Origin of the sequence: Anabaena catenula FACHB-362, assembly GCF_014698735.1 — a bacterium.
Taxonomy (GTDB): domain Bacteria; phylum Cyanobacteriota; class Cyanobacteriia; order Cyanobacteriales; family Nostocaceae; genus Anabaena; species Anabaena variabilis_A.
Map to the genome: position 1 here is coordinate 1 of NZ_JACJTQ010000027.1, position 84,000 is coordinate 84,000.

The 84,000-nt window shown below is 38.0% G+C and carries 68 protein-coding genes and 2 riboswitches; of the genes, 32 read left to right on the plus strand and 36 right to left on the minus strand.

Going from position 1 to position 84,000, the window contains the following annotated elements:
- Nucleotides 1–1,053, plus strand: a 1,053-nt coding sequence (locus H6G68_RS16975) for a hypothetical protein (protein WP_190907697.1), incomplete at its 5' end; no start/stop codon positions are given.
- A 350-nt stretch (nt 1,054–1,403) separates the two neighbouring features.
- Here the strand turns inward: H6G68_RS16975 and H6G68_RS16980 are convergent.
- On the minus strand, nt 1,404–1,901 hold the full coding sequence (locus H6G68_RS16980; protein WP_190714091.1) for a DUF937 domain-containing protein: 498 nt from the start codon (nt 1,899–1,901) through the stop codon (nt 1,404–1,406).
- A gap of 165 nt (nt 1,902–2,066) precedes the next feature.
- Here H6G68_RS16980 and H6G68_RS16985 point away from each other — a divergent pair, with 165 nt between their 5' ends.
- Nucleotides 2,067–3,620 carry a YcjF family protein gene (locus H6G68_RS16985; RefSeq protein WP_190907698.1) on the plus strand — a complete coding sequence of 518 codons (1,554 nt, stop codon included), beginning with the start codon at nt 2,067–2,069 and terminating at the stop codon, nt 3,618–3,620.
- Between the two features lie 589 nt (nt 3,621–4,209).
- A complete protein-coding gene (locus H6G68_RS16990) occupies nt 4,210–6,003 on the plus strand; it encodes a serine/threonine-protein kinase (RefSeq protein WP_190907699.1) in 1,794 nt (597 codons plus the stop codon).
- 42 nt (nt 6,004–6,045) lie between these two features.
- Here the strand turns inward: H6G68_RS16990 and H6G68_RS16995 are convergent, their stop codons facing one another.
- Nucleotides 6,046–8,157: a serine/threonine-protein kinase gene (locus H6G68_RS16995; RefSeq protein ID WP_190907700.1), complete on the minus strand. Its 2,112-nt coding sequence runs from the start codon at nt 8,155–8,157 to the stop codon at nt 6,046–6,048.
- 193 nt (nt 8,158–8,350) lie between these two features.
- On the opposite strand from H6G68_RS16995, the gene H6G68_RS17000 reads away from it, so the two are divergent.
- The gene (locus H6G68_RS17000; protein ID WP_190907701.1) at nt 8,351–9,046 is read left to right on the plus strand and encodes a rhomboid family intramembrane serine protease; all 696 of its coding nucleotides are present in this window, start codon (nt 8,351–8,353) and stop codon (nt 9,044–9,046) included.
- Nucleotides 9,047–9,104: 58 nt separating this feature from the next.
- Here the strand turns inward: H6G68_RS17000 and H6G68_RS17005 are convergent, their stop codons facing one another.
- The 8 genes from H6G68_RS17005 to H6G68_RS17040 all read right to left on the minus strand — a co-directional run bounded on the left by H6G68_RS17005 (nt 9,105) and on the right by H6G68_RS17040 (nt 19,777).
- A complete protein-coding gene (locus tag H6G68_RS17005) occupies nt 9,105–10,295 on the minus strand; it encodes a glycosyltransferase (protein WP_190907702.1) in 1,191 nt (396 codons plus the stop codon).
- Between the two features lie 39 nt (nt 10,296–10,334).
- Nucleotides 10,335–11,390, minus strand: coding sequence for an aldo/keto reductase (locus tag H6G68_RS17010; RefSeq protein ID WP_190907703.1), 1,056 nt, complete (start codon nt 11,388–11,390; stop codon nt 10,335–10,337).
- 88 nt (nt 11,391–11,478) lie between these two features.
- A complete protein-coding gene (locus tag H6G68_RS17015) occupies nt 11,479–12,570 on the minus strand; it encodes a Kelch repeat-containing protein (RefSeq protein ID WP_190907704.1) in 1,092 nt (363 codons plus the stop codon).
- Nucleotides 12,571–12,628: 58 nt separating this feature from the next.
- Nucleotides 12,629–13,150 carry a hypothetical protein gene (locus H6G68_RS17020; protein ID WP_190907705.1) on the minus strand — a complete coding sequence of 174 codons (522 nt, stop codon included), beginning with the start codon at nt 13,148–13,150 and terminating at the stop codon, nt 12,629–12,631.
- A 17-nt stretch (nt 13,151–13,167) separates the two neighbouring features.
- Nucleotides 13,168–14,133 (minus strand): phytanoyl-CoA dioxygenase family protein, encoded by a 966-nt coding sequence (locus H6G68_RS17025; RefSeq protein ID WP_190907706.1) that lies wholly within the window; start codon nt 14,131–14,133, stop codon nt 13,168–13,170.
- 30 nt (nt 14,134–14,163) lie between these two features.
- On the minus strand, nt 14,164–15,117 hold the full coding sequence (locus tag H6G68_RS17030) for a glycosyltransferase family 2 protein (RefSeq protein WP_190907707.1): 954 nt from the start codon (nt 15,115–15,117) through the stop codon (nt 14,164–14,166).
- Between the two features lie 9 nt (nt 15,118–15,126).
- Entirely contained in the window at nt 15,127–16,158 is a 1,032-nt protein-coding gene (hpsE, locus tag H6G68_RS17035; protein ID WP_190907708.1) for a hormogonium polysaccharide biosynthesis glycosyltransferase HpsE, read from the minus strand.
- A gap of 571 nt (nt 16,159–16,729) precedes the next feature.
- Nucleotides 16,730–19,777, minus strand: a complete 3,048-nt coding sequence (locus H6G68_RS17040; RefSeq protein ID WP_190907709.1) for an MFS transporter — start codon at nt 19,775–19,777, stop codon at nt 16,730–16,732.
- 517 nt (nt 19,778–20,294) lie between these two features.
- On the opposite strand from H6G68_RS17040, the gene H6G68_RS17045 reads away from it, so the two are divergent.
- Entirely contained in the window at nt 20,295–20,498 is a 204-nt protein-coding gene (locus H6G68_RS17045; RefSeq protein WP_190907710.1) for a chlorophyll a-b binding domain-containing protein, read from the plus strand.
- 497 nt (nt 20,499–20,995) lie between these two features.
- Here H6G68_RS17045 and H6G68_RS17050 read toward each other — a convergent pair whose 3' ends face one another.
- The 5 genes from H6G68_RS17050 to ntrB form a co-directional block, all read right to left on the minus strand.
- Nucleotides 20,996–22,333, minus strand: coding sequence for an SLC13 family permease (locus H6G68_RS17050; protein ID WP_190907711.1), 1,338 nt, complete (start codon nt 22,331–22,333; stop codon nt 20,996–20,998).
- Nucleotides 22,334–22,447: 114 nt separating this feature from the next.
- Nucleotides 22,448–23,092: a universal stress protein gene (locus H6G68_RS17055; protein WP_190907755.1), complete on the minus strand. Its 645-nt coding sequence runs from the start codon at nt 23,090–23,092 to the stop codon at nt 22,448–22,450.
- A gap of 162 nt (nt 23,093–23,254) precedes the next feature.
- Nucleotides 23,255–23,369, minus strand: a riboswitch (cyclic di-AMP (ydaO/yuaA leader).
- A gap of 38 nt (nt 23,370–23,407) precedes the next feature.
- Nucleotides 23,408–24,244 carry an ABC transporter ATP-binding protein gene (locus tag H6G68_RS17060; protein ID WP_190907712.1) on the minus strand — a complete coding sequence of 279 codons (837 nt, stop codon included), beginning with the start codon at nt 24,242–24,244 and terminating at the stop codon, nt 23,408–23,410.
- Nucleotides 24,245–24,433: 189 nt separating this feature from the next.
- Entirely contained in the window at nt 24,434–25,876 is a 1,443-nt protein-coding gene (locus tag H6G68_RS17065) for an ABC transporter substrate-binding protein (RefSeq protein WP_190907713.1), read from the minus strand.
- 186 nt (nt 25,877–26,062) lie between these two features.
- Nucleotides 26,063–26,908 carry a nitrate ABC transporter permease gene (gene ntrB, locus H6G68_RS17070; protein ID WP_190907714.1) on the minus strand — a complete coding sequence of 282 codons (846 nt, stop codon included), beginning with the start codon at nt 26,906–26,908 and terminating at the stop codon, nt 26,063–26,065.
- Nucleotides 26,909–27,006: 98 nt separating this feature from the next.
- A riboswitch (cyclic di-AMP (ydaO/yuaA leader) is annotated at nt 27,007–27,218 on the minus strand.
- Nucleotides 27,219–27,602: 384 nt separating this feature from the next.
- Between ntrB and H6G68_RS17075 the strand changes: the two genes are divergently transcribed.
- Both H6G68_RS17075 and H6G68_RS17080 read left to right on the plus strand, forming a co-directional pair.
- Nucleotides 27,603–28,796 carry a sensor histidine kinase gene (locus H6G68_RS17075; protein WP_190907715.1) on the plus strand — a complete coding sequence of 398 codons (1,194 nt, stop codon included), beginning with the start codon at nt 27,603–27,605 and terminating at the stop codon, nt 28,794–28,796.
- A 207-nt stretch (nt 28,797–29,003) separates the two neighbouring features.
- Nucleotides 29,004–30,200 carry a sensor histidine kinase gene (locus H6G68_RS17080; protein WP_190907716.1) on the plus strand — a complete coding sequence of 399 codons (1,197 nt, stop codon included), beginning with the start codon at nt 29,004–29,006 and terminating at the stop codon, nt 30,198–30,200.
- A 61-nt stretch (nt 30,201–30,261) separates the two neighbouring features.
- Here the strand turns inward: H6G68_RS17080 and rnc are convergent, their stop codons facing one another.
- Together rnc and H6G68_RS17090 are read right to left on the minus strand one after the other, a co-directional pair.
- The gene (gene rnc / locus H6G68_RS17085; RefSeq protein WP_190907717.1) at nt 30,262–30,954 is read right to left on the minus strand and encodes a ribonuclease III; all 693 of its coding nucleotides are present in this window, start codon (nt 30,952–30,954) and stop codon (nt 30,262–30,264) included.
- 142 nt (nt 30,955–31,096) lie between these two features.
- Nucleotides 31,097–31,867, minus strand: a complete 771-nt coding sequence (locus tag H6G68_RS17090; protein ID WP_190907718.1) for an NYN domain-containing protein — start codon at nt 31,865–31,867, stop codon at nt 31,097–31,099.
- A gap of 797 nt (nt 31,868–32,664) precedes the next feature.
- On the opposite strand from H6G68_RS17090, the gene bchD reads away from it, so the two are divergent.
- Entirely contained in the window at nt 32,665–34,689 is a 2,025-nt protein-coding gene (bchD, locus tag H6G68_RS17095; RefSeq protein ID WP_190907719.1) for a magnesium chelatase ATPase subunit D, read from the plus strand.
- A 138-nt stretch (nt 34,690–34,827) separates the two neighbouring features.
- Here the strand turns inward: bchD and H6G68_RS17100 are convergent, their stop codons facing one another.
- Complete coding sequence (locus H6G68_RS17100) at nt 34,828–35,625, minus strand: RNA polymerase sigma factor SigF (RefSeq protein ID WP_190907720.1); 798 nt, start codon at nt 35,623–35,625, stop codon at nt 34,828–34,830.
- 479 nt (nt 35,626–36,104) lie between these two features.
- On the opposite strand from H6G68_RS17100, the gene H6G68_RS17105 reads away from it, so the two are divergent.
- The 9 genes from H6G68_RS17105 (at nt 36,105) to H6G68_RS17145 (ending at nt 42,780) form a co-directional block, all read left to right on the plus strand.
- Entirely contained in the window at nt 36,105–36,833 is a 729-nt protein-coding gene (locus H6G68_RS17105) for a Bax inhibitor-1/YccA family protein (protein ID WP_190907721.1), read from the plus strand.
- 226 nt (nt 36,834–37,059) lie between these two features.
- Nucleotides 37,060–38,182 (plus strand): peptide chain release factor 2 gene (prfB, locus tag H6G68_RS17110; protein WP_127051668.1). Its coding sequence is split into 2 segments (ribosomal slippage): nt 37,060–37,131 and nt 37,133–38,182, totalling 1,122 coding nucleotides; the frame shifts between segments, so codons are not numbered across the junction.
- 128 nt (nt 38,183–38,310) lie between these two features.
- The gene (locus H6G68_RS17115) at nt 38,311–38,466 is read left to right on the plus strand and encodes a DUF3285 domain-containing protein (protein ID WP_016950466.1); all 156 of its coding nucleotides are present in this window, start codon (nt 38,311–38,313) and stop codon (nt 38,464–38,466) included.
- A gap of 13 nt (nt 38,467–38,479) precedes the next feature.
- A complete protein-coding gene (gene ybeY, locus H6G68_RS17120) occupies nt 38,480–38,986 on the plus strand; it encodes an rRNA maturation RNase YbeY (RefSeq protein WP_190907722.1) in 507 nt (168 codons plus the stop codon).
- 250 nt (nt 38,987–39,236) lie between these two features.
- Nucleotides 39,237–39,692 (plus strand): diacylglycerol kinase family protein, encoded by a 456-nt coding sequence (locus H6G68_RS17125; protein WP_190907723.1) that lies wholly within the window; start codon nt 39,237–39,239, stop codon nt 39,690–39,692.
- 334 nt (nt 39,693–40,026) lie between these two features.
- The gene (locus H6G68_RS17130; RefSeq protein ID WP_190907724.1) at nt 40,027–40,626 is read left to right on the plus strand and encodes a glutamine amidotransferase-related protein; all 600 of its coding nucleotides are present in this window, start codon (nt 40,027–40,029) and stop codon (nt 40,624–40,626) included.
- A gap of 3 nt (nt 40,627–40,629) precedes the next feature.
- On the plus strand, nt 40,630–41,397 hold the full coding sequence (locus tag H6G68_RS17135; RefSeq protein WP_190907725.1) for an MBL fold metallo-hydrolase: 768 nt from the start codon (nt 40,630–40,632) through the stop codon (nt 41,395–41,397).
- A gap of 12 nt (nt 41,398–41,409) precedes the next feature.
- A complete protein-coding gene (locus H6G68_RS17140; protein ID WP_190907726.1) occupies nt 41,410–42,213 on the plus strand; it encodes a PhzF family phenazine biosynthesis protein in 804 nt (267 codons plus the stop codon).
- A gap of 39 nt (nt 42,214–42,252) precedes the next feature.
- On the plus strand, nt 42,253–42,780 hold the full coding sequence (locus H6G68_RS17145; protein ID WP_190907727.1) for a DUF4332 domain-containing protein: 528 nt from the start codon (nt 42,253–42,255) through the stop codon (nt 42,778–42,780).
- Between the two features lie 136 nt (nt 42,781–42,916).
- Here H6G68_RS17145 and H6G68_RS17150 read toward each other — a convergent pair whose 3' ends face one another.
- On the minus strand, nt 42,917–43,531 hold the full coding sequence (locus H6G68_RS17150) for a TetR/AcrR family transcriptional regulator (RefSeq protein ID WP_190907728.1): 615 nt from the start codon (nt 43,529–43,531) through the stop codon (nt 42,917–42,919).
- Between the two features lie 152 nt (nt 43,532–43,683).
- Here H6G68_RS17150 and H6G68_RS17155 point away from each other — a divergent pair, with 152 nt between their 5' ends.
- The 10 genes from H6G68_RS17155 to H6G68_RS17200 all read left to right on the plus strand — a co-directional run bounded on the left by H6G68_RS17155 (nt 43,684) and on the right by H6G68_RS17200 (nt 52,145).
- Nucleotides 43,684–45,354, plus strand: a complete 1,671-nt coding sequence (locus H6G68_RS17155) for a M16 family metallopeptidase (protein WP_190907729.1) — start codon at nt 43,684–43,686, stop codon at nt 45,352–45,354.
- 113 nt (nt 45,355–45,467) lie between these two features.
- The gene (locus tag H6G68_RS17160) at nt 45,468–46,967 is read left to right on the plus strand and encodes a M16 family metallopeptidase (protein WP_190907730.1); all 1,500 of its coding nucleotides are present in this window, start codon (nt 45,468–45,470) and stop codon (nt 46,965–46,967) included.
- A gap of 218 nt (nt 46,968–47,185) precedes the next feature.
- A complete protein-coding gene (locus tag H6G68_RS17165; protein ID WP_127051679.1) occupies nt 47,186–47,434 on the plus strand; it encodes a hypothetical protein in 249 nt (82 codons plus the stop codon).
- A 516-nt stretch (nt 47,435–47,950) separates the two neighbouring features.
- Complete coding sequence (locus H6G68_RS17170) at nt 47,951–48,190, plus strand: hypothetical protein (protein ID WP_190648239.1); 240 nt, start codon at nt 47,951–47,953, stop codon at nt 48,188–48,190.
- Nucleotides 48,191–48,243: 53 nt separating this feature from the next.
- A complete protein-coding gene (locus tag H6G68_RS17175; protein ID WP_190907731.1) occupies nt 48,244–48,474 on the plus strand; it encodes a hypothetical protein in 231 nt (76 codons plus the stop codon).
- Nucleotides 48,475–48,527: 53 nt separating this feature from the next.
- On the plus strand, nt 48,528–48,758 hold the full coding sequence (locus H6G68_RS17180; protein WP_190907732.1) for a hypothetical protein: 231 nt from the start codon (nt 48,528–48,530) through the stop codon (nt 48,756–48,758).
- A 143-nt stretch (nt 48,759–48,901) separates the two neighbouring features.
- The gene (locus H6G68_RS17185; RefSeq protein WP_190907733.1) at nt 48,902–49,117 is read left to right on the plus strand and encodes a hypothetical protein; all 216 of its coding nucleotides are present in this window, start codon (nt 48,902–48,904) and stop codon (nt 49,115–49,117) included.
- 182 nt (nt 49,118–49,299) lie between these two features.
- Nucleotides 49,300–50,478: a phosphotransferase gene (locus H6G68_RS17190; protein WP_190907734.1), complete on the plus strand. Its 1,179-nt coding sequence runs from the start codon at nt 49,300–49,302 to the stop codon at nt 50,476–50,478.
- A gap of 25 nt (nt 50,479–50,503) precedes the next feature.
- The gene (locus H6G68_RS17195; RefSeq protein ID WP_190907735.1) at nt 50,504–51,601 is read left to right on the plus strand and encodes a T3SS effector HopA1 family protein; all 1,098 of its coding nucleotides are present in this window, start codon (nt 50,504–50,506) and stop codon (nt 51,599–51,601) included.
- 241 nt (nt 51,602–51,842) lie between these two features.
- On the plus strand, nt 51,843–52,145 hold the full coding sequence (locus tag H6G68_RS17200) for a HetP family heterocyst commitment protein (RefSeq protein ID WP_190907736.1): 303 nt from the start codon (nt 51,843–51,845) through the stop codon (nt 52,143–52,145).
- 230 nt (nt 52,146–52,375) lie between these two features.
- Here H6G68_RS17200 and H6G68_RS17205 read toward each other — a convergent pair whose 3' ends face one another.
- The 8 genes from H6G68_RS17205 to H6G68_RS17240 form a co-directional block, all read right to left on the minus strand.
- Nucleotides 52,376–53,161 (minus strand): peptidylprolyl isomerase, encoded by a 786-nt coding sequence (locus H6G68_RS17205; protein WP_190907737.1) that lies wholly within the window; start codon nt 53,159–53,161, stop codon nt 52,376–52,378.
- 421 nt (nt 53,162–53,582) lie between these two features.
- Nucleotides 53,583–55,109: a beta-barrel domain-containing protein gene (locus H6G68_RS17210; protein WP_190907738.1), complete on the minus strand. Its 1,527-nt coding sequence runs from the start codon at nt 55,107–55,109 to the stop codon at nt 53,583–53,585.
- A 328-nt stretch (nt 55,110–55,437) separates the two neighbouring features.
- Nucleotides 55,438–58,488 (minus strand): ABC transporter transmembrane domain-containing protein, encoded by a 3,051-nt coding sequence (locus H6G68_RS17215; protein WP_190907739.1) that lies wholly within the window; start codon nt 58,486–58,488, stop codon nt 55,438–55,440.
- An 18-nt stretch (nt 58,489–58,506) separates the two neighbouring features.
- A complete protein-coding gene (locus H6G68_RS17220) occupies nt 58,507–59,109 on the minus strand; it encodes a helix-turn-helix domain-containing protein (protein ID WP_190907740.1) in 603 nt (200 codons plus the stop codon).
- Between the two features lie 1,893 nt (nt 59,110–61,002).
- Nucleotides 61,003–61,386, minus strand: a complete 384-nt coding sequence (locus H6G68_RS17225) for a HetP family heterocyst commitment protein (RefSeq protein WP_190907741.1) — start codon at nt 61,384–61,386, stop codon at nt 61,003–61,005.
- A gap of 269 nt (nt 61,387–61,655) precedes the next feature.
- Nucleotides 61,656–62,252, minus strand: a complete 597-nt coding sequence (locus tag H6G68_RS17230) for a hypothetical protein (protein WP_190907742.1) — start codon at nt 62,250–62,252, stop codon at nt 61,656–61,658.
- Nucleotides 62,253–64,177: 1,925 nt separating this feature from the next.
- Nucleotides 64,178–66,559 (minus strand): GH116 family glycosyl hydrolase, encoded by a 2,382-nt coding sequence (locus H6G68_RS17235; protein ID WP_190907743.1) that lies wholly within the window; start codon nt 66,557–66,559, stop codon nt 64,178–64,180.
- Nucleotides 66,560–66,657: 98 nt separating this feature from the next.
- Nucleotides 66,658–67,041, minus strand: coding sequence for a CU044_2847 family protein (locus tag H6G68_RS17240; RefSeq protein ID WP_190907744.1), 384 nt, complete (start codon nt 67,039–67,041; stop codon nt 66,658–66,660).
- Between the two features lie 66 nt (nt 67,042–67,107).
- On the opposite strand from H6G68_RS17240, the gene H6G68_RS17245 reads away from it, so the two are divergent.
- On the plus strand, nt 67,108–69,327 hold the full coding sequence (locus tag H6G68_RS17245; RefSeq protein WP_190907745.1) for an nSTAND1 domain-containing NTPase: 2,220 nt from the start codon (nt 67,108–67,110) through the stop codon (nt 69,325–69,327).
- Nucleotides 69,328–69,554: 227 nt separating this feature from the next.
- On the opposite strand, the gene H6G68_RS17250 is transcribed toward H6G68_RS17245, so the two are convergent.
- From H6G68_RS17250 to H6G68_RS17275, 6 genes are all read right to left on the minus strand, one after another.
- Complete coding sequence (locus H6G68_RS17250; RefSeq protein ID WP_190907757.1) at nt 69,555–70,067, minus strand: DUF6887 family protein; 513 nt, start codon at nt 70,065–70,067, stop codon at nt 69,555–69,557.
- Nucleotides 70,064–70,255, minus strand: coding sequence for a DUF6888 family protein (locus tag H6G68_RS17255; protein ID WP_190907746.1), 192 nt, complete (start codon nt 70,253–70,255; stop codon nt 70,064–70,066). Before H6G68_RS17255 ends, H6G68_RS17250 begins: the two co-directional genes overlap by 4 nt.
- Before the next feature lie 106 nt (nt 70,256–70,361).
- Nucleotides 70,362–71,912, minus strand: coding sequence for a hydantoinase B/oxoprolinase family protein (locus tag H6G68_RS17260; protein WP_190907747.1), 1,551 nt, complete (start codon nt 71,910–71,912; stop codon nt 70,362–70,364).
- Between the two features lie 89 nt (nt 71,913–72,001).
- Nucleotides 72,002–74,101 (minus strand): hydantoinase/oxoprolinase family protein, encoded by a 2,100-nt coding sequence (locus H6G68_RS17265; protein WP_190907748.1) that lies wholly within the window; start codon nt 74,099–74,101, stop codon nt 72,002–72,004.
- Between the two features lie 124 nt (nt 74,102–74,225).
- Nucleotides 74,226–76,073, minus strand: a complete 1,848-nt coding sequence (locus H6G68_RS17270) for an ABC transporter substrate-binding protein (protein ID WP_190907749.1) — start codon at nt 76,071–76,073, stop codon at nt 74,226–74,228.
- Nucleotides 76,074–76,315: 242 nt separating this feature from the next.
- Nucleotides 76,316–77,506, minus strand: coding sequence for an HhoA/HhoB/HtrA family serine endopeptidase (locus H6G68_RS17275; protein ID WP_190907750.1), 1,191 nt, complete (start codon nt 77,504–77,506; stop codon nt 76,316–76,318).
- Nucleotides 77,507–77,810: 304 nt separating this feature from the next.
- Here H6G68_RS17275 and H6G68_RS17280 point away from each other — a divergent pair, with 304 nt between their 5' ends.
- From H6G68_RS17280 to menH, 3 genes are all read left to right on the plus strand, one after another.
- The gene (locus H6G68_RS17280; RefSeq protein ID WP_127051696.1) at nt 77,811–78,212 is read left to right on the plus strand and encodes a metal-sensing transcriptional repressor; all 402 of its coding nucleotides are present in this window, start codon (nt 77,811–77,813) and stop codon (nt 78,210–78,212) included.
- Between the two features lie 237 nt (nt 78,213–78,449).
- Nucleotides 78,450–80,000, plus strand: coding sequence for an ATP-binding protein (locus H6G68_RS17285; protein ID WP_190907751.1), 1,551 nt, complete (start codon nt 78,450–78,452; stop codon nt 79,998–80,000).
- Between the two features lie 24 nt (nt 80,001–80,024).
- Entirely contained in the window at nt 80,025–80,837 is an 813-nt protein-coding gene (menH, locus tag H6G68_RS17290) for a 2-succinyl-6-hydroxy-2,4-cyclohexadiene-1-carboxylate synthase (protein ID WP_190907752.1), read from the plus strand.
- A gap of 39 nt (nt 80,838–80,876) precedes the next feature.
- Here the strand turns inward: menH and H6G68_RS17295 are convergent, their stop codons facing one another.
- Both H6G68_RS17295 and H6G68_RS17300 read right to left on the minus strand, forming a co-directional pair.
- Nucleotides 80,877–81,548 (minus strand): glycoside hydrolase family protein, encoded by a 672-nt coding sequence (locus tag H6G68_RS17295; protein WP_190907756.1) that lies wholly within the window; start codon nt 81,546–81,548, stop codon nt 80,877–80,879.
- Nucleotides 81,549–81,671: 123 nt separating this feature from the next.
- On the minus strand, nt 81,672–82,337 hold the full coding sequence (locus H6G68_RS17300) for an SDR family oxidoreductase (RefSeq protein WP_190907753.1): 666 nt from the start codon (nt 82,335–82,337) through the stop codon (nt 81,672–81,674).
- Between the two features lie 179 nt (nt 82,338–82,516).
- Between H6G68_RS17300 and H6G68_RS17305 the strand changes: the two genes are divergently transcribed.
- Entirely contained in the window at nt 82,517–83,170 is a 654-nt protein-coding gene (locus H6G68_RS17305) for a DUF1997 domain-containing protein (RefSeq protein WP_190907754.1), read from the plus strand.
- A gap of 102 nt (nt 83,171–83,272) precedes the next feature.
- Here H6G68_RS17305 and H6G68_RS17310 read toward each other — a convergent pair whose 3' ends face one another.
- Nucleotides 83,273–83,743 carry a DUF4079 domain-containing protein gene (locus tag H6G68_RS17310; protein ID WP_127051699.1) on the minus strand — a complete coding sequence of 157 codons (471 nt, stop codon included), beginning with the start codon at nt 83,741–83,743 and terminating at the stop codon, nt 83,273–83,275.
- Nucleotides 83,744–84,000 lie beyond the last annotated feature (257 nt).

The following is an 84,000-nucleotide window of genomic DNA, read 5'->3' on the forward strand; positions in this document are numbered from 1 at the left end:
AATACTTCAGCCACTGTGAGTAACATTGCTAATTCCTTAAAATCGCAACTGAATTTTGCAACTAGCAGTATTGCTGATGCACTCAGTTATGGTGCAAATCTCTCCATAGATCAAATTACTAACGCTCTTTGGAATACTACCTTTGTCGCCAATGGTCGTGAATTAGCTAATGTTTTATGGAATAATACTTCATCCACTGTGAGTAACATTGCTAATTCCCTCAAATCACAACTGAATTTTGCAACTAGCAGTATTGCTGATGCACTCAGTTATGGTGCAAATCTCTCCATAGATCAAATTACTAACGCTCTTTGGAATACTACCTTTGTCGCCAATGGTCGTGAACTAGCTAATGTACTATGGAATAATACTTCAGCCACTGTGAGTAACATTGCTAATTCCTTAAAATCGCAACTGAATTTTGCAACTAGCAGTATTGCTGATGCACTCAGTTATGGTGCAAATCTCTCCATCAATCAAATTACTAGTGCGCTGTGGAATACTACTTTTGTCGCCAATGGTCGTGAATTAGCTAATGTTTTATGGAATAATACTTCAGCCACTGTGAGTAACATTGCTAATTCCTTAAAATCGCAACTGAATTTTGCAACTAGCAGTATTGCTGATGCACTCAGTTATGGTGCAAATCTTTCCACAAATCAAATTACTAATGCTCTTTGGAATAGTGCTTTTGTAGCAGACAGTCGTCAATTAGCTAATGTGCTATGGAATAATACTTCAGCTACTGCTAGTAACGTTGCTCATTCCCTGAAATCGCAACTGAATTTTTCGACAAATACTATTGCTGATGCCTTAGATTTTGGTGCAAATCTTTCCATCAATCAAATTACTAACGCTCTTTGGAATACTGCTTTTGTCGCCAATGCTGATGAATTGACTCAAACCTTATGGCGTAGCACACGAGCAACTGTTGAGCAAATTTCTAGTGCTTTTCAAGCAATTAACATCAATATAAGTGTTAGTCAAGTCAACAACATTGTCAGTGGAGTAACTCAAGCTGTAGGTAGCTTTTTTGAGAATTTATTCGGCTAGAATGATGTTCTGTTAGAAGACGTTGCACATAATAGACATCTCCAGAAAAGAAGGTAGAGACGTTCCATGGAAGGTCTCTACAAGGGTTCTAGGAAACGCACATTTAATTTTCACCAGATGTCTAAGGAAGATATGCAATGATCGTTTTTAGTCATGCAAGCGATCACTTTTGATGTTGGGCTTTAGGGGTGATCGCTGTTTGGGGATGTGGCAATGCGATCGCGCAAGCGCTGACTTGTTTATAGCAAGAGATTATTGAACTGCAAAATCTACAAAAACTAAACGTGGATCAAACAAGGTAAAAAACTTGATTAATCCACGTTTGTTACTATCTACTACTCAGTTAATAATTACCTACCCAAATACCGACTCGCTAACTTAATAGCATCAGCAATGTCAACATCACCATCGCCGTCAGTATCAAGGAATTTATTCAGCATTGGATTTCCGCCAGATTGCAAGAAATTCAAAACTAAAGGCACTAATGTAGGTAATAATTGTTGAATCATTCCCGCATCTAAGCCTGTGCGCTGGGCTGCAACATTTGCCACTTGTTGTTGAATGGCTGGAGAAAATAGTGTATCGACGGCTTGGGAATCTGGAGAAGTACCTGCAAATTGATTCACCAAATCTTGTACAGCTTCTGTTCCCTCTGTAGCTTGCTTCTCTTGCAAAGATGAATGTACCTGTTTACCAACTACGGATAAAACTGATTGAATGGTGGAGGTATCAGCACCAGTGTTATTGCTTATCTGTTGAACAGTACTAACAATACTTAGGAGTGAACCTAAACCGCCTTGTTGATTAGAACTACTGACTGCACCGAGAATTTGATCAAAAAGTCCCATTCAGTTTTTTCTCCCTTTTTTCTGATTTTAGTAGTTCACCCAGGCAAATTTTCCTCAATCTACCAAATTGGGCTTTTTTATCTTCTGGGGAAAAACACTTAACTGATTAAACCGATTAAGATCAGAAGCATCTAGCTTCTTAATATCTACTTATCCTTGCTATTCATGCCTCTGTCGCGCATAGTCACACTCATTGCTGGTTTGATTATCATTTTGGGGTTAGCCGTATGGCTGATTGATTCACTGTCACGGCTTTACTGGCAAATATCCTATTCTCCCCTGTTAGGTAATTTGCTGCTGTTGCTGCTGATTCTACTCCTGGGAGGATTGGTTGCGGCTTTTGTCTATTATGTGCTGATGCTGCAATCTGGTGAGAAAAAATCCCGCTATAACCGCAGACGAGTTACTCCGGCTCAAATTCCGGCGGCTAAATCGGATGCGGCTTCTACCACTCTCCAAGCAGTGCGCCAACAGGTAGCGCAAATTCAAGATGAAGTTACCCGCCAAGCTTTACTAAGTCGCACTAAGGAAATTGAAGCGAATTTAGCCAGAGGAGAAATTCAAGTAGTTGTGTTTGGGACGGGAAGTGCTGGCAAAACTTCGCTAGTTAATGCGATTATGGGGCGGATAGTGGGTCAAGTAGATGCACCGATGGGGACAACCCAAGTCGGGGAAACCTATTGTTTGCGCCTGAAGGGATTAGAACGCAAGATATTAATTACGGATACGCCGGGGATTTTAGAAGCGGGAGTAGCCGGAACAGAACGGGAACAATTAGCTAGGGCGTTGGCGACAGAAGCAGATTTACTGTTATTTGTGGTAGATAATGATTTAAGGCGTTCTGAATATGAGCCATTAAAGGGTTTGGCGGAAATTGGTAAGCGATCGCTCTTAGTTCTCAACAAAACTGATTTATATACAGATGACGACAAAGAAACTATCCTCGCTAGATTGCGTCAACGGGTACTAGGATTTATCGCTCCTAATGATGTTGTGGCGATCGCAGCTAATCCCCAAACTGCACAATTAGAAACCGGCGAAACCTTCCAGCCAGAACCTGATATTATCCCCCTTTTGCGACGCATGGCCTCTGTCCTACGGGCTGAAGGTGAAGATTTAGTTGCAGATAATATTCTTTTGCAATCTCTGCGGTTGGGAGAAGAAGCCCGAAAACTGATTGATTCTCAACGTCGTCGTCAAGCTGATAAAATTGTTGAGCGTTTTCAGTGGATTGGGGCTGGTGTGGTATCTGTCACCCCTTTACCAATGGTAGATTTACTCGCCACCGCCGCAGTTAATGCCCAAATGGTGGTAGAAATTGGCAGAGTTTACGGTTGTGAATTGAACATGGAACGGGGACGAGAATTAGCCCTGTCTTTAGGTAAAACCATTGCAGGTTTAGGAATTGTCAAAGGCGCAATAGAATTACTCTCAACTGCACTACAATTTCATGTAGCCACCTTTTTGATTGGTAGAGCTATCCAAGGCGTGACAGCAGCTTATTTAACGCGTATTGCTGGAAAAAGTTTTATTGAGTATTTTCGCCATGATCAAGACTGGGGTGATGGAGGAATGACAGAAGTAGTACAGCAACAGTTTCAGATTAATCGCCGAGATGAGTTTATCAAAGTATTTATCCAAGAAGCGATCGCAAAAGTAGTCAAACCTCTCACAGACAACTTTGAGGATAAACAAGAAAACAGCAAAGATTCTCGTTGAATAGAAGACTTTTTAGTCGCATATACTCAAAACGGCTAAAACCTGAACTTTTTGATAATACAAAGAACAAATTCAAAGCCTCTCCCCGCAACGGGGAGAGGTTTGGAGAGGGGTTCCATATTCGGTTAGACTATGAACCATTTGCAGCATCCATCAATCGGTTTTGCTTAATTACTTATTCAAAAAACTCGACCCGTTCCCGCGTTAGCCCGAATAAGTTTTTAACCGAACACGATATTACTCTACCCAACTCCCAAAACTCTATCTTTATTTATGTGTATTATCAAATTTAAAGCTTCAAGTATAAACCCTTAAGTAATTAATTTATGTTTTATAAATTGATCAACTTGTGATCTAGTTGATTTTACCCATAGTTAAACATCTCCCTATTTTGGAGAGAGGCTGAAAAAGCCTGGAATCACTATGCTGATGACTATATCCAAAAGAAGACGGCAGTTGGGAGAAAGAGGTTTCTTGAACCTATCTTAATTTAAAGATACAAACAATTCTTTCTCAGTATTCCGGAAAGTCAAAGGAAATTCAGAAAAGGTATGTAACAAGAATGTAAAAATTTCTCAGTAACAAATATATGAATCAGCAAATAATTGGTAAATTACTACAAGGGCGTTACCAAATTGTGCAAAGCCTTGGTGCAGGGGTGTTTGGACAAACCTATATCGCTGAAGATGTCCATTACCCAGAAAAACCCAAATATGTCGTCAAGCAGCTGAAAGTCAACAGCTATCAATCTACTTCCTATTTTGACTACCTGAGATTACGGTTTCTGACTGAAACTGAAACTCTCAAGCATTTAGGAGGCCATAACCAAATTCCCCAACTCATCACCTGCTTTGAAGAAAATGAACGATTTTACTTAGTACAAGAATATATTGCTGGACAGCCTTTGTCAGTTGAATTACATAGAAATAAACAAATGGAACGCCAGTGGAGTGTTCCTGAAGTTATGGAGTTTCTCGAAGATGCTTTAGGGATTCTCGCATTTGTTCACTCTCAAGGCTTTATTCACTGCGATATCAAACCAGAAAACTTAATCAGACGTAATTCTGATGGTAAATTAGTGTTAATTGATTTTGGATCAATTCAGCCAATTGACTTTAGTATAGATGCAGAATTACCCATTTCCCAGATTCCCGTAACTTCATTAGGTTACATTCCTCCAGAGCAATTTCTTGGACAAACACAACCCAATAGCGATCTTTATGCTTTGGGGATGATTGCTATCCAAGGTTTAACAGGATTAACACCTTTGCAATTAACAATTGATCCTGCTACTAATGAAATACCCTGGTGTCATGAGAATAACCCAAGTGATGATTATCTAGCTGTTTTCCTCAGCCAAATGATTCGCTATAATTACCAAGAGCGTTTTCAGTCTGCAAATGAAGCGCTATGGGTATTCAAACACATAAGATGGGAAAATCAGCTAGAAGAAATTGTCGCAGCACAGTCTCCAGTTTCTGTAGAGACATCTGTAAAAAATCAAAACAATCAAAACAATAAACAAAGAAAATCTGATCCATTATTAGCAGGAATGCGATTAGGATTAACTATTAATTCTGTAATAGTTGGATTAGGAGTATATGCTTTAGTTAATAATTCTCTCAGCTACTCAGAAACAGGAACTTTATCTAAAGCAATTGCAGAATATCAAGCCGGAGATTTAGAAAAAGCAATTAGTTTAGCTAAATCAATTCCTTCCTATAGCAACGTATATCCAGAGGCTCAAGATACAATTGCAGAATGGCAAAAGCAATGGCACAATGATACAAAAAAGTATTTAGTAGCGGAACAGGCTTTAAATGACGGTAAACTGTCACAGGTTATGGATGTTATTCCTCAAATTCCATACACTTCATACTGGCGTACTAAAAGAGAAAAATTAATTGAGAAAACCCTAACTAACCTGGAAGAAAAAACACACACTTTATTAAACAAAGCTTACGCCAGTGCAGAAAACAGAGATTTTTCCGCTGCTTTAGAATATCTGCGTCAAGTTCCTCCAGAAAGTTCTGCTGGTGCTATAGTCCAAAAGAAGTTAGCTGAATACAATCAAAAAAGGCAAATGAGAGCCGGATATTTTTTACATACAGCCTATCAAAAAGCTTTAATAAGTGATTTTTCAAGTGCGATAAAATTCCTAGAAAAAATTCCTCAAAATACTGATGTTTATCCTCAAGCTCAAACCAAATTGCAAGAGTATAAAACAAAACTAAAAATTCGGGAAAAAGTTCAAAATACTCTCAGACTGAAAAAAGTTTTTCCTGTCAATCAATCGACTACATTTGGACAGATAGACTCAGATACTAAAACTGCATATTTTTCCTCACCTGATTCTCCGCGAGAAATAAATATTAGCAGTTAGAAAACCTGATTTAAATAATTAACATCACTTAAGATTATTTTTTTAAGAGTTTGAATTAGGCATTCGCAAAATCGGTACAATTATAGAGCGAGATTTTTCAGTTGTTAATTTAATTTGTGCTTGTTTGATAGCATCTATTGCTTGTTGGTAATCAGGTTTGTATTTAATGGCTTGTTCATAAGATAAAATTGCTTCTTGATATTGTTTTAAATTTAAAAAAGCATTACCTCGGCTATACCAACTTTCGTGATGACTTGGTTGATAACGAACTGCTTTATTATAAGATTCGATCGCCTCTGCGTATCTTTGTAAACTATATTGTGAATTACCTAAATTATACCACACTTGATAATTATTTTTCTTCAAATAAATTGCTTTATTATAAGCTTCGATTGCTTCTGCATACCGTTGAGTTTGATGTAATGACCAACCAATATTATACCAAGATAGATAGCTGTCAGGATTATATTTAATGACTTGTCTAAAAGAATCAATTGCTTCTGGATATCTTCGCAAAGTAATTAAGACATTACCTCTAGAAAACCAAGCTTGATAATAATTGGGTTTGTACTGCACCACTTTATCATATGCCTTAAAAGCATCTTCATAGCGATTTAAATTCACCAGTGAATTTCCCCAATTATACAAAGCAGCTTCATAGTCTGGCTTTAATTCTACCGCTTTTGTATATGCTGTAATTGCATCATCATATTGTTTTAAAGTTTGTAATGCAAAACCTTTCTTATACCAAATCTCATGATTATCTGGTTGTAATTCTATTGCTTGATCATAAGATTTAACGGCATTATCGTATTGTTTTAAATTCCTGAATGCATCACCTTTAGCATTCCACATTTCTGGATAATTATTTTTTATTTTTAACGCTTTATCAAAAGCAGAAATTGCTTCTGAATAACGCTGTAAACTTGCCAAAGCAAAACCTCTCCCAGCCCAAGCTTCTAAATAATCAGGCTGAATTTGAATAGCTTTATCATAGGACAATAGTGATTCTTGATATTTTTTTAATTCAAATAATGCTTTACCTTTACCATACCAGCCTTGAAAGTAATTAACTTTAATATTAACTGCTTTTTCATAAACTGCAAGTGCATCCTCATAGCGATGTAACTGCAAAAGTGTATTTCCTTGATTATATAATTCTGTCGCATTCTTAGTATTAATTTTATTGAAAATCAATATTGATGCTGTTCCCCCCAAACCTAGTAAAAATATGCCTAATATTAATTTGATAAATAAACCTTTTTTAGATGGTTGAGGTTTGAGATTATTAATTGGAGTAGCAGGACTTAAAGCTATTGTCCCAGATGGAGGTTTAATTAATTCTTGAAGTGCCTGTAATGCCACGGTGGCTGAACCAAAACGTTGACGAAAATCATAACAAATCATTTTGTCTAAAAAGTCAGCAAATTCTGATGTAACTGTGGCATGATTTCGCCAAATAATTTCATTATTTTCGGAATCTTGTTCTATTTGTTCAGGTGATAATCCTGTGATTGCTTGAATGGCAATTATTCCTAATGCATAGATATCACTACTTAATTTTGGTGTTCCTTGCGCTTGTTCTCCCGGCATATAACCAGGTGTACCAATAACGATGGTAGATTTAGTTTTACCTGTGGGAGCAATTACTTGGGTTGTGATTTCTTTAACTGCACCAAAATCAATTAGAATTAATTTGCTATCTTGATCACGTCTGAGAATATTACGCGGGTTAACATCACGGTGAATTACTTTTTGTTGATGTACAAAGTCTAAAATTTCTAAAATCTCTTGTAACAACAAAACTACTTGATCTTGACTGAGGATTTTTCCCGGTGATAACTCTTGACTGAGATCATGACCGATAATGAATTCCTGCACAAGATAGAATTCAGCATTTTCCTCAAAGTAGGCTAAAAGTTGGGGAATACAATCATGAGTTCCTAACTTGTATAAAACCTGTGCTTCTGTATCAAATAGCCGCCTAGCTATTTCCAAAGTGGCTGCATTAGTTGACAGAGGCTTGAGTTTCTTGACAACGCACTGGGGTGAGCCAGGTAAATGAGTATCATAAGCTACGTAAGTTTCACCAAATCCCCCTCCTCCCAGGTGGCTGATAATCTGGTATCTTCCAACAAGTGTGTTTCCTAGCATCTCGGTTGCTGAGTTGAGTGCAATATTACCTGATTACATCTTGCCACAGAGAAACGGGAAGAAGGAGCAGGACAAGGGGGACACGGAGACGCGGGGACGCGAGGAAAATTAAGAATTCTCTGTTCCCTGTTTACGAATTACGAATTACGAATTACGTTGGCGTAGCCTGCGGTCGGCATTATTACGAATTATTATGATTCCTATTAGTGATAACATTCAGAGTTGGAAAAAGCCAATTATTACCTATTGGTTGATTGGGATTAATCTTGGTATATTTTGTTGGGAACTGAAATTAGATGCAAGTAATCAATTAAGTGCTTTTGTCAATAGTTGGGGGATAATTCCAGAGCAAACTAATGCGGCGATAACAAATGCCATTTTTTATAATTCAGCAGCTTGGATAGTTGTATTTTGGCGGTTAATTTCTCTACCTCTAGCACTATTTTTGCATAGCAGTTTTAGTCAAATACTCGGCAATCTAATTTTTTTATGGGTGTTTGGTAAGACTATAGAAAGGGTTTTAGGACAACAAAGATATTTATTGATTTACTTAGTTGCTGGTATTTTTACTGGAATAGTGCAAATTTTAATGGAACCAAAGTTAGCAATTCCAGTGATTGGGTCTAATGGAGCGATTGCAGCTATTTTAGGAGCTTATATTATGAAGTTTCCTCAAGCTAAAATATATTCAATATTGCCTTTGATTATTTTATTTATCCCAGTTGAAATACCAGCATTTTTATATTTATTTTGGTGGTTTGTTCAGCAGCTATTTTATGGAATTGGCAGTTTAAATATTTCTGGTGGTGTAGCTAATCTTGGTTATTGGGGACAATTTGCAGGATTAGTTACAGGTGTGGCTTTTATGCGAATGGTGCAACGACGTTGAAATAATTCGTAATTAAGTTTTATGTTATAACGAAGTTTAGATAGTTTCAGCTTCTCATTCATCCGGCATTTATAGAATGCGGGATATTGTATATTTCTTCTAACTTAGCAGTATTTGATTTTAAGTTAAATTTTTGTTCTACACAAGAACGCCCAGCTATTGCTAAACTATCCCGCAATTGTTGATTCTCAAGCAAGGTTAAGATGGATTTTGCTATAGTTTCCCAGTCTCTTTCTTGGGTTAATAAACCTGTTTGTTCATGAATTATCGCTTCAGGAATACCCGCATGAATAGAACTTACTACAGGTAATCCCATAGCCATCGCTTCTAGGATAACTATCGGGAGTCCTTCTGATTCTCCTTGAAGGGTTGTGATACTGGGCGCACATAGCAAAAGTGATCGTGTCATCCATTCTTTCACAATTTCAGGAGGTTGTACTCCTAGAAAACGGTAGCGATTGAGTGAATTTGCAGCTATATTTTCTAAGGTAGAACGCAAGAGTCCATCTCCAATCATAACTAATTCCACATTAGGCATTATTTTTTGGACTTGAGCCATTGCGCGAATTAAGTATTCGCATCCTTTCTTTTCAACGAAGCGTCCGACAAATAATACTACAGGTTCGCGTTGAATATTAGGAACAGGAGTAAATTTATCTATATCTATACCAATGTAATGAACTTTGATTTTTTCTGGGGGACATCCTTTTTCAATTAGTTTCGAGCGAATAAATTCAGAAACAGCAATAAAACAATCAGCTTCTTGAAAGAGGCGATTGCGTTTTCTAACATACAGTTCTCGGAAAAATTGTCCGCGTCTTTTTAAATAATCTAAACTATAATCATACCAGGTTTTTCTTTGAGTTAAATCAATATCTGCTGTTGCATAATAACCATGAAAAGTAACAATTAAAGGTATTTTTAATTTTTTGGCTAAGGGTAGGGCTAAAACACCATCTAAACCAAAGTGAGCATGAATTAAGATGGGGGATAAGGCTTGCAGGTGTTTTATCCAAACAGGATGACAGAATTCAGCTAATTTATAGGCAGTTTTCCAAAGTTCAGGAGGGGAAACTAGTTCTCCCAAAATAATAGTTTTGTTTGGTGAAATCATGGATTTAGCACCAGACAATCGGGTATTGCCAACGTAGAATCCAGTATGAGATGAAAAGTTCTCAACTTGAGCCGGGATAAAAGTTTCTGAATAAGGGATTAATTGATCACGGTAGATGATTACTGTTGGTTTCATTAATTAATTATTTATTTATTTTATCAAAAAAGAACGATATTAGACTTTTTCATGTCCTGTAAAATTATCCACATCGGCAAATAATTCTTTCAGCTTCAACAAATCTTTATCAGGTAATGGAGGCTGCAATAAAGAAGTTACATTAGCAGCAAGATGCTCGATATTTCCCGTACCAAATAACACTACATCAACTCCCAGTTGATGGCGACAAAAGCGATAAGCTGCATCTGTAATGTTCTTAGCTCCACCTTCATCAAACAAAAAATCTAGTGGTTTCTCTACGTTTAAAGTTTCAAGTTCAGCATATCCCATTTGCTGCAATTTTATTATTGCTTTTTTCAGATTTGTCGCACTACTTAATGCTCGTCTAACAGCAAACATTGAAAGCACACCAATATTGTTAGTAGTAGCTTGGGGAAGAACTAACTTTTGTGCAGATTGATTAAGGATATTAAACCCTATCATAATGGTATCCCAACAATCATCCTCAACAGCACGTTGTAGCATTTGATGACTTGGCTCTTTTAGGAATGCTTCTGTGATGCCGATAAACCGTATTTTACCTGCATCTCGCATCTTAAATAAAACTGGAACAAGTTCTGTTAAAACGTAATCATATTGATTTATTGTTACACCGTGAAAATTATAGATATCTACATGGTCAGTTTGTAATTTTCGGAGGCTTTTTTCAACTTCTTTGACTAATTCCTTGCCAGTAATTAAGCGGTCTTGATTAAGCACTTTTTTCTTAGTAGATAAGACTACATCTTCACGCTTAATCTCCTTAATTGCTTTGCCAATAATTTGTTCAGTATTATAATCTTCAGCAGTATCAAATAAATTAATACCAAAGTCAAGTGCTGTACGGATAAGATATGTAGATTCTGCTTGACTTTTGCCTGTACTTTGACCGATTTTGCTATATCCACCACCACCTAAACCCATCACACTTACTCTGAGTCCAGTACGACCCAAGGTTACATATTCCATATTTGTCTGATTGATCTGAGTAATTAACTCATAGCTTCGTTTTGGTGGTTGTTTACCTAAATCACGGATTGATTTTAGGAAACTTTTAATAGACTTTTTAATCATAAGTAAATAGATTTGTAGTTAGTAAAAAACAATTTTACAGATTTCACATTTACTAAAAACCAAATAGTCCTAGGTTATATCTTTTTGATTATTTACTTCTGTTCTTCACAATATCTATCAAACTTTGATTGAGCAAAGTTCTAGATTGCATATTACTATGTCTATTTCTACCACCTCCAGTAACAACTAACCATTTACTAATGACATTAGCCATACAAGCATAGAGATTAGTTGGTAAGGATGCTAGTTCAGTCCAAGTATCTAGTTTGATGTCATAGATAGTAATTTTGGGAATCAAATCTGTATAATACTTAGAACCTTTAATTGAATGCTTCAGTGCCAGAAAAATTTGTAGGGGAAAATCATCAATTAGTTTGTCATTTTCATGGGCAAATATATCTGTTAGCTTTTCACTCAATAAGTGGGGATTTTGATTGTTACGCCCACCAATAATAACGATGTAATTATCTACAACAAAAGTTGATGGCTCAAAATGAGACCTGGGTTCGGGTAAACTAGCTAACTCTAACCAAGTATCTTTTTCCCAATCATAAACATGAACAGAATCAACATCAACTGGATTAGTATCATGGCGATGTTGACCACCAATAGCATAGATTCTATCACCAACAGCAATGCTAGAAACATGACCTCGCGGATTTGGCAAAGGTTCTTTTTCTATCCACTCTGTTCCCCCATCCAGTGAGAGCGACCAATGTTCTCCACAAGTAGTATCTCGATCTGCTGCAAATCCGCCAAAATAATGAAGTTTATTATGAATAATCTGAAGACCACCACCTGCACGAGGTTGAGGTAGTGGGATACCCTCTGTCCAAGAATTAGCGATCGCATCATATTGCCAGATCGCATCTGTTGTGGGTCCAGGATGATTACCCACAAATCCACCAGCAAACCACACCCGCGACTCATCAAGAACTGCATTGATATGAGTAATAGGAGTAGGCATTTCACCTAATTTAGTCCATTGGTTTGCTTCGAGATTATAGACAAATACATCTTTGGTCGCTTGCCACCTAAATGTAAAGCCACCAAAAATATAGAGTTGGTTGTTAATGACTGCTGTAGCACTTTCTAAGAGTGGAGTGGGAAGTGGAGCAACAGTTTTCCATAATTTGTGCGGTAGTGTCCAATTTTCTAATGTTTGTGTGATTGATGCCATAATTAATTATTCAAAGTAATATTTTTGAGAACCTGAAAAATTAATTGTTTTTACTTCACTAACCTACAGTTTCAGTAGAGGATGATCGAACTTTGATTTCTTGTGCATATTCTAACATTTTCTTTCTGGCTTTTTCCGTAGCTATTTTTAATCGAGTCTGGTCAATTTTCAACAACCGAATTTGGCGATCAGGATGACGTTGTAACCAATAATAGAGATTTTTTTCTAGTTCAAAAATTGCCCGTTCAATTTGCTCTTCAACTGTTGTTTCTGGTAAAAATAAACGCTCCTTACATTTTGGTTGACATTCTATAAGTTGAATATGACAATGCCCTTGTCCATTAATATAGGTATCAAATCTGAGAATCTCATAGCCAAAAGCATGAAATATTAGTGACGGACCTTCTGCTACATTAAGAACTTTCCAATATACCTCTAGACCAACATTATCACCAATTTCAAAATCTACAACATCCTTTCTAATTTTGTCTTTTTTTGATTTATATAGATGTTGTTTTTTGAGACTGCGGGCATACATATAGGAAAAAACAGAAGTTCCTAAATCACGAATAACAGACATACTTAGTCTCCTTTTAATTAATAAAGATATGAATATTTAGGAATCAACTTGACTATAGTGGGAAGAGAATCTTGCCAATAAACGCAAGCTTGTTTTTCTGGAGGAAGTTTTGCAGCGATAAGAGATAATTCTTCTCTAGATAAAAGATTTCTACCAGCCCGAAAAGGTTGATGGGGGCGACGACTTAAATAGCCAAAAGTAACTGCATGGCGAGAATATTTTGTGGGAGGTTTCCCACGATGATAAGAATGAGCAGTATCTACGATAATTACAGTTCCAGCTTTTCCTGTGTAAGTTGTTAACCAATCTTGTTGATGATTAGGTATTAGTTCTTCTATTTCTTGATGGTGGAAAAATTTGTATTTATCTTTGACTTTTTTCAATAGTAATGAACTAATTTCAGGGCGCATATACTGAAAAGGTCCGCCATCATCATCTACATCATTAAAGTAAATAATTATTTTTATAACTTTCCTGTCTTCATTGTCTATGTGCCAACGTCTAGTTGCCGTTTCTTTGCCATTATTAAGACTTAAATGTGCCATGAAGGTATCATAAGCAATGGGAGCGCCGATGTAATTAGAGACAATACTGATTAATCTATCTTCAAGTCCCCAAGTAAATATTTCTGGATATTTTAGGATCTGTTCTAAATTAGACTCAATGGCAAACTTACTGCTTTTTTTCTCAGCTATTTTAGTAATTTCTGTCATTAGCCTATTTACAGCTTCAACAAATTCTTTTGTGCCTGGTATTTCCAGAGATTCTACGGTGGTTATATAGATGCCTTGCTGTTTCAAAGTTTCAATAATTATTGCATCATTGGTAGTAACTAATGGTAGCTGGTTATGAAAATTTTCGATATATTTTTTGTATTTAGGATAGAAAAATTTGGACTCTAGATAACTGTTATTAACTAGAGATTGGGCTAGATTTGGAAGACCATTCCTCAAAAATTTACGAATTGAATTTGTGTTAATCATGGTTTTTTTAATATAACTATAGGGTCTAAGTTATGTTTTGGTTAATGTAGCATTTAAAATTTTTCTTGCCTGAATTTTAGTATAAGTAAAAATTACTTTGAACATCAAATTGAGGCGGTAAATTAATTGCGGATAATATTGCAGATATTCTTGATATTCAGGAAGCTGAAGAGCTTCATTTAAACTGGTGTAATTAATAAGTTGAGCCAAGGAATTAGCCAAAAGTTTATCTGTAAAATTTTGAATTTCTGGAAATCTATTTCTGAGATAGTATGCAACTTTAATATATAATTTCGATCTCTCAACCCCAATATTTTTCTTAAAGGCATAAAGATTATTCCCATGACTGCGATGAACAGCAAATTTTTCTGGGGAAAGTATGCCCGGTGATAGATGAATTGCAGCTAACCTTAAAAAGGCATCGCCAGAAATAACAAATTGATCTGGCATTGGTAATATTTGCTTAATATTATCGCGTTTAAAACATAAACCTGTGGTTGCAGGAAACCAATAATTTAGCAATTGTCCCTTTAATATATTTTCTCGTAGGTCAACATATTCAAAGTTTTTGATACAACGGTTTTCTGATATTTTTAAAGGAAAACCTTTGATATCTACTTCTGCTAAATCATGAAAAATCCAACCTGCATTGGGGTATTGATGAAATAGCTCAACGATTCGACTGAGCTTTTTTACTAAGTAATAATCATCAGCATCAAGAAAGCAAATTATTTGTCCCTTACTAGCTTGAAATCCTGCATTAAAGGCTGAGGCTTGTCCCCCATTTTCCTTCAAAACAGGGATGATTTTTCCTTCATACCTACAAATAACTTCTTGCGATTCGTCTGTCGATCCATCATCAACAACTATAATCTCAATATTAGGATAAGTTTGAGCTAAGGCACTTTCTATTGCTTCTGGTAGAAACCTTACATAATTATAGTTATTAATAATAATACTAACCAATATCTCTTCTGATTTCATAATTCTGATTTATGGTTTGTTATCAAAGCATTTTTTCCCAATCCAATTTTTCCAAAAATAAAAAGGACTCAAAAAACTATATAATAAAAGTTCTCTTTCTCCAGCAGCCACTACATCTGTCGCAATTACGTTATGATACTTAGACCAGTGTAACAGAAGCTTACGAAAATCATTGACAATATAAACTGGAATCATGAATTGTCTTTGCCAAGGTTCGTGTTTCAATATCCGAGTCCAATAACGACTCAATCCCACTCCACGAAAAAATTTGAGTACATAGTCTCGTTCAAAACGAGTTTTTGGTATCCGATGGTAAATCTCCATTGCGGGATTGTACCAAATTTCCCAACCTGCTTTTTTAATATACGATAATGCTTCTATATCTTCTCCTTTTGCTGCCAGAGAATTGCCAATAGGACCTTGCAACTGTAGGCATTCTGGAACATTTTTATCCCAAGCTGATTTGCGAATTACTAAGCCAGCACCTGGAGGAAATAATCCCAAACGATTAGATAAACCATGATTAAAGCAAATCTGTTCCTCTCGCTCTATGATTGGGAAAAAACCAGCTATCCGTTTAAAATTTTCAGGAGGTTGAACTTCAAAATCTCCATGAATCCGACTTCCATAAGCACCAGCTTGAGGGTATGCTTGACCGAAAGTATAGGCTGAAGCTACCCAATCCGGCGCGGGGATATTGTCATCATCCAAAAAGCCAACTAGAGGAGATTTAGCCTCTTGCATAGCTCTAATTCGAGCAAAGGATGCGCCTTGTCTCGATTCAAAGTAATAGTTAATAGAACAATTCTCTATCCAGTTTGACTGGTAATCCTGAATAATCTTAGCTGTGTTATCAGTACTATTATTGTCAACTATAACAATTTCCCAGACAATATTTTCTGGGTTGATCTGCGATCGCAATTGCTCCAATAAATCAGGTAAGCATTTTTCTCCATTGTATGTGCGAATAGCGACACTGAAGTCAATTAATCGCTTTGACTGGTATAAGTGTGCTTCTATTTCTTTGGATTTTGCTGTCATTATTAATACATACAATTTTATGTAACGGAACTCAAACAGGTTTGAAAAATAAATAAGCGTTTAACCATTGCCGAATTAGGAAAACACACAAAATGCCTAAGCACAGGGATTTTATGGCGATATCTCAACAGGTGAACCTGCGAAGGTATACTAAGAAAGTATACCAAAATTCTGAAATATTATTTGTTTGGCAAGGTAATTATTATTAACATAATCTTCATCAGTACATCGTCAGTAATCCTATGAATTGGAGGCGTTGCTGAAACCAAGTAAGTATGAATTTAGATGTAAGGCCGAGAATCCCTACCCATGAAACGTCTCTACAAGGATGAAAATATCATCGAAAATCATTTTCATACCTCAAATCAGTGCGATCGCTAGTGTAGATGTCTGTTACAGCAAATTCTCATCAATCGTGCCACAGACAGAAAAGATAAAAACCATTACCAGACTGCATTCTGCAATTTACTTTTGTGGCAGGTTTGATATCAAACTGCTGTAGTTACCAGTTCATTCCAAAAAAAAACTCCCAGATGGGAGATGAAAAATTTAGCGGAGACAATTTATAAACCTACACAAGCACTACAGCGATCGCACCTCCTAAAGCCGCAGCAATACCGGAAACAACTGCCGTTGTAAACAACCACCAAGCGGCATTAGCCGCAGCTTTGCGCGTTTCCTCTGCTTGGCGCTGTGCTTGGTGTTTCACCTGTTCTAGGCGGTGTTGGGCTTCGTGCTGTAGGCGTTCGGCTCGTTGCAATACATTATTCCGGGCGCGTTCAATTTGGTCAACAATCCGGTTGGCATCTTCTTCAGAAATATCCTCGCGGGAACTCAAAAGGGCTACCAAGGTATCCCGGTTAAAAGATGAAAGGCGATCGCGCAACGCATCAAATCCGGCTTGGGGATCGTCAAACAATTGGCGGATATCATGGGTAATGCCATCATAATTAAGTTCGGGGCGATCTAGAGAATTGAGATAATTACGAACAGTGGCAAAAACGCCCTCAATCACATCTTGAATCCGCCTTTGGATTCCCCGTACCTGTTCCACAAATTGGTCACGCACGAGGACGATATTATCGGCAATCCGGGCTGCATCTTCATCAGTTATGTCTTCCCGAATTTTCAGCAGGGAGATAATTGTTTCTCGGTCAAAATGCGAAAGGCGATCGCTCAAACTTTCCATTCCCACGCGTGGATCATGCAACAATAATTGCAAATCCCGCTTTATCCCTTCCGGGTTCAATTCTTCCTTACCAGTCAGCCGTAAATACTCTTGCAGATAAGCTTGGAAATTTTGTACCCTTTGCTGTGTCCGGGTTGCAAGACGACGCGGCGCACGAACAATGTTCCGAATGGATGTCTGCACACCATCAATAATTTGATTAACTTGTTCCTCACTCAAATCTTGACGTTGACTCAGCAACTTGACCAAAGTATCTCTGTCAATATGTGATAAGCGGCGACGAATTGCCACAGCACCCTGTTGCGGATTTTCAAACAATCTCGTCAAATCCCGCTGAATTCCTTCAGGATTCAATTCCTCCTTACCAGTCTTTCGCAGGTAATCTGCAATCGTAGTAGTAACAGAATCATATTGTTCTTTGGCTTTGTCTGCCACCAGTTGCGGTGTATGGCGAATGCTATGCCATGAATCCTCAACCGCATTAAGAATGTGATTGACTTGTTCTTCAGACAAATCTTGGCGTTGACTCAACAACTGCACCAAAGTATCTCGGTCAAACCGAGACAAACGCCAGCGAATTGCCGCCAGTCCAGCTTGAGGGTCTTCTAAAAGTCTTTTTAAGTCAGCCCGGATAGCATCAGGATTTAATTGTTCCTTGCCTGTATTACGCAGATATGACTCGACATTTAGCCAGAGGGTTTCTGCTTGATGTTGTGCCTGTTGTGCCAGTCCTAAAGATTCTACCAAAGTGCGATCGCGCTGCATTTCCAATTCATCCAAAATCGGATCTAAATCCCGTTCTTGAATATCATTGCGTGCTAGGAGAATTTCCCCCATTTGTTCGCGTTCAACTTGTGCCAATCGCCGGGATAGAGTTTCATAATCTGCTTCTGAATCTGCCAAAAGCGGTTTAAAATCTCGCTCAATTCCTTCTGGTGTCAAATCTGCTTTCGGAGTCACCAACAGATAACTTTCAACTCGTCGTTGCAAATCTTGAACAATTTCTCTTTCTTCCTGGGCAGTTACTGTTACTAGCACATTATCCCGCACAGCTACCAATTGATCAGCAATGTGACTAATTTGTGTTTGCGTCAACAGTCCCCGCTGTTGGAGAATATTCACAAAATCCTGGCGAGATATTTTCTCTAACTCCCTGCGGATTGTCCCAGGGTCAGCAGCAGGATCATAAATCACATCCCGAAATTCTTGAGCAATTCTTTCCTGACTTAATTGCCAAGCAAAGGTGTTACCCAAGTAGTTTTCAATATCGGCGCGAATTGGACTGTAAGGTTGTTCTGTAACTTGTTGTATGACTTTTTGTCTCGCAGTACCAAAGGAACGCAAAATTTTCTCCACATCCAAATCTGATAAATCTGCCCGACCCAACACCACACCAGTCAGTGCTGAGAGTGTCTGTTGAATAAAACCAGGTTTTTCTTCTGCCTCTTTGGTAGCGTGGGTTTCCGCAATTAGCTGCTCAAGTTTAGCATTGAGTTCATCTGTTTTAGTTTGTCCTGGGGGAAGTGATTTCAGATAATCCACCAACTCACCCACGCGGTTTGTACTTGGTGCTTGCTGACTCACCACCTGTTGCCAAATTCCGTATAAAGAATCAGCTATGCGCTTAACCTCTCGTTTAGATAAGTCCGTACGACTACTGACTAAATCAATAAACTGCTGACGGTCAATGTTGCGGAGGTCAGGACTGTTAGCGATCGCTTTAAATTGTGGTTCATTGAGTAACCTTTCAAATTCACCCCGAATCTTAGATATATCTATTTCTGGGGGACGTAGTTTTTCTATGTAGTCTTCTATATTCTCATGAATATTTGCTGGAGCCATCGCACTGCCGAATTCTCGCCTTACAGCCGACGCAGCTGCTTCAGCCGTTGCTACCACTTGCTGATTCACAGCTTTAGCACCTAGTGCAGCCGTAGCTGTTCCCATAATCGCCTGAAAACCAGAAGTGGCTGTATTGACCACTGAACCAATCAAGGAACCTACAGTAGTAGTACTCACCCACACTAATAATAAAAAGTATGCCCCCCAAATAACTAACCCTAAAATTGCTCCTAAACTGGGATCTAAAATTAATAGACTCAATTTCACCGCCAAGAAACAAGCGATTAATAAGGCTAGTGTAACTGTGACTAATGTCCAAATCCCCAAGCCCGTACCAATTTTGCGAATCGTGCCACCAAAACTTTCAATTTCTTCTGACTCCGATGGATGCCCCAAATATGAAATACCAGCAGCAAACGAAAGATTGGTTAAAACTAATTGGAATGCAAACGCGAGAATCACACCAGAAATTAAAGCCACAAAAAAACGTGGACCGGAAGTCAGTACCGATGCCTGTGCTGGTGTGACGTTGGCGGGGTTTACAGGTATTTGTGTCATCCACCATAAATTTTTGTACAGTTCCAGCATGATTTATATTTCCTGCCTCTAATTAAATTTGAGAAATTTGATTGAGAAATTTGAGAAATTAAAGATTTCGTTAGTATTTTTGGCAATATCCAACTCCTCTCGCTTTCAGAATCCAGGAATATAGTCGATCCCCACATCCATCTAAGGTGGGAAAATCATATATAACGTTAGACAGAAGTTTCGGATTTTAGATTATTAATTTGTGTTAAAATTATCGCTTTTTTTAATATAAGTTTTGCTATTTATTTAGTTATATATTTTGAGTTTTTGCTGAACATAAATCATAGCTTCATTAGCTGGATTTACACTTATTTATAATCAATGGTTTTGTCAACCTCTCAGGGTGGATTTGTCTGCATCAATAGTTTTATTATTATCTTCCACAAGTAGTGCCTCTAGTTTGTACCTCTAGGCATAAATAAATTTTGTGTACCAACGTTACCTTGAAGTTAAGCACTAAATTGTTTAAGACAAAACAGTCAAAACCTCAAACTCGCTTAATTTTGGAGGTAAAAAAATGGAAACTCGCTCATCTACTGATATATCAGCTGTTGCTAAAGCCTATAATGGCGTAGATCGTAACGCCTTTATCTTTGGCTGGAATCCCCAAGCCGAATTGTGGAATGGACGGTTGGCGATGATTGGATTTCTTGCCTATTTAATGTGGGATTTATTCGGCTACAGTGTTCTCCGTGACGTGCTGCACATCATCAGATATTAGTTAAATTATAGGAATCCTCAATAATTTCTGAAAAATCAAATAGGACTCCTATAGTTTAATAGGCTTGGTGTTAGCGCCAACAACCTTAAACAGCGTAGGTTGAGTTAAGCAAAGCAAAACCCAACCTACAATTCTCTTTAACTGAACCCTATTGTCCTATAATTATCATTTTTAAAATCCCTTTTTTATGTTCTTGATTGAAAAGGGGATTTTTTATATAGCGTTTCCTAATCTTATGAGGTAGATCATAGTCCCCTCCCCGCAAGCGAGGAGGGGGTTGGGGGTGGGGTTCTTGTATCTCACTCAACCGAGAATTGATATACAGCAGATGGCAGATCAATGAGGCTTCGCCGTGAGCGTCAGCCGATAGCTTGCGTGGCGTAGCCATACGGTACAGAATCAAAATTGAAACCTAGACAGCAAGCCAGTTTTACTCCTGACTCCTGACTCCTGACTCCTGACTCCTGACTCCTGAATTCTGCTGTAATTTGCACAACTCAAAGTAAAAAACGCACCAACACATAAAAAGCAGAAGTCACAAGTTGCAGCAACATTACAGGAATACCGTAATGTAAAAAAGTCTTAAACGAAATCCTTCTTCCATGCTGTTCAGAAATCCCCGCAGCGACAATATTGGAAGATGCACCTACGAGAGTACCATTACCTCCCAAAGTTGCACCAAACATCATGGCGTAAAATAGTGGTAACACTTCCGGGGGAAACTGTCCTTGATAATCTGAGGCTAAAACTTCTGCTGGTGCTAATCCCACGTTGACAATATATTGTTTAAGTAAGGGAACCATCGCCACAACTAAAGGAATATTAGGAATAACGCTAGATAATATCCCCACCAAAAATAACAATACTAGGGAACCTAGGAGAATATTTTTCCCCAAAATCGTTCCTAAAATACCCGATAAACCTTTAATTACACCTGTTTTATCCAGTCCCCCAATTAACACAAAAATGCTCATAAAAAATATTAAGGTACTCCAATCTACATCTTTTAATATGTTGTTGACAGTATCAATGCGGCTGTGATGAGATAATAATAAAGCTAAAGCAGCGCCTAACAAAGCCACCGCAGCAGGTGAAATAGGTATTGGTAAGGATTCACCAATTACAAAAAATATCAATACAAAACTTACAATCAATCCACCCACCATTAAAACTCGTGGATGATTGATTTGTGGATGTGGTAGTTCTGCTAAATCATCTAGTCTTGTATTCCAAATTTTTCTAAATAAAAATGGTAGTGTAACCATCACAGAGACAACAGCCAGTACACCTCCTAAACTCAAGTTCCATAAATAATCTAGAAAGCTAATATTTACAGCATCACCAACAATAAAAGTGGCAGGATCTCCAACTAAGGTTAACAACCCAGCACTATTAGCAACAAACACCATTAAAATTAATAAAGGCACAAAATTGACTCCTATTTCTTGTGCCATAGGCGGAATTAAAGGTGCTAATAACATTACGGTAGTGGCATTGGGTAAAACTGCACAAATTGGTGTTACTAATACCACTATACCTAATAGTAATTTCTTGCCATTCCCTTGAGCAAGAATGACTATTTGTGTGGCTATATAACTAAAAATATTAGTCGGTTCAAATGCTCTTACTAAGACCATCACACCGAAAAATAAACCCAATGTGCCATGACTTTTGCTAATGTAACCAACAGCTTCTGGTAAAGTCATGATATTAGCAAAAACTAGTAACAAAGCTCCCAATAAAGCCGCAATTGTCAGATGTACCCATTCCGTCATGATTAAAAAAATAACGGAAATAAATATGATTATACTAAATACAGCTTGCCAGTTTTCCACACTCTAAACCTCGAAATATTACTGTTTGGATAGTAGCGAAAAAGCCACCTAAAGTATAGGTGACTTTTCCATAATTTTAATTTAATTTCCAATCACTGTGATTGAAAACAGCAATTATTCATCAATACAACTGGGAATACCCAAGACAGCACAAGGAAAATTAGTGCCTAGCGTCTTAATCATCGGATGATTGATGGATTTACATCCTAAAAACAGAATATCAGCGGCTTCTGATTCCACAAATTTTTTAAGTTCTGCACCAATACTGCCAAACCGCAGATGTGATTTAAATGATCCCTGCCATTCTTCAGCTAGAGTTTTGGCTTGCGAGAGAATTTTGTCGGCTTCTTGCAGAAAAGTTCGAGATTCTCTTTGTAGCTGTGGTAAACTTGCTGTTATTTTTGGTTGCGTCAATACCAACGTAACTGATTTTGATATATCGCTCACTGGACATTCTAATTGAGGCTGATTGTGAGCAACTTTGAAAATATCAAAATACTGATTTTTCAAGTTTTCTTCTAATACATACACAGCGTGAACTGTAACTTGAATGTTAGTAGCTAAACTCGTTTGGTGGGCAATCCAACAGGCAATATCTAGGGCTGTGTGACTCTGAGGGGAAGCATCATAGCCAACAATTAAATTAATGGAGTTGGCTATTTGATGTTGTTGCGAAACGAGTTTTTCAGGTTCTGGTAGCAATACCATTTGTTCAATTAGGTCATCACGACCCATAGCACTTTCTAAACGTGCTAACATTGGCTTAATTTTCACAGCTTTAACTTCTCTCCCATGAAACGAATGACGAATGAGAAGCAGGGATGCCAATTTAGGATTTAGGATTTAGGATTGAGCCAAAATCATCAATCTAAAATTGATTTAGGAAACCCCAATCATAACTGCTACTACAGCCAAGGTTTTGGGGGTTCCTTCCATTGCCGACGGAGTTAGCTGACGGGCTAAGACTGGAAGGTGTCTCTCGTTAGATTAGCCCCAATTTTTGGTTCCTCCGCTTTAAATCCAGCTTTCATGAATTTAAATTAGGCTACCCACTAAAAAGACAATAATACTATTTTATTCTTCTGAAGTAAAGTGGTGATCTAGAAAATTTAGCGCGTGGTTGCGGAGTTCAAAATATTCTTTAGAATTTCGGATCACACTGCGATCGCGTGGACGCTGAAACGGAACTTTGAGAATTTCCCCGATTGTAGCAGATGGTCCATTGGTCATTAAGACAATTCGATCAGACATATAAATTGCTTCGTCTACATCATGAGTAATCATCATTACGGCTTGACGATGATTTTCCCAGATATCTAATACCTGACGCTGCAATTTACCACGAGTTAAAGCATCTAGTGCGCCAAAAGGTTCATCCATTAATAACATTTTCGGACGAATTGCCAAAGCCCTAGCAATACCTACTCTTTGTTTCATACCTCCAGAAATTTCATCGGGATATTTATCGGCTGCTGGTGTTAAGTTTACCATTGCCAAGTGTTCATTGACAATGCTAATTTTTTCAGCACGATTAGCATTTTTTAGCACTTCATCAACAGCTAAACGGATATTTTCGCGCACCGTTAACCAAGGTAAGAGCGAGTAATTTTGAAATACCATCATCCTATCTGCACCTGGCTTGCGGATTTCTTTGCCATCTAAACGTACTGAGCCAGATGTGGCTTTTTGAAATCCACCAATAATTTTCAGTAATGTTGATTTACCACAACCTGAATGACCAATTACAGAAATATACTCATCTTCACCAATCGTAAGATTAACGCCATCTAAGACAACAGCATCTCCTTTGTCTGGTGTTGGATAAGACTTGACCAAATTTTCAATTTCCAGAAATCCATGATGGGGCTTAACTTCTTGATAAGACTCGTTTGAGAAGGAGGTATATTGCATGATTAAATATTCCTGAATTAGTTAAATTTTGGGGCGTAAATATTTTTGGTTCCCATACTCTGTATTCTCGTTCCCATACTCTGTATGGGAATGAATTCTAGAAGGCTCTGCTTCTAAAGTCATTGAAGGCGGAGCCTTTGTGATTGCATTCCCAGTCAGAGACTGGGAACGAGATAATATGCCCCTAAGTTAGGACATGAAAAAACGATTGGGAGCGTTAGCCCTGATGGCAAAACTATTTAGATAACCGACAGGATCACTAGGGTCAAAGCCTTTTTTATCTATGAATACTTCGGGCGATTCAACTTTATAATCATCCTTGGGGCATTGAATTCCCATTTCCGCAGCTATATCTCGATATAAATCTGTTCGCCACCCTCTTTCGGCTATTTTATTGGCATTTTTGGGAATTTCTTTGATTTGTCCCCAACGGGCGGCTTGAGTCATGAACCAAATACTTCGAGAACGCCATAAAAATGTCGAATGTTCTCCTGTTTCTTGGGGAATATTCTCAGGAATATCGTAGAAAATTGTGGTGTCAGCAGCTTTAATAGTGCGGTCTTTACCATCAAACCCACCATAGTTGTAATTGCCAATAATTCCCGGAGAAGTCAACTTAGTTATGGGTGCATCTTTTTGTTTGGGTTTTGCGCCGGTAAAGGATTTTTCTGTCATTAATTGTGCTACTTCTTGCCGATTTTCGGGTTTGCTGCAATACTGACAAGCTTCTATCATTGCTTTCACCAAAGAACGATAGGTTTTGGGATAGTTAATGATGAAAGATTCCATTACTCCTAACAATCTGTCTGGGTGTCCTTGCCAAACTTCTTTACCTTGTGCGAAGGTAAAACCAATACCTTCGTTACCTGTAATTGCTCTACTGTTCCAAGGTTCGGCTACCATGTAAGCTTGCATAGCGCCAATTCTCATGTTTGTCACCATTTGCGGTGGGGAAACGATGATTACCCGAAATTCCTTAAAGGGGTCTATACCAGCAGCAGCAGATATATAGCGGACAAAGTATTCATAAATAGCAGAACTCAAAACTACTGCCCAAATTTTCTTTTCCGGGGGTTGTTGGTTAAAATAGCCCCGAAAGTCTTTTCCAAAGGCTTCTAAGGCACCATCACCATATTTCTGCTGATATTCGTACCAAGGACGGATGCCAAAGTCCCACATCTCTTTGTTCATGGTCATGGCGTTACCGTGACGGTGTATGGTCATGGCTGCACATAGGGGGGCATGACGTGCGCCTTCTGCACCTATTCTGGCGTTGGTGACAGCACCGGAGACGACTGGTGCAGCGTCGAGACGACCAAAAATTAAGCCGTCGCGGGAATTACCCCAACTAGCTTCGCGGTTGAGTTTGACGTTTAAGCCATATTTGTGGAAGAATCCTTTTTTCCATGCGATCGCAAATGGCGCACAATCATTAACAGGAACATAACCAACTGTAATATTCGGTTTTTCTAAATCTTGGGGTCTAACTAAGGGTTTTACAGCTAAAGCCGCTTCTGTCAGTCCTTTAACAGACTTATCTCCAGATGTCCCACAGGATGACAACGCTATTCCCGCAGTCGTTAAACCTATTCCCTTAATAAAATCTCTGCGAGTCCAATGATTTTCACTCATAATCGTATCCAATTTTGGATTTTAGATTTTTCGCATTGCTGATTAATGGGATGATTTTTTTCTCACGCAGAGACGCAAAGAGAAAAAGTTTTCAAAGTTAAATTTAATGATTTCATCCTGTAATTATGCAACGCCAAACTCTTAATTTCTCCCTGTTTCTCTGCGCCTCTGCGTGAAATAAAATCATCAACTTCCTGGACGATGAGTCACTAACTCTTGAATTTTGCCCACAGCATAATCTAAAACTAAGCCAGTTAAACCAATTACAAACACAGCCAGAAATACAGAACTAAGATTTAAACGACTCCATTCATCCCAGACAAAAAAGCCGATTCCTACACCACCTGTCAGCATTTCTACGGCAACAATTACCAGCCAAGCAATGCCTAAACTAATTCGCAAACCTGTGAAAATATAAGGCAAACTGGCAGGCCAAATAATCTTAATCACCTGCCGCCACCGTGGCATTTCCAACACCTGCGCTACATCTAAATAATCTTTAGAAACGCTAGAAACTCCCAAGGCTGTATTAATAATAGTTGGCCAAAGGGAAGTAATGAAAATCACAAAAATAGCAGAAGGATCTGCCAAATTGAAAATAGCTAAAGAGATAGGTAACCAAGCTAGGGGTGAAACGGGTTTAAATATCTGAATAATGGGATTAAAAGCCAGCATTGCTGGTCTAGACATCCCAATCAAAAAGCCCAAGGGAATAGCTACTAATGCACCTAATCCAAAACCTAGTAATACCCTGCGTAAACTGGCTAATAATAACCACCCAATTCCTAAGTTACCAGGACCTCTTTCATAGAAAGGATTTAAGATGTAGTCCAAATTTGCAATTAAAGCTTCTGGTGGTGTAGGCATCAATTCACGATTAGCAAGTGCTACTACCCACCAGAGCAAAACTATTCCCAAAAAGCCTACAACAGGCAATAGGAACTCATCCCGAAGAATAACAGGTTTTGCTTTTTTCCAAGCAAACCTTCCAGCAACGGCAATCGTTGCAGCTAAATTCAGTTGCAAAATCATATCGTAACCTCAACAGAGTTCAGCACGCATACACTGAAACTGAGCAGTACCAGCCTTGGACACTGATGAGATCAAAACATTATCAAAATGCTGTCTCTTCAGTCTCCTCTCAATGCCTACGAAGTTAGCTGACGGGCTAGGGCTGAGAGATGCCCCTCTTTCAGAAGTGATGAGTTTTGAGTGTTGAATTAAATATTAACTAATTCTTCACTTTTGACTCTTAATTGGTCACTTTTTGAGAAATACGCCCCACAATTTGGTTCCTCCGCTCCAGCGTTAAGCTAGGTGCTGGATTAGGCTGACTTACTCTAAATATATACTAACAGCCACACAATAACATTAATGTACAGTAAAAGCATCTGTATTGATGATCAATATTATTAATTTAACTACTTAATTTTCCTGGGTATCCTCATTTTTCGGTAATAATTCCTATCTATAGAATTGTCTTGTGAGTGAATCTCTACCTATAGGCATATATACAAGAGTAACTATCAACAATTGTGGATTTTATTTGGGTATGTTGGCTAATTTATTATCTTTATGGTATAAAGTTTACTTTAAAGGCTGTAGATTGCAGGTTGGTTGCTATCTAACAGATGTGAGATGTGAGTTATATCAATAATTGTGAGGACAAACCCCTAGAATCGTTAGACTAATTGCATATACAATTAGATTCACTGAGTTGAAAAACATGGATTTTAGTCAATTGCTGGCTGATCGAACTGATATTATCATAGATAAATGGGTGACAGCCGTTCGCCAAGATCGGCGGATTGAAAGTGCTGATAATCTATCCTATAGTGCAATTAAAAATCACATTCCATATGTCTTAAAAGCAATGGTGACGGTACTTTCAACATCTCAGGGTAATGATTTTAAATCCATAGTAACAGCTAGTTGGCAACATGGAGTGATTAGAGCTACACAAGGCTTTGATTCAGCAGAAATTGCTAGGGAATATCATCACTTAAGAACAGTAATATTTGACATAATGCAAGCAGATTTATTGCAAGCAAAGCCAACAGATATAATTCGGGTTATGCGGTTGATTAACATCGTAATTGATGAAGCAATCGCTAGGTGTTTTAATAGTTATGTTGATGAACGATTAAGAGAATTAGAGCTTCTGCAAAACACTTTAACGTTGCATAATCAGGAACTAACCCGCTTAGTTAATTCTCATCGACAACACCTCTCATTACTAACTCATGATTTAAAACAACCCCTAGCGTCAATTATAGGTTACTCTGATTTATTTTTACGTGAACATAAAAAGACCCCTGTAAAAAATACTTATCACAATATCGAACATATTGAACGAGTGTTACGTAATGGCAGACACTTGCTACGTTTAATTAATGATCTACTAGAATTATCGCGGTATGAAGCCGGACAAATCAAAATTGAACTTACATCAACTGATGTCTGTGAAATCATTAGTAATGTATGTGAAATGTTGGAACCTTTAGCTGCTGAAAAAAAATTGTCTCTCGTCGTTGATTGTGAACAAAATTACCCAAAAATAATCACAGATGCATTTCAAATACAACAAGTTATTACAAACCTTATTAGTAATGCGATTCGCTATACAGAGTCGGGAAGTATTAATATTACTTCTCATGTATTAGATAATCAAAAGTGGGAGTTTGCCGTTTCTGATACAGGTATTGGCATTAGACCAGAAGACCAAAAGCAGATTTTTGAACCTTATTTTCGTTGTAATAATCAAAAGTCCCATCTTCCTGATAGTACTGGTTTAGGTTTGGCAATAGTTTCGCGGTTGGTAAAACTATTACAAGGTGAAATTAAGCTAGTTTCTCAGCCGGAAGTTGGTTCTACTTTTACTGTAATTCTGCCTTTGCAAATGGAAATGAAAGAAAGTTGATTTCGCTCAAAGAGACAAAAGATATTTTTGCAGCTTTCAGTAAAATCAACAATTTTCACTCTAACAAACCGCGTTTTTTCAATTTAGCTAACGCATCTTCATCTGCATGGTTTTTTATCGAGCAGATACTAAAAATTTGTGAGAAGATAACTTATATTTCGTTACACTGTTTGCATAAGGTAATTTAATTAACTGAATTTTAAAAAAATGGATTTTAGTCAATTACTGACTGATAAAATTGATACCATCATAGATCAATGGGTGATAGAAGTTCATCAAGATCAGCGAATTAAAAGTGCTAGTAATCTACCATACAGCGGCATCAAAAATCACGTTCCCGATGTCCTGAAAGCTATGGTAACAGTACTTTCTACATCTCAGGGTAATGATTATAAAGCTATAGTAAGTGCCAGTTGGCAGCATGGAATAATTCGAGCGACACAAGGCTTTAATCCAGCAGAAATTGCTAGGGAATATCATCATTTAAAAACTGTAATATTTGACACAATACAAGCAGATTTATTGCAAGCAAAGCCAACAGATATTATTCGGGCTATGCGGTTAATTAACGCTGTGATTGATGAAGCAATCGCTCGGTGTTTTAATAGTTATGTTGATGAACGATTACGAGAATTAGAGCATCTGCACAACACTTTGGCATTACATAATCAGGAACTAACTCGCTTAATTAATGCAAATCGAGAACATCTATCTTTACTAGCTCATGATTTAAAACATCCCCTAGCTTCGATTATTGGTTACTCTGATTTATTTCTACGTGAACATCGAGAAAAAACTCATACAAAAGAAACATATAACAATCTCGAACATATTGAAAGGGTGTTACGTAATGGTAGACATTTGCTCAGTTTAATTAATGATTTACTAGAATTATCGCAGCATGAAGCTGGAAAAATTCAACTTGAGTTTACATCAACTAATGTCTGTGAAATCATTAGTAACGTATGTGAAATGTTTGAGCCTTTGGTTGCTAAAAAAGATTTGTCACTCATAGTTGATTGTCAACAAGATAGCCAAAAAATAATCACAGACGCATATCAATTACAACAAGTTATCACAAACCTTGTTAGTAATGCTATTCGTTATACAGAGTCGGGAAGTATTCATATCACTTCCCATGTATTAGATCATCAAAAGTGGGAATTTGTCGTTTCTGATACAGGTATTGGCATTAGACCAGAAGACCAAAAGCAGATTTTTGAACCTTATTTTCGTTGTAATAATCAAAAGTCCCATCTTCCTGATAGTACTGGTTTAGGTTTGGCCATAGTTTCGCGGTTGGTAAAACTATTACAAGGTGAAATTAAGCTAGTTTCTCAACCGGAGGTAGGTTCTACTTTTACTGTAATTCTGCCTTTGCAACTGGAAATGAAAGAAAGTTGATTTTGCTCAAAGAGACAAAAGATATTTTTGCAGCTTTGAGTAAAATAAACAATTGTTATTCTCACAACCCGCGCTTTTTCAATTTAGCTAATGCATTTTCAGCAGCATCTTTTTCTGCTTCTTTTTTATTACGCCCTTGTCCAGTTCCACGCAATATTTCTACCCCATTTACTACTTCAAATACATCAGATTCAAACACGGGTGTATGAGACTGTCCACCTATTTGTTTTGTGACATATTTGGGTGGATTTGTGTTACCGCTGCTTTGTACCCACTCCTGAAAACGATTTTTTGAGTCTACATTTGAGCGAGATACAACAATTTTTTCTGATACGGAATCAAATAGCGGTTCTACAATAGTGCGAACTACTTCAATATTGGAATTGTTATCTAGATAGTAAGCACCAAGAACGGCTTCAAATGTGCTACTTAATAAATTAGGATTTTGAAATCCTCCGTCTCGAATTGCACCTTGTCCTAAACGCATTCTGAAGTCTAAACCTACTTCAATGGCAAATTTTGCTAATTGTTTCTCATCTACTAATGCAGAACGACGACGAGTTAATTCATCTTCTTCTTTTTCTGGGTGACGTTTATAGAGATATTCCCCGCTTAAGAAGTTGAGGATAGCATCACCAAGAAATTCTAAACGTTCGTTTTGTTCGGCTTCTCCTGGATGTTCGTTGACATAAGAACGGTGGGTAAGTGCTTGACGTAGAAGTTTTTCGTTATGAAATGTGAGAAGTTTGTGCATTTTTATTTTTTGTCTTTTGTTTTGTAGCGAAGATTAACTATTATCTTAAAAATGAAAAAACCGCAAGATGCGGTAGTGTTGGTGAAACCCAGCTAACTAATATAACTGAGTTTCAAAAGCAAATTCAGGCAGCTAATTTATATTACTCTATTAAAAGCAATTCCTGATTTTGCCTTTGGATTCTACCTGAATTTACAGCAGAATCAATAAACTTACCAAAGCTTTTAAATTTCTTACCATTAGATGTAGAGATAGAGGAAACGCCCTGATATTTCGGGAATAGTTGACGCATTGATCTACCAATGTAGCTGTAGTGTGTAGGTTTACCTTGACTTAACGCATTTTTGACAGTTTCAATCAGATATCCTTCAGCTTCATTGTAACTAATTTGAGAATTAATGATAGTGGGTTGAGGTTTAGTTTCTTCACCAACTAATTGAGGTAACTCGTCTATAAAGTGGAAGTTATCATCACCAACGAGATTCTTTAGTTTTGAGCTTTCGCTATATCTTTGAGCTAAGACAATTACTTTTTTACCTATAGCTTTGAGAATGGCAATTAATCCAGCAAAATCCCTGTCTCCTGATATTAGGATAATTATTTTTAGAGAAGGATTAAAAGCAACTGTCTCAAGACAGTCCTCTCTAAGTCGTTTATCTGCGCTATTCTTAGAAGAATCAGGAACATCCACACATTTAAAACCAATTACTTCTAATTTATTTTTGATAGAAATCTGGTTAGGATGCTGTGAATTATAGTAACTATTTTTGCAAAAAACAGTTCCTTTAGATTTTGCAAATTCTAGTAATAAATGAGAGAATTTTGTGATTGAGAGAACGTTCTGAATATCGCAAAAAATTGCAACAGAGTCTTGTTTTTGAACTGTTTGTGTGTTCAATGCTAGATGAGACATATAACAAATCCAGTTTTGCTAAGTGAACTGGACAGCTTCAAAACATCACATATCTATAGCAGTAAGACTACATGAAAAAAACTAAAAAATTAGCCCTCCCTCATCTAGCTTCTCTACATTAACCAATTTCAGTGTTAACTCAGTTTCAGTCTCAGTAACAGGATTCCTTCCTGACAAACCGTGCATTATGCACTCGGCTGAATATTTATCTATAAGCCTTACTTTCTTTGTACTAATTGAGAAATTAGTCATGTAATAAGACATTGTGGTAAATATTTAGCCGAATGTATAATGCAGGGCTTGTCATAAAGGAATCCTGCTGCTGAGACAACCACCGACCCTTGTGGGATAAATTTTTGCTTGAGATAGCAGTTATTTGGCTGTCTTTGTGTAGTATCTTAAGACACCTACGCTAGAATGTCAAGACCCAGTTTGTAAAATCTACAACTCCAGATCCCTGTTTTTTTTAAAGAAGTCGGGGATCTAAATTTTAGAAATTCAAGATTACTGACTGTTTTAAAAAACGCAAATCTGAGGTTTATAAAATCTAATCATTTGGTGGAAATACTTTACTTAAATCAAGATGTAAATCAGGGAAGCATGGTAAAGATATTATCTGGCTAGGTAAAACATTCTTTTAAAAAGCCGATTTCTGTCAGTTGATGATATTCTTCTAGGGTGAAGCGTTTAACCTGAATCGTGGTCATATATCTTGCTCCTTTAGGAATTGCCGTTATATATATTCTAAATGTGCCAGAAATTGCTATGCTACAAATATAATAACTATTAAGGAAACAATGCCTGCGCCTACTCTTACCCCGACAATGACTGCTTTTCCCTTGGCTGCTGTAGTCGGTCAAGAAGCAATTAAGATAGCCTTGCTGTTGACAGCAGTTGATCCCGTTTTGGGGGGTGTGGTAATTGCAGGTCGTCGCGGTACGGCTAAATCTGTGATGGCGCGTGCTATTCACGCTTTATTACCACCTATTGAAGTTGTTAAAGATTCCGTTAGTAACTGTGACCCCAATCACCCAGAAGAATGGGATGATAAACTTTTAGCTGAAGAAAGACAGGAGATAGAAACAGAAATTATCCCTGCACCTTTTTTGCAAATTCCTTTGGGGATCACGGAAGATCGACTTTTAGGTTCTGTGGATGTGGAACAGTCGGTTAAACAAGGTGATACGATTTTTCAACCGGGTTTACTCGCTACAGCTAACAGAGGTGTGCTGTATGTGGATGAAATTAATTTATTAGATGACCAAATTAGTAATCAACTTTTAGCTGTATTATCTGACGGACGTAATCAAATTGAACGGGAGGGAATTAGTTTTCAACATCCCTGTAAGCCGTTGTTTATTGCGACTTATAACCCGGAAGAAGGAGCGTTAAGGGAACATTTACTTGATAGAATTGCGATCGCACTATCAGCAGACGGAGTTTTGGGCATAGATCAAAGAGTACAAGCAGTTGAACAAGCGATCGCCTATTCCAAGTCTCCCACAGAATTCCTGCAACAATACAGCGAAGACATCGACTCACTCAAAACCCAAATCATCCTCGCACGGGAATGGTTAAAAGAAGTCACCATTACCCAAGAACAAATTACCTATCTCGTCAATGAAGCCATTCGCGGTGGTGTAGAAGGACATCGTGCAGAACTATTTGCGGTACGCGTAGCCAAAGCCGCAGCAGCTTTGGAAGGACGTAACACCGTAACTGCTGATGATTTGCGTCGCGCAGTGGAATTAGTCATAGTTCCTAGAACAACCATAATTCAAACACCCCCACCAGACCAACCACCCCCACCTCCCCCACCACCACCAGAAAATCAAGACGAGTCGGAATCAGAAGAAGAACAAGAGGAAGAACAGGAAGAAGAGAAAGAAGAAGAACAAGAACAGCAAGAACCCCCAGACATTCCCGAAGAGTTTATTTTTGACCCAGAAGGAGTAATCCTTGATCCAGAAGTGCTTTATTTTACCCAAATGGCACAACGCCAAGGTAAATCTGGAAGTCGCAGTATTATCTTCTCAGACGACCGGGGACGTTACATCAAGCCGATGATCCCCAAAGGTAAAGCGCGACGCATAGCCGTAGATGCCACACTCCGAGCCGCCGCCCCGTATCAAAAAGCACGCCGTGCCAGACAACCAGATAAAAAAGTAATTGTCGAACAGGGAGATATCCGTTCTAAGCGGTTGGTGAGAAAAGCCGGCGCTTTGGTGGTATTTGTTGTGGATGCTTCTGGTTCAATGGCTTTAAATAGAATGCAATCTGCTAAAGGTGCGGTAATGCAACTGTTAACAGAAGCTTATCAAAATCGTGACCAAGTATCTTTAATCCCCTTCCGAGGAGAACAAGCAGAAGTTTTATTACCTCCAACCCGTTCCATTGCTTTAGCCAAAAATCGGTTAGAAAGATTACCTTGTGGTGGTGGTTCACCCCTTGCACATGGTTTAACTCAAGCTGTGCGTGTGGGTGTAAATGCCCAAATGGGTGGCGATATCGGGCAAGTTGTGATTGTGGCAATTACTGATGGTCGTGGTAATATTCCTTTGGCTCGTTCTTTAGGTGAACCCATAGAACCAGGAGAAAAACCCGATATCAAAGCCGAATTATTAGATATTGCTGGCAGAATTCGGGCTTCCGGGATGCAATTGTTGGTAATTGATACGGAGAGTAAATTTGTATCAACTGGCTTTGCGAAGGAATTGGCCAAAACAGCAGGAGGTAAATATTATCACTTACCCAAAGCGACTGATAAAGCGATCGCATCAATGACTAGAGGAGCTATAGCGGATATGAAATCTAGTAGATAGTCTATTGTCTGAATCAGGATTATGAGGATTTAAGAATTTACAGGATGAATAAAACTAGATAGTTTGATTTGGTTGCTTAACTTTACCTAAATCCGAAATCCTGTTCATCAATCCAGTAAATCCTGATTCTGAAAGTCCTCAGCACTCAACACTCACTGCTATTGACTCAGCTTGTGGCTGTAAATAGCCAATCAAATCTTGCATACCTTTTTGCAGATACCGAGTTACCGTCATGGGACTAGCACCTATTTTTTTACCAGCATCCTTGCGAGTAAATTCCTTCAAAAATACCAACTCAACAGCCATGCGGGGGTTATCTTCTAACAGACTCATAGCCCCCTGTAGTATTTGTCTTTCCTCTTCTTGTTGTTGAAGTACAGCAGTACGGGGACAGGGGATGATATCACCCAAAGTTAATTGATAATCAACATAATTAACATAAGTAGCGTCTAAACTCAAAGGCATCCGATTTTGAGCCGCTAACTTGCATTCTTGCCACTCTTGTAAAGAAATATGAAGTTTGTTAGCAATTTCAATCTCTTTGGGAGAACGGCCTAAAAATATTGTCAACTCTTTGCGAATTTTTTGCCCTTCATTGTAAAGTTCTTGCCAACGACGGGGAATTTTTAATAGTGTAGAGCGATCGCGCAAAAAATGCAGCATTTCACCGCGAATATAAGGTATCGCAAAGGAACTAAACGCATATCCTTGACTAGGATTAAAGCGCTCAATAGCCCTAATTAAACCAAAATAACCAATTTGTTCTAAATCTTCGTAAGGCTCATGACATTGATGTCTAAATTTATAAGCCATCTTCCGCACTAAACCCTGATGTATTTCTACAAGTTGGTTACGCAGTTTAATAGAAGGATGTTGGTGGTATAAGTGTAATAACTCCATACCAGCATACTGCACAGAGGACTCACTTGCTGCCATATCAATTCCTTTGTAGTAATATCAAGTCCCGACCCGTCCCCGCGTAAGAGCTTCTCCCTGTCAGCTCTCATGATAAGTATTTAACCGAACATCACATAACTCCTTTCCCCGAAGAATGGAGTTGCGTATACTTGATTCAAAGCTGTCATTATTTTCCTTAGTCAACGCAGAATAAACCATCGTTGTTTTACTGAACTTCATCTGAATATCATCGCCTCTTTACATAAAATTACTGAGAAAAATCTACTTTTATCTGTCACAAGTAACTTTTGCTACTAATGCTCATTTTCTACAGAATATACTTTTTAAGCCCGTAACAAACTCGATAAATTATTAAGTAATAATACTGCATTTATTCTCTCTTGATTAGTTAAAGTAATGTTTCTAGATTTCCGCCCTAGCTTCCAGCCCAACTATTGGTAAGAATAGAAATTTAGTAGGACATTTCCTCATAAACCTGTATTTACAGTTTTTTAGATATGAGCAATACCAGCAATTTTCGTCAAGCTTTCCGTGAAGCTCAAAATCACACCCTAGTTGGCCCCAATGTCATTGCCAACGCCTTACCCTATGTTGGTGGAGGACTAGTCCTCACCGCATTAGGAACCTATGGCGGTTTGGGAGTCATTCGTTCCCACCCCGAACTATTCTTTCCCACCTTCTTTGGTGCTGTAGTTCTGGAGTTCATTCTGTTCTTTGTCGCTCAAAATGTAGCTTCCAAAGGTAAAAATAGCCTTGCCCTACCACTATTAGGCATTTACAGCCTCTTATCTGGATATACCCTAAGTGGCTTGGTGTTCGTTGCTTTGAGAACCCAAGGTGTTGGTCTTCAAGGCATTGGCATAGCTGCCCTAAGTTGTGGTGTCACCTTCATTGCCGCCCGTCAAATTGGTTCTAACCTCTCAGAATCAGACGGTATGGCCTTGACAAAAACCATCTCTCTGGGCGTAATTGCCTTGGTGGTTGTGTGCCTCAGCCAATTTGTCTTGGCATTATTTGGTGTTTACACACCTACTTGGTTAGAAATCGGTATCTCCGGGTTAGGTGTGTTTATTTTCGCTGGAGCTTCTGTAGTTGATTTCTACATCTTGCCCCGTACCTACCGCGATGATGAATATTTACCCGCAGCATTATCGATGTACCTAACCTACATCAACCTATTCATCTTTATTTTGCGGTTGCTCATAGCTATTAATGGCCGTGATTAATTGATTATCGGTCAAGGAAAAAAGGAAATTTAACTAAAAACTGACCGTGGTTCATTTGCAAGAGCCACGGTTTTTCATCTAGAAGCTGTTCGGTAATTTACACAACCGAATTTGCTCAATTACAGCTAAAATCGAGAATATCAATAAAAGCAGCAGCGCTTCTCTAGGAGACGCTACGCAAACCCTATCCCTAAAATCCAGATAGCTCTCAACTTGAGCAAATAATATGGACGTTCTAGAACTTAAACGCGAAATCGAAACGTTGTCCGGCCGCCTGGGTAAAACCCAGGACTATCTTTGACATACCTGCACTCAAAGCCAAAATTCACGATTTAGAACAAATATCAGCCCAGTCAGAATTTTGGGACGACCAAACCCAGGCACAACAAACACTCCAAGAACTCAACGACCTCAAAGACCACTTAGAACAGTATTATCAGTGGCAAGCCAATCTAGAAGATACCAGGGCAGTTGTTGAGCTATTAGAATTAGAAACTGACGAAGCACTCTTGCAAGAAGCAGAATCTACCATAAACAAGCTTAATCGTGACCTTGACCAGTGGGAATTACAGCAATTACTTTCTGGCCCCTACGATGTTCAAGGCGCAGTTTTAACAATTAATGCAGGTGCTGGTGGTACAGATGCTCAGGATTGGGCATTTATGCTGATGCGGATGTATACCCGTTGGGCAGAAGATCATGGTTACAAAGTAACGTTAGCGGAAGAATCAGAAGGTGATGAAGCCGGAATTAAATCAGCAACCTTAGAAATTACTGGTCGCTATGCCTATGGTTACTTGCGGTCAGAAATGGGTACTCATCGCTTAGTACGGATTTCTCCTTTTAACGCCAACGGTAAGCGCCAAACCAGTTTTGCTGGAGTGGAAGTCATGCCACAAATAGATAACACCGTCAAGTTGGAAATTCCAGAGAAGGATTTGGAAATTACCACAACTCGGTCTGGAGGTAAAGGTGGGCAAAATGTCAACAAAGTAGAAACAGCCGTGCGGATAGTTCACTTACCCACGGGTTTGGCTGTTCGTTGTACAGAAGAACGTTCTCAACTACAAAACAAAGAAAAAGCCCTCGCACGCCTGAAAGCCAAGTTGTTAGTGATTGCCCGCGAACAACGCGCCCAAGAAATTGCCGAAATTCGCGGTGATATGGTGGAAGCTTCCTGGGGCAACCAAATTCGTAATTATGTGTTTCACCCCTACCAAATGGTCAAGGATTTGCGTACAAATACTGAAACGACAGCGATTACGGATATTATGAACGGCGAAATTGATGCTTTCATCCAAGCCTACTTGCGCCAAGAAAACCAACTGGTAGACAGCAATTCTGGATAATTGGGAAAAATCATTGACATCATCAACAAGATAACCGATTTTTATAGAAATTCGGTTATCTCAGCATGAGCGATTTTCTCAAATCAAATACCTGTTAAAGTGATAAAAGAGATTATTGTGAAAAAATTATGAGCAAATCTCCCTCAACAGAACCTCAACCCAGCTACGTCAAACTTGCCATGCGAAACATGGTGAGAAAAGGTGGCACATCCCTCAAACATTTTGCACTGACTGCTGTAGGGCTATTAAGCCTCCTCGTTGGTCTTGCTTACCTAACTCGCTAAGGGAGGAAATTTTGTGCCTCCAAGAGTTGCTTTATATGTAGAAAATTGTTTGGCAGAATCTTCCCCCAACCTACCAGTATCTGACAATACTCTGGAAACCTGGTTTGATCAATGGTTGGAAATTCTCACTCCTGATCTTCCACCTGCACTCAGTTACGAAATAGGGCTGCGTTTGACCAATGATGCCCAAATTCAGGAACTAAATACCCAATACCGTCAGCAGAATAAACCAACAGATGTTTTAGCCTTTGCTTCCTTAGAGGCAGATTTGCCCCAAAGTCAGGAAATGCTTGCTTCCCAACCTTTGTATTTAGGTGATATAGTTGTATCTATAGATACGGCAGAGCGTCAGGCTCAACAGCAGGAACATAGTTTGTCTACAGAGTTAGCTTGGTTAACTGCTCATGGTTTATTGCATCTTTTAGGTTGGGATCATCCTGATGAAGAAAGTTTGATGCAAATGTTGCAACAACAAGTTATATTACTGAAGGGAGTCAGTATTATTATTGACTTAGAATGATTGGCGTGGCTCAAGTTTTACTCTTGGTGGCGATTTTTACAATATTATTGTCATAAATTCTTTAAAATTACCTCAAAGTTGAATTACGCCCTTAAATTAAAATCAAGCAGCAATTTTAGATTTCAAAACAGGCGATTAGAGATTTTTGGTTTTACGTTCATGTCCGATGAAGATCCGGGTGACGCAAATCCAAAATCCAAAATTCATTGACTACGATTCCCACCTTATAATATTTTGTGTTATGCAGCCCATGTCACAACAAGTTTCGCCACCTTCAACACCAAACCGCTTACCAACCCTTGTGTCAAAAGAACGGGAACTTTCCTGGCAGATAGCCTCTAATTTATTTGTTAGTTTTAAGTATGCCTGGGCAGGAATAACCTATAGTTTTCAAACTCAACGGAACTTTCGTATCCATCTCAGTGTATGCGCTTTCGCTATTGGCTTAAGTATTTTTTTACATCTACAAGCTGTAGAAATAGCCATCATTGCTATTACTAGCGGTTTAGTTTTGACGTTGGAGTTATTGAATACAGCCATTGAATCCCTGGTAGACTTAACAGTTAAGCAAACCTACCACGACTTGGCCAAAGTTGCTAAAGACTGTGCTGCTGGTGCTGTGCTGATATCTGCTTTGGCATCTTTATTGGTAGCAGCTACACTTTTACTACCTCCTTTAGTAGCTTTAATCATGACCAATTTTTAGATAATTTTTGTACCTCCAGTGCAGCACAGCGTAAGTCAACTAAGTAGGTTGGCGTTAAAAATTGTCGTTATGACAAGGCAGGAGGTGAAGCAGTGCGGTCTTGGGGGTTTCCCCTATGAGCAACTGCTGAACCCGAAGGGCAGGAGGCAGAAGGAAAGAGGTTTTTGGGCAACTTTACTTTTCGTTACATAGTTCGGTTTTTTTGTGCCTTTCTACTTAACCATTAAAAATTCCTAAAAAGCTGGTTTAATCTGCTTTTTTAATTTTTAATTCCGCTTTGGTGCTGATTGATAGTTATGGATATTTTTGATTTAAATGACATCAGGTAAAAATTGTGATTATAGTCATTGATAATTACGATAGCTTTACATATAATTTGGTGCAGTATTTGGGAGAACTAGCAGTAGATTTCCCCATAGCATCTGACTTGAAAGTTTTTCGTAACGATAAAATAACTGTAGATGAAATTCGGGTGTTAAATCCTGATGCAGTGGTAATTTCCCCTGGGCCAGGTCGTCCAGAAAATGCAGGAATTTCTTTAGATATAATTACTGAATTGGGAGCTAGTTTACCGATTTTAGGTGTTTGTTTAGGACATCAAAGTATCGGTCAGGCGTTCGGTGGTAAAATCGTTTCTGCACCAGAGTTGATGCATGGTAAAACGTCCCAGGTATCCCACACTGGAGTTGGAGTTTTTCAAGAATTAGAAAATCCCATTACCGCCACCAGATATCATAGTTTGGTGATTGACCGCGAAACTTGCCCAGAAGTATTAGAAATCACCGCTTGGGTGGAAGATGGCACAATTATGGGAGTACAACACCGGAACTATCCTCACATTCAGGGAGTCCAGTTTCATCCAGAGAGTGTACTGACTTCTTCGGGTAAGCAGTTACTGCGGAATTTTCTGGAACAATTACAGACGAGAGAGTAGTTAATGAAACGACGAGAGTTGATGGGCTATGCTGGGGCAGGTTTGGTGACAGCATTAGTTACTAATTTAGGTTCCCACCTTCGGGTTAATGCCCAATCTAGTGGTGTATCCGTTCAATGGTTGGGTCACACTTGCTTTCTGTTTACAGGTAGTGGTGTGAAAATTCTCGTCAATCCATTTCGGACTGTCGGCTGTACGGCTGGATATCGTCTGCCAAAAGTTGCAGCAGATTTGGTATTGATTAGCAGCCAACTGTTGGATGAAGGTGCAGTAGAGGGACTACCGGGAAATCCCAAGCTGATTTATGAACCTGGTGTTTATGAGTTTAAAGGTCTTAAGTTCCAAGGAATTTCCATAGACCATGACCGCAAAGGTGGCAAGCAATTTGGAAAAAATACCGTTTGGAAGTGGAACCAAGGGGGAATTGATATTTTACATTTAGGGGGCGCGGCTGCACCTATTTCCATTGAGCAAAAAATCCTCATGGGTCGTCCTGATTTGGCTTTGATTCCCGTGGGAGGTAGTGCTAAAGCTTACAATGCCGAGGAAGCAAAGCAAGCTGTTGGAGTATTAAATCCCCGGCTAGTAATTCCCACCCATTACCGCACAAGGGCTGCTGAGTCCGCTAGTTGTGAGATTACACCGATAGATGATTTTCTCAATTTGATGCCAGGTGTAAATGTGAGAAGAAGTAATGGTGACGCTGTAGCGATTAACTCTAAGGCTTTACCAGAAAGTACAGAAATTCAGGTTTTGAGTTATAAGTTTTGAGTAGTTATTTTTATGAACCAAATCATTATTCAAGTTGATGCTTTTACTGATACTCCATTTACTGGTAATCCTGCGGCTGTGTGTATTTTAGACATTCCTAAATCTAGTGAATGGATGCAAAAAGTCGCCCAGGAGATGAATTTATCAGAAACGGCTTTTTTAGTAAGACAAGATAATGGTTTTAATTTGCGTTGGTTTACACCAACGGTAGAAGTTCCCCTTTGTGGTCACGCAACTTTATCCAGCGCTCATGTACTTTGGTCACAGCAGCATTTATCACCTGATGATGAGGCGCGGTTTTATACTAAAAGTGGGGTACTAACTGCCAAGCTGCAAGGTGATTGGATTGAGTTAGATTTTCCTGTCAATCACTCACAACCTGTAGAAGCACCTTCGGAACTGAGTCAGATTTTGGGAATACCTTATAAATCTGTTTATCAAAATTCTCTGGGTTATTTGGTGGAAGTAGAAGCTGAGGAGTTAGTGCGAGAAATGCAGCCAAATTTCCAGTTAATGAAAACATTACCTGTGACTGATATGATCGTTACTAGCATAGCCAAATCTGGCTCAGATTACGATTTTGTCTCTCGCTTTTTTGCACCGGGTTTAGGGATTAACGAAGACCCTGTGACTGGTGCGGCTCATTGTTGTCTTGCTCCTTTTTGGCGTAATAAGTTGGGTAAAGATGAGTTTTTGGCTTATCAGGCTTCTAGTCGGGGTGGAGTAGTAAAGGTCTATTATCCTGGTGAAAACCGCGTTTTTATATCTGGACAAGCAGTAACAGTGATGCGTGGTGAATTAATTACTTTTTCTTAGGTCACAATAGGCCAATAAACCTATGTTGAAACTAAAAAAATGACCACTAAACAGAAACATAGTAGAAATTCCCTTCCAGAAGATGATATTCGTCCGCTTGTACGCACAGAGATAAAGCGGAATGCACCCCAAACCCAGCGTCTCTTCCTGGAAGCTTGCACTTGGCCGATTGAAAAATTACCTGGATTAAGCCAAGAGGAACAATCCCAACTCCAAAGTTGTGGCATTTCTACCACAGGAGAGCTAGTCAAACAAGGAAAAACCCCAGAAGCCAGAGTAGCTTTGGCTAGTAAATTACAAGTACATCTTCAATATGTAAATAAGTGGTTAGCACTGGCAGATTTAGCAAGTCTTCCCAGTGTGGGAATCCAATATTGTGGTTTATTACTCCATGCGGGTGTTGCTTCTGTAACACAGTTAGCACAAACTCCCACTCACAGATTGCACCAACAAATTATGCGCTTGCAAGTAGCAACCTTGCAGCGCCGAGATTTGTGTCCAGCAATTGAGTTAGTACAACAATGGAGTCAACAAGCGAAGGTAATTGGTAATATCGTGTCTGCTTGAATACTTATCATTAGGACTGACGCGGGGACATGGGGACGCGGGGACACGGGGACGCTCCAGATGGGGAGAGTATTTATCTTTCTTCTTCCTGCTCCCTGCTCCCTGCTCCCTGCTCCCTGCTCCCTGACTCAAATTCCTACTCCTTCGCTAGTACACCATTCAAGAAAATATCAGCGAGTCCTTCGGCCATTTTTTGCATTTCTTGGGGGGATGCGTTAGGTTCCAGGAGGGTATTATCAGAAAAACCTGCGATCGCAAACATTCCTAAAAATACCTTAGCCACTAATTTGGCATCTGTCTGACGATAGATACCTTTATCCATGGCCGTTTGAAAGAAGGCTTCAGCCACATCAGTCATTTTATCAATGACTTCCGTTTGAATGCGATCGCGCAAATCTGGATGAAACTGCACTTCCATAAAACAAACTCGCATGATCTCCACATTTTTCTGCATATTCCACATTCGCCGGCGCATCACTTGGGCTACAGCCTTATAACTGCCCATTTCACTCAATTCTGTCAGCAAATCTGTGAGAATGTCTACCCAGCCACTCGTTGCTACTTCGACCAAAATCGCCTTCTTATTGGAAAAATGACGAAACAGAGTACCCTCAGCTACACCTGCGGCTTGTGCTAAATCACGGGTGGTTGTACCATCAAATCCCTGAGCAGCAAATAACTTTTGTGCCGCTTGGAGAATGCGGGTGCGCGTCTGCGCTTCTGATGTTGGAGGAGAATTAAAAACTCGCATGGTAGTTATTGCTATATCTCAGGAACATGACTTGTAGCAATTATTGTCTAACGTCAAATACAAAAAGCACAGAAAGCTTAATACAAGATTAACGCTCTGTTTGCTAATTAGCCTATTTCTCACGAAGTGTAACTTTACTTTAATTTTTGCTTATGAATCAGGCAATTTTAAATTTTGGACTTCGGCTTAAGCGCTCAGTCGAACGATTTTGGATTTGGGATTGGTTCATCGGTAGTGCTAACAAGTTCCACTCTCAATCATCCAAGCAATTATCTCCGTCTCCAATCTTTCGTCGTCTGTTTGCAACTGCTTTGACGATGATGATATTTTGTTGGGGGTTAATGCCAGAAATCGCTACAGCGCTACAACCCAAGCAAACATCAATTCAACCCTATTTAGATCGAGTAATTAAGGAGTTAACAGAGTTTCGTCTCGATAATGGGTTGAAGTTTATTGTTTTAGAAAGACATCAAGCGCCAGTAGTTTCCTTTCTTACCTATGCTGATGTTGGTGGCATAGATGAACCAGATGGACAAACTGGTGTCGCACACTTTCTAGAGCATTTGGCATTTAAAGGTACAAGACGCATTGGTACTACAGATTATAAAGCTGAAAAACCACTACTAGACCGATTAGAACAATTAGACAGCCAAATTAGAATCGCTAAAGCCCAAGGAAAAAAAGATGATTTAGAAAAATTACAAACTGAGTTTAAATCAGTAGAATCTCAAGCCCTCAAACTAGTTAAGCAAAACGAAATGGGGCAAATTGTTGAGCAAGCGGGAGGAGTAGGCTTAAACGCCACCACATCTGGGGAAGCAACTCGTTATTTTTACAGTTTTCCTGCTAATAAGTTGGAATTGTGGATGTCTCTGGAATCAGATCGATTTTTAGAACCTGTATTTCGGGAGTTTTATAAAGAAAAAGATGTAATTTTGGAAGAACGCCGAATGCGAGTGGAAAACTCTCCTATCGGCTTAATGATCGAGAAATTTGTCGATACGGCTTTCAAAGTCCATCCCTACAGACGACCGGTAATTGGTTACGACGAAGATATTCGTAATTTAACACCGCAAAATGTCAAGAAGTTTTTTGACAATTACTATGTCCCCAGCAACTTAACGATCGCTATTGTCGGCGATGTTAACCCGACTGAGGTGAAAAAATTAGCACAAGTTTACTTTGGGCGTTATCAAGCTAAACCTAAAGCCCAGCCCCAAATTCCCGCAGAACCAAAGCAAACCGAAACCAGGGAAGTTACCTTACAACTACCTTCTCAACCTTGGTATTTAGAAGGTTATCACCGTCCAGCAGTTACTCATCCTGATAATGCAGTTTATGAAATTATTGGCAGTTTGTTGAGTGATGGACGCACTTCACGTTTATATAAGTCCTTGGTAGAAAAACAGCGTTTAGCTCTTCAGGCTCAGGGTTCCAGTGGCTTTCCGGGGGATAAATACCCCAATATGATGTTATTTTATGCTCTCACGGCTCCTGGTCACACAGTTGATGAATTGGCGGTGGCTTTAAAGCAGGAAATTGAGAGTTTGAAAACCCAGCCTGTAACGGATATTGAATTACAGCGGGTTAAGACTCAAGCGAGGGCGGGTTTATTGCGAAGTCTAGATTCCAATATGGGAATGGCGCAGCAGTTGTTGGAATATGAAGTAAAAACTGGTTCTTGGCGGAATTTGTTTAAGCAGTTGGATCAAATTGCGTTGGTGACTCCTGCGGATATTCAGCGGGTAGCACAGGCGACGTTTACGCCGGAAAATCGGACGGTTGGTAAGTTGTTGTCGAAGAAGGTGACAGTTGACAGGTGACAGGTGACAGTAAAGAAGGATAGGAAGAAGGTGAGTTTTCTTCCTGTGCTCCCTTCTTGCTTCTTGCTGTTTTCACGAAATTGAGAAAAAGAGAAGAGAGAAATAGAGAAATTATGTTGAATTTTTTGGTGAAAGGTAAGAAATTGAAATTTTCAAAGAATTGGCGTTTTATTTCGGTTTTGGTGATTGCTTTACTGTTAACGTTTAATTTTTCTAGGGCGGCGACAGCAGCAGCGAAGCATTACACTGATTTACAGTTTGCACCTTTACCGGAAATTAAGTTACCCAAGTATGAACGGTTTGTACTGAATAACGGTTTGGTAGTGTATTTGATGGAAGATCATGAGCTACCTTTGGTGAGTGGTACGGCGCTTGTGAGGACAGGTAGCCGTTGGGAAGCAGCGGAGAAAACTGGTTTAGCTGATCTTGTGGGTTCAGTAATCAGGGTGGGTGGAACTCTCAAGCATTCGCCTGATCAGTTAAATGAGATATTGGAACAACGGGCGGCTTCAGTAGAAACTAGTATGAGTGAAGCTGCTGGTAGTGCTAGTTTTGAAAGTCTGAGTGAAGATTTAGAAACGGTGTTTGGGCTATTTGCTGAAGTGTTGCGAGAACCGGCGTTTGCTCAAGAAAAGTTGGATTTTATCAAAACCCAGGTTAAAGGTAATATTGCTCGGCGCAATGATAATCCTAACAGTATTGCCAGTCGGGAAATTCGGAAATTAATCTATGGTCAAAATAGTCCCTATGCTCGTACCGTTGAATATGCGACTTTGGATAAAATTACCCGTGAGGATTTGCTGAAGTTTTATCAGGAATACTTTTATCCCAATAATATGATTTTAGGGATTGTGGGAGATTTTAACGCCAAAAAAATGCGATCGCTCATCCAAAGTCAACTCGGCGATTGGAAACCCAACTCTAAAATCGCTAAAACCCCATTACCCGAAGTATCACCAGCTAATTTAGGAGGGGTATTTTTTGTTAATCAACCCCAACTGACACAGAGTAATATTCTGGTTGGACATCTAGGTGGAAAATTCGATAGTCCTGACTATGCGGCCTTAGATGTAATGAATGGGGTGTTAAATGGATTTGGGGGTAGATTATTTAATGAAGTGCGATCGCGTCAAGGTTTAGCTTACTCTGTATATGGTATGTGGAGTCCCCGCTTTGACTACCCTGGAATGTTTATCGCTGGTGGACAAACTCGCTCCGATGCTACAGTCCAGTTTATCAAAGCCTTGCAAACAGAAATAAAACGTCTGCAAACTCAAACCGTAACAGAAAAAGAATTGCAATTTGCTAAAGAGTCTACACTCAACTCTTTTGTGTTCAATTTTCAAGACCCAGCCCAAACTTTATCACGGTTGATGCGCTACGAATATTATGGTTATCCGGCTGATTTTCTGTTTCGCTATCAAAAAGCCGTCACCACCACAAAAACAGCGGATATCCAACGAGTAGCACAAAAATACCTCAAACCAGAAAATTTAGTCACCCTAGTAGTGGGTAATCAAACCGCCATTCAACCACCATTGACAGAGTTAACTGCTAAGGTGACACCCATAGATGTCACTATTCCCAGTTCTCAAACCCAAGCGCAGAATTAAAACTACCCAATATTTACTGATGAGATTCCCGACTTCTTTAGAGAAATTGGGAATCTTGTTTTTTAGAGCTTTTTTGTAGACAAAATCCCTGAAATTATGTCTTCAAAATTACTCGCCAAAGCTTGAATTTATGGGACAAAATTAGAAAATATAAGAGGAGGATTTTAAAATTGTGGCTTGATTCTATCCATACTAGTATTTCAGGAGGTGATTCAAAAATGGGCATACAAATTTATGACCTATACTCTAGTAGTGAAGCACAGCTTATTCATGACCTAACTTCTGCACAAATGAAGAATATCAATGGCGGTATCGCCTACAGAAGAGGCAGAAATAGGAGAACAAGTACAACAGATAGGAGTGAGCTTTCAGCACTACTGCAAGACGTAAATAAGAGTGTGCAGAACTGGAGATTGGAACTCAATCAAACACTTGATAATTTGGGGCAAACAGAATTAGAGTTTTAACAAATTAGCTGGATAACTAACCTCAAATATTCAGATCCCCGACTTCTTCAAGAAATCGGGGATATTTTTATGTCAGCAGTGATGAATATAAATTAGAGCATTCAGCCCTAATCTAATGTTCATATCAATTCACTTAATTAAAGCTACACATGAATCTCCCCCTCTCCCCGTCACCGCGTCAGTCCATTTGTATCCACCTTAAAGTGAAACAGTATCAGTTGCAGCCCATAATCAAAAACGGTGAATCTATGTAGAGAGGTAGTATGCAACATCTTTAGATTATTGATGATTTACCAGACATGATATCAGCCACAGGCAAACCGGAACAAAATATAAATAGATTATATAGTCAGATTTCCCAGACATTAAATCATGATTAATGTCTGATAAACATAGCTCTAAGCCTTGATTTTCGAGATTTCTATCAATAAAAATAGAAGCATCGGTTAAGAAAACACAACCTTAACTGCTTCCACAAGTTCTACAGACTGAAAACAAGTCTTTTAGGAGGAAATTATGGCAAGTATTAAACTGTCTGAACTGCAAGCAACTGGTTCTGAATTATTCCAAGATTCCGAAAGCTTTCTCAACGACATGAGCGATGTCAATTCCATCTACGGTGGATATTATGACAGCGGCGCGAGCGATATTTCCACATTCACCAAATTGGCTGAAGCCTTCGTTAATGTATATGCAATTGGTCATATCGCTTACTTAGCTAAGTCCTATAGCCACAGCGATGGTTACGGCTACTAATAGCTTTGTTGCTGACTTCAAATTACTGAAAACAAGTCTTTTAGGAGGAAATTATGGCAAGTATTAAACTGTCTGAACTGCAAGCAACTGGTTCTGAATTATTTCAAGATTCCGAAAGCTTTCTCAACGACATGAGCGATGTCAATTCCATCTACGGTGGATATTATGGCAGCGGCGCGAGCGATATTTCCACATTCACCAAATTGGCTGAAGCTTTTGTAAATGTATATGGCATTGGTCATATCGCTTACTTAGCTAAGTCCTACAGCGACAGCAAGTACTAATAGCTTTGTCGCTGACTTTAAATTACTGAAAACAAGTCTTTTAGGAGGAAATTATGGCAAGTATTAAACTCTCAGAACTACAAGCAACTGGTTCTGAATTATTCCAAGATTCCGAAAGCTTTCTCAACGAAATGAGCGATGTCAATTCCATCTACGGTGGATATTATGGCAGCGATGTTAGCGATATTTCCACATTAACAAAATTGGCTGAAGCTTTTGTAAATGTATATGGCATTGGTCATATCACTTACTTAGCTAAGTCCTACAGCGACAGCAAGTACTAATAGCTTTGTAGTTTACTACTGAGCTAGACGGCTCTCTTGGGATTAAAGGTAAATATAATTTATGTTATTCACATAAATTCTCTGAATTACCACTAAACCAAGAGAGCCTGTTAAAAACAATCCCATTTTTCAAAATTAAATAAATGGCACGAATCATCATTGCTGATCTGCATCCTCTCGATTCAGAAGTGTTTCTTAATGAACTAACTACTCTGGATTCTCAATCTGTGTTTGGTGGTCAAGATAACTATCGTCCTCAAATTGTAGAAGTTGGTGTTAAGGCTCTTGAGTTTATCTTGGTGATTGCAGCTATCGATGCTATTTCGTTTCTAACAACTTCATTCATAAACAAGGATTAGGACTAATTTAGTCTATTTTTTCGATAAAAAACCAGTTCAAATCAGACTTTCTTAAGTTTGAATTTTTCATATGACCAACAAAATTTGGTATACGATTGCGACTGGAATAGCCTCATGGTGTCTTTATGGTTTATTGATACAACAACAGCAATTTATCAATAGTTTCATCATCATTTGATCCTATGCCATTTATCTTAAGCTCTCAAAATGTTTTTAACTATCTAATTTCTCAAGGACTGTGTAATCAGCAAGAACAGTCATTGAGTAAAATTGAGCTAAAATCTGCCAAAAACTTTAACTTATTAGTCAGCTTACCCGATGGTCGTCAACTTCTGGTGAAACAAGAACGTCTCAACCGAGAAGGTAAAACTCGTGGTGAGTTCTTCGACGAATGGCAAGTTCATAATTTTTGCCGGACATTCCCAGAAATTAGTCATCTACGCTCATATTTATCAGAAGCGATTCATTTTGACGCTGAAAATTCCATCATTGTTTTCAATTATCTCAATGACTATCGTGATCTGAGTGAATTTTATACTCAAGAAAATCTGTTCTCCACTGATATTTCTCAGTCAATTGGAGCGACTTTAGCATCAATTCATCGTTTAACTCTCAATCATCAAGACTATCGGGACTTCTTCCAAAAGACCGAGAATACAACAAATATTACAAGTTCTAACCTGTCAGGAGAATTAAATAGAATTACACCAGAAGTATTTGGCATGGTTCCTGCTGATGGGTTGAAATTTTTTACACTCTATCAACGTTACGATAATCTTGGAAAAGCGATCGCAAATTTGAGTGCTACTTTTACCCCTTGTTGTTTAACTCACAATGATCTCAAGCTGAACAATATTCTGATCTCCTTAAATTGGGAAACCATAATTGACCACCAATCACCCTTGAGTGACAGTATAATTCGCCTCATTGACTGGGAACGCGCTACTTGGGGAGATCCTGCTAGTGATTTAGGAGCAATAATTGCTAGTTATCTACAAATTTGGCTACACAGTATGGTAACTAGTAAAACGATACCGATTGAAGAGTCTTTACGTTTAGCGGCGATTCCCTTACAACTGCTACAACCTTCCCTCACATCTTTGGTAACCGCATATTTGGCTAACTTCCCGGAAATTATAGAGCTTCGTCCTGATTTCTTGCCGCTAGTTGTACAATTCTGCGGGTTTTCCTTAATTAGGTCTATTCAAGCAATACTGCAACATGAGAGAACTTTTGGTAATTCGGGTATCTGCATTCTCCAAGTGGCCAAGAGTTTATTATGTCGCCCCCAACCATCTATCATCACCATTTTTGGGATGGAAACATCAGACTTAATTCCCACAAGCTTATCTCCAGCTTAAATCCACCCTAGACTCTAATAGACCCATGCAACTATTAAATTCCCTACACAGTCAACTTTCAGAGTTGCCAGAGCCATTGCAGACATCGCTACAAGATATGGTGAATCAGATTACAATTGAATCCCACCACTGTATCAAGCATCCAGAGTACAAATCCTTAGAATTGCCAGAGTCAGTCGTCTCTCGTTTTGAGCAGTTACCGTTGGAGATGCAGCAACAGCATTTGAAGTTACAACTGCGTAATTTTCTATACAGTGCTTATTATAACGCCGCTTCAAAACCTAACATCGGCTCTGACTCTATAGAAACAAATGATAAATTGGAGCAAAATCTCGAAAATAACAGCTTATTCGGCGTAGATTTAGAATTTTATGATCGGTTGCATACCAGGAACAAAAGCGAAGGCTACTGGAGTCATAACTGGCAGGTAGTCAGGGAAGAAACGGATAGCACATTGGCAGTGCAGAAGAATGGGTTAACATTGCACGTTGATCCCAACTTGCATGTGTTACCAACGAACCAAGAGGTAACTGTTGGCAAGTTTGTATCTATTAGAATGCCTAAGAATGTGGTACAAAACGGATTTTATATGGCAGTAGCTAATGCAGGCTCCCAAAATAATCATGAGATTACACGAGTTTACTTTAATTTAACACCAGAAGGGGCGGCATCAGTTATGGAAAGTTTAACAGACCAACTAAATAAAATCCCGATTTCCTTTTCCTTTAAAGCGCTATATAATCCCTCCGATTATAGACGTTATGACTCAGCCGTGCTTTACTTTAATAAAGGTCAATATGATGTAGTTAACACAGTATTAAAAAGGGTCTATACAGAAAATGAATCCTATTTTTTGGAGCAAGTACCTTTGTTTACTAAGCTATTAGCACCAGGTTTAGCTTGCGCTGAAGAACCAGACCAAAAATTTGGGGAACAAGAAAGTTTTGGTACCCATCGCTGTCAAATTATCGCTAATGGTTTAATTGCTGCTTGGCAGCAAGGTGAGAATACTCCAGAAGGTCGGTTGGCATCCATTATCAAACATTTTTCATTACAGAAAATTCAATTGCAACGTCCTTATCTCAATGCTAAGTCTAAGGATATTTACACTCCATTGTGGTAATTAAACCATATTAAATATGCTTGAAATTGATTAAGCATATTTAATGACATACCATAATTGTTGGCACTATAGCAGGAGTCAGGAGTCAGGAGTCAGGAGACGCTTCGCAGACCTTCGGTTCAGGAGTCAGGAGTAAAACCCTCTTGTAGTGGGAGTTTCATTATCAATTGATGTCCTAACTACCCTGTCCACGGCTATAAGTAAAGTTGATAGTTTCAGTTTAAATTCAAGAGGTAATGGTATGATTAAACAAAATTTTGAGCAAAATAAACGGCTAGATAAGATATTTAAACATACACAATTTCAACAGATTATCAAAGCCATTATTCTGGGTAACTATTCTTGGGCTTGTGTTTTATTTCTTCATTTTTCAGGTTATGATCCTCTAGAATACATACCCCATGAAACCTACAGCAACTTATTGAAAGAAAACTGTATTTTAGGTGAAGATAATCATCATGACACTGATGAGCAAAAAGTCAAACTATCCAATATTAAATTAAGCTGGATTAAATCGAGTAACAGTAAACATAGCTCTAAATAAATTGTAGGTATTGGGCAATTTCAAAAACCAGATTTACACAGTTTCTGCAATGCCTGATAGTTAATAATCTGCCGAGAATCTCTTATTAATTAGTTAGAGGTTCTCGGCTTTATGATTAGTAACGTCTCTTAATAAAAAATTTAGCTGTTATATCAAGTCCGGCTAATTGCTGTTGAAAAAACTCGACCCGTCCCCCTCTAATGATCAGTATTTAACCGGACATTATAATATTAGCTGGCCTCACTTAATATTCCGGGAGAAGATTGAGGATGTGTTTCTTCTACTAGCTTGGCGACAATTTCTAATGTTGTAATTTGTTGTTGTACCCAATTTGTAAATAAATCGCCCATAATTTTTAGGCGCGTTTGTTCATTTAACTGTGGCTTAATAATTTCCTCAACCATCAATATATGCGCTCCTTTAGGTGTAATTATTGGCTTGAGAATTTGCGGTGGATTTGCAGCAAAAATAGCGGCAGCAATTTCTGGTCTAAAATCGCTACGTTGCTGGATACCTTGATATCCTCCTGCACGACGAAGTTCTGGATTTGGGATATATTGACGAGCAATTTCTTGGAAAGTTATTTCTCCTTCTTGTAAAGCATAAAATATTTCTAGAGCTAAATCTTCATCATCTAATATCACTTCATAGGTAGCTGCCCCAGTGTAATCTAGTTGATGAGCATAAAAAAATGGTTCAACTTTATCAGCAAATAAATGATTTGCTAATTTTGCAGATAATAAGTTAGTATGAGCTATTTCTTCAAAGTTATCCAAAGAAAGATGATATTTTTCTAACCATGCCCAGGTTTCCTCTGCTTTAATCAATTTGTTAGCTAATCTCAGGCTATCTGCTGCCTGTTGCAGTTCTTCTATCTCGATTTTAATACCTTCTTTGACAGCAGTATCAGCAATAATTTTTCTGGTAGCGATCGCTTCTAGTAAGTTAGGAATTTGGCAAGATATTTTGATATGGTAAAGAATATCTTCAGGAGAAACAATTACCAGCTTGGACATAATCTAATTCCTTCAATGATACCAATTTTTGTTTGTGAATTTTAACTTCCGATTTCGGCTAAATGTTGGCTAGGTAGTTTGAACAGGTAGAAACAATTCTAGTTATAGCAATTTGGTATTATTCTCTTAATTTTATATGGTAAACAAGAATTATTGAGGCATTTCAATAATATTAGATTTAATTAATTTATGAAAAAATATCTCTATCTCCTGATAGATAAAAAAGTTAATGAAAAATGATGATATGATGATATATTTTTGTGAGGAAAAAACTTTATCTGGGCAAAATAAACTAAAAAAAATCTATAATTTTAAGTAATTTAAATGTTAACTGCTAACATTGCTATGTTAACAGTCAACAACCCCAACAATTAAGTGTATTGATCATCTACTTACTGAAGTTAGACTTAATGGCTAATTACTAAAGCTCTAGCCCGTTATTTTGTAGCTTTTTAAACGGGTCTAAGATAAAGTCAATAACTCGACGCTGACGAACAATTACTTCAGCAGTTGCTGTTTGCCCAGGTGTTAAGAGGATACGTTTGTTGCCAACTTGAATATAAGGTTGTTCCAATGCAATTTCTACCTCATAACTTTCTTGACGATTGGGGCTATTTTCCTGAATTTTTGAGTTAGGTGAAATCCATGTAACGCGCCCTTGGACTACCCCATATTCTTGGAAAGGATAAGCATCAAACTTGATTTTAACTGGCATTCCCACCTTGACAAAACCACTTTGTTGGCTAGCCATTTGTGCTTTCAAGATTAAAGCAGCATTTTTAGGTGCAATTTGAGCTATCATTTGTCCGGGTTGAACAACAGATCCTGGCTTTTTAATGGGTAATTCAAAGATTATGCCATCAATAGGCGATCGCACTACGCGTTGCTGTAACTGCAATTGCAATGATGTAATCTGGCTCTTGGTTTGAGCAATTTCTGATTTAATAGTAGTAACTTGTGTTTGCAAATCCTTAAGCTGTTCCTGGTTTTTCAGTAACGTCAATTTACCTGCCTGAACCACGCTTTGATAGCTACTTTCCTCTTCTTGTAAGCGGAGTTTTGCCTGCTCAATATCTGACCTGGCTTGATTCATAATTGACTGATAGCGACTCAATTCTTCTTGTAAACGCAACTGAGTTTGTTGAATATTAGCTTTTGCTTCTTCCTGCAAACGTTGACTTTCTTCCGCTGTCTTTTCCAATTCCACAACTTTGGTTTGGGGAATTACACCTTGTTGTAAAAGTAGACGATAGCGTGAAACTTCTAAAAAATCTCGACTCAAACGACTTTTGGCTAACCTATGAGCAATTTGGTTAGAATTTATGCTTTGTTTTACCTGATCAACTTGAGCTAATTTTTCCAATTTTTGCAAATTATATGCACTATTTTTAGCATCCAAATTTTGTCGTGCCTGATTAAGTTGAGCTAATTTTTCTAATTTTTGAGATTGATTTTGTTGTTCTTGGATATTAATCGCCAGCAATACTTGATTTTTGAGTAATTCCAATTGTGCTTGGCGATTTACTAACCCTTCTAGCTTGGCTTGTGTTTGTTGCAATTCTGTTCGCAAAACATCAGATTCCATCTCCACTAAAACCTGTCCGGCTTTAACGGTTGTGCCTTCTTGAAAATTGACAGCGATGACACTACCAGTGACTGCACTATCTATTTTTTGGGTTGCACCTTTGGGTTCAATTCGTCCACTAGCATTTCCTGTTTCATCAACTTGGGCAAACATTGTCCAGGGTAGGGCTATTGCTGTAAAGCTAATTAGCAAATACAACATTGAGCGTGTCCATGCTTTCGGTAAAGCATCTAATAATTCTTCAGTTCCATAAAACCAGTCCTTTGGTTTATCTGTTGTCTGTTTCTCATTTTGAATGGTAGAAGATTGAGCCTGTCCGGATATGACAAAGGCTGATGATGAATTGTAAGTTGATTGTGGCATAACTAATCTTCAATTTTGAATTGTGGATTATTTTTTTATTAACTTCGACTACACAGAAAACCCCTAATTAACACTAAATAAAAAATCTTGCACACATAATAGAGACGTTATATGCAACGTCTCTACATTTGATTGAAAGTCAGGTATAAATGGATAATTCATGAGTACTTGCCAGGTAATTTGTAAGAATTCAGGAGTCAGGAGTCAGGAGTCAGGAGGAAGAAGGAAGAAGAATATTTTTCTCTTCTGTTAAGAGTTCCCTGTTCCCTGTTCCCTGCTATATCAAATATTCTGTATCCTGAATCCTTACGGTAATTTACCTGATTTATCAACCTGTTTGTGCTAGTTGTTGTTGGTTGAGATAGAAATAATGACCTCTCTTGGCAATTAATGCTTCGTGAGTACCACTTTCCACTAAAACGCCGCGATCTAAAACTAAAATTAGGTCAGCATGACGTACTGTAGAAAGGCGATGGGCAATGATCAAACTTGTACGTCCTTGGAGGATTTGTTTGAGGTTATTCTGAATAATTCGCTCAGATTCTGCATCCAGATGACTGGTAGCTTCATCTAATATTAAAAGGCGCGGATTTCCAAGTAAAGCACGGGCTATTGCTAGACGTTGGCGTTGTCCCCCTGATAACATTCCTCCACCTTCACCTATTTGGGTTTCATAACCCATAGCCATGCGTTTAATAAACTCATCTGCACCTGCAAGCTGCGCTGCTTCGATAATTTCTTCTAGTCTCGCTTCGGGATGAGCAATGCTAATATTTTCCCGAATTGTTCCCCCAAACAAAAAGGTTTCCTGGTCAACAACTCCAATTTGCGATCGCAGCGATTGCAAAGAAATACTAGTCACATCTTGATTGTCAATTAACACTCTACCATCTGTCGGTGGATATAAACCTAAAATCAGCTTAGAAAGAGTAGTTTTTCCTGAGCCACTCCGCCCTACAACTGCTACAGTTTGCTCAGGTAAAATGTCAAAACTTAAATTTTCGAGGATGTTAATCTCGCTTTCGGGATGATAACGGAAAGTCACATTATCAAACCGAATCCGCCCATGTAAGCTGGGTAAAATATGGCGGGTTTGGGCTGATAAATCTTCTTCGGGTTCAGCTTCTAAAACATCATTAATCCGCTCTGTAGAAACAATTACTTCTTGTACTTGATTCCAAAGCACAATTAACCGTTGAAAAGGCTGAATAATGTTGCCTAGCAACATATTAAAAGCCACTAATTGCCCAATTGTTAATTGGTTTTGAATGACTAACCAAGCTCCAAACCATAATAATACTGTACTCGCTATGGATTGAATAGTAGAACTAAGAATTTGTAGTTGGTTACCAATTACTTGACCACTAAAGGTTTTTTTCGTCAAATTATTCAGTAATTCTTCCCAACGCCAACGGACTGTTTGTTCAATGGCCATTGAGCGAATAGAAGAAATCCCTGACAGGCTTTGAATCAAGTAACTATTTTCTTTTGTTACTGCTGTAAAAACCTCACGGCTAATGCGACGTAAAAAGGGTGTAGCCACTAGTGCTAATAACACAAAAGGCGGTACAATTGCTAAGGTCATCCAAGCCATAGGCGGACTGTACCAAAACATCAACCCCACATAAATAAACACGGTCAGCAAATCTAAAACAATAGATAGTGCTTCTCCAGTTAAAAAACGCTGAATTTTTTGATTTTCTTGGACACGAGAAACAATATCGCCAACATAACGCGACTCAAAAAATGACAGAGGTAGGCTAAATGTATGTTTAATAAAACCTACCATTAATGCTACACCAATCCGGTTAGCTGTGTGGTCTAGTAAATATTGTCTGAGTCCATTGATGACAACACGGAATAAGCCAAAAATTAGCAACCCAAAACCAACGGTGTTTAAAGTAATGGTGCTACCCTGGACTATTACTCGGTCTAATAATAGTTGAGTAAATAAAGGTGTGACCAGTCCAAAGACTTGAATTAATACCGAAGCCACAAATACTTCTAGGAGTACTTGGGAGTGCGGTTTAACTAAATCAAATAACTGCCAAAAGGTTGTATTAGATTCTGGGGTTTCTTTGAGTGAGTTTGTCGGTTGTAATAACAACGCATAACCTGTCCAACCGGCTTTGAATTCCCCAATAGTTAGGTGACGTTGACCGATGGCGGGATCAGCAACAATTACCCGTTTTTTGGTAATTTCATAGACGACGATGTAATGTTTACCTTCCCAATGTGCGATCGCCGGTAGGGGTTGTTGTGCTAATTTATCTAAACTGGCTTTTACCGGACGAGTCGCAAACCCAATACTTTCAGCCGCTGTAGTTAAACTTCCCATTGATGCACCAGCACGGTTAACATTGGCAAGTTCCCGCAAGCGATTAATACTGAAGTTTTTACCCCAATAACGGCTAATCATCACTAAGCAAGCTGCACCACAGTCAGAGGCGCTTTGTTGCTCAAAAAATGGATAACGTTTGCTAACTTTGCGCCACCAATTGCCCGCAGTGACTGTAGGACTGGGAAAGTAGGTTTGGCGTTGTTTCGGCTGTGGTTGTGTCTGTGTCGTTGCTTGGGGAAATTGAATTACATTGCGGTTTTTGGCGGGAATTTCCCGCTTTGGTGGTTGTGGAATAGGAATCTCTGGACGCTCTGGGGTGTCAATTAATTCTGCTAATTGTGGCCAGTGTTTTAGCGCCGCTATCCAGTGATCATGACGTAAAATGTAAGCGATCGCAGGTTGAGTTGCTTGCCAACTTCCCTGTTGAGAATTGACAAAAATAGTACCTGGTATTAAAACTTGTCCTTGAGAATGCTGGAGTTCTCCTTGACGCACTAGCAAAAGCTTAGTATCTTTGGTGGTTTTGGCGTTTAGGGAACCAGTTTCTAGATTTTGCCTTTCAAATAGAGACAGTGCTTTTAACATCTCCTCTACCGATTCATGGCGAGGTAGAGCAGTGTTTTGGCACAATAACATCAGTGTATCCCAAAGTTCAGCCTTAATAAGCAAGCGCTCACTTACATTAGCAAACTGCTTAATTACCTCTTGGGAAAGATAACCCACTTTTAAATTAACAGAAGCTCTGGCCACATAGGAACTAAATTCCTGTTCGGGAAATAAAGTCAATTCCCCAAATGATGACCCAGATCCAAGAGTGGTAATTAAATTATTCAAACCATCTAGCAGTCTTACTTTACCCGTCAGCACAAGATAAATTCCCGGTGCTGCTGTTGTAGATTGCCAAAACTGCTTGGCTATTGGTGGTTCGATAATTTCTAATGCTTGAACACAAGATTCAAGTTCTTGTTCTGAGAGTGACTCACCCAAACTTTGGGTGATTTGTTCAACTAACTGTGACTGAGAAAACGCTGATGGCATTTCCTTACCTCCAAAACACTAATAGTTATTGGTCTGAATCAAATTAAATGACCAATTGAAACTAGGTTCAGAGCTAGATTGCAAATCGCCAATTGTGATACCAGCATCCTGAGTTTGAACATTTGTAGGTTGATGGGAACTTTTGCGTTTAGTCGAAAGTCCCATTTGTTTAAGTAAGCGGTTAATGTGGCGATCGCTAATTTCAATTCCCAATTCATTCGCTAAATGTTTACTTAACCATTGAGCCGTCCAGTAACCAAAAGCATAGCCATATTCACGCGGACTATGACTGACCAATTCCTTCAATCTTTCAATATATTGATGATTAACAGTCTTTGGTCTACCTATCGGTCGCTCATTCCATTTATGTGCCATACCAGCCTCAGCTATACCTATCCAGTACCGCGCCATCTCTTGAGAACAACCGATAATTTCACAGATATGAGATTGAGATTTACCCATATCTGCTAACAACATAATTTCAATTCGTCGCCGATATTCTGGTTGTATATTAGATTGCAAGTTCTTCAGCAGCGCCTTCCGCTGAAACGGTGTTAAAAACTTGCTCTCGTGTGCATCGTAAATATCAAAAGCGTTGTTTTGACTTGAAGAAAATGACATAATTCTTACCAGTTGCCGTCTATTATTGTGAAATTTGGGCAAGTTTATCCCTGACATCTGTTGCTAAAATCCAGATGCAAAATTAATTAGCCAATTGCGGCTAACCAAGTATTTATGACATGATTTGCAATTAAGACTCTGGCTTTCTCCCCTAGCTTGCTGAAAATCCAGGCAAGTATTTCGCCATTTAATCAAATTTTGCTCCATCCATATCCGATATTAAAAATCTTTGTTTCGGAGAAATTTTTATCAAACATCCTGATGCAAATCATGTAATTTTGGGTTTTCCCTATCCTCCAAATTTTCTGGAGTAGATAGTTTTTAAGCAGTGGTAAGCATCCTTGAACAATATGCAGCAAGATAGCTGTTTTCTATTAAACAGCAGTATTTGGTAACAAACCTAGAACAGTAAAAAGCAATAATTTCTAGCCTTTCCTAATACCTAGCGCAACCACCATATTATGTTGTCAAGCCATTTGCCCTTAGTTGATATTCACAGTAATACAATTTAGAGCCTGCTGGTAACTCTAATTGTGAGGATGTTATTGAACGCTGCCATGCAGGTTCATATCTGAACATCCAAATATTTAAGTAAGTTGAGTTTGGATTACTCAACAATGAGGTAAAACCTGTTTTAAGGATTGAAGCCTAAAAGTAGCTAAGATCAGGTAAGGAAGCAATCTATTTCTTAGACTAGCCTAAGACTAGTATTTTCTCATCAGCAGATTGTCATAAATCTGAAAATTTTACACAAGAGAACTTAAAAGAAAAAGCTACATTTCCTCACTGTTTATCTTAATCTACTATGATTCATTTCCAAATTTTCCTACATCTGCGCCTGGAGTTTATAGAAAAAATAAAATCTTTATTCAATCTTTATATAAATTTTATATAAAGTTTATATTTATCCGTAAAAACTAATATAGTTTTTATAAACTTTTAATTTTTTACAAAGGATTTACAATTTACAGCAGATTTCAGGTTGCAGGAGTTATACCAACTCTCTATGATAGCTTGCGTGGCGTAGCCATAGATGCGCCAAATTAGATAGGAAACGAACCGCGAAGGCGCGTTCGCGGTAGCGTTGCGAAGCAAAGGACGCGTTCGCGGTAGCGTTGCGTAGCAAAGAAAGAAATAAAAGATTAAAAAATTTGGCGCAGGCTCACAAAGAAATGGTATTACACAATGTAATAACAAAGCCATATAAAAACAGAGTTTCAACCCTGTTCCCTGCTGTATATAAGATTGCTACAAGCTATAATTTTTACAAAACAAAAATAGAAGCTGTTCAAATTTGCCAGCTTCCATTACTCACTATATAAATTGCCAGTTTATACAGCGAACATAATCCTGTTTGGGAGTAATAGGATTACAAGAGTTGAAAGAAAAGCGTAATAGCTAATAATTTCTACCAGCCATAAACGTGATTTCACAGTAACTTTCCATTTTCCAATCTACTTTTGGCACTAAAGTTTTGAAAACTCCAGTCAGATCCAATAGAGCAGAAGAAGTTCTGTAACTATCTCAAGGTTTAACTGAGGGAAGCCACTACCCCAATTTCTGATTGCTCAGAATTCCTATAAACAAGAACCACCACTAGTTACTGTTCATCAGTCTTGGTGTAATAGTTATCTAATCCATGCGGAACTAATTGCTGAAACAGTCAGTTTTATGTATTTTCATGGTTAGACATAAGCATTGGTTTGATTGGTAAAATGGATTTTTAGCCATTCACCTCTTTTCGGTTGTTACTTCTAATTTATAGGATGTTAGTATTCTATATTTGCCAGAATGGCAAATTTTTACATTGATGTATCGTAGAGACATTCCATAGGAACATCTCCACAGTACGGGTTAATGAGTCTATCCAATCTACAATTCTTTGTAAGCAAGCTATGCGGATTGCTTCTCCCTGTGGCTACCACGTACTTCTGCTTTTTGCTTACCACCAACTTCCAGATAAGCTAAATCTTTAATTTTGCTCAGACAGCTAGGTGCAAGATGACTATCAGACCTTTTCTCTGTCGTTTGTTTGGCAATTTTGAGATTGTCATTGTGTTGTGCAGTTGACCTACTCATGCGGGAGTTTTCTTTGAGGAGTCGGTTATAAGTGCGGTAAGGAATGTAATGCAGAGGATTGTAACCAACAAACCGCAGCATTAAAACACAAGCCCAGGAATACTTACCAGCTAGAATTGCTTCTATTACTTGGTCAAACTGTTCAGGTTGGATTTTCTTATCTAAGTTGCTACTATTGCCAGAAATATCTTGATTCATAGTACGTGTTAGCTTTTTTGAAGGTAGTAAACTAGTCCAGTTTCTTCGAGTTTTGTTGTGTCAAGTGCTGTTTACAAACTGCAATACTAGTCCACCTCACCAACTTTGATGGGTTCACAACAGAAAGAAAAGTCATATTCTCTCCATGCTTGCCTTCACCCAGCAATTGTGGTTTGGTCAATTACTAGCCTTGAAACAGCTGTTGAATTAATTACAGGAATATATTAGTAATGGATTTGTGGCGAATGTTGAAAAAATAGTAAACGTTTTCAACAGGCACATCCCGAAAGTTTCCCAGTTCTGAGCAGTTCCCTTAACTTCCAGTTATCAGCGCTATATCTAAAACTTCTGTGTTGTTTTCGCTGCATCTGGATACTATGGAACTGAGTTTTAGTTTTAGCAATTTTTGCTGCTATCTGGGTAGTTTTCTGTATGTTCGGGAGAAGCTTCAATATACTAACTTTCAAAGCTAACGCTCTTTGGGTGGCTTGTTCTACTCTAGCTATCATCACCCCGAAAGTTTGAGCCGTTAAAGCTGTGATTTGCTTTCCTTGGGTATGACTGACTTGTGCAATCTCTCCTGTACATACCCACACCACAGCCGTGAGCCAAAAATTTAAGCTCCTCCTCCACACTAAATTCAGAAGGGCTGAAAGTGCCTTAGTCTGAAAGGATGTAGACCTGTTACCTGTTTTATTAATTGCTATATCACTACTTTTCCGTATGGCTGATAAAGTTACCCTTTGTGAAAGTATGGAACTTTCATAAATGGCTACCTGACGAGGATGCAAATCATAGTACTTTTTCCCTAAGTTACCTCGTTGGCTTGATGTTTCGACTGCATTTGACCTGATGATTTTTTTCATTGCGCTGACCTGTGATTGAAAACCTGACTGTTTTTAATCAAGTCTGTTTGCTACTTTGCCGTATTGACCCTGTTTTTCTGTGCAGTTTTGTAGATGTTACCTAGTGGTAGGGGTTGTTGATGAAGACAACCGTCATTGAGTACTTCTCGGCTTTGGCTTTTGTTTACCAGTGAATGAAAGGTAAAAATTTACCTTTCTTTTCTAAGTTAGCTGGCTTGGTAGATGCTGTTGTGTCTCTTGAAAAATCCACAACCCTTAATTCAATAATTTTTACTGGATATTATTGTATAACTTGCCGCCGAGCATTAGGAGAGCTTTTCAGTAAGGTCTCATAATTTTTAACTTAGCCGAGAAGATAATTCATATTTGAATCTCAATGTCTACATTCGTATTTATACTATTTTTTGTCGCTAATGTCATCTGCCACTTTGGCAGTCCTATAAGTTAAATTTACTTAATGTCTCTAGATATTCACTTATGGATTGTGCAGCTTTGAATTTTGTCCTATATTGATCAAAAAAATGAGGGGTTACACCCCCTATTTTATGAATTGAAAAAAGTTTATTATGCTTGTTTTAGTGGCAAATTATCTTGCTTGTTTTTGTTAAAAAAGCTTATATATAAACAACTCCAGATACTTTCTAAAACCACCGAATTCACTTTTTTGATTAAAATTAGCCCTGACTGGTTAGTTATTATATATTGTTATATGTTTTGTCTGAAAATCTGATCTGAAAATCTTTACAACCACACTAAGCTCAGTTATCCGCTAGGAAAATAGGAGTAATGATTGCATAGAAACTAGCCATATAATCCAGACATTAACTGGTTAATACTACTCTTGTATGCTATGATATATTAACCTATTTTGTCACCATAAAATTAAAATAAAAAAACACCCATTAAGGGGTGTGCTGATAAAAAAGTCTAGTAGGCTTAATCGAACCTTAAACATATAATTTAGCATCTAAACGCCAGTTAGCAGGCAAATAATGCTTCTATATTTTTTTTGAAAAAAATTACCCGATTCTGGGAATATAATTACTCGATTTGTGTAAAATTACTATTGTTATTTGGGTTTGATTAAATAGAAATAAAAATCGTTAATTGTGATGATTTTCTGATTGTTAACTTATTTAAGTTTTATACTTCGGTCTAGCTCAAGAATGTATTACTCTAGGAACTCTCTACTGCTGATGTTTTAGCAGCCATTAACATCTCATCATCTTTAAATTTGCTCAACCACTAAATCAGAGCTTTATTGACAATATGCGATTTAGGTATTATCATGTAAGTCCGACTCGCCCCAAATTGATACTGTTAATTTAATAGAGTATTTTATGAGTAAGGGGAATTTTCCTGACCCTGTATTTAGTATTCATTTTTCTGAATTTCCTTGAGATAGGTAGTAGCGGTATTTGCGGGGCTAATAATTAAGTGAGCAAAACCTATGGTTTTACACGTTCACTGAGAAGATATTTTGACAAAAACCAGATAATCTAGCATTTTTTCTGGGGAAGAGATGAAATTTGTTATATTTATCACCATGTACGGTGATAGGGACATATTTTAAAACATGAGTTGTGAGGTTTAAAACTTTCGACTCTTACCATTACTGACTTTTTCTGCGGTTTCCGGAAATAATTGGAAAATAAAATAAGAGTCTATAGATATAGATTATGTTTGGTTATGAATGATGCTTTTTCCATATAAATATTCAAATATTATCTATTTATACTTAACGCTGTTAATGTGACACTCAGATGTTTAAATTTTATAGTAATAAATTTGACTATATTTAAATTTTGATTTGAACATTTTCACAGTTTTGGAAAAGCGTAAAAATCCCGATATAGCCTAATTTATGGGAAAACTAGGCTTAATCAGTTTAAATCATAAAATACGTATCTTTATGATGCTGAGTATCATAAATGTAAATAAATTGCCCATATAGCCATAGCACGAAGATAAGTACTAGCGCGGAAAGTCCCTGTAGAAGTAATAGCTTCGGGAGTGCGGAACTGTAAACCATTGTCGTAAACTTGCTTAACTACGGCTTCAGTTAAGCGCATGGCTTCATTTTTCATGCCCATTTGTAGCAAAAATGCAGCTAAACCAAAATTGATACCTGTCCAAACTTCCAAAGGATGTGTAGAATTAGGATTTTCTGGTAAACCATTGGGAAGAACACCGTTAGCAGCACCAAATTCACCATTTTGGAACTTGAGAAAACAAGCATCATATATAGTTGTCAAAGCCGAAATGGCGCGATCGCTGGGGACAATATCCGGTAAACTCAATAAACGAGCGTAGAATTGCCCACACAACTGATCAGCCATAACTACATCAGAACCACTTTCACTATCTAAACGGTAATATTTACCATTCCACAGCTTCTGCTGATAAATCGGTTTTGATTGATTTAACCAAGTTTGATAAATAGACTTTTGCGCTTTTGTGTCTTGGTGGTCTGCTAAAATATCACTGATAGCGATCGCACTTTCCAAAGCCGCTAACCATAAACCACCACAATAAGCACTCACACCTTGTAAACGCCAATCATCGAAAGTTTGGTCAGGTGCGCCAGAATTTTCGGGTATACTGTCCCCATCTAGATCAAATGTTTTCACATAATCGAGAGTTTGCACAATTGCATCCCAACAATCTGCTAAAAACTGGATATCATTTGCACCGGTAAACAGAAAATCTCGATATACCTGCAAAACAAAATCACAACCTAAATCTTTCCACAGATTGCAATCTTGATAACTAGTGTAATTGGTTTTTTCCCAAACGTGTTCGTTGGGTGCGCCTAAATCATGAGGTGTAGCACCGGCAACTTTGCGAACTGCGAGAGGACTTTCGGATTTGATGGTGAGATAATAACCGATAATTCTAGTTCTATCATCACTTTGGGGAATTGCTCTGGCAAAAGCGCGAATTACCGATTTTTCCAATTCAGGAAATAACATCAACAGTCCAAAAGAACCGTATAACCGCACATCTAAACTTTCATACCAACGGTAATCGAGACATTCTAACACGGCAAATTGTCCGACGGGATCAATTTCTGACGCGGCACTCCAGAGAGTTCCCCCGCTGGTTAAGTCGTAGAGTTCGTTAAATAACGCCATTTTGAACCAGTCGGGTAAGTCAGAACGGTTGAGAATAGGTTGTTGCCAGTTTTGGATGAGCGATCGCCAATTCTGATATTCTTTAAGAGCAGTAGTGGCAATCTGCCAAGCATTCTCACCATTACAACCAAAAAAGTCTGTATATCTGCGGTAATAGTTCACTCCCGCTGCAAATTCTGTTACAGGAAAATCCCAACTGAGGACAAAAGGAACTTCCAAATTTTCCCCAGGTTGTAAAGTAAAACGCACCGCAATTGCTGCACCTAAACGAGTATTTTCATTTGCGGGAGTTTCATCTAGATAATTAGGTAAAGAACCATTTTCTGAGAAACTTTGCCAAACATCTTCACCATTACCCACAGGATTAAATCGAGAATGATGAAATATTTCCACTTGGGGATTTTTTGCCATCGCAATACACCAAGTTCCGTCCCCTTCTCCGACAGTTTGACTATCAGTAATTTGACCTAAAACACAACCAAAATATTGATCATCTTCTGCTAACCAGTTATAGTTACCTTGACTTTTTCCCCAGCGTGGTTGATATTCATAAACTGGACTACCATCATCTCTAACTCGCACTTCGGGAGATTTCAAAGTATTAGTAAACCAACCCACCATATTTTCCCAAGTTAGCATAATGCTAATAGTAATTGGTGCATTAGTCGGGTTGTGTGCTTTCCACAAGAAAACCGCTACAGGATAACTAGTTTCTTGATAATTATTTGCCCAAATTGGAGAAAATTGCTCACAGGTTAATTGTGATTTAAAGACATTTTCATAAACAAACCAACTGCGCGGATAAAGTGCATGATATGTTCCTGAATTCACTCCGCCCACAGAGAGGGGAGAAGGTGGATACCATTGCCAAGATTGTAGGGTATTATCTTCTGGTGGTTGGGTAGATAATGCGTAAGCTTGTCCAGATTCAAAGACACTAAATTGACAAGCAGGAACGTTTTTGAAAGTATGTTCTCCCCCGTCAATGTGCCACAGGTTAAAATCTCCTCGTGAAGAACGTCCTATACAACCTGCACCAAAGCCACCGAGAGGCATTCCGTGCCAGGGGCCATCATCAATATTACTAGCATAGCGGACGGTGTAGGGTTTGTCCCAACCTAAGCCAATGGGACGATTCCAGGTGCAGGGGGGTATTTGGGGGTGGGTTGTCATGGTTTGAGTTTCACGGGTTGACGCTAATGAAGAGTAGCGTGATGTGTGATTTTTCTCAAGTCAGGGAAGGTAGACAAGATGCCTACCCTGTAGAAAAGTTAGGGACTGATATTTTTATTCTTGTCAGGAAACTTACATTTAACTTCTATTTCAAAATTACTTTCTGCTGAACCTTCTGTAAGAATGGGGATACCTGTTTTTCCTCCTATTTTCAAGCCAAACTTGAGAGTTACTTCTTCAACTTCCGCAGCACCTAAATTTTTAAATGCACCAATAGCATACTTTGTATAACCTAGAATTTGGTTGTGAACTTCTTGCATTTTGACGAATGCTTCATCTTTCCAACCATAAGATTCTCTATCGTCATCATCTTTGGGTGTAGATGTAACTATATCTGGTATGGTAGGCGTTTCCTTGGATTCAAACAGAATTGTATAAGTTTGTCCATCTTCTTCAAAAACTAGTCTTTCGATATTAGCCATTTAAGTTTGATGCCTTACGTGTGTTTAAGTTATCCTATTATCTAATAAATATTACCATCATGATACATGAAACGTTACGCTCTTGTTGTTGGCATTACAGATTATAACAAGCCCCTTAGCATTCTCAGCAAGCCAGATAAAGATGCCGAAGCAGTAGCGCAGGTACTGGCGGCGCATGGGGATTTTGAGGATATTAAATTACTTACAGGGAAAGTTACCACAAGTCAGTTAAGTGAAGCTTTAAAAATCCTCCTGGAAAAACAAGCTGTAAAAAATGAAGCATTAGTTTATTTTACTGGACATGGTATTCCAATATATAGTGCATTAGGAAAACCACAAGCGTATTTAGCAACATCAGATTTAACAATTTTTTTTGAAGATAAAAAGATTATTGGGCAAAAAGGTGGAATTAACTTTAGTGACTTAAATGAATTGATTAAAGATTCTGATTTAAGTAGTTTAGTAGTGCTGTTAGATTGTTGTCATAGTGGAGAATTTTTAGAACGCAGTTTAATACAAGAAACTCTTAAAGCTTTTATTTCCAAACGTGATTATTGCTATATCGCAGCTTGCAAAAATTTTCAAGAAGCTTATGCTAAAAAAAGTGAACAACACAGTATTTTTACCAATGCTTTTTTGAATGGGTTGTCAGATAAATATGCTAATAATGAAGGAAAGGTAACAAGTGATCGTCTCTTTGATTTTATCAGTACAGAACTCAAAGGTAGCGGACAAGAACCAATTCACATGGTTTGGGGAAGTGCCATTACTTTAGTTACCTACAAAGAAAAAATACAAAATCAGACAGTTCCCGTTAAACAAGATTGTCCCTACCAAGGATTACAAGCATTTACAAATGAAAATAAAGAATTTTTCTTTGGTCGTCAGCAGATTGTCAAAGAGATTTTAGCCAAATTAGATGAACAGAAGTTTGTTCCTATTATTGGTGCTTCTGGTAGTGGTAAATCTTCTGTAGTGAGAGCAGGTTTAATTCCTGAATTAGCTAAGAATGATTGGCATATTTTCAACCCTATCAAACCAGGATTTGAGCCTTTACAAGCATTAAAAGCTATTTTTAAAGAGTTTTTCCCTGGTCAACAAGAAAGGCGACTCAAAGACTTAATTGAAAAAAATGATTTTGGTTTAGATGAGATTCTTGCCAATTTACCAAAAGGAAAAAAATATCTACTCTTCGTAGATCAATTTGAGGAAGTATTTACAGTTTGCACTCAAGAGGAAGAAAGGAAAAGATTTATTAAATTATTAACTCAGGTAGCAGAAATTAATAATTCCAGATTTGCAGTTGTAATTACGATTCGAGCCGATTTTCTTGAGCCTTGTTTATCTTATTATACTTTAACTAATCTGATTCAAACTCAGGCGATTTATATGCCGCCTTTAACTGGAGTTGATTTAAAAGCAGCAATAGAAGAACCTGCTAAATTGCAAGGACATAGTATAGAGGAGAAATTATTATTCCAGATTTTAGAAGATGTTGGTAAAGAACCGGGATTTTTACCATTAATGGAATTTGCTTTGACTCAACTGTGGGATAAACGCAACCGCCAAACACATCAACTCACTTTAGAAGAATATCAAAAGTTAGGCGGACTTAAAGGAGCGTTAAATCTTCATGCTGATAAGGTTTATAAATATCGAGATTATGAGCAGGAATCACCAAGCAAACCACGCACTGACGAAGAGCAAGAATGGATAAAACGTATTTTTCTGCGTTTAGTGCGAACTGGAGACAGAGAAAAAGATACTCGTCAGCGTCAACGTAAAGATAAATTACTCAACATTTCCCTCAACCAAAAAACAGAACTGAGTGAATTAATACATGGTGAACAAGGATTAGTCAAAGGACGGTTGTTAGTTACAGGGGACGAACAGCAAATAGCTTGGATTGATTTAGCGCATGAAGCTTTGATGGAAGGATGGGAACGGTTTGGTGAGTGGCGACAAGAAGAACGGGAACTCATGCAACTAAGAGATAGGGTAAAAGATGCTTTTTGGATCTGGAAGGATCATGAGCAAGATTCAGATTTTTTAATCAGCAAAGGATTACTGAAGCAAGTACACCAAAGACAGTTGGAATTAGAATCTCACCTAGATTTTGACACCCTAGAATTTATCAAAACTAGTGAAGAATGTGAAGATGAAAGTCAAAGGGAACAAGAACAACTGCGAGAAGAGGCTGCACAATGGAACAACTATTCACCATATGATGAAGATGCTGCATATGAGGAATGGAAGGAGAACTGGAGGGAAATGCAGTCAGAATGAAATCATATTCTAGAGAATTCTCAACTTGGGATAGAAAATAAGGAAAATACGCAGCATGACCATGAATCTTTTGAAAATCCTTTTTGAATCAACTTATTGTTATCTTTCTCAAAAGTGATTGCTTTCGCTTGTGGAAAATATAAAGGCGATCGCTCTTCCTGATAAACTATTCTGTGAGCGATCGCACCCTTTATCATCATCTATCAGCAACTTTGAGGCTTTTAACTTCAACTATTAGAAATCAATCTTAGTCCAAATACCCAGGCAGGTGGATTATTCTCAGTATAATCACCACGAAAATAACCGTTTATGAGTGATTCAGTCGGTCCAGTAATCACTTCCCATGTCTTGCCAAGACGTGATGAGTATATCTTTTTGATATTTGGATTATTCGACATTGGAATATCCATGTAGGCATCATAGCTATTAAAAGTTTCAGGATACACACGAAGCAAGTAAGTCCGCATAAATAATCTCTGATTAGTAGTAGTTTCTACTTCAATTTCCTCATTCCAGTAGTCTTGTTCTTGAGGATGATGAAATGAAGGTATTTTCATCTTGTTATGTAATTCTTGTTGCCAGAGTGAATCTTTTTCTCCCCCTTCTTCTATACTCACCATGCGTCCCTCTGCTTTAGAACGGTCTATGTATGCCTCAAAAGCATCAATATCTTCTCGATGACTTAATACGTAACGACGCAGTTCATTAAGATTCATTACACTGAATTTCTGTATTGTCATGGTTCATATCCTCCAGTTGGCTTGATTTCAAAGTCCATATCTTCCCCAGCAAGAATATATAAATTACCTGTACGCTTATCCATGCGGATAATTTCAATACTTTTGCAAGGCCATCCAGGATAAATAATGTTGGTGAGTCTGTGGCACAGTATATAAAGCCCCTGAGCTTGATTATTTGTAGGTTGCATATCCCTTTAGTTTAACTTACTTAATAATATATGTAACGTGGTGTAGTTTTACAGACAATTAAAAGGAAATAGTAAAAATACTGGCAAGTTACAAAATTAAAATCATTCACGAAACCCTACCAAATCCTCCACCTCCAGGAGTTTCTATCACAAAAACATCCCCAGGTTGCATCTCTACTGTAGCCGTACTACCTAAATACTCTTCAGTTCCATTTTCACGTTTTATCCAATTCCCTCCTACTTGTCCCTCTTCTCCACCATTCAACCCAAAGGGAGGAATCAAACGATGGTTAGAAAGAATATTAGCTGTCATATTTTCTAGAAATTTAATCCGACGAATTACCCCATTCCCTCCAGAATATTCTCCTTTACCACCACTATCAGCACGCAGACAAAAACTTTCTATTTGTACAGGATAACGGGTTTCTAAAACTTCTGGATCAGTCAAATGGGAATTAGTCATATGTGTATGAACTCCATCAGTACCATCAAAATTAATCCCCGCCCCAGAACCACCGCAAATAGTTTCATAATATTGATATTGCTCATTCCCAAACGTAAAATTATTCATCGTTCCTTGAGAAGCAGCCATCACACCCAAAGCACCATATAAAGCATCAACAATAGTTTGCGAAGTTTCTACATTACCAGCTACTACTGCTGCGGGATAAATTGGGTTTAACATACAGCCTTCAGGAATAATAATTTCTAAAGGTTTAAGACACCCAGCATTGAGAGGAATATTATCATCAACTAGAGTACGAAAAACATATAAAACTGCGGCTTGAGTTACGGCTTTAGGCGCATTAAAATTACTATTTAGTTGCCAAGATGTACCAGTAAAATCAATTATAGCACTTCGATTTGTCTTGTTAATAGTGACTTTTACTTGGATTTTGGCATGATTATCCATTTCATAAATAAATGCGCCATCTTTGAGAACATCTATCGCTTTTCTAACTGCTTCTTCTGCATTCTCTTGGACAAATTTCATGTAAGCTTGGACTGTCTCAAGTCCGTATTGCAAAACCATTTTATTTAGTTCTTGAACTCCTCTTTCATTGGCGGCAATTTGTGCCTTGAAGTCTGCTATATTTTGGTTAGGGTTACGGGCAGGATATGTATGATTTAAGAGTAATCTCTTTGTTTCTGTTTCTCGAAAATTTCCCTGTTCAACTAAGAGAAAATTATCAAATAAAATTCCTTCTTCTTCAACGGTGGTACTGTGAGGAGGCATAGAACCAGGAGTAATTCCACCAATATCAGATTGATGTCCACGAGAAGCAACATAGAAAATAATTTGTGTTTCGTCTCCGTCAAAAACAGGAGTAATTGCTGTTACGTCAGGAAGATGTGTTCCGCCATTATAGGGATTATTAGATAAATAAACATTACCTGCTTTTATGGTGTCACCTTTATCATTAATTAAGCTGCGGACACTTTCACTCATTGAGCCTAAATGTACAGGAATATGGGGGGCATTAGCAACTAATAATCCTGAAGCATCGAAAATAGCACAGGAGAAATCTAGTCTTTCTTTAATATTCACTGATGCTGCGGTATTTTGCAGAACAATCCCCATTTGTTCGGCGTTAAATTGAAAGAGGTTTTTGAATATTTCTAACCGGACTGGATCTGGTTGAGATGTTGTGTACATTTTTAATTTATGGTTGTTTATCAGAATCCAATATGCTTGGTGTTAACAAAATTTTGTTGGGTTTTGCTGTCGCTTAACCCAACCTACAATTAAAAAATGCGTTGCAAAATTAAATGATTGCGTTCAGTTAATGTTGCTTCCCAGTTAGCTTCAACTACAATTGTGCTAATTTTTTCCACAATAATTGCGGGTTGACTAATTCTATCTCCTGGTTGTAAATCTTCCCGTCGATAAACAGGAGCATCATACCATTGATTAGCAGTAAACATCTTCACTGTTTCAACTGATTTAGGTGCTACATTTTGATGACGGTTACGAGTAATTAACGGTTCTTCAGGAGTATCCATTCTTTGAATTACTTCTACTGATGCAGATTCGACAATTAAGGTTTTCTCTAATTGAATAAAACCATAGCGAGATTTGTGTTCGGTTTCAAATTCTTTTCGCATCAATGCCACATCATCGGCAAAATTAATGCTTAATGTAGAATTAGTTCCGTCATATTTTAAGTTAAGTTTTTTAACTATTTCTTCTTTACTACTTGTTTCATCTGAGTTAACGGTACTTCTAGCTTGAATTTCTAAAGAGTTCATTAATTGCTGTAAATGCGGGATTAATGATTGACCTAAAGGCTGTTCTAATCCCGCTTCTTTAATTGCTCGGACATCAGCTAAACCCATTCCATAAGCAGAAAGAACTCCTGCATAAGGGTGAAGAAATATTTTTTTCATTCCTAATGTATCGGCAATTAAACAAGCAACTTGTCCCCCTGCACCACCAAAGCAACAAAGTACATATTCACTGACATCATAACCTCTTTGTAAACTGATTTTTTTAATTGCATTTGCCATATTTTCTACAGCAATAGCAATAAATCCTGCGGCTACTTGTTCGGGTGTAGAATTGTTACCTGTGACGGCTGTAATATCTTGGGATAATTTTATAAATAGCTTTTTGACGATATCTTGATCTAAAGGTAAATTGCCTGTATTTCCAAAGACAGAGGGAAAATATTGGGGGTGAATTTTTCCTAACATGACATTAGCATCTGTTACAGTTAATTGTCCCCCACGTCGGTAACAAGCTGGGCCAGGATTGGAACCAGCAGATTGGGGGCCAACACGATAACTAGAACCATCAAAAAAGAGAATTGAACCCCCACCAGCAGCAATTGTATTAATTGCTAATACGGGAACTCGCATTCTTGCACCAGCAATTTCTGAATCTAATTGGCGTTCATATTCTCCTTTAAAGTGGGCAACATCTGTACTTGTGCCTCCCATATCAAAGGTAATTACTAACTCAAAACCTGCTCTTTTACTGGTTTGAACTGCACCAACAATACCACCGGCAGGACCACTTAAAATACTATCTTTTCCTTGAAATTGTTGTGCGTCTGTTAACCCTCCATCTGATTTCATAAACATTAATCTCACGTTGGGTAACTGACTGGCTACTTGATTAACATAGCGACGCAAAATCGGAGTTAAATAAGCATCTACTACGGTTGTATCTCCTCGGCTGACTAATTTCATTAAAGGGCTAACTTGATGAGATACGGAGATTTGTGTAAAGCCGATTTCATGGGCTATTTGTGATACTTGTTGTTCGTGTTTGGGATAGCGATCGCTGTGCATGAAAACAATAGCACAACTACGAATTTCTCTATTATAAGCCCCTTGTAAATCATTTTTAGTTTGTTCAATATTTACGGCTATTAATTCATTGCCGTGAGCATCATAGCGTTCATCTACCTCAATTACCTGTTCATACAGCATGGAAGGTAAAACTATCTGCCGCGCAAAGATATTTGGACGATTTTGATAACCAATTCGTAAGGCATCTTTAAAGCCTTTAGTAATAGCCAGAACAACGCGATCACCTTTTCTTTCTAACAGTGCATTTGTTGCTACTGTTGTCCCTATTTTTACTACTTCTATTGCTTGACTAGGAATGGGTTCTTTGTTAGAAATACCGATAATATCTCGAATTCCTTGAATTGCTGCATCTTGATATTGTTCGGGATTTTCTGACAGTAATTTATAGACTATTACCCATTCCTGATTAGAAAGAGGAACAATTAAAAAACGTTCTGTATGGTTTAAGAGTCTGTCTATAATTGCCCGATTATTAGTAACAGCAACTATATCTGTAAATGTGCCACCTCGATCAGCAAATATTTTTAACATTTTTCTTTATCCTTTTTCTTAGTTATTTGTTTTTGATATAGAAATATATTACCATCTGAAATTAATAGTTCGTCTGCTTCAAGCGTAGAAGATTTCGACGACTAGTGTGAAACAATTTTTCTTATTAAACTGTCCATTTCCATTTTTGTTGCTGTGCATCCCATTTTACAGCTACTATCTCTGCTGGGGGATTGATGCGATCGCCATTTTCATGAAATTCGATAATTCCTGTAACTCCTCTCACTTGTTTTTTCTGTTCTTTAAAATATTGATTCATCTTGATCAGTAAAGATTGACTATCCTGAATATATTTGTTATGTTTCTCTAAAGTTCTCAAAACTATTAACACTGAATCAAAAGCAGTTGCACTACGCCATGTTAACTTTTCTTCTCCCCATAATTCTTTGCCTATTTCACAAAAGTTTTTTGCTAATTGATTCTCTCCATTACAGCCATTTTCCTGACTGTACCAATGCCAAGGAATACAGGCTATAATTTGATCATTATTTTGATTAACTAAGTTATTCTGACTTTGCTCATCAATCCAATGTAAAACATTTTCATGATAAAAGGTAGCTGAACCTGCTATTAGACAATTATTGAGATTTAATCGGCTAATAAGTCCAGCATTATTAAGAGAATTAGATTCAATTCCTCCATCGGGAATTACAATGATAATATCAACTTCTTTTTGTTTAATATCTTCTATATATTTTTGAAATTGATAGTAATTCTCACTGATATAACTACATTCTGATAGCAAAATAAATGATTCTTCATATTCTTCTAGATATTTCTTAATAGAATTTCTATATGAATTACTATAACTACTATTTTTGTTATAGATAATAGCTACTTTTGGTTGACTTTTAACTGTAAGTATGTCCTTTAAATATTCACCTAATTTTTTGGCATTAATGCTATCTTGAGTAGTTAATCTAAAAAATGATAAGCTTTCACCACCAGATAAATAAGAAAGTTCATTAGATGTACTACTAGAATTTACTAAAACCAGACCTTTTTGAGAATAAAATTGTAGTGCCTTTTTGGTCATTTCACTGGAATAATGACCAATAATAGCAATCAAATTTAATTGTGATGCTAAATTGGCTAAATTCTCTGCTGTTTGGTTGTATGAAGCATACAAATTATTAGGATCATTAACAATTAAAATCCGTAAAGATAGAGGATAAACTGTATTATTTAAAGTGAAAAATGTATGTGGTCTAATGTCCTCCAAGTTGATCTCTTTCTCTAGATTAATTTTGTCAAATATTGGTAAATTTAATTGTAATTGAATTTGGGCTATGCCTCGCAAAATTTCAGCCGCAACGTGACCATGATTATGGTAAAATGGCACAACTACAGCTAGAGTATAAACTTCAATTTCTCTTGTTTGCAAAAGCGATTGCTTATATTCAATCAAACAGTTGTTAATATAAATTAAAATTTCTGGATTACCAATTCCGTAAATCTCTAATTCTTTTTTCCAAGCCCAAAGAAAGCACTTTAAGGCTTGATAGTAAAGTCCTTGTTGATAAAATTGTGTTCCTTCAATCTGCAACTTAACAATTTCTTGATTAGGTGGATAAAGAAAAATTTGTCTGCCAAAACTTCCTTGGAAGTTATCATTATTTAATTGAGGGGCAGGATTTAATTTATAACCATTATTGGTATTAAGTAAAAAATTGAGAATTATCACCCAGTTACCAGCTATTTGCTCTTGGTCAACTTGCATTAATTCTGCTATTTTAGGATAGATATATTTACTCAATCTATCCCTAATATTTTGCTCAGATAAATTGACTATATTAGCTATTTGTTGTCGAGAATATCCTAAAAGAGATTGACAAATAATTGTCTGATCAAATTCACTCAGTTGCTTTTTATTGGGCAGAATATCTAACTTTTGCAAGAAAAGTTCAATATTAATATCTAGCTCTGTTATCACCTGCTGACAATGTTGACACATATTCAGATACCCTGCTCTTTTTCCGAAAATGATAACTTGATTCTCGGTTGAGGTGACTCTATGGGTGTGGAAATAATTTCTACAGATATAGTAGTTTCCGGCGATTAGAAATCGCTACTACACAAAAAAAGTCCACCTGCGTGGACTAATACAAAATCAAGGGTTCTTAACCTGCGAAGGCAGGTTTTGTCTGTGTAGCCGCGACTTCCAGTCGCTAGTAAATTAGACTTTTCAAACAATCTCTAAGAAAGGTCTTTCAACTCAGCGGTACGAACTGAAAGCTGTTGTGTTTGATTTCCTCGTTGCACTTTTACCTGCAAAACCTGACCCAATTGACTATCTTCCACCACACCTTGCAACTGTTCTGCATTGGTAATTGATTGATTATCAATTTGGACAATCACATCTCCACGACGGATACCCGCAGTTGCAGCAGGGGAGTTGGGTACAACCCGCATTACCAAAACACCTTTAACTTCAGGAATCGCAAACATAGAGTTGGGATCACGGTTATTTTGTTTTGCTAATTCCGGCGTTAATGTTACCATTTGTACACCTAAATAAGGGTGAACAACTTTACCATCTCGTTGCAATTGAGATGCGATCGCTTTAGCCTTATCTATAGGAATCGCAAACCCAATCCCCATCGCATCTGCACGAATCGCGGTATTAATTCCAATCACTTCACCTTGACCATTTAACAACGGCCCCCCAGAGTTACCAGGGTTAATTGCAGCGTCGGTTTGAATAAAATCTAAGCGTTTATCATTAATGCCGACTTGAGCGCTGGAACGTTTGAGAGTGCTGACAATGCCCAAAGTTACAGTATTATCAAATCCTAAAGGATTACCAACTGCGATCGCCCAATCTCCCACCTGGACATTCTCCGAAGAACCCAAAGGTGCAACAGGTAAATCATTTCCAGCATTAATCTTGACTACCGCCAAATCCGTTACTTCATCAATGCCTTTAACTTTACCCTCAAAAGTGCGACCATCTTTAAGACGAACCGTCACTTTATCAGCTTGATCAACTACGTGAGCATTGGTAAGAATTATCCCACTTTTGTCCAGAATAAAACCAGAACCTAGACCGCGTAATTGCTCAGTCGGTAACTGTTGAGAGTAACTATCACCAAAAAACCGCCGAAAAAACGGGTCTTCCATCAAAGGATCAACACGGCGAGTAATAGTTTTTTCTGTATCAATCCTGACCACAGCAGTCCCTACACGATTCACAGCTGCTGTGACAAAACTACTGCTACCAATAGCAGCAATCCCAGGAGAAGACTTTTGAGCAACCACAGCAGGAGCAGGTTCCGCTTCAGATGGTAAGACTTGTAAGCAAGTAACCGTCAGCAGAACTCCTAAAAAAATTGCGACAACATAGGAACTCAATTGGCGAATATAGCGGAGTGATTTGGAAATTTGCATAATTACAATCTGATTTAGAAGCCTAATTTTTGCTGTTTTGTGACAAAGCTACATACACTTATTTTTACAGCTTGGATAAAAATCTTCGCCTATTGAAGTTTTTACCGGGCTGCGTCGTCTAATTGGGGATATGGAAAAAGTGATCTGTAATCAAGTTAAGGGAACATAGAGTAACCAGGGTATTATGGAAGTCTGCCCTTACTTGGTTCGGTTTTTCCACCAATTCACAATTCACAATCCACCATCCACAATCCACAATCTCTCTAGGTTAGGATCTTAATTAATACCAAAACCTTCATATCCCATGAATACTTCCAACCAATTAACTCATGAATCCTTGACAACATCCCCACCACCAGAACACACACACGATGAAGATCACAACCACGAACACACAGATCATACTCCTGGACAGGTAGATTCTGTTCATCCTCACGTTCATAGTGAAGAGTCATTGCGGCGAATTGTCAATCGGCTCTCACGTATAGAAGGACACGTTCGCGGTATTAAAACAATGGTGCAGCAAAATAGCCCTTGTCCTGATGTATTATTGCAAATTGCCGCTGTCAGAGGCGCAATAGATAAAGTAGCACGCATTGTTTTGGATGAACATTTAACCGAATGTATTGCTAGAGCCGCCCAAAAAGGCAATATTGATGTAGAAATTGAACAACTCAAAGCTGCTTTAGATCGGTTTTTACCTTAGAAACTCAAAAACAGCAGTGGCCATCATCAACTGGGGGCATCAGAACTTATGAAAATATTTTTTCTTGCCTGTAAGAGCGTGTATTTTCCAGTTAAGTAGGTGTAAATATTTCTCCTTGGGAGCAGAGAATGGACAAGAGGGTTTTAGCTTGGTTCATTTTTTCGCATATTTTGCATATTTATCTTTATTTTAGCCTTTACATTTATTTACAACATAACAGTTTCCCAGTATTTAGTCATGATAGCAAAATTAAAACAAATATTGCCTACATATTTATTTTTTCAAGGAAAGTACCGGATTATTTTCTTGTCAGCCACTCTATTTTTGTGTTTTGATTTAGGTGTTCTTCTTCCTAATTTTTTGATCTCTTCTCAATTAAAAGAAGATGCTATAATTATTAACTTAGCTGGTCGTCAGCGAATGCTATCACAAAGAATTTCTAAAACTATCTTACAATTACAAGTAGCAGAACAAATAGAAAAAACAATTACTGCTCCGCAGAATGAATTAGCACAGGCTTACAAGCAATTTGATGAAACTTTAATAGGATTTAAAATAGGTAAAATCGTCACTGGTAGTGATGGAAAGCCAGTATATATTTCAGCTCTGAAAAATCCTAAAATTAAAAATTTAATTACTCAAGCCGAAGCAATTTGGAATCCCTATAAAGAAAAAATTGAACCTGTTATTTCATCTAGAAATAAAATATCTCGGCAGTCATTACAAGATGCCATAGTCTATTCAAATGACAATAACCTCCAATTGCTAGACTTGATGAATCAGATCACTACAGAACAACAAAATATATCTAATAACAGAACATACGCATTACAAATTATTCAAGCAACTGGTTTATGTCTAGCATTAGTAAATTTTTTTATATTGCTTTTTCATACATTAAAAAACTTGACCATTAGTGATAATAAAATTCAAGAAGCTTTAAATGAAGTAGAAAAAACACAAGTTCAACTTATCCAAAAAGAAAAAATGTTTAGTTTGGGGCAACTTGTGGCCGGAATAGCTCACGAACTCAATAATTCTATCAATTTTATCCATCCTAACCTTCCTCATGCTCAACGATATATGGTAGATCTATTAAAATTAATAGATCTTTATGAGAAATATCATCTTAAAGTTGATACAGAAATAGAAATAAAGATTTTTACAAAATTAATTGACCTAAATTTTATCAAGTCAGATTTACCTCAACTCATAAAATCAATGGAAGTCGGCACAACTCGTATCCGTGATATTGTGCTTTCTCTACGAACTTTTTCTCACTTGGGTGAAACTGAAATCAAAAAAATTGATATTCATAAAGATCTAGATAGTATTCTGATGATTCTGCGATGCCGATTCAATAACCAATTAAATTCAACACCAATTGAAATCATTAAAAAATACGATAATTTACCACTAGTAGAGTGTTATCCTGCAAAACTTAACCAAGTATTTTTGAATATATTAACAAATGCTATTGATGCTTTAGAAGCTAAAGAATTGCCACAAAACCCTCAAATTTATATTACTACTAAGTTACTAGAAACTAATTATATTTTAATTTCTATTACCGATAATGGTGTTGGTATTCCTGAAGAAAATCAGCTACGAATATTCGATCCCTTCTTCACCACAAAACCCATAGGTAAAGGAACTGGTTTAGGATTATCTATTACTTACCAAATTGTTGTTGAAGAACATAAAGGTAAAATACTCTGCTTTTCTAGTCCTGAAAAAGGTACAGAATTTCAAATTCAGATTCCGCTAGAAGTTATTTCTCAAATATAATATATTCTCATTTATATAGAAAAAATGAATTTAGAAAAATATATATTTAATTATTCTTTAATTGACAATTCCCAAAAACCACTAATTATTTTTCTACATGGATTTATGGGTAATCTTGATGAATTTGATGAAGCCATAAAATTACTAGGTGAAGATTTTTCTTATCTCACCCTTGACTTACCTGGACACGGTAAAACTCAAGTTTTGGGAGGAGATGAATATTATAAAATGGAACAAACCGCCCAAGCTTTAATCAACTTATTGGATAAATTGAAAATATCTCAATGCTGCTTAGTTGGTTATTCAATGGGAGGAAGATTAGCCTTATATTTAACTCTACATTTCCCCGAAAGATTTATCAAAGTTGTCTTAGAATCAGCTTCCCCAGGTTTACCAACAGATACAGAAAGATTAGCCAGAATTAAAAGTGATTTTCAAATAGCTAGTAAATTAACTCGAATGATTAATAAAAAGGATTTTAAAAAGTTTCTCAATAATTGGTACATTCAACCAATATTTGGTAATATCAAACACCATCCTCAATATCCACAAATGCTAGAAAGTAGATTAGAAAATAATCCTCTAGAACTAGTAAAGTCACTGCAATTTATGGGAAGTGGATATCAGCCTTCTTTGTGGGAAAAGCTCAAAGAAAATAAACTTCCATTACTTTTACTAGTTGGCAAATATGATGAAAAATTTATAAAAATTAATACAGCAATGTCTTACAGATGTGAATTTTCCCAGCTAAAAATAATTAATCAAGCTGGACATAATGTTCACTTAGAAAATACATTAGACTTTGTCAAAAATATCAGAGATTTTATGATTGACTAACTCAAATAACTTTCAACTAAATTGATTTGATTAGACTTTTTATGGATTCTGAGGAATTGGGGAAGGTGTTACATTTCGGGTTGCTGGTTGATTAGCAGCTTTTAATTCTTCTTGCAATAATTTCTGATAAACTTGGGGTAAAAAGCGAGTATTCTCATTAGTCTCTATGCCATATCCTAAACTTGTCCAAGTGGGGGAAAGTCGCCGTAAAACTTCATTTAACTTTTGCTGACGCAGGAGTTGAGAAATATCAGTTCCCCAAACTCGTGAATCATTCAACCAACGGTAAACTACTACGTCTTGATACTCCGCTTCAAAGCTATAATTAGTCCAAAACATTAACTGCTGTGGTGGATTTGGATGATAGCGGGGAGCAATTTCATACCAGGTAGTATTGATGATTTGATATCTACCAGCAGCAGTGGAACAGTTACCTGTATTTGGTCCCACCACAATGGTGACACATATTTCAGGATGACGACTCAGATCACTAACTTGCTGACCACCATATAAGAGAGAGTAGGGACGGTTGCTATTGGCCTCACTTGTAGAGATGGTTCGCATCAAAGCACGAATGTAAGGATCACCATCTTTCATCACCAATTGAGGCTGCTTTCCGGTAAATAGAGGTTCGGAAGGCGAATGTAAATCTCCACCCACATACCACTGTAATAAATATACAAAACCGAGAAGTGCCGCTAGGGGGCCAATCAGTTTTTCTACACCTTTGAGTTCAAAGCCTTTCAGAACCTAACTCCTCATAACAAACATTGATTTTGGATCATAAAAACTCCGCGTCCCTCCGCGCTAACCTCAGCGTCCCTCTGCGTTTGATCAAAAAGACTGAACCTGCTCAAATAACTCCCTCCAACTTTTCTTAGTCTCTCCCACTCTAGCCACGATTTCCACAATTTTATTCCGCGCAGCAGGTTCAAATAGGGACTCAACACAAACCTGAGCCACTTTTTGCCGAGGGATGCTACCATCGAACAATGTATCAGCACCCTGCATGACTATGGCATCGGAGTTATCTTCATTTTTTAACCCTCCAGGTCGCACAATTGTATAGGTGAGTCCACTTTTTTGAATACATTCTTCAGCTTGCTTTTTCCAGACTAAAATCAGCCAAAATAGGTTCAAGGGATGGAAAAGCTGGGAAACACACAAAGAAGAAACCAAGACAAAATGCTGAATCTGCTTGGCTTTAGCAGCAGTTACTAAATTTTTTGTACCTTCAAAATCTACTTTATAGGGGGCTGTAGGGTCAAAACTGGGACTTGCACCTGTGGCGCAGATTACTACCGTGCTATCACCTAATCCAGCATCTAAGCTTTCTGGTTGTAATACGTCGCCTACAACGAATTCGACATCAGGAGATAAAATAGCCTTAGCTTTTTCTTGATCTCTCACCAAGGCCCGGACAGGAATATTTCTCGCAATTAGTTCTTGGATGATACGACGACCTGTTTCACCTGTTGCCCCTGCTACAAATACTTTCATAATTAGCGCTATCTTGGGAAACTAATATGTGCTTGTTCAGTTCTTTATTGTAGTGATTCTATGGAGTTGATGACAGATTCTTGAGGTTTTTGTGAAATTTACATTTTTTTGTGAAAAAACTCTCCCGAACTGGGAATCATTAATATAGACAAACTTCAATCTATACAAAAAACACACTTATGGTAGCAAACAACTGGGATTATCCATCTGTGGAAATAAATGAATCAGTTTTATCTGTAGAATCAAGCGTTTCAATAGATGAAACTGCATTTAAAGAAGATAAGATAAATACAAGCAAATTCCATAGCCGTCATCAAGATTGTATGGAAATGTATGCTCCTGTGAGAAAGGTTGCTGAGTATCTTGATTCTCACTCCTCATGGTTCACACGCTGCGCTGAACCGATGAAAGTGCAACCTTTGGGAGACAATGGCTATGCGTTAGTAATTGGTCGATTTGGTTCTTTTGGTTATGAAGTAGAGCCGAAAATCGGTTTGGAATTGTTAGCTCCAGAACAGGGTAATTACTGCATCCGGACTATTCCTATTCCTGACTACCAAGCTCCTGGTTATGATGTAGACTATAATGCATCGCTGCAATTGGTAGAAAGTGCAGCTGAGATGACAAGGGTAGAATGGCAATTAGATTTGATGGTTGAGCTTTATTTTCCCAGATTTATTCAGCGTTTACCCCATTCCTTAATTCAATCTACAGGCGATCGCTTACTTCATCAAATTATCCGCCAAGTCTCCCGTCGTTTAACCCGCAAAGTCCAGGAAGATTTTCATCAGTCTCAGAATATTGCTTTTTCTGTTAAGTCTCATCAAAAGTGAGCAGTAATTCCCTGTGGCTATTAATTAATTTAATTTTCTCCAACTACTTAGATTTATTTGTCGATGGTCAGTAGCACAATCCAACTGACCACTGACACCGGACTATGCTTGAGTAAGAATTTTTTGGACAATTTCTACGCCAGATATAGCCTGCCAAATAAAAAGCCCTAAAATACCGAAATTAAGCAAAATATGAGTGACACGCGCCCAATTTGCTCCTTTTTGCATAAAGGGGGAGAGGGACGCAGAAAATGCTATCAAACCTGTCATACTCAGACCGGCTAACAGGTGCGGACCAAAAAACAATTTCCCATTATTGATATAGGTAACAGCCATGCCACCAATGGAACCTGCTACCATCAAAGCTAAGACAATAGAGCCGATTTGGTAGTGCTTGATTGTATATTTGCCTTGAATGAGTTGTTTCTTTTCTTCGCCCTTAGCATTTCTGGTACGCTGTACTTGCAGACCTAAGTAGGCAGCATACAGTGACAGTGCTAGTAATATCCACATGATGACTGGGTGAAGGAAATTCAAACCATATTTCACTGCTGGAGAAAGTTCGAGGCTCATCGTGTTCTCTTCCAATTATTAAATCTTAATAAAAATTAGCATACCTTAGTTTAAAGCTGAGAACTCAGTACTTTTATCAAACAGAAAATCTTCTCTTCCCATTTCCCTCTTGCCAAAGTACTTAAACAATCTCAGACTAAATAGTGACGCTATAGCAGGAGTCAGGAGTCAGGAGTCAGGAGTCAGGAGTCAGGAGTCAGGAGTCAGGAGTCAGGAGTCAGGAGTCAGGAGTCAGGAGTCAGGAGTCAGGAGTCAGG

Bases quoted from the DNA above. Each gene is read 5' to 3' on its own strand.
- H6G68_RS16980 (WP_190714091.1), bottom strand. From the start codon at position 1,901: ATGGGACTTTTTGATCAAATTCTCGGTGCAGTCAGTAGTTCTAATCAA.
- H6G68_RS16985 (WP_190907698.1), top strand. From the start codon at position 2,067: ATGCCTCTGTCGCGCATAGTCACACTCATTGCTGGTTTGATTATCATT.
- H6G68_RS16990 (WP_190907699.1), top strand. From the start codon at position 4,210: ATGAATCAGCAAATAATTGGTAAATTACTACAAGGGCGTTACCAAATT.
- H6G68_RS16995 (WP_190907700.1), bottom strand. From the start codon at position 8,157: ATGCTAGGAAACACACTTGTTGGAAGATACCAGATTATCAGCCACCTG.
- H6G68_RS17000 (WP_190907701.1), top strand. From the start codon at position 8,351: ATGATTCCTATTAGTGATAACATTCAGAGTTGGAAAAAGCCAATTATT.
- H6G68_RS17005 (WP_190907702.1), bottom strand. From the start codon at position 10,295: ATGAAACCAACAGTAATCATCTACCGTGATCAATTAATCCCTTATTCA.
- H6G68_RS17010 (WP_190907703.1), bottom strand. From the start codon at position 11,390: ATGATTAAAAAGTCTATTAAAAGTTTCCTAAAATCAATCCGTGATTTA.
- H6G68_RS17015 (WP_190907704.1), bottom strand. From the start codon at position 12,570: ATGGCATCAATCACACAAACATTAGAAAATTGGACACTACCGCACAAA.
- H6G68_RS17020 (WP_190907705.1), bottom strand. From the start codon at position 13,150: ATGTCTGTTATTCGTGATTTAGGAACTTCTGTTTTTTCCTATATGTAT.
- H6G68_RS17025 (WP_190907706.1), bottom strand. From the start codon at position 14,133: ATGATTAACACAAATTCAATTCGTAAATTTTTGAGGAATGGTCTTCCA.
- H6G68_RS17030 (WP_190907707.1), bottom strand. From the start codon at position 15,117: ATGAAATCAGAAGAGATATTGGTTAGTATTATTATTAATAACTATAAT.
- hpsE (WP_190907708.1), bottom strand. From the start codon at position 16,158: ATGACAGCAAAATCCAAAGAAATAGAAGCACACTTATACCAGTCAAAG.
- H6G68_RS17040 (WP_190907709.1), bottom strand. From the start codon at position 19,777: ATGCTGGAACTGTACAAAAATTTATGGTGGATGACACAAATACCTGTA.
- H6G68_RS17045 (WP_190907710.1), top strand. From the start codon at position 20,295: ATGGAAACTCGCTCATCTACTGATATATCAGCTGTTGCTAAAGCCTAT.
- H6G68_RS17055 (WP_190907755.1), bottom strand. From the start codon at position 23,092: ATGTTAGCACGTTTAGAAAGTGCTATGGGTCGTGATGACCTAATTGAA.
- H6G68_RS17060 (WP_190907712.1), bottom strand. From the start codon at position 24,244: ATGCAATATACCTCCTTCTCAAACGAGTCTTATCAAGAAGTTAAGCCC.
- H6G68_RS17065 (WP_190907713.1), bottom strand. From the start codon at position 25,876: ATGAGTGAAAATCATTGGACTCGCAGAGATTTTATTAAGGGAATAGGT.
- ntrB (WP_190907714.1), bottom strand. From the start codon at position 26,908: ATGATTTTGCAACTGAATTTAGCTGCAACGATTGCCGTTGCTGGAAGG.
- H6G68_RS17075 (WP_190907715.1), top strand. From the start codon at position 27,603: ATGGATTTTAGTCAATTGCTGGCTGATCGAACTGATATTATCATAGAT.
- H6G68_RS17080 (WP_190907716.1), top strand. From the start codon at position 29,004: ATGGATTTTAGTCAATTACTGACTGATAAAATTGATACCATCATAGAT.
- rnc (WP_190907717.1), bottom strand. From the start codon at position 30,954: ATGCACAAACTTCTCACATTTCATAACGAAAAACTTCTACGTCAAGCA.
- H6G68_RS17090 (WP_190907718.1), bottom strand. From the start codon at position 31,867: ATGTCTCATCTAGCATTGAACACACAAACAGTTCAAAAACAAGACTCT.
- bchD (WP_190907719.1), top strand. From the start codon at position 32,665: ATGCCTGCGCCTACTCTTACCCCGACAATGACTGCTTTTCCCTTGGCT.
- H6G68_RS17100 (WP_190907720.1), bottom strand. From the start codon at position 35,625: ATGGCAGCAAGTGAGTCCTCTGTGCAGTATGCTGGTATGGAGTTATTA.
- H6G68_RS17105 (WP_190907721.1), top strand. From the start codon at position 36,105: ATGAGCAATACCAGCAATTTTCGTCAAGCTTTCCGTGAAGCTCAAAAT.
- H6G68_RS17115 (WP_016950466.1), top strand. From the start codon at position 38,311: ATGAGCAAATCTCCCTCAACAGAACCTCAACCCAGCTACGTCAAACTT.
- H6G68_RS17125 (WP_190907723.1), top strand. From the start codon at position 39,237: ATGTCACAACAAGTTTCGCCACCTTCAACACCAAACCGCTTACCAACC.
- H6G68_RS17135 (WP_190907725.1), top strand. From the start codon at position 40,630: ATGAAACGACGAGAGTTGATGGGCTATGCTGGGGCAGGTTTGGTGACA.
- H6G68_RS17140 (WP_190907726.1), top strand. From the start codon at position 41,410: ATGAACCAAATCATTATTCAAGTTGATGCTTTTACTGATACTCCATTT.
- H6G68_RS17145 (WP_190907727.1), top strand. From the start codon at position 42,253: ATGACCACTAAACAGAAACATAGTAGAAATTCCCTTCCAGAAGATGAT.
- H6G68_RS17150 (WP_190907728.1), bottom strand. From the start codon at position 43,531: ATGCGAGTTTTTAATTCTCCTCCAACATCAGAAGCGCAGACGCGCACC.
- H6G68_RS17155 (WP_190907729.1), top strand. From the start codon at position 43,684: ATGAATCAGGCAATTTTAAATTTTGGACTTCGGCTTAAGCGCTCAGTC.
- H6G68_RS17160 (WP_190907730.1), top strand. From the start codon at position 45,468: ATGTTGAATTTTTTGGTGAAAGGTAAGAAATTGAAATTTTCAAAGAAT.
- H6G68_RS17165 (WP_127051679.1), top strand. From the start codon at position 47,186: ATGGGCATACAAATTTATGACCTATACTCTAGTAGTGAAGCACAGCTT.
- H6G68_RS17170 (WP_190648239.1), top strand. From the start codon at position 47,951: ATGGCAAGTATTAAACTGTCTGAACTGCAAGCAACTGGTTCTGAATTA.
- H6G68_RS17175 (WP_190907731.1), top strand. From the start codon at position 48,244: ATGGCAAGTATTAAACTGTCTGAACTGCAAGCAACTGGTTCTGAATTA.
- H6G68_RS17180 (WP_190907732.1), top strand. From the start codon at position 48,528: ATGGCAAGTATTAAACTCTCAGAACTACAAGCAACTGGTTCTGAATTA.
- H6G68_RS17185 (WP_190907733.1), top strand. From the start codon at position 48,902: ATGGCACGAATCATCATTGCTGATCTGCATCCTCTCGATTCAGAAGTG.
- H6G68_RS17190 (WP_190907734.1), top strand. From the start codon at position 49,300: ATGCCATTTATCTTAAGCTCTCAAAATGTTTTTAACTATCTAATTTCT.
- H6G68_RS17195 (WP_190907735.1), top strand. From the start codon at position 50,504: ATGCAACTATTAAATTCCCTACACAGTCAACTTTCAGAGTTGCCAGAG.
- H6G68_RS17200 (WP_190907736.1), top strand. From the start codon at position 51,843: ATGATTAAACAAAATTTTGAGCAAAATAAACGGCTAGATAAGATATTT.
- H6G68_RS17205 (WP_190907737.1), bottom strand. From the start codon at position 53,161: ATGTCCAAGCTGGTAATTGTTTCTCCTGAAGATATTCTTTACCATATC.
- H6G68_RS17210 (WP_190907738.1), bottom strand. From the start codon at position 55,109: ATGCCACAATCAACTTACAATTCATCATCAGCCTTTGTCATATCCGGA.
- H6G68_RS17215 (WP_190907739.1), bottom strand. From the start codon at position 58,488: ATGCCATCAGCGTTTTCTCAGTCACAGTTAGTTGAACAAATCACCCAA.
- H6G68_RS17220 (WP_190907740.1), bottom strand. From the start codon at position 59,109: ATGTCATTTTCTTCAAGTCAAAACAACGCTTTTGATATTTACGATGCA.
- H6G68_RS17225 (WP_190907741.1), bottom strand. From the start codon at position 61,386: ATGAATCAAGATATTTCTGGCAATAGTAGCAACTTAGATAAGAAAATC.
- H6G68_RS17230 (WP_190907742.1), bottom strand. From the start codon at position 62,252: ATGAAAAAAATCATCAGGTCAAATGCAGTCGAAACATCAAGCCAACGA.
- H6G68_RS17235 (WP_190907743.1), bottom strand. From the start codon at position 66,559: ATGACAACCCACCCCCAAATACCCCCCTGCACCTGGAATCGTCCCATT.
- H6G68_RS17240 (WP_190907744.1), bottom strand. From the start codon at position 67,041: ATGGCTAATATCGAAAGACTAGTTTTTGAAGAAGATGGACAAACTTAT.
- H6G68_RS17245 (WP_190907745.1), top strand. From the start codon at position 67,108: ATGAAACGTTACGCTCTTGTTGTTGGCATTACAGATTATAACAAGCCC.
- H6G68_RS17250 (WP_190907757.1), bottom strand. From the start codon at position 70,067: ATGACAATACAGAAATTCAGTGTAATGAATCTTAATGAACTGCGTCGT.
- H6G68_RS17255 (WP_190907746.1), bottom strand. From the start codon at position 70,255: ATGCAACCTACAAATAATCAAGCTCAGGGGCTTTATATACTGTGCCAC.
- H6G68_RS17260 (WP_190907747.1), bottom strand. From the start codon at position 71,912: ATGTACACAACATCTCAACCAGATCCAGTCCGGTTAGAAATATTCAAA.
- H6G68_RS17265 (WP_190907748.1), bottom strand. From the start codon at position 74,101: ATGTTAAAAATATTTGCTGATCGAGGTGGCACATTTACAGATATAGTT.
- H6G68_RS17270 (WP_190907749.1), bottom strand. From the start codon at position 76,073: ATGTGTCAACATTGTCAGCAGGTGATAACAGAGCTAGATATTAATATT.
- H6G68_RS17275 (WP_190907750.1), bottom strand. From the start codon at position 77,506: ATGCAAATTTCCAAATCACTCCGCTATATTCGCCAATTGAGTTCCTAT.
- H6G68_RS17280 (WP_127051696.1), top strand. From the start codon at position 77,811: ATGAATACTTCCAACCAATTAACTCATGAATCCTTGACAACATCCCCA.
- H6G68_RS17285 (WP_190907751.1), top strand. From the start codon at position 78,450: ATGATAGCAAAATTAAAACAAATATTGCCTACATATTTATTTTTTCAA.
- menH (WP_190907752.1), top strand. From the start codon at position 80,025: ATGAATTTAGAAAAATATATATTTAATTATTCTTTAATTGACAATTCC.
- H6G68_RS17300 (WP_190907753.1), bottom strand. From the start codon at position 82,337: ATGAAAGTATTTGTAGCAGGGGCAACAGGTGAAACAGGTCGTCGTATC.
- H6G68_RS17305 (WP_190907754.1), top strand. From the start codon at position 82,517: ATGGTAGCAAACAACTGGGATTATCCATCTGTGGAAATAAATGAATCA.
- H6G68_RS17310 (WP_127051699.1), bottom strand. From the start codon at position 83,743: ATGAGCCTCGAACTTTCTCCAGCAGTGAAATATGGTTTGAATTTCCTT.